Annotated in this window: 93 protein-coding genes, 1 tRNA gene and 8 pseudogenes (2 of these 102 running past the window's edge); 40 read left to right on the top strand and 62 right to left on the bottom strand. The window is 61.2% G+C overall.

Annotated features, from left to right (window positions below; genetic code table 11):
- Nucleotides 1-373 carry the 3' end of a site-specific integrase gene (locus tag AC0V8S_RS29665; protein WP_475434996.1) on the top strand. It extends 629 nt beyond the left edge of the window, so the window shows 373 of its 1,002 coding nt (coding positions 630-1,002); its start codon lies off the left edge, out of view; the stop codon is at nt 371-373.
- Between the two features lie 259 nt (nt 374-632).
- Here the strand turns inward: AC0V8S_RS29665 and AC0V8S_RS29670 are convergent, their stop codons facing one another.
- On the bottom strand, nt 633-1,115 hold the full coding sequence (locus AC0V8S_RS29670; RefSeq protein WP_475434998.1) for a hypothetical protein: 483 nt from the start codon (nt 1,113-1,115) through the stop codon (nt 633-635).
- A 111-nt stretch (nt 1,116-1,226) separates the two neighbouring features.
- Here AC0V8S_RS29670 and AC0V8S_RS29675 point away from each other — a divergent pair, with 111 nt between their 5' ends.
- From AC0V8S_RS29675 to AC0V8S_RS29690, 4 genes are all read left to right on the top strand, one after another.
- Nucleotides 1,227-1,535 carry a hypothetical protein gene (locus tag AC0V8S_RS29675; RefSeq protein ID WP_475434999.1) on the top strand — a complete coding sequence of 103 codons (309 nt, stop codon included), beginning with the start codon at nt 1,227-1,229 and terminating at the stop codon, nt 1,533-1,535.
- 125 nt (nt 1,536-1,660) lie between these two features.
- Nucleotides 1,661-1,945 carry a hypothetical protein gene (locus AC0V8S_RS29680; protein ID WP_183457626.1) on the top strand — a complete coding sequence of 95 codons (285 nt, stop codon included), beginning with the start codon at nt 1,661-1,663 and terminating at the stop codon, nt 1,943-1,945.
- A gap of 856 nt (nt 1,946-2,801) precedes the next feature.
- Complete coding sequence (locus AC0V8S_RS29685) at nt 2,802-3,167, top strand: hypothetical protein (RefSeq protein WP_475435001.1); 366 nt, start codon at nt 2,802-2,804, stop codon at nt 3,165-3,167.
- A gap of 322 nt (nt 3,168-3,489) precedes the next feature.
- Complete coding sequence (locus AC0V8S_RS29690) at nt 3,490-3,834, top strand: hypothetical protein (protein ID WP_475435003.1); 345 nt, start codon at nt 3,490-3,492, stop codon at nt 3,832-3,834.
- A gap of 39 nt (nt 3,835-3,873) precedes the next feature.
- Here the strand turns inward: AC0V8S_RS29690 and AC0V8S_RS29695 are convergent, their stop codons facing one another.
- The 4 genes from AC0V8S_RS29695 to AC0V8S_RS29710 form a co-directional block, all read right to left on the bottom strand.
- A complete protein-coding gene (locus tag AC0V8S_RS29695) occupies nt 3,874-5,493 on the bottom strand; it encodes an ABC transporter ATP-binding protein (RefSeq protein WP_475435004.1) in 1,620 nt (539 codons plus the stop codon).
- Between the two features lie 33 nt (nt 5,494-5,526).
- Complete coding sequence (locus AC0V8S_RS29700) at nt 5,527-6,648, bottom strand: ABC transporter permease (RefSeq protein WP_475435005.1); 1,122 nt, start codon at nt 6,646-6,648, stop codon at nt 5,527-5,529.
- Nucleotides 6,641-7,564, bottom strand: coding sequence for an ABC transporter permease subunit (locus tag AC0V8S_RS29705; RefSeq protein ID WP_095198585.1), 924 nt, complete (start codon nt 7,562-7,564; stop codon nt 6,641-6,643). Before AC0V8S_RS29705 ends, AC0V8S_RS29700 begins: the two co-directional genes overlap by 8 nt.
- Before the next feature lie 163 nt (nt 7,565-7,727).
- Entirely contained in the window at nt 7,728-9,320 is a 1,593-nt protein-coding gene (locus AC0V8S_RS29710) for a peptide ABC transporter substrate-binding protein (protein ID WP_475435007.1), read from the bottom strand.
- Nucleotides 9,321-9,603: 283 nt separating this feature from the next.
- On the opposite strand from AC0V8S_RS29710, the gene AC0V8S_RS29715 reads away from it, so the two are divergent.
- Nucleotides 9,604-10,050 carry a TadE/TadG family type IV pilus assembly protein gene (locus AC0V8S_RS29715; protein ID WP_096456137.1) on the top strand — a complete coding sequence of 149 codons (447 nt, stop codon included), beginning with the start codon at nt 9,604-9,606 and terminating at the stop codon, nt 10,048-10,050.
- Nucleotides 10,051-11,820: a hypothetical protein gene (locus AC0V8S_RS29720; RefSeq protein WP_475435009.1), complete on the top strand. Its 1,770-nt coding sequence runs from the start codon at nt 10,051-10,053 to the stop codon at nt 11,818-11,820.
- Nucleotides 11,821-11,866: 46 nt separating this feature from the next.
- On the opposite strand, the gene bglA is transcribed toward AC0V8S_RS29720, so the two are convergent.
- From bglA to AC0V8S_RS29770, 10 genes and pseudogenes are all read right to left on the bottom strand, one after another.
- The gene (bglA, locus tag AC0V8S_RS29725) at nt 11,867-13,513 is read right to left on the bottom strand and encodes a beta-galactosidase BglA (protein ID WP_475435011.1); all 1,647 of its coding nucleotides are present in this window, start codon (nt 13,511-13,513) and stop codon (nt 11,867-11,869) included.
- A pseudogene (gene glgX / locus AC0V8S_RS29730) lies at nt 13,513-15,511 on the bottom strand (glycogen debranching protein GlgX). The gene bglA and the pseudogene glgX overlap by 1 nt, the downstream one beginning before the upstream one ends.
- A gap of 172 nt (nt 15,512-15,683) precedes the next feature.
- Complete coding sequence (locus AC0V8S_RS29735) at nt 15,684-17,312, bottom strand: alpha-D-glucose phosphate-specific phosphoglucomutase (RefSeq protein ID WP_475435012.1); 1,629 nt, start codon at nt 17,310-17,312, stop codon at nt 15,684-15,686.
- A 3-nt stretch (nt 17,313-17,315) separates the two neighbouring features.
- Nucleotides 17,316-18,760 (bottom strand): annotated as a pseudogene (gene glgA, locus AC0V8S_RS29740) (glycogen synthase GlgA).
- 21 nt (nt 18,761-18,781) lie between these two features.
- A complete protein-coding gene (gene glgC / locus AC0V8S_RS29745) occupies nt 18,782-20,047 on the bottom strand; it encodes a glucose-1-phosphate adenylyltransferase (protein WP_475435014.1) in 1,266 nt (421 codons plus the stop codon).
- 50 nt (nt 20,048-20,097) lie between these two features.
- Nucleotides 20,098-22,311: a 1,4-alpha-glucan branching protein GlgB gene (gene glgB, locus AC0V8S_RS29750; RefSeq protein ID WP_475435015.1), complete on the bottom strand. Its 2,214-nt coding sequence runs from the start codon at nt 22,309-22,311 to the stop codon at nt 20,098-20,100.
- 105 nt (nt 22,312-22,416) lie between these two features.
- Complete coding sequence (locus AC0V8S_RS29755) at nt 22,417-24,885, bottom strand: glycogen/starch/alpha-glucan phosphorylase (RefSeq protein WP_183457607.1); 2,469 nt, start codon at nt 24,883-24,885, stop codon at nt 22,417-22,419.
- 131 nt (nt 24,886-25,016) lie between these two features.
- On the bottom strand, nt 25,017-25,799 hold the full coding sequence (locus AC0V8S_RS29760; protein ID WP_475435017.1) for an ATP-binding cassette domain-containing protein: 783 nt from the start codon (nt 25,797-25,799) through the stop codon (nt 25,017-25,019).
- A gap of 2 nt (nt 25,800-25,801) precedes the next feature.
- Nucleotides 25,802-26,863 carry an ABC transporter permease gene (locus AC0V8S_RS29765; protein WP_095198595.1) on the bottom strand — a complete coding sequence of 354 codons (1,062 nt, stop codon included), beginning with the start codon at nt 26,861-26,863 and terminating at the stop codon, nt 25,802-25,804.
- Between the two features lie 160 nt (nt 26,864-27,023).
- Nucleotides 27,024-28,001, bottom strand: coding sequence for a sugar ABC transporter substrate-binding protein (locus AC0V8S_RS29770; protein WP_394811859.1), 978 nt, complete (start codon nt 27,999-28,001; stop codon nt 27,024-27,026).
- Nucleotides 28,002-28,268: 267 nt separating this feature from the next.
- Between AC0V8S_RS29770 and AC0V8S_RS29775 the strand changes: the two genes are divergently transcribed.
- The 4 genes from AC0V8S_RS29775 (at nt 28,269) to AC0V8S_RS29790 (ending at nt 32,267) form a co-directional block, all read left to right on the top strand.
- Nucleotides 28,269-29,495 (top strand): ROK family transcriptional regulator, encoded by a 1,227-nt coding sequence (locus AC0V8S_RS29775; RefSeq protein ID WP_475435019.1) that lies wholly within the window; start codon nt 28,269-28,271, stop codon nt 29,493-29,495.
- Nucleotides 29,496-29,942, top strand: a complete 447-nt coding sequence (locus AC0V8S_RS29780; protein ID WP_095198597.1) for an RbsD/FucU family protein — start codon at nt 29,496-29,498, stop codon at nt 29,940-29,942. It begins immediately after the preceding gene.
- Nucleotides 29,939-30,862 carry a carbohydrate kinase family protein gene (locus AC0V8S_RS29785; protein WP_475435021.1) on the top strand — a complete coding sequence of 308 codons (924 nt, stop codon included), beginning with the start codon at nt 29,939-29,941 and terminating at the stop codon, nt 30,860-30,862. The genes AC0V8S_RS29780 and AC0V8S_RS29785 overlap by 4 nt, the downstream gene beginning before the upstream one ends.
- 262 nt (nt 30,863-31,124) lie before the next feature.
- Nucleotides 31,125-32,267: a DegT/DnrJ/EryC1/StrS family aminotransferase gene (locus AC0V8S_RS29790; RefSeq protein ID WP_475435023.1), complete on the top strand. Its 1,143-nt coding sequence runs from the start codon at nt 31,125-31,127 to the stop codon at nt 32,265-32,267.
- A gap of 13 nt (nt 32,268-32,280) precedes the next feature.
- Here AC0V8S_RS29790 and cysQ read toward each other — a convergent pair whose 3' ends face one another.
- The 3 genes and pseudogenes from cysQ to cysD all read right to left on the bottom strand — a co-directional run bounded on the left by cysQ (nt 32,281) and on the right by cysD (nt 35,927).
- The gene (gene cysQ, locus AC0V8S_RS29795; protein WP_475438723.1) at nt 32,281-33,072 is read right to left on the bottom strand and encodes a 3'(2'),5'-bisphosphate nucleotidase CysQ; all 792 of its coding nucleotides are present in this window, start codon (nt 33,070-33,072) and stop codon (nt 32,281-32,283) included.
- A gap of 10 nt (nt 33,073-33,082) precedes the next feature.
- Nucleotides 33,083-35,020 carry a sulfate adenylyltransferase subunit CysN gene (gene cysN / locus AC0V8S_RS29800; protein WP_475435025.1) on the bottom strand — a complete coding sequence of 646 codons (1,938 nt, stop codon included), beginning with the start codon at nt 35,018-35,020 and terminating at the stop codon, nt 33,083-33,085.
- Nucleotides 35,021-35,022: 2 nt separating this feature from the next.
- A pseudogene (cysD, locus tag AC0V8S_RS29805) lies at nt 35,023-35,927 on the bottom strand (sulfate adenylyltransferase subunit CysD).
- Between the two features lie 991 nt (nt 35,928-36,918).
- Here cysD and AC0V8S_RS29810 point away from each other — a divergent pair.
- The 3 genes and pseudogenes from AC0V8S_RS29810 to AC0V8S_RS29820 all read left to right on the top strand — a co-directional run.
- Nucleotides 36,919-37,368, top strand: a pseudogene (locus AC0V8S_RS29810) (O-antigen ligase family protein); the annotation flags it as partial.
- A gap of 157 nt (nt 37,369-37,525) precedes the next feature.
- The gene (locus AC0V8S_RS29815; protein ID WP_475438769.1) at nt 37,526-37,780 is read left to right on the top strand and encodes a hypothetical protein; all 255 of its coding nucleotides are present in this window, start codon (nt 37,526-37,528) and stop codon (nt 37,778-37,780) included.
- A gap of 18 nt (nt 37,781-37,798) precedes the next feature.
- Nucleotides 37,799-38,767, top strand: a complete 969-nt coding sequence (locus AC0V8S_RS29820; protein ID WP_475435027.1) for a UDP-glucose 4-epimerase family protein — start codon at nt 37,799-37,801, stop codon at nt 38,765-38,767.
- On the opposite strand, the gene AC0V8S_RS29825 is transcribed toward AC0V8S_RS29820, so the two are convergent.
- From AC0V8S_RS29825 to AC0V8S_RS29850, 6 genes and pseudogenes are all read right to left on the bottom strand, one after another.
- Nucleotides 38,746-39,300: a sugar transferase gene (locus AC0V8S_RS29825; RefSeq protein ID WP_183457595.1), complete on the bottom strand. Its 555-nt coding sequence runs from the start codon at nt 39,298-39,300 to the stop codon at nt 38,746-38,748. The two genes, AC0V8S_RS29820 and AC0V8S_RS29825, sit on opposite strands and share 22 nt — an antisense overlap.
- 79 nt (nt 39,301-39,379) lie before the next feature.
- Nucleotides 39,380-41,367, bottom strand: a pseudogene (locus AC0V8S_RS29830) (SDR family NAD(P)-dependent oxidoreductase).
- A gap of 427 nt (nt 41,368-41,794) precedes the next feature.
- Nucleotides 41,795-45,238 carry a glycosyltransferase gene (locus AC0V8S_RS29835; protein WP_475435029.1) on the bottom strand — a complete coding sequence of 1,148 codons (3,444 nt, stop codon included), beginning with the start codon at nt 45,236-45,238 and terminating at the stop codon, nt 41,795-41,797.
- Nucleotides 45,239-45,288: 50 nt separating this feature from the next.
- A complete protein-coding gene (locus tag AC0V8S_RS29840) occupies nt 45,289-46,242 on the bottom strand; it encodes an FkbM family methyltransferase (protein ID WP_475435031.1) in 954 nt (317 codons plus the stop codon).
- 246 nt (nt 46,243-46,488) lie between these two features.
- Nucleotides 46,489-47,229 (bottom strand): ABC transporter ATP-binding protein, encoded by a 741-nt coding sequence (locus tag AC0V8S_RS29845; protein WP_475435033.1) that lies wholly within the window; start codon nt 47,227-47,229, stop codon nt 46,489-46,491.
- 8 nt (nt 47,230-47,237) lie between these two features.
- Nucleotides 47,238-48,047, bottom strand: coding sequence for an ABC transporter permease (locus AC0V8S_RS29850; protein ID WP_475435035.1), 810 nt, complete (start codon nt 48,045-48,047; stop codon nt 47,238-47,240).
- A 665-nt stretch (nt 48,048-48,712) separates the two neighbouring features.
- On the opposite strand from AC0V8S_RS29850, the gene AC0V8S_RS29855 reads away from it, so the two are divergent.
- The 5 genes and pseudogenes from AC0V8S_RS29855 (at nt 48,713) to AC0V8S_RS29875 (ending at nt 54,360) form a co-directional block, all read left to right on the top strand.
- Nucleotides 48,713-49,531, top strand: coding sequence for a glycosyltransferase family 4 protein (locus AC0V8S_RS29855; RefSeq protein WP_475435037.1), 819 nt, complete (start codon nt 48,713-48,715; stop codon nt 49,529-49,531).
- Nucleotide 49,532: 1 nt separating this feature from the next.
- Nucleotides 49,533-50,648: a glycosyltransferase gene (locus AC0V8S_RS29860; protein WP_475435038.1), complete on the top strand. Its 1,116-nt coding sequence runs from the start codon at nt 49,533-49,535 to the stop codon at nt 50,646-50,648.
- A 574-nt stretch (nt 50,649-51,222) separates the two neighbouring features.
- Nucleotides 51,223-51,813, top strand: a pseudogene (locus tag AC0V8S_RS29865) (glycosyltransferase); the annotation flags it as partial.
- A gap of 158 nt (nt 51,814-51,971) precedes the next feature.
- The gene (locus tag AC0V8S_RS29870; protein WP_475435039.1) at nt 51,972-53,186 is read left to right on the top strand and encodes a glycosyltransferase; all 1,215 of its coding nucleotides are present in this window, start codon (nt 51,972-51,974) and stop codon (nt 53,184-53,186) included.
- A 337-nt stretch (nt 53,187-53,523) separates the two neighbouring features.
- Complete coding sequence (locus tag AC0V8S_RS29875; RefSeq protein WP_475435041.1) at nt 53,524-54,360, top strand: glycosyltransferase; 837 nt, start codon at nt 53,524-53,526, stop codon at nt 54,358-54,360.
- A 1-nt stretch (nt 54,361) separates the two neighbouring features.
- Here AC0V8S_RS29875 and AC0V8S_RS29880 read toward each other — a convergent pair whose 3' ends face one another.
- A complete protein-coding gene (locus AC0V8S_RS29880) occupies nt 54,362-56,002 on the bottom strand; it encodes an FkbM family methyltransferase (RefSeq protein WP_475435042.1) in 1,641 nt (546 codons plus the stop codon).
- Between the two features lie 168 nt (nt 56,003-56,170).
- Here AC0V8S_RS29880 and AC0V8S_RS29885 point away from each other — a divergent pair, with 168 nt between their 5' ends.
- Both AC0V8S_RS29885 and AC0V8S_RS29890 read left to right on the top strand, forming a co-directional pair.
- Entirely contained in the window at nt 56,171-56,458 is a 288-nt protein-coding gene (locus tag AC0V8S_RS29885; protein ID WP_475435044.1) for a hypothetical protein, read from the top strand.
- A gap of 79 nt (nt 56,459-56,537) precedes the next feature.
- Nucleotides 56,538-58,151, top strand: coding sequence for a glycosyltransferase (locus AC0V8S_RS29890; protein ID WP_475435046.1), 1,614 nt, complete (start codon nt 56,538-56,540; stop codon nt 58,149-58,151).
- A 35-nt stretch (nt 58,152-58,186) separates the two neighbouring features.
- Here AC0V8S_RS29890 and AC0V8S_RS29895 read toward each other — a convergent pair whose 3' ends face one another.
- The 15 genes from AC0V8S_RS29895 to AC0V8S_RS29965 all read right to left on the bottom strand — a co-directional run bounded on the left by AC0V8S_RS29895 (nt 58,187) and on the right by AC0V8S_RS29965 (nt 73,492).
- The gene (locus tag AC0V8S_RS29895) at nt 58,187-58,972 is read right to left on the bottom strand and encodes a hypothetical protein (protein ID WP_475435048.1); all 786 of its coding nucleotides are present in this window, start codon (nt 58,970-58,972) and stop codon (nt 58,187-58,189) included.
- A 239-nt stretch (nt 58,973-59,211) separates the two neighbouring features.
- Nucleotides 59,212-59,952: an ABC transporter ATP-binding protein gene (locus AC0V8S_RS29900; RefSeq protein WP_475435050.1), complete on the bottom strand. Its 741-nt coding sequence runs from the start codon at nt 59,950-59,952 to the stop codon at nt 59,212-59,214.
- 8 nt (nt 59,953-59,960) lie between these two features.
- On the bottom strand, nt 59,961-60,770 hold the full coding sequence (locus AC0V8S_RS29905; RefSeq protein WP_475435051.1) for an ABC transporter permease: 810 nt from the start codon (nt 60,768-60,770) through the stop codon (nt 59,961-59,963).
- A 63-nt stretch (nt 60,771-60,833) separates the two neighbouring features.
- Nucleotides 60,834-61,538 (bottom strand): hypothetical protein, encoded by a 705-nt coding sequence (locus tag AC0V8S_RS29910; RefSeq protein ID WP_475435053.1) that lies wholly within the window; start codon nt 61,536-61,538, stop codon nt 60,834-60,836.
- A 123-nt stretch (nt 61,539-61,661) separates the two neighbouring features.
- Entirely contained in the window at nt 61,662-62,906 is a 1,245-nt protein-coding gene (locus tag AC0V8S_RS29915; RefSeq protein WP_475435055.1) for a class I SAM-dependent methyltransferase, read from the bottom strand.
- 94 nt (nt 62,907-63,000) lie between these two features.
- Nucleotides 63,001-63,924 carry an NAD-dependent epimerase/dehydratase family protein gene (locus AC0V8S_RS29920; protein ID WP_475435056.1) on the bottom strand — a complete coding sequence of 308 codons (924 nt, stop codon included), beginning with the start codon at nt 63,922-63,924 and terminating at the stop codon, nt 63,001-63,003.
- A gap of 21 nt (nt 63,925-63,945) precedes the next feature.
- The gene (gene gmd / locus AC0V8S_RS29925; protein WP_475435057.1) at nt 63,946-64,935 is read right to left on the bottom strand and encodes a GDP-mannose 4,6-dehydratase; all 990 of its coding nucleotides are present in this window, start codon (nt 64,933-64,935) and stop codon (nt 63,946-63,948) included.
- A 110-nt stretch (nt 64,936-65,045) separates the two neighbouring features.
- Entirely contained in the window at nt 65,046-66,461 is a 1,416-nt protein-coding gene (locus AC0V8S_RS29930) for a mannose-1-phosphate guanylyltransferase/mannose-6-phosphate isomerase (protein ID WP_475435058.1), read from the bottom strand.
- Between the two features lie 3 nt (nt 66,462-66,464).
- Entirely contained in the window at nt 66,465-67,892 is a 1,428-nt protein-coding gene (locus AC0V8S_RS29935; protein WP_475435060.1) for a phosphomannomutase, read from the bottom strand.
- Nucleotides 67,893-68,328: 436 nt separating this feature from the next.
- Nucleotides 68,329-69,216, bottom strand: a complete 888-nt coding sequence (gene rfbD / locus AC0V8S_RS29940) for a dTDP-4-dehydrorhamnose reductase (protein ID WP_475435062.1) — start codon at nt 69,214-69,216, stop codon at nt 68,329-68,331.
- Nucleotides 69,213-70,283: a dTDP-glucose 4,6-dehydratase gene (rfbB, locus tag AC0V8S_RS29945; RefSeq protein WP_475435063.1), complete on the bottom strand. Its 1,071-nt coding sequence runs from the start codon at nt 70,281-70,283 to the stop codon at nt 69,213-69,215. Before rfbB ends, rfbD begins: the two co-directional genes overlap by 4 nt.
- A complete protein-coding gene (gene rfbC / locus AC0V8S_RS29950; RefSeq protein ID WP_183457548.1) occupies nt 70,283-70,834 on the bottom strand; it encodes a dTDP-4-dehydrorhamnose 3,5-epimerase in 552 nt (183 codons plus the stop codon). The genes rfbB and rfbC overlap by 1 nt, the downstream gene beginning before the upstream one ends.
- Before the next feature lie 3 nt (nt 70,835-70,837).
- Nucleotides 70,838-71,719, bottom strand: coding sequence for a glucose-1-phosphate thymidylyltransferase RfbA (gene rfbA, locus AC0V8S_RS29955; protein WP_183457546.1), 882 nt, complete (start codon nt 71,717-71,719; stop codon nt 70,838-70,840).
- 83 nt (nt 71,720-71,802) lie between these two features.
- Entirely contained in the window at nt 71,803-72,837 is a 1,035-nt protein-coding gene (locus AC0V8S_RS29960) for an NAD-dependent epimerase (protein ID WP_475435066.1), read from the bottom strand.
- Nucleotides 72,838-72,901: 64 nt separating this feature from the next.
- Nucleotides 72,902-73,492, bottom strand: coding sequence for a biotin transporter BioY (locus tag AC0V8S_RS29965; RefSeq protein WP_183457542.1), 591 nt, complete (start codon nt 73,490-73,492; stop codon nt 72,902-72,904).
- Between the two features lie 115 nt (nt 73,493-73,607).
- On the opposite strand from AC0V8S_RS29965, the gene AC0V8S_RS29970 reads away from it, so the two are divergent.
- Entirely contained in the window at nt 73,608-74,516 is a 909-nt protein-coding gene (locus AC0V8S_RS29970; protein ID WP_183457540.1) for an MBL fold metallo-hydrolase, read from the top strand.
- A gap of 35 nt (nt 74,517-74,551) precedes the next feature.
- Here the strand turns inward: AC0V8S_RS29970 and AC0V8S_RS29975 are convergent, their stop codons facing one another.
- Genes AC0V8S_RS29975 through AC0V8S_RS29995 form a run of 5 tightly spaced genes read right to left on the bottom strand, consistent with a single transcriptional unit; the run spans nt 74,552 to nt 79,272 of the window.
- On the bottom strand, nt 74,552-75,472 hold the full coding sequence (locus AC0V8S_RS29975) for a phosphorylase family protein (protein WP_183465205.1): 921 nt from the start codon (nt 75,470-75,472) through the stop codon (nt 74,552-74,554).
- Nucleotides 75,473-75,486: 14 nt separating this feature from the next.
- The gene (locus AC0V8S_RS29980) at nt 75,487-76,278 is read right to left on the bottom strand and encodes an ABC transporter permease (RefSeq protein WP_095198630.1); all 792 of its coding nucleotides are present in this window, start codon (nt 76,276-76,278) and stop codon (nt 75,487-75,489) included.
- Complete coding sequence (locus AC0V8S_RS29985) at nt 76,271-77,158, bottom strand: ABC transporter permease (RefSeq protein ID WP_475435069.1); 888 nt, start codon at nt 77,156-77,158, stop codon at nt 76,271-76,273. Before AC0V8S_RS29985 ends, AC0V8S_RS29980 begins: the two co-directional genes overlap by 8 nt.
- Nucleotides 77,155-78,192: an ABC transporter ATP-binding protein gene (locus tag AC0V8S_RS29990; protein WP_183457538.1), complete on the bottom strand. Its 1,038-nt coding sequence runs from the start codon at nt 78,190-78,192 to the stop codon at nt 77,155-77,157. Before AC0V8S_RS29990 ends, AC0V8S_RS29985 begins: the two co-directional genes overlap by 4 nt.
- Nucleotides 78,193-78,228: 36 nt before the next feature.
- Nucleotides 78,229-79,272 (bottom strand): ABC transporter substrate-binding protein, encoded by a 1,044-nt coding sequence (locus AC0V8S_RS29995; protein ID WP_183457535.1) that lies wholly within the window; start codon nt 79,270-79,272, stop codon nt 78,229-78,231.
- A gap of 198 nt (nt 79,273-79,470) precedes the next feature.
- On the opposite strand from AC0V8S_RS29995, the gene AC0V8S_RS30000 reads away from it, so the two are divergent.
- Nucleotides 79,471-80,484: a LacI family DNA-binding transcriptional regulator gene (locus AC0V8S_RS30000; RefSeq protein WP_475435072.1), complete on the top strand. Its 1,014-nt coding sequence runs from the start codon at nt 79,471-79,473 to the stop codon at nt 80,482-80,484.
- 71 nt (nt 80,485-80,555) lie between these two features.
- Here AC0V8S_RS30000 and AC0V8S_RS30005 read toward each other — a convergent pair whose 3' ends face one another.
- Together AC0V8S_RS30005 and AC0V8S_RS30010 are read right to left on the bottom strand one after the other, a co-directional pair.
- Entirely contained in the window at nt 80,556-81,341 is a 786-nt protein-coding gene (locus AC0V8S_RS30005) for a DUF1499 domain-containing protein (protein WP_475435074.1), read from the bottom strand.
- A gap of 80 nt (nt 81,342-81,421) precedes the next feature.
- Nucleotides 81,422-83,050 (bottom strand): fatty-acid--CoA ligase, encoded by a 1,629-nt coding sequence (locus tag AC0V8S_RS30010; RefSeq protein WP_475435075.1) that lies wholly within the window; start codon nt 83,048-83,050, stop codon nt 81,422-81,424.
- 319 nt (nt 83,051-83,369) lie between these two features.
- Here AC0V8S_RS30010 and AC0V8S_RS30015 point away from each other — a divergent pair, with 319 nt between their 5' ends.
- Together AC0V8S_RS30015 and AC0V8S_RS30020 are read left to right on the top strand one after the other, a co-directional pair.
- Nucleotides 83,370-83,726 (top strand): hypothetical protein, encoded by a 357-nt coding sequence (locus AC0V8S_RS30015; RefSeq protein ID WP_095198636.1) that lies wholly within the window; start codon nt 83,370-83,372, stop codon nt 83,724-83,726.
- A gap of 131 nt (nt 83,727-83,857) precedes the next feature.
- A complete protein-coding gene (locus AC0V8S_RS30020; RefSeq protein WP_183457529.1) occupies nt 83,858-84,247 on the top strand; it encodes a DUF427 domain-containing protein in 390 nt (129 codons plus the stop codon).
- 53 nt (nt 84,248-84,300) lie between these two features.
- Here the strand turns inward: AC0V8S_RS30020 and AC0V8S_RS30025 are convergent, their stop codons facing one another.
- The 3 genes from AC0V8S_RS30025 to ppdK form a co-directional block, all read right to left on the bottom strand.
- Nucleotides 84,301-85,041, bottom strand: a complete 741-nt coding sequence (locus AC0V8S_RS30025; RefSeq protein ID WP_475435078.1) for a polysaccharide deacetylase family protein — start codon at nt 85,039-85,041, stop codon at nt 84,301-84,303.
- Nucleotides 85,042-85,233: 192 nt separating this feature from the next.
- A complete protein-coding gene (locus AC0V8S_RS30030; RefSeq protein ID WP_475435080.1) occupies nt 85,234-86,337 on the bottom strand; it encodes a glycosyltransferase family 9 protein in 1,104 nt (367 codons plus the stop codon).
- Nucleotides 86,338-86,456: 119 nt separating this feature from the next.
- A complete protein-coding gene (gene ppdK / locus AC0V8S_RS30035; protein WP_475435082.1) occupies nt 86,457-89,135 on the bottom strand; it encodes a pyruvate, phosphate dikinase in 2,679 nt (892 codons plus the stop codon).
- A gap of 225 nt (nt 89,136-89,360) precedes the next feature.
- On the opposite strand from ppdK, the gene AC0V8S_RS30040 reads away from it, so the two are divergent.
- The gene (locus AC0V8S_RS30040; protein ID WP_183457523.1) at nt 89,361-89,705 is read left to right on the top strand and encodes a VOC family protein; all 345 of its coding nucleotides are present in this window, start codon (nt 89,361-89,363) and stop codon (nt 89,703-89,705) included.
- A gap of 227 nt (nt 89,706-89,932) precedes the next feature.
- Nucleotides 89,933-90,007, top strand: a tRNA-Gln gene (locus AC0V8S_RS30045).
- 58 nt (nt 90,008-90,065) lie between these two features.
- On the opposite strand, the gene AC0V8S_RS30050 is transcribed toward AC0V8S_RS30045, so the two are convergent.
- Nucleotides 90,066-90,767: a WbqC family protein gene (locus AC0V8S_RS30050; protein ID WP_183457521.1), complete on the bottom strand. Its 702-nt coding sequence runs from the start codon at nt 90,765-90,767 to the stop codon at nt 90,066-90,068.
- A gap of 59 nt (nt 90,768-90,826) precedes the next feature.
- Nucleotides 90,827-91,915: a dTDP-4-amino-4,6-dideoxygalactose transaminase gene (gene rffA, locus AC0V8S_RS30055; RefSeq protein WP_475438724.1), complete on the bottom strand. Its 1,089-nt coding sequence runs from the start codon at nt 91,913-91,915 to the stop codon at nt 90,827-90,829.
- Nucleotides 91,916-92,253: 338 nt separating this feature from the next.
- Here rffA and AC0V8S_RS30060 point away from each other — a divergent pair, with 338 nt between their 5' ends.
- The gene (locus AC0V8S_RS30060) at nt 92,254-93,258 is read left to right on the top strand and encodes a glycosyltransferase family 2 protein (protein ID WP_475435084.1); all 1,005 of its coding nucleotides are present in this window, start codon (nt 92,254-92,256) and stop codon (nt 93,256-93,258) included.
- Here the strand turns inward: AC0V8S_RS30060 and AC0V8S_RS30065 are convergent, their stop codons facing one another.
- Nucleotides 93,259-94,251, bottom strand: a complete 993-nt coding sequence (locus tag AC0V8S_RS30065; RefSeq protein WP_475435086.1) for a methyltransferase domain-containing protein — start codon at nt 94,249-94,251, stop codon at nt 93,259-93,261.
- A gap of 68 nt (nt 94,252-94,319) precedes the next feature.
- On the opposite strand from AC0V8S_RS30065, the gene AC0V8S_RS30070 reads away from it, so the two are divergent.
- From AC0V8S_RS30070 to AC0V8S_RS30085, 4 genes are read left to right on the top strand one after another with little or no spacing between them, the layout of a single operon-like run.
- Nucleotides 94,320-94,973 carry a class I SAM-dependent methyltransferase gene (locus AC0V8S_RS30070; RefSeq protein WP_183457511.1) on the top strand — a complete coding sequence of 218 codons (654 nt, stop codon included), beginning with the start codon at nt 94,320-94,322 and terminating at the stop codon, nt 94,971-94,973.
- Entirely contained in the window at nt 94,970-95,635 is a 666-nt protein-coding gene (locus AC0V8S_RS30075; protein WP_183457509.1) for an acetyltransferase, read from the top strand. Before AC0V8S_RS30070 ends, AC0V8S_RS30075 begins: the two co-directional genes overlap by 4 nt.
- Nucleotides 95,636-95,693: 58 nt before the next feature.
- The gene (locus AC0V8S_RS30080; protein WP_183457507.1) at nt 95,694-96,551 is read left to right on the top strand and encodes a glycoside hydrolase family protein; all 858 of its coding nucleotides are present in this window, start codon (nt 95,694-95,696) and stop codon (nt 96,549-96,551) included.
- An 8-nt stretch (nt 96,552-96,559) separates the two neighbouring features.
- Nucleotides 96,560-97,426: a class I SAM-dependent methyltransferase gene (locus AC0V8S_RS30085; RefSeq protein WP_183457505.1), complete on the top strand. Its 867-nt coding sequence runs from the start codon at nt 96,560-96,562 to the stop codon at nt 97,424-97,426.
- 87 nt (nt 97,427-97,513) lie between these two features.
- Here AC0V8S_RS30085 and AC0V8S_RS30090 read toward each other — a convergent pair whose 3' ends face one another.
- Nucleotides 97,514-97,849 carry an EamA family transporter gene (locus AC0V8S_RS30090; RefSeq protein WP_475435088.1) on the bottom strand — a complete coding sequence of 112 codons (336 nt, stop codon included), beginning with the start codon at nt 97,847-97,849 and terminating at the stop codon, nt 97,514-97,516.
- A 301-nt stretch (nt 97,850-98,150) separates the two neighbouring features.
- On the opposite strand from AC0V8S_RS30090, the gene AC0V8S_RS30095 reads away from it, so the two are divergent.
- Nucleotides 98,151-100,235 carry a hypothetical protein gene (locus tag AC0V8S_RS30095; protein ID WP_475438770.1) on the top strand — a complete coding sequence of 695 codons (2,085 nt, stop codon included), beginning with the start codon at nt 98,151-98,153 and terminating at the stop codon, nt 100,233-100,235.
- 264 nt (nt 100,236-100,499) lie between these two features.
- Here AC0V8S_RS30095 and AC0V8S_RS30100 read toward each other — a convergent pair.
- The 3 genes and pseudogenes from AC0V8S_RS30100 to AC0V8S_RS30110 form a co-directional block, all read right to left on the bottom strand.
- Nucleotides 100,500-101,090 (bottom strand): annotated as a pseudogene (locus tag AC0V8S_RS30100) (phytanoyl-CoA dioxygenase family protein); the annotation flags it as partial.
- A gap of 9 nt (nt 101,091-101,099) precedes the next feature.
- Complete coding sequence (locus AC0V8S_RS30105; RefSeq protein WP_475438725.1) at nt 101,100-101,993, bottom strand: class I SAM-dependent methyltransferase; 894 nt, start codon at nt 101,991-101,993, stop codon at nt 101,100-101,102.
- Nucleotides 101,950-102,468, bottom strand: coding sequence for a hypothetical protein (locus AC0V8S_RS30110; protein ID WP_475435090.1), 519 nt, complete (start codon nt 102,466-102,468; stop codon nt 101,950-101,952). The genes AC0V8S_RS30105 and AC0V8S_RS30110 overlap by 44 nt, the downstream gene beginning before the upstream one ends.
- Before the next feature lie 12 nt (nt 102,469-102,480).
- Between AC0V8S_RS30110 and AC0V8S_RS30115 the strand changes: the two genes are divergently transcribed.
- A complete protein-coding gene (locus AC0V8S_RS30115) occupies nt 102,481-102,849 on the top strand; it encodes a VanZ family protein (protein WP_475435092.1) in 369 nt (122 codons plus the stop codon).
- A gap of 51 nt (nt 102,850-102,900) precedes the next feature.
- On the opposite strand, the gene smc is transcribed toward AC0V8S_RS30115, so the two are convergent.
- From smc to AC0V8S_RS30130, 3 genes are all read right to left on the bottom strand, one after another.
- Nucleotides 102,901-106,359 carry a chromosome segregation protein SMC gene (smc, locus tag AC0V8S_RS30120; protein ID WP_475435093.1) on the bottom strand — a complete coding sequence of 1,153 codons (3,459 nt, stop codon included), beginning with the start codon at nt 106,357-106,359 and terminating at the stop codon, nt 102,901-102,903.
- 57 nt (nt 106,360-106,416) lie between these two features.
- A complete protein-coding gene (locus AC0V8S_RS30125; protein WP_475435094.1) occupies nt 106,417-107,160 on the bottom strand; it encodes a DsbA family protein in 744 nt (247 codons plus the stop codon).
- Between the two features lie 154 nt (nt 107,161-107,314).
- Complete coding sequence (locus AC0V8S_RS30130; RefSeq protein ID WP_475435096.1) at nt 107,315-107,824, bottom strand: DUF721 domain-containing protein; 510 nt, start codon at nt 107,822-107,824, stop codon at nt 107,315-107,317.
- A gap of 54 nt (nt 107,825-107,878) precedes the next feature.
- Between AC0V8S_RS30130 and mutY the strand changes: the two genes are divergently transcribed.
- Nucleotides 107,879-108,997: an A/G-specific adenine glycosylase gene (gene mutY / locus AC0V8S_RS30135; RefSeq protein WP_475435098.1), complete on the top strand. Its 1,119-nt coding sequence runs from the start codon at nt 107,879-107,881 to the stop codon at nt 108,995-108,997.
- A gap of 10 nt (nt 108,998-109,007) precedes the next feature.
- Nucleotides 109,008-109,646: an HAD family hydrolase gene (locus tag AC0V8S_RS30140; RefSeq protein WP_475435100.1), complete on the top strand. Its 639-nt coding sequence runs from the start codon at nt 109,008-109,010 to the stop codon at nt 109,644-109,646.
- 40 nt (nt 109,647-109,686) lie between these two features.
- Here the strand turns inward: AC0V8S_RS30140 and AC0V8S_RS30145 are convergent, their stop codons facing one another.
- The gene (locus AC0V8S_RS30145) at nt 109,687-110,820 is read right to left on the bottom strand and encodes a DNA methyltransferase (RefSeq protein ID WP_475435101.1); all 1,134 of its coding nucleotides are present in this window, start codon (nt 110,818-110,820) and stop codon (nt 109,687-109,689) included.
- Nucleotides 110,821-110,997: 177 nt separating this feature from the next.
- Between AC0V8S_RS30145 and AC0V8S_RS30150 the strand changes: the two genes are divergently transcribed.
- The gene (locus AC0V8S_RS30150; protein WP_475435103.1) at nt 110,998-111,687 is read left to right on the top strand and encodes an HAD family hydrolase; all 690 of its coding nucleotides are present in this window, start codon (nt 110,998-111,000) and stop codon (nt 111,685-111,687) included.
- 32 nt (nt 111,688-111,719) lie between these two features.
- Here AC0V8S_RS30150 and AC0V8S_RS30155 read toward each other — a convergent pair.
- Nucleotides 111,720-112,447, bottom strand: a pseudogene (locus AC0V8S_RS30155) (hypothetical protein).
- Nucleotides 112,448-112,576: 129 nt separating this feature from the next.
- Here AC0V8S_RS30155 and thrC point away from each other — a divergent pair.
- The 3 genes in view from thrC to AC0V8S_RS30170 are tightly spaced (at most 14 nt apart) and all read left to right on the top strand, a layout consistent with a single transcriptional unit that may run on beyond the window.
- The gene (gene thrC, locus AC0V8S_RS30160; protein WP_475435105.1) at nt 112,577-113,974 is read left to right on the top strand and encodes a threonine synthase; all 1,398 of its coding nucleotides are present in this window, start codon (nt 112,577-112,579) and stop codon (nt 113,972-113,974) included.
- Between the two features lie 14 nt (nt 113,975-113,988).
- A complete protein-coding gene (locus AC0V8S_RS30165) occupies nt 113,989-115,281 on the top strand; it encodes a M16 family metallopeptidase (RefSeq protein ID WP_095198663.1) in 1,293 nt (430 codons plus the stop codon).
- Nucleotides 115,282-115,295: 14 nt separating this feature from the next.
- Nucleotides 115,296-115,343 carry the beginning of a GNAT family N-acetyltransferase gene (locus AC0V8S_RS30170; protein ID WP_475435108.1) on the top strand. 549 nt of this gene lie beyond the right edge of the window, so only the first 48 of its 597 coding nucleotides appear in the window; its start codon is at nt 115,296-115,298; the stop codon falls past the right edge of the window.

Raw genomic sequence — 115,343 nt, forward strand, 5'->3', positions numbered from 1 at the left:
AGCGGGGCTCGGCTGGTACGACGATGTGAGAGCCCCGGACGGGACCGCCAAGCGCGTGTTCCGTACCGACGTTACCCCGCACATCTTTCGCCACACCGCTGCCACTTGGCTAATGCAACAAGGCTCCGACCCGTGGGCTGCTGCCGGCTTCCTCGGCATGACTGTTGAGATGCTGATCCAAACCTATGGGCATCATCATCCAGACTTCCAAGCGGATGCAGCCGAGGCGATCGTATCCAAGTCGCGTTCGAGAAACCTGCCGAAAAATGTTGTCTCAATACCGAAGGCACAGAACAAGAACACCCCCACAACTCCCCACAGATACCCCACGGTTAAGTCAGAAACAAAGGTGAACAAAGGCCCTCGGCCGTGATGAGAAATGCCGGGAATCCCGGCTTTTGCTGGCAGACCCCGTCGTTCGGGACGAGGGGGTCGCAGGTTCAAATCCTGCCACTCCGACCAGAAAAACAACGTGTTAGCGCATCCCGACTTTGGCGCTCAAACTGATATCGCAGCCGAAAACACGGCGAGATGAGCTGCCTCCTCGGCGCGGCCCTTCCCTTTGTCGCCAACGCGCCACGCCACTGGGCTTGCTGAAAACGCTGACGACGTCGGCGGCTGAAGTCTCTCGGTCATTGCGCGTGAATTTTCATCCGCCGCGCGGCATTCAACAACGCCGCGCCATCCGTGTCGATCGTGTCGACAAGTTCGCCGGCCTGGTCGACGCTGATGCCTGTTTCATTGGACAGGAACCAGACGCGGAAGCTCCTGTCTTCAGGTGGAAAAGGGGCGACGAACTCCCTGCCATCGTTTCGGTCTTCGGCTGATAGCCTGCGGCGCTTTCGCAGTGTTCGCTTGGGCTGGTCGTCTTCCGATGAGGGGTCCATGGGCATATTTGACGTCGGGCTTATCGCAGGCCGAAGAAGCTCAATATCAATAGTACGATGACCACCGCTCCAACGAGCCAAATTATATTGTTCATGATCCTTCTCCCGTTGCCTGGAAAAGCTCGCGCCTCTGATGGAGAAACGCGTGCCGATCAGCCTTTGCCCGGCTGATCTTCTGCCGATGCCAGGCGATGGCGTCGGCCGTGAGAACAGAACAATTAGATGCACCTAATGTTCCATCGCATAGGCAAGATCGAGCATTGGCCTGCTGAATTGCTTTTATATTAGCGATAGCGCATGTTCGCTCCTGAGGGACTGCCGGTGATGCCTGGAGCCGCCATGGAAAAACTGGTTCTCACAGCAGCAATTGCGCTTGCCTGCCATTGCGCGCCCTCCCACGCGGACGACGAGCGGTCATGCGAAATCGTGGCGGCGTCAGCCCAGCTTTCCGGCAAGACCAACTGTAGAGACGGCGATGTCGCCACTATCTCCGGCATGAGCACCAAAGAGGTGCCGGAAGCGATAGCCCGATATTGCGATTTCTGGGCACAGATCGTCGTATTGCCCGATGCGAACACGACCGATGCATCGAGCCACTTCGTTGTTTGCAAGTACCGTCGGCGAGACGCGGCCCCTTCTCAGCCTTAGGCCAAGCAATAGCCCGTCCTTCGACTTTCCGGAGGCCTCCGAGACTGTCCTGGGACAGCCCGGAACCAAAGGGGCCAGCGGCAGTTATCCGACGAAGGGCTAATCAAGGTAATGGAGAAATTGCAATGAAATCAATGGTCATGTGCGCTTTGGCGCTTTCCATCGGATTGCCGGCTGTCGCGTCGGCGGCCCAAACCGACGTAATCATCAAGACCCACCACCGTCACCACAGCAACGTCAAGATCATCAACGAGGACGGCCAGCGTCTGCATCACCGCCACCACGGCACCGTCGCGTTCTACGATCACGGCCGCCGGCACCATCGTCCGGATACCGTCATCGTCACGGGCGCCGTCTCCACCCATCATCGCCACCACCACCCCGTGGTGATCGAAAACAACGGCTATTGATCGACGCCGCAGGCCCGGCTCCTTGCAGCCGGGCCTGCCTGCAAAAAACTGAAATTTGGTTGCTGATCTGGCACACCGATACAGGCATCACCGACGACCCGTCGTTTGAATACGACACCATTCAGCCCGTCCGAAAGGGTCGCAGAATCTCACTTCGTTGGCAGGATGCCCTCTAGACATTTAGGGTTCGCTCGCCACACGGACGCTACGAGCGAACCCTATCGGCGCAGGAAGGGACGTAGCTGCGCCAATCTGCAAATCCATTCGTGCTCGATCTCTCGGATGGTCAGCTATGGGTCATTCCAATCGCCATGAAAGTGATGGCCACCGCAAAGATCAGTGCGAGCAACCAGCGCGCTTGGCCAACACTCTTGTCCATCAATTTCCTCCTGACGTGCGGTGGACAACGGCTGCGAACAGTGGCCGTTCCGAACAGCACCACAGGTAAGACCATTGCATTTTGCGGCCGGACTAAAGTCTGGGGTTCCACCGGACCGAAGCCCAGCCAGGGAACGTTTGCGCTGCGGCCCTGTTCGGTTGCTGGACCCGAAGATAATCAGATGAGCGGAAGTGGATGAACGTCACCATGTCTAACATTGAGGCCATAAGATCCGATGCCTTGGGAACGCGCGTAGCGGACCTTAGGACCAGAATGCAGCATGCCCGAATTACCATGAGCGAAATGAAGACCTTCCAAAGGGTCGCGGCCATGATGGAGGACGGACGGGGCAGCATTGACCATGACGATTTGATCGTTACCGACACGTTGCTCGACAAGAAAACGCCCTGAGACCATGCGGACAATCAGCAAGCTTTTTGATTCCCATGCTGAGCAGCCCGGGTTGCTGGAGAACTGGTGGCGGTCGGTGTTCCTCGCGTTCAGATTGCCATTATCGGGCCCTACCGGGACGAAGTCACAGTTCTGAGGTCCCCGAGTGTCATCCTTGGTACGGTCGGTGCGGCATTGGCCTGCCTGAGCGCCATGGCCGTTTGCGGCGTCAGTCCTATTGCGGCAGGACTACCGGCAACAGCACTGGTTTGCGCGGTCTGTGCCGGCGGGTTGCTCGGCGCATTCATCACCCCTGCGGCAATGCCGAATGATCGGAGCGTTGCCGACGGGATCGTCTTGGTGACGGCGCATGTTGATGAAAATGCAACCGACATCGTCCAAGCAGTGCTCGGCGGTTGCACTCCCACCGCATTCATCGCCGAAGCAGCATGAGAATTCTAGACTGGATAAAGGGTGCGGGACGAAGGCGGGTTGCCACAACCAGTTCGAGCCGCCGAAAGTGCGCCCCTAGGCGACGAAAAGCCGCCCCGGCATCAACCGAGACGACTCTCTCCGTTTCCAGTGATTGAATTTAGACACTCGACGGATACCAACTTCGAGTGGCCGAGAACGTTCCCATATCGGCTGGAAATCCCTGTATGTTCACGCGCCCACAGGGTTCTGTCGCGAGCGCATCTTTGACGAAATAATCGTCGGCTCCAGATGGTTCGGTGGGTATGATGAAGCCGGTGAAACTGGCGAGCCGGATGTGGACATGAATTTGATCTCAACGACAGCCTCGGCAACGGTTCTTGTGATTGCGATGTTTCTCGTTACCGGTTGCTCGTCGATCGGCAGGACGGTCGATCCCGCAAAATACGACAGCATGAGCTGTACCGAGCTCAACAGCGCGCTGGGCGAAAACGCCGGCGAGATCTCGCAAACCGCGATCACCCGCGGCAAGGTCGCCAACACCGCTGTTCCGCGCTGGCTGCTTGGTGGCTCGCGCGTGAAAACAGTGGTGGCCAACCGCGAAACAGCCAGGATCGACCGGCTGAAACAGCAGCAGGATGCCATTGCCGCTGCGCGAGCACGCAAGTGCCCGAAATCAGCGGGCTAAGCGAACAGTCCCGATGATTGCCTTACCTGATGTGACGTCTCACGCGCTCAGCCGGAACCGCGTCACATCGATCGCCGCGGCCATCAGCGTCTGCGTGTAGACGTGCTGCGGATTGCTGAAGATCGCCTCGGTCGGCCCCTCTTCGACGATCTTGCCCTGCTTCATGACGATGATGTAGTCGGCCGTGGCGCGTACGACCGAAAGATCGTGGCTGATGAACAGGTAGGACAGTTCGTGGTCGGCCTGCAGCTTGCGCAACAGCTCGACGATCTGTTTCTGCACCGAGCGGTCGAGCGCCGAGGTCGGCTCGTCCAGCACGACCATTTTGGGCTTCAGGATCATGGCGCGGGCAATGGCGATGCGTTGCCGCTGGCCGCCGGAGAATTCGTGGGGGTAGCGGTTGCGGGCGTTGGGATCGAGGCCGACCTCGAGCAAGGCCTCGACCGCGCGCTGGTCGCGCTGCTTGCCCGAAAGATTGGGCTCATGAACCAGCAGCCCTTCGGTGATGACCTGGCCGACGGTCATGCGCGGCGACAGCGAGCCGAACGGGTCCTGGAAGACGAGCTGCATCTGGCGCCGCAGTGGCCGCATCTGCTGCCGGTCGGCGGAGGAAATGTCGCGATCGCCGAAACGGATAAGCCCATCGCTCGGCAGCAGCCGCAGCAAGGCGCGGCCGAGCGTCGATTTGCCCGAGCCGGATTCACCGACAATGCCGATGGTCTGATTGCGCTGCAGCCGGATCGAGATGTCATCGACGGCGCGCAGCATCAGCGGTTCGCCGGCCAGAAACCCGCCGCCGATCCTGAAGGTGACTTCGACATTCCTGCCTTCGAGCACCACGGGCGCATTGGCGGGCGGTGGCGCCTTGGTTCCCGTCGGCTCGGCCGCCAGCAACATTTTTGTATAGGCATGCTGCGGGTTGACGAAGATCGCCTCGGCGTCGCCCTCCTCGACGACCTCGCCCTGGCGCATGACATAGACCCGGTCGGCGAAGCGCCGGACGATGCCAAGGTCGTGGGTGATGAAGACGATCGCCATGCCGAGCTTGCGCTGCAGTTCGGCGAGAAGCATCAGGATCTGCGCCTGGATGGTCACGTCGAGCGCCGTGGTCGGCTCGTCGGCGATCAGTATGTCGGGGTCGTTGGCGAGCGCCATGGCGATCATCACGCGCTGGCGCTGGCCGCCGGACATTTCGTGCGGATAGGATTTCATCCGCCGCTCCGGATCGGGGATATGCACGAGCCGTAAGAGCTTGAGCGCTTCCTCGCGTGCCTCGGCGGCATTCAGGCCGCGATGCCGGCGGATCGGTTCGATCAGCTGGTTGCCGATCGAATAGAGCGGATCGAGCGAGGTCATCGGCTCCTGGAAGATCATGCTGATCTTGGCGCCGCGGACCTTGTTCAGGTCGGATTTGCTCAGTGTCAGCAGGTTGCGGCCGCGATAGTCGACATGGCCCGTAGCCTCACCGTTCGAGGCCAGCAGGCTCATCGCCGCCATCATCGTCTGGCTCTTGCCGGAGCCGGACTCGCCGACCACGGCAACGGTCTCGCCCGCATTGACGTGGATGTTGATGCCCTTCACCGCTTCGACCGCGCCGTCGAGCGTGCGGAAGCGGACGCGCAGGTCCTTGACGCTGAGGATCGTTTCGGGAGTGGCCATGTCAGCGATCCCCATCTTTATCGATCCCCCATCTCAGCGATCCCTTGGGTCAAGTGCGTCGCGCAGGCCGTCGCCGACGAAATTGAGCGCGAACAGCGTCGAGACGAGGAAGAAGGCGGGGAACAGAAGCAGCCAGTTGGCGGTGCCGATGTTCTTGGCGCCGACCGAAATCAGCACGCCCCAGCTGGTCATCGGCTCCTGCACGCCGAGGCCGAGGAACGACAGGAAACTCTCCAGGATGATGACCTGCGGCACCAGCAGCGTCATGTAGATCACCACCGGACCGAGCAGATTGGGGATGACATGGCGCAGCAGGATACCGCGCTGGCCGACACCCATGGCTTCGGCCGCCTGGACATATTCCTGGCGGCGGATCGACAATGCCTGGCCACGCACGATGCGCGCCATATCGAGCCACAGCACCGCACCCACGGCCAGGAACATCAGCACGAAGTTGCGGCCGAAGAACACCACCAGCATGATGACGAAGAAGATGAACGGCAAGGAATAGAGCACATCGACAATGCGCATCATCACCTCGTCGATCTTGCCGCCGGAAAAGCCGGCGGCAGCACCATAGATGACGCCAATCACCACCGCCACGACGCCGGCGAGCAGGCCGATGGCGAGCGAGATGCGCCCGGCCATCAGCGTGCGCGAGAGGAGATCGCGGCCGGTGTTGTCGGTGCCGAACAGGAAATATTGCTGCTTGACCGACGTGCTCATCGTCACTTCGAGCCCGTCGGCCGACTTGCTCTCGATCTTGGTGTCGTCAAAGGCATCGGAACGGTCGAGGTAGCGGATGTTGCGATCATCGATCGGCTTGGTCGAGGTGACGGTGACCGTGACGTGGCTGCCTTCCTGATGCCACTCCTTGAGATCGACCCGCATGCGCTTGATGGCATCCGTGAGTGCCCCCTGAATCATGTCGGCCTTCGGATAGGCCGACAGGCTTGGCGGCATGCGGACATAGTCGGCATAGATCGTCGTGTACTGATGCGGCACGAACCAGGGGCCGAACACACTGACAATCCCGATCAAAGCGAGGTAATAGAGGCTGAACATGGCGGCGCGGTTGGCCTTTAGGCGCGCCCAGGCGTCGCCCCAGAGCGAGCGGCCAACGATGGCAGGAGCAGTGGCTGCGATGTCAGTCATAGCGCACCCTCGGGTCGACGACCGCGTACATGACGTCGACGATCAGGTTGAAGATGATGGTGAAGATGGCGATCACCACCACCGTCCCCATCACCAGCGTATAATCGCGGTTGAGCGCGGCATCGACGAAATAGCGGCCGACGCCGGGGATGGAGAAGATCGTCTCGACGATGACCGACCCGGTCAAAAGGGCGGCCGCCGCCGGGCCGGTGAATGAGACGATCGGCAGAATGGCGCCGCGCAAGGCGTGCTTGACCACCACCGACCAGTCCGAGAGGCCGAGCGCGCGTGCCGTGCGGATATGGTGAGAGCGCAACGATTCAATCATCGAGCCGCGCATCAGGCGGGCAACGATGGCGATCTGCGGCAGAGCCAGCGTCAGCACCGGGCCGACCTTGTTGATGAAGGCGCCGTCACCCCAGCCGCCGATCGGCAAAAGCTTCCAGGTCAGCCCGAACAGGAGCTGGATCACCGGCGCGATGACAAAGGTGGGGATAGTGCTGCCGGCCGTCGCCAGCGCAATCACCGTATAGTCGCCAAGCTTGTTCTGGTTGAGCGCGGCAATGGTGCCAAGCACGCTGCCAAGCAGCAGCGCCAGGATCAGCGCCGAGGCACCGAGCTGGACGGAAATGGGCAGGCCCTTGGCAAACAGTTCGGTCACGGTGAAGTCCGGCATATTGTAGCTCGGGCCGAAATTGCCGCGCAGGAGATTGCCGAGATAGTGGACATATTGCAGCCAGAGCGGATCGTTGAGGCCGAACTGGGCTTCAAGGTTGGCCTTGATCTCGGGGCTCAGCCCACGCTCCTGGTTGAATGGGCCGCCTGGCGCGACGCGCATCAGGAAGAACGCCATCGTCACGATGACGAACAGCGTCGGTATGGCGGTCAAAAGCCGCCGGAATACGTATCGCAGCATCGGTGCCCCACTTGATCCGGAACACGCCCATCCAGTTGGACGATTGTGCTCCAGCCTTCAAATCTTCGCACCGGATTTTCCGAAAATCGCTTCCGCTTCCCGGCCGATGCGATGGCAAACCAGCACCGCCGCGCCTCTCAGAGCGCGGCGGCTTGGCCAGGGATCAGTCCTTGCTGACGAAGCGCGACGGATGGACATCCATCACATTGTCGACGAAGCCATGCAGCTTCGAGGACACGATGTCGTGGTAGCTGTAGTAGAGAAGCGGGATCTGGCCGACATCGTCGACGAGGATGCGCTCGGCCTCGGAGAGTTCCTTCATGCGCTCTTCGGGCTTGCCGCCGGCGGCGGCCGCCTTGTCCATGGCCGCTTCGTAGGCCGGGCTGTTGTAGTTCGAGTAGTTGTTGCCGCTCGCCTTGCGTGAGATGCCGAGGAAGGTTTCCGGATCCTTGTAGTCGGCGATCCAGGCGGCACGCGCCACGTCATAGTCGCCCTTCTGCTCGAGGAAGGAGTAGTGGGTCTTGGTGTCGGTGTTGAGCAGCGTGACGTCGACGCCGAGCGGCTTCAGCTGTTCCTGGATGGCGACCGCAGTGTTCTTGTGGTTCTCCGAGGTGTTGTAACGGATTTCCATCTTCAGCGGATGTTCGGGCGTATAGCCAAGTTTCTCGAGGATCTTCTTGGCCGCGTCCTCGCGGTCGATCTGCGGCATCTCGGCATATTTGGCCATTGCCGGCGTGTAGCCCTCGATGCCGGGAGGCACCATCGAGTAGCCGGGCAGCATCGAGTTCTGCCAGACCTTTTCGGCGATGAAGTCGCGGTCGATTGCCATCGAGATGGCGTTGCGCAGCTCAGGGTTGTTCCACGGCGCCTTGTCGGTCTTGATCGCGTAGTAATAGGTGCCGAGATACGGGCCGACATGGATCTGGTCGCCGAACTTGGTCTTGAGGTCGGCAAGCTGTTCGGTCGGCAGATCGTCATAGCTGTCGAGTTCGCCGGCCTCGAAGCGCTTCATCGCCGAGGAGCGGTCTTCGGTCGGGATGTAGTTGACCACGTCGAACTTGACGGTCGCTGCGTCCCAGAATTTCGGATTCTCGACCAGCTTCATGTGGTCGTTGGGAACCCATTCGGCCAGCGTATAGGCGCCGTTCGAAACAAGCTTGCCGGGCTTGATCCAGTCGGCGCCCAGCTTTTCGATCGAAGCCTTGCTGACCGGATAGGTCGCCTGGTGGGTCAGCATCTCCAGGAAGTACGGCGTCGGCGCCTTCAGCGTCACTTCCAGGGTGTTGGCGTCGATCGCCTTGACGCCCATGTCCTCGGGCTTGCCCTTCTTGGTGTTGAAATCCTCCGCACCCTTCACCGGATACAGCATCGAGGCGTATTCGGCGCCGGTCGCCGGATCTTCCAGCCGATGGAAGGCGTAGACGAAGTCGTCCGCCGTCACCGGGCTGCCGTCCGACCACATGCCGTCCTTGCGCAGCTTGAAGGTGTAGACGGTGCCGTCATCCGATACCGTCCAGCTTTCGGCGGCGCCCGGAATGAGGTTGGCCTTCTCGTCCTGCATGACCAGGCCCTGGAACAGGTCGCGCAGCACATTGGCTTCATAGACCGTCGAGGTCTTGTGCGGGTCGACCGATTCCGATTCGGCGGCGGTGCCTCTGTTGTAGACGGTCTCGGCGAAAGCCGGCGTGTAGAATGCGCCGGCGGCGACCGCCATCGTGGTGGCGAATACCGTCGCCTTCAGCATGTTTTTCAGCATGAAGTTCTCCCTGTCGGCGCTGCCGTTGGCGCGCCTTTTCGTGTTGACGCCCCGGAACCGATGCCTGGTTCCTTTGAGCGCGCCGCCGGTTCCCTCCGGCAGCTGGTGGCAGGAGACTAGACAGGAGGTAAGCTCTTTTCAACCGAGTACTGATTGACCCTAAGTCAATCCTCAGAATCGAAGAAGCAACGGCTAAATTAGAGCGGCATTTTCAATCACACACATCCCCAGGTTGTGCCTGGAGTTTTCGCTTTCTGCATGCGAACTTTGGCATGCTATTCGCATGGTTCAGAACCTCATTTCCCGGGTCCGAAGGCGCGCGTTCCGAACAGACAATTCGGGAACTTCCGCGGTCGAGTTCGCTCTGCTATCGCCGCTTTTTATCCTTCTTCTACTCGGAATGGTTGCGTACGGCATTTATTTTGGCGCTGCCAACTCTATACAGCAAATTGCGGCGGATGCCGCGCGAACGGCCATCGCCGGGTTGAACCAGACCGAGCGGCAGACGCTGGTGGCCAGCTACCTTACCAACAATGCCGGCGGATATCCGTTCGTGGACGCCAGCAAACTGACCTACCAGGCCAATGACAGCGTGGCTGATGGAAGCCAGTTCGTGGTGTCCATTTCGTACGATGCCCGCAACCTGCCGATCTGGAACCTGTTCCCGGGCATAGCCATGCCGGGGACCACGATCACGCGCCAGTCGACGATCAGGGTCGGGGGTATCTGAATGTTGCTGCGCACGCGCACGATGGTCGCCCGGATCGCCCAGCGTCTGCTGGCCGACAAGAAGGCGAACTTCGCCGTCATGACGGCCCTGAGCGCGCCGGTCGCGCTGGCGCTGGCCGCGGTGGCGATCGACGAGGCCTCAATCTACTCCGAACGCCGGCAAGCCCAGGCGATGGTCGATCTGGCAGCGATCACCGCTGCCTCGAACATCAACAATGTCAACACGGCGGTCGTCACCACGCTCACCGACAACGGCATGCCGGGCGTCGTCGTTCAAGCCCCGGGCCAGACCATTGCCCCAGCCATCGGGAAGACGGTGGTGACGGTCACGCAGGGCCGATATGCCTCGTCGACCACCAATGTCACCCAGCGCTTCCAGGCGGGCGTGACACCGTACAATGCGGTGCGTGTCACGCTGACGAAAATCCCTGCCCGCTATTTCGCGAGCTCGCTCATCCCTAGTCCGGTCATCGGCACCCAAGCCACCGCCAGCATGACGCCGCAGGCGACTTTCTCGGTCGGATCGAGACTGCTCAGCGTCAATGGCGGCATCCTCAACGCTTTGCTGAGTGGACTTCTCGGCGGCAACATCTCGCTCAGCGTCATGGACTATAACGGGCTGATCTCGGCCGATGTCAGCGTGCTTTCCTTCGTCAGTGCGCTCGCCACACAACTGAACATCACGGCCGGCACCTATTCGGACGTGCTGGCCTCGAAGGCAACAGTCGGCCAGATCGCCACGGCCATGGCCAATGTTCCCGGCCTCGGCAATACGGCCAAGGTTGCCCTGCAAACCATCGCCTCCAAGTCGACCAGCACGGTCAAGATCCCGCTCAGCAGTCTTATCGACCTCGGTTCCGTCGGCAGCCTGGGCCTCGGTCAACAGCCGTCCGGCCTCGGCGTCGACGCAAGCGCCATGGGTATGCTGACCGCCGCCGCCGTGCTGGCGAACGGCACCAACCAGGCCGCGGTCAATCTCGGCGCCACCATCCCGGGGCTGCTCAACACCCAGCTCAGCATCGCCATTGGCCAGCCGGCGCAATCTTCGCCCTGGCTGGCGATCGATGGCATCGGCACTACCGTGCGGACCGCCCAGACGCGCATCAAACTTACGGCCTCCGTCGGTGTCGGCACGCCCGGCCTCGGCGGCGGCATCAGCCTGCTGGCCGTCAATCTGCCGCTCAACGTGGAAGTCGCCTATGCCGAAGCGAAGCTGACCGACATCACCTGTCCGACAGGGCCTTCCAGCATCAGCGTTTCCATCGCCGCGCACCCCGGCATTGCGCAGTTGAACCTCGCCAACAGCAACAATCCCTCCGGCTTTGCCGATTTTAGCCAGCCGCAGACCTTCACCGACGCCGAGATCGCCGATGTAAGCCTCCATCTGCTGCTGATCAACATTCCCTTGATCCAGGTGATGGGTTCGGCCGCGACCGCGATCACCAACAACAGCCCGCAAACCTTGACTTTCAACGCGACCGACATCGCCAACAAGACGGTGAAGACCGTTTCGACGCGCAACATCTCGCAGTCGCTCACCACTTCGCTGGTCAACAACCTATCGCTTTCGGCCAACGTGCTTGGTCTCGGCATCGATCTCACCGCCCTGCTCGGAACGGTCAAGCCGGCGGTGGTGACCCTGCTCAACAGTGTAACGGCGCCCGTCGACGACTTGCTCTACAATGTGCTGTCAGCCCTGGGTGTCGGTGTTGGCCAGGCCGACGTGCGTGTCACCGGAGCGACCTGCGGACGGGCGGTGCTTGTACAGTAGGCATTTGTGGCCAGGCGGATCGCCCGGCCGAAAGACGGGCAAACCGTCAGTCGAGCCGACCAAGGAAGCAACCGAGAGCCGGCAGCGAGAGCGCTTCCTCCTCAACAGCAGTGCCGCCATCCAAGACAGGCGCGACGGCGTCGATGTCCGGCGGCAACGGCCAATCCGCCGGTTCTCCAGCGAAATTGAAGACGCAGAGCAGCCTCTGCCCACCGCCTTCACGGATGAAGGCGAGCACGTCGCCCTCGGCGTCGAGAAAGCGAATCGAACCGCTGACCAGCGCTGGATGGCGCCTGCGCAAGGCAAGCGTCGAGCGGTAGGCGGACAGCACCGATTGCTCGTTGTCGTTCTGCACATCGGCCGCGCGGGCGCGATGGCTGGCCGGGACCGGCAGCCAGGGCTTGGCCGTCGAGAAACCCGCATTGTCGGCACCAGCCTCCCAGACCATCGGCGTGCGGCACCCATCCCTGCCCTTCACACCGGGCCAGAAGCGGATGCCGACGGGATCGCGCAGATCCTCATAGGCAAGCTCCGCCTCCTCCAGGCCGAGTTCCTCGCCCTGATAGAGGCAGATCGAGCCGCGCAGGCAAGCGAGCAGCATGATCGAGAATCTGGCCACCGCGTCGGCATCGCCGTCCGGCCCGGTCCAGCGGCTGACATGGCGCACCACATCATGATTGGAGAACGCCCAGCAGACCCAGCCGTCGGCGACCGCATGCTCGAAGGCCTGGACGCAGCCGCGCACATGCGCCGCCGAAAACTGCGCGCCGAGCAGATCAAAGGTGTAGCACATCTGCAGCTTGTCGCCGCCGGACGTGTAGGCGGCCAGCGTCTGCAGCGAGCGGCCCTCATCGCCGATTTCGCCGACGGCGGCGCGGTCCTCATACTCGTCAAGCAGCGCGCGGAAGCGCCTGAGGAAGGCCAGGTTTTCCGGCTGCGTCTTGTCGAACAGATGCTCCTGGTAGAGGTAGGTATTGGTCTCGCTGTTGGTGCCGGCGACGCTCGACGCCAAGGGCGGATTGCTGCGCAGCCAGCGGTCGTGGACATAGTAATTGACCGTGTCGAGGCGGAAACCGTCGACGCCACGCTCCAGCCAGAAGCGCACCGTGTCGAGCAGCGCATCCTGGACGTCTGGATTGTGGAAATTCAGGTCGGGCTGCGAGGCGAGGAAATTGTGCATGTAATATTGCCGGCGGGTCGAATCCCACTCCCAGGCCGGGCCGCCGAAGACGGACAGCCAGTTGTTGGGCGCGTTGCCGTCGGGCTTCGTATCGGCCCAGACGTACCAGTCGGCCTTGGGATTGTCACGGCTGGCGCGGCTTTCGACGAACCATTCGTGTTTGTCGGACGAGTGGGAAATCACCTGGTCGATGATGAGTTTCAGGCCGAGCCGGTGCGCCTCGGCGACCAGAGCGTCGAAATCCTCCAGCGTTCCGAACATCGGATCGACGTCGCGATAGTCCGAGACGTCATAGCCCATATCGGCCATCGGCGACTTGAAGAAGGGCGACAGCCAGACGGCATCGACGCCGAGCGAAGCGATATGGGCAAGCCGCGTGGTGATACCCCTGAGATCGCCGCTGCCGTCGCCGGTCGTATCCTGAAAGGAACGCGGATAGACCTGATAGATGGCGCAGCCGCGCCACCATTCAGCCCCCTGCCCGGCCCCCCGATCGGCATTGTTGTCGGCCATCACGAACCCTTCCTGGCGCGGCCCTTTGCGGTCCGGCGCTCGATCACGAAATTGACGCTGCGACCCGGCAGTGGCCGCGCAAGGTCGAGCGCCTGCGTTTTCGACCGCCGGCTGCCATCCGAACCCTTCCCGCACGGGCAAGGCGAAGACGCATTGGCGACGATCGCCGTTGATGATGATGGCAAGGCGGCCGCCGCCTGCATCGCCCAATAGCATGACGAGGCGGTGCCGTGCCGGGTCGTTCCAGTCCGCCTCGGCAAGCGGCATGCCGGTCTCGGTCAACCAGGCGACGTCGGGGATGCCTGTTGCATCGGCCGGCTCTCCTGTCAGGAAATGCGTGTCCGAGAAAGCCGGGACGGCACGACGAAGCATGCCGAGCGCCGATGCGTAGCGCTCCAGCGCCTGGTCGCGGCCGGCCCAGTCGAGCCAGGTGATGGCATTGTCCTGCGCGTAGGCGTTGTTGTTGCCCCGCTGCGTGCGGCCGAACTCGTCTCCGGCGGTCAGCATGATGGTGCCGCGCGAGGCGAACAGCGTGGCGAGCAGCGCACACTGATCGCCGAAGCGGGCATCGGCGATCGCCGCGTCGCCCGTCTCGCCCTCGGCGCCATTGTTCCACGACAGATTGTCGTTGTGGCCGTCGCGGTTCTGCTCGCCATTGGCCGCGTTGTGCTTGCGCTCATAGGCGACGATGTCGGCCAGCGTCATGCCGTCATGGGCGGCGATGAAATTGACCGTGCGACTGGCAGGCTGCCCTTCCCTGCCGAACACGTCGGACGAGCCCGCAAGCCGCGTGGCCAGCGCGCCGATCGCGCCCGCGTCACCACGCCAGAAGTGTCTGACGTCATCGCGGTAGCGGTCGTTCCATTCCAGATAGGGCGGGCGGAAATTGCCGAGCTGATAACCGTTCGGACCGATGTCCCAGGGCTCGGCGATCAGCACCCGGTCGGCCAGTATCGGATCACTTGCAATGGACTGAAGCAGCGGCGCGTCGGGCTCGAATGTGCCATCGACGCGGCCGAGCACGGGCGCGAGATCGAAGCGGAAACCGTCGACACAGGCGTGCCGAACGAAGTGGCGCAGCGTGTCCAGCACCATCTCGCGCACCACCGGATGATCGCAGGCAACCGTGTTGCCGGTGCCGGTGTCGTTGGCCAGGCGGCCGTCTGGCAATTGCCGGTAATACGCCTGCGCGTCGAGACCGCGCAGCGACAAAGTGGGGCCAAGCCGGTCGCTTTCGCCCGTGTGGTTGAAGACGAGATCGAGGATGGTGCCGATGCCGGCTTGACGCAGCGCGGCGACGGTGTCGCGCAATTCCTTGAGGCCGCCGGGCGCGAGACGCGGGTCAAGCGCCATGAAGGTGACGGGATTGTAGCCCCAGGCGTTGCTCAGGCCCAGCGGCGGCAGGTGCCGCTCGTCGATCGAGGCCGTCACCGGCATCAGTTCGACGGCCGACACGCCGAGCCGTTGCAGATGCTCGATGATGACAGGATGAGCAAGCGCCGCGATCGTACCGCGCTGCTCTTCCGGAATGTCTGGATGCAGTTTGGTGAAGGCGTGGATATTCAGCTCGTAGATCAGGCCGCCCGGACGAAACAGCGATGGCAGCACAGGAACTGTGGGCAAGACCTTCGCCACGGCCTTGGGCATCAGCGGCGCGGTGTCGGCGCCCTCGTTGCGTCGTGCGGCGAGTCGCCAGTGATAGACATAGGGCCGGTCGATTTCGACGGCGTAGGGATCGGCGAGCAGCTTGTTGGGATCGAACCACAGCCCGCGCTCGGGCGCATAGTCACCATCGGCGCGACAGCCGTACCGCGTGCCCGCGGCAAGGCCGGAGACGAAGAGCGCATGCACACCCTCGCCTTCCGGCTGCAGTTCCAGCCGGTCGAGTTCGCGGTTTCCCTGCCCGTCGAAGATAGAGACCCAGAGGCGACGGGCCGACGAGGACCAGGCGGCGAACCGGATGCCTTCTGGGGTGACGGTGGCGCCGAGTTGGGTCATGCGGGCTCCCCCTTCTCCCCTTGTGGGAGAAGGTGTCGCCGAAGGCGACGGATGAGGGGTGCTCCAGCTTGGCAAGGACGGCGATCCTTCGCGCACCCCTCATCCGTCTCGGCGCTGCGCGCCGATCCACCTTCTCCCACAAGGGGAGAAGGAAAGACGCGCACCGCCACCCTCAAGTAATCACGCTCGGCTTGTTGCGGCCGGTGTGGCTCTTGATGCCGGCAATGTCGTCGGCGGCGGCGATGAGGTCGGCGAGGGCTGCCTGCGTGTCGAGATCGTGCCTGGCCTTGTCCGGCTCGTAGCGCTCAATGTAGACGCGCAGTGTCGCGCCGGACGTGCCGGTGCCGGAAAGCCGGAAGACGACGCGCGAGCCGCCTTCGAACAGGATCCTGATGCCCTGATGTTCGCTGGTCGAGCCGTCGACCGGGTCGTGATAGGCGAAATCGTCAGCCTTGGCGATCTTCAGGCCGCGCACGCTGGTGCCGGGCAGCGAGCCGAGCTTGGCCCTGAGTTCGTCGACCAGCGCATTGGCGCGGTCGCTCTCGACCTCTTCATAGTCGTGGCGCGAATAGTAGTTGCGCCCATAAGCCGCCCAGTGCTCGGTGACCACCTGCTTGCAGCTTTCGCCGCGCGCGGCGAGGATGTTGAGCCACAACAGCACCGCCCACAGGCCGTCCTTTTCGCGCACATGGTTGGAGCCGGTGCCGGCGCTCTCCTCGCCGCAGATCGTCGCCATACCGGCATCGAGCAGATTGCCGAAGAACTTCCAGCCGGTCGGCGTCTCATAGATGCCGATGCCGAGCTTTTCGGCGACGCGGTCGGCCGCACCGCTGGTCGGCATCGAACGGGCGATGCCCTTCAGCCCGTCCTTGTAACCGGGCGCCAGGCGGGCATTGGCGGCGAGCATCGCCACCGAATCCGACGGGGTGACGAAAATGCCCTTGCCGATGATCAGATTGCGGTCGCCGTCACCGTCGGAAGCGGCACCGAAATCCGGCGCGTCCGGTCCCATCATCTCATCGTAGAGATGCTTGGCGTGGACCAGGTTCGGATCCGGGTGATGGCCGCCGAAATCCGGCAGTGGCTTGAAGTTGCGGCAGGTGCCGCTGGGCGCACCGAGCCGGTTTTCGAGGATTTCCTTGGCGTAGGGACCGGTCACCGCGTGCATGGCGTCAAAGCGCATGCGGAAGCCCGATTTGAACAGTTTGCGCAGCGCGTCGAAATCGAACAGGCTTTCCATCAGCTCGGCATAGTCGGCGACCGGGTCGATGATCTCGACCGTCATGCCCGCGGCCTTGACCGTACCGATCGTGTCGATGTCGATCGGATCGATATCTGATGTCTTGAAGCTCGAAATCGCCTTGGTCCTGGCGAAGATCGCGTCGGTCAGCTTTTCCGGCGCCGGGCCGCCATTGCCGGCATTGTACTTGATGCCGAAATCCTCATGCGGGCCGCCGGGATTGTGACTGGCCGACAGGATGATGCCGCCGAAGGTCTTGTATTTGCGGATGACATGCGAGGCGGCCGGCGTCGACAATATGCCGCCCTGCCCGACCATCACCTTGCCGAAGCCGTTGGCGGCCGCCATGGCGATGGCCTTCTGGATGACCTCGCGGTTGTAGAAACGGCCGTCGCCACCGATCACCAGGGTCTTGCCCTGGAAGCCATCCAGCGCGTCGAAGATCGACTGGATGAAGTTCTCGGCATAGTGCTCCTGCTGGAACACAGGCACCTTCTTGCGCAGGCCCGACGTGCCGGGCTTCTGGTCGGCATAGGGTTTGGTGGGGACGGTCCGTATCATGCTTCAGGCAACCCTTTTCGAAAGCAGCAGGCGATAGAGTTCGACGTATTTTTCCGCGCTTCGGTCCCACGACACGTCGGACTTCATGCCCTGGCGCTGGATGGTCTCGAAGGCCGCGGGGCTGGCGTAGGCATCGGCAAGGCGGCGTATGGCGTGCAGCATCGCACCGCCATTGTTGGGAGCGAACTGGAACCCGGTCGCCACGCCGGCCGCCATCGCCGCTTCGTTGGCGTCGATGATGGTGTCGGCAAGGCCGCCGGTGCGGGCGACAACCGGCACGCAGCCGTAGCGCAGGCCGTAAAGCTGCGTCAGTCCGCAGGGTTCGAAGCGTGACGGGATGATGATGGCGTCGCAGCCGCCCTGCATTGTGTGCGACAGCCCTTCATCATAGCCGACGACCACGCCGATGCGGCCACGGTGGCGCGCCGCAGCGGCAAGCAGCGCGCCTTCAAGGCCGGCGTCACCGGAGCCCAGTATGGCCAGCCGCGCGCCCGTCGCGACGACCCCGTCGATCACCGTCGCCAATATGTCCATGCCCTTCTGCCAGGTCAGCCGGCTGATGACACAGACGATCGGGCTGTCGTCGCGATCGAGGCCGAAACGCTCTTCAACGGCCGCCCTGTTCGGCGCCCGTGCCTTGAGCGTCGCGGCCGTATAGTCGACACCAGATGCTTGTCCGTCTCCGGATCCCAGATGGCGGTGTCGATGCCGTTGACGATGCCATAGAGATCGCTGGAGCGCATGTTGATCAAGCCATCGAGGCCCATGCCGAACTCCGGCGAGCGGATCTCCTGCGCATAGGTGGGGCTCACCGTGGTGATTGCCCAGGCGGCCTGCAGGCCGGCCTTGAGGAAGCCGACGCCGCCATAATATTCGACGCCGTCAAGCGCCATCGCCACCGCCGGCAGGCCAAGCTCGCCGAAAATGCCGGCGCCGAACTGGCCCTGGAAGGCGAGATTGTGGACGGTCATCATCGATGGGACGCCGACCGCCTTGCCGTAGCGCATATAGGCAAGCGTCATCGCCGACTGCCAGTCATGGGCGTGGACGACGTCAGGCTGATAGCCCGAGATGGCGCCGCCGGCGATATCGCCGCCAACCTGGCTCAGTGCTGCGAAACGCCGCCAATTGTCCGGCCAATCGGCGCCCGCAGCATTGCCGTAGGGGCCGCCCGGACGGTCGAAGAGATGCGGCGCGTCGAGCACGAACAGGTCGAGCCCGGCGATCTGCACGGCATGGATCGAAGCCTTGCCGCCCTGCAGCAGCGGATATTGGTAAACGGCCTTCTTTTTCTTGAAGGCGTCCATCACCACGGGAAAGCCGGGAATGAGCGTGCGCATGGTCACGCCCTTGGCAGCAAGCGCGATGGGCAGCGCGCCGGTTACGTCGGCAAGCCCGCCGGTTTTGATCAGCGGAAAAATCTCGGGCGTGACCGACAGAACCTGCATGCGTCTATGGTCCGATCCTGTCTACAGTTTCAGCTTGTCGATCATGTCCTGGGTAACCAGGCAGATGCCTTTTTCGGAAACGCGAAAACGCTTGGCGTCGAGAGCGGGGTCTTCGCCCACCACCAGCCCTTCCGGTATCCTAACACCATGGTCGATGACGACGCGCTTCAACTTTGCGTTCCGGCCGACATGAACGTCGGGCAGCATGACGACCTCTTCCAGCGTCGAATAGGAATTGATGCGGGCGCCGGTGAAGATCAGGCTCTTCTTCAGCGACGCGCCGGAGACGATGCAATCGCCCGAGACCAGCGAGGAAACGGCCGAGCCCCGCCGGCCATCCTCGTCATGGACGAATTTTGCCGGCGGCTTCAACTCGGCGTAGGTCCAGATCGGCCAGTCGCGGTCGTAGAGGTCGAGTTCCGGCGTCACGTCGGTGAGGTCGATATTGGCTTCCCAGTAGGCGTCGACGGTGCCGACATCGCGCCAATAGGCTTCGTTCTCGGCGGTCGAACGCACGCAGGACTTGGTGAAGCGGTGCGCGATCGCCTTACCGTGCTGGACGATATAGGGGATGATGTCCTTGCCGAAGTCACGGCTGGAGCCCGGCTCGGCGGCGTCGCGGCGCAACTGCTCCATCAGGAACTTGGTCTTGAAGACGTAGATGCCCATCGAGGCCAAAGCGAAGTCCGGATTGCCTGGAATGCCGGGCGGATCGGCGGGCTTTTCGACGAAGGCTATGATGTTGTCCTTGGCATCGACATGCATGACGCCGAAGCCGGTCGCTTCCATGCGCGGCACTTCGAGGCAGCCGACCGTGACGTCGGCGCCGGCGTCGACATGCTGACGCAGCATCAGCTCATAGTCCATCTTGTAGATGTGGTCGCCGGCGAGGATGACCATGTATTCCGGGCCATAGGCCTCGATGATGTCGATGTTCTGATAGACGGCGTCGGCCGTGCCTTCATACCACTGCGTTTCCGAGACACGCTGGCTGGCCGGCAGGATGTCGAAACTCTCGTTTCGTTCGGGCCGCAGGAAGTTCCAGCCGCGTTGCAAATGGCGGATCAGCGAATGCGCCTTGTACTGGGTGGCGACGCCAAGGCGGCGAATGCCCGAGTTCAGCGCATTGGAGAGCGCGAAATCGATGATGCGCGTCTTGCCGCCGAAATAGACCGCCGGCTTGGCGCGACGGTCCGTCAGTTCCTTGAGGCGGCTGCCACGGCCGCCGGCCAGTACATAGGCCATGGCATCGCGCGCCAGCGGCTGGGTCCGTTTCAAGTCTGCCATTTCTACCCTCCCAAGTTACTCAAGTCTCGCCATGGTCGGCCTTGCCGGGCTCAGTCGACAACGAGTTCAAGCATGATTGTCGACAGCGGCGGCAGAAGCATCGTTGCCGAGATGCTCTTGCCTTCCGCCCTTGCCTCGACCATGCCGCCATTGCCCATGCCGGAGCCGCCATATTCGGATGCGTCGGTGTTGATGATCTCGCGCCACTTGCCGGCCTTGGGCAGCGGCACGCGGTAATTGTCGCGCGGCACCGGCGTGAAGTTGGAGATGACCGCCACCGGGCTGCCGCCCGGCGCGTTGCGCACCCAGGCGAAAACCGAGTTCTGGCTGTCGTCGACGATCAGCCAGGAAAACCCTTCCGGTTCGCAGTCGCGGCCATGCAGCGCCGGGCGCGAGCGGTAGAGATAGTTGAGATCGCGCACCGTCTGCCAGACGCCGCGATGCGGGCGGAAATCGAGCAGGTTCCAGTCGAGCGCGCGCGCCTCGCTCCATTCGCGGCGCTGCGCGAACTCCTGTCCCATGAACAAGAGCTTCTTGCCGGGATAGCCCCACATGAACCCGTAATAGGCCCGCAAGGTCGCGAATTTCTGCCAGTCGTCGCCGGCCATCTTGCCCAGCAGCGTGCCTTTGCCGTGCACGACCTCGTCATGCGAAAGCGGCAGCACGAAATTCTCCGAGAAGGCGTAGGTCAGACCAAAGGTCAGGTCGTTATGGTGGTGCTTGCGGAAGATCGGCTCCTTGGCGAAATACTCCAGCGTGTCGTGCATGAAGCCCATGTTCCACTTGAAGCCGAAGCCCAGCCCGCCTTCATGCACCGGCGCCGAGACCTTCGGCCATGAGGTCGATTCCTCGGCGATGGTCATGACGCCGGGATGGTGGCCGTAGACCTCCTTGTTCATCTTCTGCAGGAAAGAGACCGCTTCGAGGTTTTCGCGGCCGCCCTTCTCGTTGGGGATCCATTCGCCGGCCTTGCGCGAATAGTCGAGGTAGAGCATCGAGGCGACCGCATCGACGCGCAAACCGTCGACATGATATTTCTCGGCCCAGAACAATGCGTTGTTGACGAGGAACGATATCACCTCGCGGCGGCCGAAATTGTAGATCGCGGTGTTCCAGTCGGGATGGAAGCCCTTGCGCGGGTCGGCATGCTCATAGAGCGCGGTGCCGTCGAAATGGGCCAGGCCATGCGCGTCGACCGGGAAATGCGCCGGCACCCAGTCGAGGATGACGCCGACGCCGGCGCGGTGCGCGCCATCGACGAAACGGGCAAAGCCGTCCGGATCGCCGAAGCGGGCCGACGGCGCATAAAGACCGGTCGTCTGATAACCCCATGACGGATCATAGGGATGTTCGGAGATCGGCATGAATTCGATGTGGGTGAAGCCGGTCTCGACCGCATAGGGGATCAGCCGGTCGGCCAGTTCGTCCCATGACAGGAACGTGCCGTCGTCGCGAAGCTGCCAGGAACCGGCATGGACTTCGTAGATCGAGATGGCTTCGCGGCGGTGATCGGCATTGCGCCAGAAATTGCGGTGCGCCTCATCGCCCCACTCATGCGCCGGCGGCACGGCAACGACAGAAGCCGTGGCCGGACGCAGTTCGGATTTGAACGCAAATGGGTCAGCCTTCAGCGGCAGCCTGACGCCGTCGGGGCCGATGATCTCGTATTTGTAGGGCCGCCCGGCGCCGATGTCGGGGATGAACACCTCCCAGATGCCGGTGTCGCGGCGATCGCGCATCGTGTGGCGGCGGCCATCCCAGTCGTTGAAATCGCCGACCACCGAGACGCGTTTTGCATTGGGCGCCCAGACGGCGAAATGCACGCCGGTGGCGCCTTCATGCTCGATGACATGCGCGCCAAGCTTGTCGAACAGCCTGAGATGCGATCCCTCGGCGATATAGTAGTCATCTAGAGGCCCGAGCACCGGGCCGAACGAATAGGGATCGGTCAGCCACCAGTCGCCGCCGGCATTGCGCGCATGGTAGCGCAGCGGCTGCCGCTTCTTGATCGTCAACTGCCCTTCGAAGAAGCCGGCATCGTCTCGCCTGGACAATTGACCGGCCTCGATGCCCGTCAGTGTATAGGCGGTGACGGTTTCGGCATGCGGAACGAAGCAACGGGCAAACAGGCTTTTGCCGACCTCATGGACACCGAGGACCGCAAACGAATCTCCATGCGTGCCGGCAACAATCGCCGCAACATCGCTGGCTGGCGCCAGTCCGTCCGGCCCGCTTGTCGCAGCGGTCGCGCGCGGCTTCCTCATCAGGCAGTGTCCCTCCCAGGGCACCAGGTGTTTGTTCTGGCGATGCGGGTTGGCAATCAACCCACGTCACCGGGACCACATTGTTCGTGGCCTCATGCAATCACATCAGGCAGGCACGTTCCAGATTTCTTTCGCGTATTGGCGGATCGTGCGATCGGACGAGAACCAGCCGACGCGCGCGACATTGCGGATTGCCCTGGCATACCAGTCCGGGCTGTTGCGCCAGACAGCGTCGACATCGCGTTGGGCGGCGGCGTAGGCATCGAAATCGGCCGCGACCATGAACCAGTCGCTGTCGTAGAGGCCGTTGATCAGGTCGCGGTAGCGATTGGGATCATCGGGCGAGAAGACGCCCGACGAAACAGCGGCCACGGCCTGCGCCAGTTCGGACGAGCCCTCGATCACGGCGCGCGGGTTGTAGCCATTGTTGCGCCGCTCGGCGACTTCGGCCGTCGTCAGGCCGAAGATGAAGATGTTGTCGTCGCCGACGCATTCCTTGATCTCGACATTGGCGCCGTCGAGCGTGCCGATGGTGAGCGCGCCGTTCAGCGCGAACTTCATGTTGCCGGTGCCCGACGCTTCCATGCCCGCGGTCGAGATCTGCTCCGACAGGTCGGCGGCCGGCATCATGATTTCGGCCAGGCTGACATTGTAGTTCGGCACGAACACCACTTTCAGCAAGCCACGCACCGCCGGATCACGGTTGATGACCTTGGCGACATCGTTGGCGAGTTTGATGATCAGCTTGGCATTGTGATAGCTGGGCGCCGCCTTGCCGCCGAAGAATTTCACGCGCGGCATCCAGTCGCGTTCGGGATGCGAACGGATCTGGTCGTAGAGCGCGATCGCCTCAAGGATGTTCAGGAGCTGACGCTTGTATTCATGGATGCGCTTGACCTGGATGTCGAACAACGCCGAAGGGTCGACCTTGATGCCGAGCCGGTCGGCGACGAGATTGGCCAGCCGCACCTTGTTCTGCCGCTTGACGCCCGCGAATTTTTCCCGGAACGCGCTGTCATCGGCAAAGCCCTCGAGCCCTTTGATGGCGTCGATGTCGTCGAGAAAGCGGTCACCGATCGCCTCACGGGCGAGCGAGGTCAGCCCAGGATTGCACTGGATCAGCCAACGCCGCGGCGTGATGCCGTTGGTCTTGTTGTTGATGCGATCGGGATAGAGCTTGTGCAGGTCGGCGAACACCGTTTCCTTCATCAACTCGGTATGCAGCGCCGAGACACCATTGATCGAGTGCGAGCCGACAAAGGCCAGGTTGCCCATGCGCACGCGGCGGTCGCCATTCTCCTGGATCAGCGAGATGCGGCTGATCTGCTCGTCCGAGAACTGGTCGGTGGCGCGCGCCTCCAGAAGCACCTGCGCGTTGATGGCGTAGACGATCTGCATATGGCGCGGCAAAAGCCGCTCGAACAGCGGCACCGGCCAGCTTTCCAGCGCCTCCGGAAGAAGCGTGTGGTTGGTGTAGCCGAAGGTGCGCTTGGTGATGTCCCAGGCGAGATCGAAGTCCATGCCGTGGACATCCATCAAGAGCCGCATCAGCTCCGGCACGGCGATCGCCGGGTGGGTGTCGTTGAGGTGGATCGCCGCCTTGTCGGGCAGCGACTTCAGGTCGCCATATTGGCTGAGATGGCGCTGCACGATGTCCTGCAGCGAGGCGGTGGAGAAGAAGTACTCCTGCCGCAGCCTGAGCTCCTGCCCGGCCATGTGGGAATCGGCGGGGTAAAGCACGCGCGACAGCGCGTCGGCCTTGTTGCTTTCGGCGAGCGCGCCAATGTGGTCGCCGGCATTGAACTTGTCGAGCAGGATCGGATCGACCGGCATGCCCGACCACAGCCGCAGCGTGTTGACGCGGTTGCCCCGCCAGCCGACGACAGGCGTGTCGTAGGCGACAGCAAGGACATGTTCGGTCGGCTTCCAGACGTGACGCTCGAGCCGGCCGTCCTTCGAGGTGATGGACTCCACCGAACCGCCGAAACCGACTTCGAAGGAGCGTTCGCGCCGTTCGAATTCCCAGGGGTTGCCGTGGTCGAGCCATGTCTCGGGCAGTTCGACCTGCCAGCCTCCCTGAATCTCCTGGCGGAACATGCCGTTGGCGTAGCGGATGCCGTAGCCATGCGCCGGAATGTCGACGGTCGCCATGCTTTCCATGAAGCAGGCAGCGAGCCGACCAAGGCCGCCATTGCCGAGCGCGGCATCGGGTTCGAGCGCAGCGATGAGATCGAGGTCGACGCCGAGCGACGACAGCGCCTCGCGCATATTGGCCATCAGGCCAAGATTGGAGAAGGCGTCACGCATCAGGCGGCCGATGAGGAACTCCAGCGACAAATAGTAGACGCGCTTTTCCTGCTGGTCGTAGGCCTCTTTCGTTGCCTGCATCCAGCGATCGACGATGCGGTCGCGCACGACCTTGATCGAAGCCGTCAGCCAGTCGTACTGGGTCGCGACGGTGGTGTCCTTGCCGACCCGGTATTTGAGGGCCACCAAGACTTCCCTTGCGAGCGTCTTCGGATCAGGATTTTCGAGCAGTGGAGGAAGGGTTTCGGATGTCATCGCGCGCGTCATGCTGCCTCTCGTGCGGTTGCAATGATCATACCGGCTTTCACCATTCATCCCAGCCCATGTTACTGCATTGCAACATATATTCAATCGATTTAGATGAGCGTGCGCCGGCTTACCCTGCGGCAATTTGACAATCAGGCGGCGAGTGCAGCCTCCGGAGGTGCCTTCGCGCCGGTCATGAAGGCGACGGCATCGGACATCGTATATTGCTTGGGATCGATGACGCACAGGCGACGACCCAGGCGGTGAATGTGGATACGATCGGCCACCTCGAAGACATGCGGCATGTTGTGTGAGATCAGCACGATCGGCAGGCCGCGCTTCTTGACGTCGAGGATCAGTTCGAGCACGCGGCGGCTTTCCTTGACGCCAAGGGCGGCCGTCGGTTCGTCCATGATCACCACGCGGCTGCCGAAGGCAGCGGCGCGCGCCACCGCCACGCCCTGGCGCTGGCCGCCCGAGAGCGTCTCCACCGCCTGGCTGATGTTCTGGATGGTCATCAGGCCAAGTTCGGTGAGTTTGTCGCGGGCGCGCTTTTCCATCGCCGGGCGGTCGAGCATACGTAACCAGTGGCCGAGGAAGCCGGGTTTGCGGATCTCGCGGCCGAGGAACATGTTGTCGGCGATCGACAGTGCCGGCGACAAAGCGAGGTTCTGGTAGACCGTCTCGATACCGGCTTCGCGGGCCTCCATCGGTGATTTGAAGGAAACGGCTTTGCCTTCAAGCCGGATTTCACCTTCGTCGGGCACGGCCGCGCCGGAAATCGCCTTGATGAGCGACGACTTTCCGGCGCCGTTGTCACCAATGACGGCAAGGATTTCGCCGGGATAAAGGTCGAAGTCGGCATTGTCGAGAGCGGTGACGCGGCCATAGCGCTTGACCAGGCCACGCGCGGTAAGGATGGGTTCCTGGGTCATGACTATGCCGAAACCTTTCTGATCCATTGGTCGATTGCCACGGCGCCGATGATCAGCACACCGGTGAGCAGCACTTTCCATTGCGGATCGGCGCCCAGCATGTTGAGACCCATGGAGACGACACCGACGATCATCGCGCCGAACAGCGTGCCCAGGATAGAGCCGCGCCCGCCGAACAGAGAAATACCGCCGATCACCGTCGCGGTGATGGCCTGCAGATTGTAATCGGTGACGGCGGCGGACGGCGAGATCGAGCCGTTGCGGCCGACAGAAACCCAGGCAGCGAAAGCGGCGATCAGCCCGGCAAGGGTATAGACCGTCACCAGCACCTTCTTGGTCTGGATGCCCGACAGCTTCGCCGCCTCCTGGTCATCGCCGACGGCGTAGACATGGCGGCCCCATGCCGTGTGATTGAGCACGTACCAGAGGATCATCACGAGCACGACCGTGGCTATGACGCCGAGCGTCAGCACCGCCGTGCCGATCTTGAAGCTCAGGGCGAACAGATGCAGCAGCGGCGCCTGAGTGTCGACGTCGGTGTCGCGGATCGTCTCATTGGCCGAATAGATGAAGTTCGTGGCCATGACGATGTTCCAGGTGCCAAGCGTCACGATGAAGGGCGGCAGTTTCATATAGGCGACCAGCAACCCGTTGAGCAGCCCGCAGGCCGCACCCGCGGCAAGCCCGATCGCCACGGCGAGAATGGCCGGCATACCGTAGCTGACCGCGCAATTGCCCATGATCACGGCTGAAATCACCATGATCACGCCAATCGACAGGTCGATGCCGGCGGTCAGGATGACCAGCGTCTGCGCGGCGCCCAGAATGCCAACGATAGCGATCTGCTGCAGGATCAGCGTCAGCGTATAGGACGAAAAGAAACGTCCGCCGATGGCGATGCCGAAAATGATGATCGACAGGACCAGCACGATCAGCGGCACTGCCGCCGGCGTCGAATGCAGGAAATGCTGGATGCGCTTGACGGCCGATTTGTGCTCGTCAAAAGCGGCGACGCTGGTGTCGCTGCCCGAGAGAACCTTCTCGAATTCCTGAGCTTGAGCCATGTTTCCTCCCCGTGAGGTGTCAGCCTAGCGCCAACGCCCGTCCACGCCTTTCCGGTCTGCTGCCGGGATTGTTCGCGGTCACGCGACCCATCGTCCACCCGAAGCGGTCGGGGATCAAGCCCCAACCGCTCGAGTTCGGTAATTGCCGGTCAGACCTGCATCAGCCCCAGCACTTGGCGAGGCCTTCCTTGGTGTCGATGGACTTCACGCCCTTGGCCGGCTTGTCGGTCACCAGGTTGACTCCGGTATCGAAGAAATTCTTGCCTTCGGTCGGCTTCGGCTTGGTTCCGTCCTTGGCGAAGGCGGCGATCGCCTCGATGCCGAGCGCTGCCATCTGCAGCGGGTATTGCTGCGACGTCGCGCCGATGACACCTTCGGTAACCGACTTCACGCCGGGGCAGCCGCCGTCTACGGAGACGATCAGCACCTGCTTTTCAAGGCCGACGGCCTTGAGCGCCTGGTAGGCGCCGACAGCTGCCGGTTCGTTGATGGTGTGGATGACGTTGATGGTGTTGTCCTTCTGCAGAAGGTTCTCCATCGCCTTGCGGCCGCCCTCCTCATTGCCGTTGGTGACGTCGTGGCCGACGATGCGCGGATCGGTTTCGTCGCCGATCTTGTTGGGATCCTTCACGTCGATGCCGTAGCCCATCATGAAGCCCTGGTCGCGCAGCACGTCGACCGTCGGCTGCGACGGCGTCAGGTCGAGGAAGCCGATCTTGGCGTCCTTGGCCTTGTCACCGAGGGTGGCGGCGGCCCAGGCGCCGATCAGCTTGCCGGCCTCGAGATTGTCGGTGGCGAAGGTCGCATCGGCCGCGTCGATCGGATCGAGCGGCGTGTCGAGCGCGATCACCAGCAGGCCGGCGTCACGCGCCTTCTTCACGGTCGGCACAATGCCCTTGGTGTCGGATGCGGTGATCAGGATGCCCTTGGCGCCGTCGGCGATGCAGCTTTCGATGGCCGCCACCTGGCTCTCGCTGTCGCCGTCGATCTTGCCGGCGTAGGTCTTGAGGTCGACGCCGAGTTCCTTGGCCTTTGCGGTCGCGCCTTCCTTCATCTTGACGAAGAAGGGGTTCGTGTCGGTCTTGGTGATCAGGCAAGCGCCGACACCGGCCGCGGAAGCGGACGACGCAAACGCCATCAGACCCAGGGCGGCCGCGGCAAACACGGTCGATTTCAACAGTTTTGTATTGGTCACGATCTTCCTCCCAGTGGAACCATTCCGGATGCCGGCCATCGGCATCTACGGCGCATCCTACGAATTTCTCCCAGCGTGGACGCCGCCTCAACAGACACCAGACCGCAGGCGCTGTCAATAATTAAATCACTCTTATTTATTATTGACAGCCTTGCGCCGTTCACTCATTCTGGCCCAAAAGCATTGAGGGGAAACGACGGGAGGAACAGGGTGGAGACCGCCACTGCGAGGCACGGTTCGCCCGAAGCGAATGACAGCCTGATTCACCGCGGCACCAACCAGAGTGGCATGCGCGACCACAACGAGCGGTTGGTGCTCTCGCTGGTGCGCCAGCATGGCAGTCTGGCGAAATCCGACATCGCCCGCATGACCGGACTTTCGGCGCAGACGGTTTCGGTCATCATGCGCGAACTAGAGGAAGAAGGCCTGCTCGTCCGCCAGGCGCCGCTGCGCGGCAAGATCGGCCAGCCCTCCATCCCGATGGCGCTCAATCCGGAAGGCGCCTTCTTCATCGGCCTCAAGATCGGCCGCCGCAGCGCCGAATTGGTGCTGATCGATTTTCTTGGGCATGTGCGCTCGATGCTGCAGCACTCCTATCGCTATCCGGCTCCGCGCGAGACGGTGGAGTTCGTCACCGATGGCATGAAAAGGATGCGCGGCGAACTGACGCCTGTGCAGGACAAGCGCATCGCCGGCCTCGGCATCGCCATGCCATTCGAACTGTGGAACTGGGCCGACACCGCCGGCGCGCCACGCGATGTCATGGACGAATGGCGCCACCGCGACATCAGGGCCGACATCCAGGCGCAATGCGAGTTTCCAGTCTATCTGCAAAACGATGCCACCTCGGCCTGCGGCGCCGAGCTCGTCTTCGGCCAGGCGGGCGGTGCGCGCGACTTCGTCTATTTCTATATCGGCGCCTTTGCCGGCGGCGGCATCGTGCTCAACGGCCGGCTGTTCGGCGGGCCGACCGGCAATGCCGGCGCGCTTGGCTCGATGCCGGTGCCCGGACCGGACGGCAAGCCGACCCAACTGATCGACGTGGCCTCGATCGCCATGCTGGAAAAAGCGCTCAATGCGCGCGGCGTCGAGGCCTCGCATTTGTGGACCTCGCCCGAGAACTGGGGCGAGATCGGTTCCGAACTTGACGACTGGATCGCCAATGCCTCGCAGGCGCTTGCCTATGCCATCGTCGCGGCGTCCTCGGTCATCGATTTCGAGGCGGCGGTGGTCGATGGCTGGATGCCGCAGGCGGTGCGCCGCCGACTGGTCGATGCCATTGTCGCCGCCATCGCCACAATCGACGGCGAAGGCCTGAAACTTCCCGTCGTTCGCGAAGGAACCGTCGGCATCCATGCCCGGGCGCTCGGCGGCGCGAGCCTGCCGCTGTCCGAACGCTTTCTGATTGGTTCGACGACGATTTCCAGGAGCGCCTGAATGCTGATCGGAATCCCGGCGCTGCTCGGTCCGGACCTTCTGGCGACACTGCGCGCCATGGGCCATGGCGATGAGATCGCCCTGGTCGACGGAAACTATCCGGCAGAGGAGCAGGCAAGGCGCCTGGTCCGGGCCGACGGTCATCATCTCATCCCGGTGCTCGATGCGATCCTGAGCGTGCTGCCGGTCGACGACGCCGTTCCGGAAGCCCTGTTTCGCGCTTCAGTCAAAGGCAATCCCTCGATTGCCGATCCAGTCCATCACGAGATCGAGGCGATCTGCGCCAAGCGCGCGCCGGGCCGCAAGGTGGTTGCACTGGCCGGCGCCGACTTCTATGCACGGGTCAAATTGGCGCATGCCATCGTCGCGACAAGCGAGCCCAGGCTTTACGCCAACATCATCATCCGCAAGGGCGTGATCTATCCGCCGGAGACCAGAAAACCATGATACTTTGCTGCGGCGAAGCCCTGATCGATATGCTGCCGCGCACCACGACGCAAGGTGAGCCGGCTTTCGCCCCCTATGTCGGCGGCGCGGTGTTCAACACGGCGATCGCGCTTGGACGGCTCGGCGCGCCGGCCGGCTTCTTTTCCGGCCTGTCGTCCGACCTTTTCGGTGGCCAGTTCAGGGATGCGCTCGGCGCGAGCAAGGTCAGCTCCACCTATGCCCACACCTCGCCCAGGCCGACCACGCTCGCCTTCGTGCGGCTCACCAACGGTCAGGCGACTTATACATTCTACGACGAGAACACCGCCGGACGCCTGCTGACCATCGACGACCTTCCGGCGCTCGGCAATGAGATCGAGGCCATGCTGTTCGGCGCCATCAGCCTGATCTCCGAACCTGCCGGCAGCGCCTATGAAGAATTCATGCGGCGCGAGCACGCAGGCCGGGTCATGATGCTCGACCCCAACATCCGACCGAACTTCATCCCGGACAAGGCAAAGCACCTCAGGCGCATCCGCGCCATGATGGCGATGGCCGACATCGTGAAGCTGTCGGACGAAGACCTGAACTGGTTCGGCGAAGCCGGCTCGCATGAGGATGTCATCCGCAACTGGCTCGACCGCGGCCCCAAGCTGATCGTCGTCACGCATGGCAGCGAAGGCGCGGTCGGTTACACCAGGGATCACGCCGTCACCGTGATGCCGGAAAAGGTCGAGGTGGTCGACACGGTCGGAGCCGGCGACACGTTCAACGCCGGCATCCTCGCCTCCTTGCACGAGCAGGGCCTGCTGACGAAACCGGCAATCGCCGGTCTGTCGAAAGAAGCCATTCATAAGGCGCTGACGCTTGGTGCCAAGGCAGCGGCAGTGACCGTGTCGCGCGCAGGCGCCAATCCGCCATGGCGGCATGAAATCGCCTGAGCAACGCTCACCTTAAGTTGAGCCAGCCGATCACTTTATGTTTCGCGGGGCCGCTCAGTGGGACTATAAGGTCGCGACTGTGCCCGACGAAGCCCGGATTTCCGGCATCTTGCTAGGATTCACCTGAAATCAGCGGTAACAGACTGCAATATCCGGGCAATCGGTGGCCCCGGCTGCCCGGCTTTCTCGGCAGGCGCAACTCTGGTACCAGCGGGCCGTTATTTGGCTAAACCGCCTGATTGAAATCGTTTTTGAGGCTGACATGCAGTTCATCGATCTTGGCGCACAGCGCGAACGTATCCGCGACCGGCTGAAGGCCGCGATCGACCATGTCGTCGAGGACGGTCGCTACATCCTCGGGCCCCAGGTGGCGGAGTTCGAGAAGAAGCTCGCAGCCTATGTCGGCACCAAGCATGTCGTGGCCTGCGCCAACGGCACCGATGCACTGCTGTTGCCGCTGTTTGCCGCCGGCATCGGCCCGGGGGATGCTGTGTTCGTGCCGAGCTTCACTTTCGCCGCCACCGCGGAAGTGGTGGCGCTGGCCAAGGCCGAGCCCGTCTTCGTCGACGTCGATCCGGTGACCTACAACATCGACATCGCCAGCCTCGAGGCGGCCATCGCCATGATCAAGAAGGAAGGCAGGCTGCAGCCTAAGGCAATCATTCCTGTCGACCTGTTCGGCCTTGCCGCCGATTACGATGCCATCATGGCGATCGCCAACCGCGAAGGGCTGCTGGTGATCGAGGACGCCGCCCAGTCGATGGGCGGGTCGCTTGACAGCAAGATGTGCGGTGCTTTCGGCCATGTCGGCTCGACCAGCTTCTATCCGGCCAAGCCGCTTGGCTGCTATGGCGATGGCGGCGCGATGTTCACCAACGACGACGAGATGGCCGACAAGCTCAGATCCTTCGCCTTCCACGGCAAGGGCGAGACGCAATATGACAATGTCCGCGTCGGCATCAATTCGCGGCTCGACACGCTGCAGGCGGCGATCCTCATCGAAAAGCTCGCCATACTCGAAGACGAGATGGTGGCACGCCAGGTGGTGGCAAATCGCTATGCCGAAGGGCTTGGCGATATCGTCACGGCGGCCCGCAACCTGGACGGCAGCCGTTCGGCCTGGGCGCAGTACGCCATCGAGACGCCCAAGCGCGATGGCCTGAAGGCGCATCTGAGCGAAAAAAGCATCCCGTCCGTCATCTACTACGTCAAGCCGCTGCATGCCCAGGTCGCCTATCGCGACTACCCACGCACGCCGACCGGCCTTGCCGTCTCGGAGGATCTGCCGAAGCGCATCCTGTGCCTGCCAATGCACCCCTATCTCAGCGAAGCCGACCAGGACCGGATCATCGAGACGATCCGCAACTATATCGGCTCGAACTCGGCGCAGGCTGCGGCCGAGTAATCGGCAGCCGGTCTCAGATGGGGCTCGCCCCTGCCCTGCCGCTAGCGATGAAATGCGGGTTGGCGAAATCCTCGTCGTCGGCTTGGTCGCGTTTGCCGTAGGCCAAGGGCTTGCCGTCCAGCGTGCGTGTCGTGCCGCCCGCCGCGCGCAGCACCGCGTCGCCTGCCGCGGTGTCCCATTCCATGGTGCGTCCGAAGCGCGGATAGACATCCGCCTCGGCGCTGGCGAGAAGACAGAATTTCAAGGACGAACCGACAGAGACGATCTCGGCGGCACCGAGGTCGCGAATATAGGCTTCGGTTTCCGGCGTGTTGTGGGAGCGGCTGGCCACCACAGCCAGCGGCGCTGCTGCCGTTCTCACCGAAATCGGCCGGCGGCCGACGATCTGGTAATCGCTATCGATTTCCAAGGCTTCCGCCCTCCCCGGCCGGCCGGAAAAGAAACGTCCGGTGCAAGGTGCGAAGACGACGCCGAGTTCCGGCACGCCATGGCGGACAAGCGCGATGTTGACGGTGAAGTCGGTGCGGCGATTGACGAATTCCTTGGTGCCGTCGAGCGGGTCGATGAGGAAGAAGGCCTCGCCAAGATCGGCCGGCATGATTCCAGCCGCCGCTTCCTCCTCAGCCACGCAAGGAATCTCGGGAAATGCGGCACGCAGCCCGGCGAGAATGATCTTCTCGCTCTCGCGATCCGCCTCGGTCACCGGTGAGGCGTCGGATTTGCGGTCGACGGCGCAGCCGGCATGGAACACACGCATGACCTCGCGCCCGGCCGCCAGGGCCAGCCGCTCGAAGATATCGAGCATCAACCTGTCGTTAGATACCGCCGCCACTGTCATATTGGTCTTCGGCAATGTCACGCTCGTTTAGCCAGTGTTCCAGGGCATCTACCATCTCTTCCGCCGATCTGCCGAGCGTCTTCAGATGGATTTCCGGGTTTTCCGGCGCTTCGTATGGGGAATCGACGCCGGTGAAGTTCTTTATCTCGCCGTTCAGCGCGCGGGCATAGAGGCCTTTCGGATCACGCCTGGCGCACTCCTCGAAAGGCGTGTCGACAAACACCTCGATGAATTCACCGTCGGCCATCAATTCCCTGGCCATGCGCCGCTCGGCGCTGAACGGCGAGATGAACGAAACAATGACGATCAAACCGGCATCGGCCATCAGCTTGGCCACTTCGGCCACCCGGCGGATGTTCTCGACGCGGTCGGCATCGGTGAAGCCGAGATCGCGGTTGAGACCGTGACGGACATTGTCGCCATCCAGGATATAGGTGTGCCGGCCGGTGGCGAACAGCTTCTTCTCGAACAAATTGGCGATGGTCGATTTGCCGGAGCCCGAAAGCCCGGTGAACCAGAACACGGCGGGGCGCTGGTTCTTTATGTCGGCGCGCACGCGCTTGCCGACATCGAGCGATTGCCAATGGATGTTTTCGGCACGACGCAGCGAGTGCACGATCATGCCGGCGCCGACGGTGGCGTTCGAGATGCGATCAATCAGGATGAAGGCGCCGGTGGTGCGGTTCTCGGCGAAAGGATCGAAGGCGATCGGCGCTCGCGTCGAGATGTTGCAGATGCCGACTTCGTTCATCTCAAGCGACTTGGCCGCCTCATGGGCGAAGTCGTTGACGTTGATGCGGTATTTCAGGTCGGTGACGGTGGCGCTGGTCTGGTCGGTTTCGGTGCGCAGGATGTAGGAACGACCCGGCAGCAGCGCATGCTCGTCAAACCAGACGATGTTGGCGGCGAACTGATCGGCGACCTGCGGCCTGGCGGCCGGCGAAACCAGCATATTGCCTCTGGAGACCTCGACCTCGTCGTCGAGGACGAGGGTGATGGCCTGGCCGGCCACTGCCTGTTTGAGATCGCCGCCATAAGCGACGATGCGTTTGACATGCGAGGACTTGCCGGATTTGGCGACGACGACCTCGTCGCCTGGCGCGATGGCGCCTGACGCGATCGTGCCGGCAAAACCGCGGAAGTCGAGATTGGGACGGTTGACGTACTGCACCGGAAAACGGAACGGCTGTTCGACGGCAGCCTCTTCGACCGAAACGGTCTCGAGGTGCTCGATCAGCGTCGGGCCGGAATACCAATGCATGTTCTGCGACCGGCTGCTGACATTGTCACCGTAACGGGCCGACATCGGGATCGGCACGATGGTCTGGAAGCCGAGATCGCGTGAGAACTGCCCGTAGTCTTCGACGATCCGGTCGAAAACCGCCTGGTCGAAATCGACGAGATCGATCTTGTTGACGGCCAGCACGATGTGACGGATGCCGAGCAGCGAGGCGATGATCGAATGGCGCCTTGTCTGGCGCAGCACGCCTTGGCGGGCATCGATCAGCACGATCGCCAGATCGGCGGTCGAGGCGCCTGTGGCCATGTTGCGGGTGTACTGCTCGTGGCCGGGCGTGTCGGCGACGATGAACTTGCGCTTCGGCGTAGCAAAGAAGCGGTAGGCGACGTCGATGGTGATGCCTTGCTCGCGCTCGGCCTCGAGGCCATCGACCAGCAGCGCGAAATCGATGTCGTCGCCAGTGGTGCCGTGCTTACGCGAATCGCGTTCGAGCGCGGCGAGTTGATCCTCGAATATCTGCTTGGTGTCGGACAGCAGACGGCCGATCAGCGTCGACTTGCCGTCATCGACGGAACCGCAGGTCAGGAAGCGCAGCAGCGACTTCTTCTCCTGCGCAGCCAGGTAGTCGCGGACGCTGTCGGTCGGGGCGAGGCTTTTTGCCATGATGTGACGCATGGTCAGAAATACCCCTCGCGCTTCTTCTTTCCATCGAGCCTGCCTCATCGCGGTCGATCAGGCGGCCCTGGCGCTCGGAGGTGCGGGCGGTCAGCATCTCGCCAACGATGGCTTCGAGCGTGTCGGCATCGGATTCGATAGCGCCGGTGAGCGGATAGCAGCCAAGTGTGCGGAACCGGACCAGCCGGTTCTCGACCGTCTCGCCAGGGTGTAGTTTCATACGATCGTCATCCTTGAGGATCAGCATGCCGTCGCGTTCCACCACCGGCCGCTCCTTGGCGAAATAGAGCGGCACGATCGGGATGTTCTCCTGCAGGATGTACTGCCAGATATCGAGTTCGGTCCAGTTCGACAGCGGGAAGACGCGGATCGATTCGCCCGATGCGATGCGGGTGTTGAATATCTTCCACATTTCGGGGCGCTGGTTCTTCGGATCCCAGACATGCTGGGCATTGCGGAACGAGAATATGCGCTCCTTGGCGCGCGATTTCTCCTCGTCGCGACGGGCACCACCGAAGGCGGCATCGAAACCGTATTTGTCGAGCGCCTGGCGCAGCGCCACGGTCTTCATCACATGGGTGTGGGTGTTCGAGCCATGGTCGAACGGATTGATGTTGTCGCGCACGCCGTCTTCGTTGACATGCACCAAAAGATCGAAGCCCAGTTTTTGCGCCATCTGATCGCGAAAAGCGATCATTTCGCGGAATTTCCAGGTGGTGTCGACGTGAAGGAACGGGAACGGCGGCTTGGCGGGATAGAACGCCTTCATTGCCAGATGCATCAGCACGGATGAATCTTTGCCGACCGAATAGAGCATGACCGGCTTGGAGAAGGCGGCCGCGACCTCGCGGAAAATGTGGATGGACTCGGCTTCAAGCCGCTGCAGATGCGTAAGTGCTATGGTCATAGACTGTGAGCGTTCTCTCGTGCCTTGCGCCAAAAGACCTTGCGTCAAATCATCGAGCCTTTTGCGCCCGGTTCAAGCTTCGCTTCTGGACAAAGTGTTTTCGTGCGGGCGTTCTAGCAGATCGGCGCACGGCAGAACAATGCAAGACGAGCCCGGCAGCGGTCGGTTCGGGAATGAATTTTCCACGCTTTCGCCATAACCCGAAAATTTCTGTTCGCAAGGCCTCCAACCGGGAAAAGGCAGGAAAAATATTGCTCGGGATGACCTGACGACAAACACTCCTGGAGCCCTTTGCCAATCGACGGGCGCCGGGCCGCCGATTTTCGGTGACAACAAGCCCCGGCGCACTATCGAAAAGACAGCCCAGCCGTTATACAACCTCCGGAAGCGGGCAAGATGCGTCATCAGGCATGGGCAATTTCGAGGCGAGCACATTCGGTTCCGCTGAACAGGATGTGCCGCATAAAGCTACTCGAGAATAGCGAGCCCGAAACTTGAACCGGCTTTCGTCCATCAGACCGCAAATCACGCCGTCGCGGATCAATATCTACTTCTCCATTCTTTGCTTCTTTTTCCACCGGTCCTGGGATCGCTGGTCAGCTTCGTGTTCAATGGCGGCGGCCTGTGGTCCGTCCTGTTGATCGCCTTGAAGAAGAGGCGCTTCAACATCGACAGGGCGATGATGGCGCTGACGATCGCGATCTATGCCTATTGCGCGGCCAATATCCTGGCGTCCATCGTCAACAATGCGATCGTCCAGGATGCGCCACGCCTTATTCCGCTCGTGACCTTCCTGCTTTTCCCCATCTCCTATTCGACCTGGAGCATCACGCAGAAAACCACGCTCGTCCGCATCATCGTGCTCAGCAGCCTGGCCGCCTGTTTCGTCGCGCTGCTGCTGGCCGTTATCCAGCAATATTGGGTGGGGATGAGGGCCAAGGGCGGGGCCGGCAATGCGATCGTGTTCGCGGAGGTGCTTTGCCTTGCCGTAATGGTCTGTGTCGCCGGCGCCTTGTCGGGTATCGAGAGACACAGGAACGCCCTCATCTGCGCAGCCCTTGGCGGAACGATCGCCATCATCTACTCCGGTACGCGCATTATCTGGCTGTCGCTGCTGATCGCCGGCATCGCCGTCCTGCTGATCAACCAACAGAGGCTGAAAGGAAAGAATGCCGTTCGCCTGCTGGTGCTGCTGGTGGCGGTCGGCGCCGTGATCGCGGCCGTCGGTTTCCAGACGATATCCGGGCGTGTCGACTTTCTGCGTTCCGACTTGGACGCGCTCGCCACCCATGGTGACTACACGACGCCCATCGGATTGCGATTCGCCGTGTGGGATATCGGCCTGAAGGCGTTTCGCGAGATGCCCTTGTTCGGACATGGAGTGGGTGCCACCCAAACCTTGATAAAACAGGGCTTCCGCGATCAGTTCGGAATGGATGCAGGCTTCAGCCATTTCCACAACGGCTTCCTGACCGCCTTGGTGCAGGCGGGAAATCCTGGGCGCGGTGACGCTGGCGGCTATCTTTGTGGTTGCCGCCAGGAATGCCGCCTTGGTCCTGCGAAACAGCACCGATCCGATCGAGCGGTTCGGCGCCACCATGATTGTCATCGTGGTGATCACCTATCTCACGGCTGGAATGACAGGCATCCTGGTCGGTCACGACATTCTGGACTCGATGCTTATGGTCTTCCTGGTGTCGGGAACGTATCTCGCCTCCGGACGTCAGGCCCCGTTGCCGCAAGACCAGGCACTTGCGCCGATGACGGACGAACGAGAGCTGGCGCCAGTGACGGAAGACCCAATCCTTTCGCCGACGATGGAAGAGCAGATGCGTCCATCCGTCACCCAATAGGCGTTCAGGGCAAAGGCGATGAAAGTCCTGATCACAGGCGCGACGGGCTTTATCGGCCGCCAGGTGGTCAGCCAGCTTCGAAAGGCCGGCGCCGAGCTTCGCCTCGCGTCCCGTCACCCGCAGAGGCTCGGTCCGGGACATGACGCCATGCAGATGCCAGGTTTCGATGCGCCGACGGCTGCCTTCCTGGCGCTTACCAGGGGCGTTACGGATGTCATTCATTGCGCGGGTCTGAACAATGATGAAGGCAGCGCCACCGACGCCGATTTTCGCGCGGCCAATGCGGAATTGAGCGCAAGGCTGGCGCAAGCGGCGGCCGAACAGGCAAGCGGACGCTTCATCCAGCTCTCCTCGATCCGGGCCGTGATCGGCGCGCGCGTCAGTGCAACGATCGACGCGGACACGATACCCGATCCGCAATGCGCCTATGGGCGCTCGAAGCGCGAAGCAGAGATCAGGGTGCTGGACGCCTATGCGTCGCATGGCCGTTCCGACGCGACCGTGCTGCGACTGCCTCCGGTCTACGGAAGCGGCATGAACGGAAGCGGCATGAAAGGAAACCTGGCGACACTGATGCGCCTGGCCGACACGGCCGTGCCGCTGCCGACCGGCGCACTGACGGGAACCCGCTCGCTGCTGTCATCGCAATCGGCGGCAGGCGCGGTGTGGCATTTGCTCAGCCACTCGGGGCCGCTGCGCCCGATCTATATTGCCAGCGATGTGCCGCCGGTTACGATCGCTGACATCGTCGGCGCCTTTCGCAGCGGTTTGCGACGACCGACGCGCCTGATGGCCGTGCCGGCCGGGCCGTTGCGGGCAGCCGCGATCCTGCTGGGCAAGCGGACGTCCTGGGACAGCTTGACCGCGACACAGATATGCGACCCTTCCCTGCTCGTATCGGAAGGCTGGCTGCCGGAAACCGGCACGCTGGAGCGGCTGGCCGAGACAGCGCGTCTCGGAACCGCTCAATCGCCGCCGTTGCGATAGAGCGTTCCAAACAGGATGCGAAGATCGAGCCAGAACGACGCCGCCTTGAGATAGGCTGCATCCGTTTCGGCCAGAAGCTGCGGGTTCGACATGTCGATGCCCCTGATCTGGGCCATGCCGGTAATGCCTGGACGTGCTGCCAAAACCCCCAGCCGCCTGCGACTCTCGATCAATTCCGTCTGTGTCGGCAGACAAGGGCGCGGCCCGACCAGGCTCATCTCGCCCTTGAGGACATTCCAGAATTGCGGCAGCTCATCGAGCTTGAATTTCCGCAAGGTCCTTCCGACCGCGGTCACGGCATTGGCCGGCGCTTCGTGTGAGGGCAAGGACGGCGTTCCCTGAACCATCGTCCGCAATTTGTGGCAGCGAAACAACGCACCATCGCGGCCGACCCGCGTTTGCGAAAAAATCACCGGACCAGGCGACGATGCCCGCACGGCAAGGACGCAGAGCAACAGAACAGGCGACGTCACCACCAACAACAGGACTGTCGCGACGAGATCGAAGGCTCGCTTCAGTCCGTTCACGGCCATCCCCCGATCACTAACACCGCCGGCCGCGGGATCGATATCCCAGCAAGATCTCGCCGTCCAACCGTCAGCTGCAACGTCCCTAACCTGCTTGCCCGACTGTTCTCGAACCAGCTTCCTGCCGCGTGTCGGGCGCTGATGTCTCCGGCCGATGGAGTTCCGCCAACACGGCAAGGGCGGAAGCCTTGTCCTGGTTCTTCATTGCCGCCTGCAGCGCAGCCAGTGCGGCCTGAACCGCCGGCCACGCCACGACATCGGTCCTGAGACCGAAGATCTTGGCGATGTCGAGCGTGACGACCTCCTCATTGGCGCCCTGCAGCGTCTCATGCAGCTTCTCGCCGGGCCTGATGCCGGTGAAGCGGATCGGGATATCCGCATAAGGCGTCTTGCCGGCCATGCGGATCATGGTTTCCGCGACTTCCAGAATCGGCACGGGCTTGCCCATGTCGAGCATGTAGATGGCATAGTCGTCCTTGCCGTTACGCGACTGTGCGTCGGCGGCGGCCATGATGACGAGGTCGACAGCTTCCGCCACCGTCATGAAATAACGCGTCATGCGCCGATCGGTAATCGTGACTGGGCCGCCGGCTTCGATCTGTGCTTGGAAGATGGTCGCCACCGAACCATTGGAGCCAAACACGTTGCCGAACCGCACGGCTATGAACTTGGTGCCGGAACGGCGCCCATCCGCCGCAATTGCATGGCTTTCGTGCAGAGAGCTGACGAGCTGCTCGGCGGCTCTCTTGGTGATGCCAAGCACCGAGGTCGGATCCACGGCCTTGTCGCTCGAGATGAGCAGGAACTGCGGGACGCCGCATTTGGCGGCAACCTCAGCGCAGACAAGCGTGCCGAAAACATTGGTCTGAATGGCCGATTCCCAGTTTTCCTCGAGCAGCGGAACGTGCTTGAGCGCCGCGGCATGGAAGATGATGTCCGGTTTGAATTCCGTGACGACACGGGTCATCTGGCGCCGATCCGCGACATCGACAATACGGACCTTCAGGCGATCATGGTCCTTCTCGTCGACATACTGGCTCAACTGGAAGATGCCGAACTCGGAATTGTCGGCGACCAGCACCGCCCCTGCCCCCAGCTCCAGCGACCGCTTGACCAGTGTGCGGCCGATAGACCCGGCGCCTCCGGTCACCAGGACGCGCCTGCCGCCGACAAAGGCACCGATGCGTTCGATATCGGACGGCACCGTCGGACGGCGCAGGATCGTCTCCATCTCGACTTCGTCGAGAACGATCTTCCCTCCTGCCCCAGTTGCGAAAGCCTCGAGAACTGCGCGACGGCTATGCCGCCATGGCGGGCGACGCGCACAAGCTCGGAATATTCCTCGATCTCATGCTCGACGCCGCTGCCGAAAATAAGCAGGTCGATGCTCTTGGTGCCGGCGGCGTAGTCCTCGAGCACATCGATCAGACGCGGCCGGGACGCCACCACGGGAACACCTTGAATCCGTGTGCCCAACGGCGCGCCGCGTTCGGTCGCCATGATGCCGGCGATGGAATAGTCGGCCGGCTCTGCCGTGCGCGTGAAGCGGATGATCAGGTCGGCCTCGCCAAGCCGACCGACGAACAGCGCCCGCCTGGCCTGCGTTTTGTTGGCCTTCTGGGTGAGGATGCCCCAGCTCGCGCCGTCGCGAAGAAATCGGTAGAACAGCCGAGGCGCCGATATGATGGTGAAGGAAACGAGGAAGAAGACGATGAATTGGCGCTCGTTGAGGCCAGCCACAGGCTGGAGGAAACGAGACATCAGCGAAACGGTATAAAGCACAACCGTCAGAATTGCGCAGCTCTTCAGAATGTTGAAAAAGTCCGGGGTCGAGGCAAAGCGCCAGATCGTGGTGTAGAGACCACAATATCGGAACAGCAGGTGGCTGATGAGAACGACCCCTGCCCAGGTGACAAAGCCTTCGTAGGAGAATGCATCGAACGAAAGGTCTGACCTGGAGAGGACGAGACTAAGCGCCACCGCGACCAGGACCATGGCCATATCCTGGACCATGATGAAGGCGCGCCGCATCTTCGGCCGACTTCCGGATACGGCTTTTACATAGGAAGTCATTGGCCAGTACTATACTCCAGGCAAGGATTCGAACATTACAGCCTCGCGCGATCGAATGACATCCCTCACAGATCGCTCGTTTCGAAGTTCTAATCCTCAGCCCCCGCTGCAGTCATCGCATAGCGTGGAGTTGCAGCCATCGCCAGAGTTTTTTTGATTTCCGGTTGGGCGGCGCCTCAGGGGCCGGGCTATGCTCCCCGCTTTAGCGCGCCGCCGGCTTCGAGAGACCGAACCGCCTATCCTTGCGCGCGCAAAGCAGCGGCCAGTCGGATGGAATTGTGGACGAACCGGCCGATTCCATCGGTGGATGAGCCGAGATTCCTGCCATCGATGCCGATTCTCAAGCGTGTCTCCGGAAGCAGGTAGGACATTTCGGCGGCAACCGGACCGGAGGAATTATCGGCGGCGGCCGCCTATACTGACAATCTCAGACCTCGGCTCTGACGCCTAGCATCATCGCCAATGAGCGTTGCCCTATCCGTTCCCAACTGTTCTCTTCCACCCACTCCAATCGACGCTTGGCGATATTCTCGAGATTGGACCCTCTGGGATCGTCATAGAATTCACGTAAGGCGGTTGCAATACTCGAGGGGGCGAAGCCGTTCAACCCGATAGTTATCCCGCGAACCTCATCGAACAGGTGTGCAGGGGATGTGGCTACAAACGCGCAGGCAGCCAAAGCGGTCCTGACAGCGGCGCTGGAAGATTCTGGATTATCCAAGTAGGGAAGTACGACCAAGTCGCACTCCGAAAGCATTTGCTCAACCTTCGCTTCTTCAAGGTAATCCGGGTACAGCTCTACTTGATCTTCAAGACCCATGGTTCTTATCATTTTCTTGCAATTTTCAAGTTCCTCCTCCGAATTGGAATCCGTGCGAACAGCATTCAGCAGACACAGCCTGAATTGTTCGCCATCGTGTCGGGCCGCGATAAATTTCGCAAACCCCTCGATTAATGCCCTCACATTCTTGTGTTGGTACAAGAAGCCAAAGGATCCGATCCGCCTGGTCAATCTCTCTGCAGGGCGGGTGTTGCCGCGATATGGAATGCCCTGCGGCATGACTGTCACGTTGTGACCCAGCCCGCATTGACCCAAATTGTTGAGGTCAGTCACTGTATGCACGATGACTCGATCAAAAAGCCTCAGGGTCTCTACAACAGTGCTCCGTCGCGCAGAATCAAATTGTAGAATTGGCCGCGAAGTATGCAGCGTGATGAAAACAACCCTCCCTAAGGCTTTAAGCTCCTTGACAGTTAATAGTAGCTCTCTATCAATCTCGTAAAAGGCAAAATGATGTTGAAACCAAATAACTTCTTTCCATAATTTGATATCCGCGCTGGAAAATTCAGATCTTTGGGCGTTTTTTAACCATTCTCTTGTCACTCTCACATCCTCGTCCGATGTAGAGGAATGGGTTTCCCCAACTTTATTTTTTGGGCCGACAATTGAAACATCTTTAAGATGTAAAGCGCCGATCAAACGATCCGAGTAATCTGCGATCCCGCATGGCTCACGCCAAGTCGATACCACCGTCAAACCAAGCGGTCGCTTAAAACCGTCCTCTATCTCCTCAATTCTGTTAATTGCGCCTAAAAAATGCTTGGCTGCATCGTCCGAAGCATAAAGCTGGCTCACCCGGTCGAACAGCAGTTGCGCCCGTCGCTGCGAGCGGCTTCCTCCCGCGCCAAGATCGCTGATCAGGTCGTCGAGTATAGAGGCTAATGCCTTTTGGTCAGGTTCAACCCAAAATGATGCACTGCTGGATAAGTGCGACGAGGAGGGAACGAAGTGAAAGGGAATCCGCCAGCTGTTCTCATCGGATAGAAAATCCGCTTGTCCACCGAAACCGGTTGCAACCACAGGAAGATAACGAAGTCCCGCTTCGATGGCCGGCAAATTCAAACCTTCGCCCCTAGATGGCAGGACTATCGCATCTGATTGATCGTAAAGTTCCTGCATTTGCAGAGTCGTATAATCATCAAAAATGACGCGAATATTATTTCGGAATTCGGGAGCCACGATGTCTAGAATGAGCTGATCGACATTATTATGCTCGTTGGGAAATGTTTTTATAGTCAAGCGAATGTCATGATTTCTCGAAACGATGTCGAACGCTGACAGAAGAAGATCGACACCTTTCCTGGGAAAGCAGGAAGAGATGTGTAGAAGATTGATTACCCCTGACACCCGAGGGGATTTCGGTTCTGCGGCCGGAATATCCACGACGGGCGGTGGCGCCAATACGATTGGCCTACGACAGCCGTTGTCCTGCAGCGTTTTCATTACGAAGCGAGACGGAGCGACAACGGCGTCGTAGCCATTCAGCTTTTCGATTGTTCCGAACGGGATTGACGATTCCTCCCAGAAAAACATGATATAGGCGCGCTTGTCGTCAGCCGAGCGGTCCAGCACCGGAAAATGATGAACAAGGGTAATATAGGATTCGTCGGCAAACCCATCCTGCATCATGCGCGTGAGAGCCGCCGTCGATGTATCGTTGGGGGTCGAAATAGCGTCCTCACGTCGTCCATGAAATGGGACGATATTGATCCGTGCCAGCCCAAGCGAATACATCTTCTCAGCCAAATTGCGGTTGATATAGGCGAGGCTGTATGTTCCGTTGAAATGGCCAATAAATTTTATGGATCGTTCAGTTAAATTTTCGATCCCTTTGGCCGTCACATCGGGAAAGTCAATCAGGAAGCCTTTTTCCAAAAGTGTTAGATATGCTTCGGTCAAAGGAGGGTAGGACGATACGCGCGCTAGATAGCGGTGGAGGATCGGAAAACACCTAATTGACCTGTCAAGATGATGCCACAAGCGCGGGTGAGTTTTTAATATATTTTTACTCTTATACAAAATTCTCTTTGCCGACGATCGAGATTGACGTTGCACTCTTTGGAGAGCCTCCGTGACCATCCAGGAGAGGTTAATATTTGACAACCTGCTCTTTATTTCCTGCAAGTTCGAATGTATCACATGATTCATTTCCATCTGTTCAATTATAAATTTCTCCACCGCGATGTCTTTTAGCGCATGGTCACGCCTGTTCTCCTCTAGTGCATGTTCAACACCTTTAAAACGAGCATGAACCGCATCGGCTTCTTCCGCCAATTGCATGAGACGTCGCATGTCAGCGGGTCCTTGCTGCGGAATAGATGCGCAATACGATTCAAATTTCAATTTTCTGGCTGTATCTAGGCCCGACTGTTTCAACGCAACCAGCGCATAATCGGGCCCCAAGCTAAACAGTGTGTTTATCAACGATTGGATAGGGCCAAAATTTTCGGCGGCTGGTTTGCCGTTGAGTCTAAGAATCCTGTTCGCCCTGAAGCCAGCAAGCTCGGCGTAGTAGACCATTAACGGTGGCGGTATCGGCCTAACATGGGTTGGATCCATGTGGAACGCCCAAGTTGCGACAGCGAGATTCTCTGGGTTTGGCGTCTCAACAATGATAATCCCACCGGGTTTCAGTATTCTATTAATCTGCTCAAGCAACTCCATGATATATTCGCTTTGGAGATGCTCAATCAGATGAAAGGCTGTAACGACATCGTAGCTCTCATTCTTCGTGTTTCTGACAAATTCGAGAGCATCCGCGTTAATTGATACAAAGTTTTTGCTTTCAGCCTCCGCGATCATCGTGGGATTGTTCTCGACCCCAGTGCACAGCCATCCCCTACCTTTCAAAAGATTGCACCATTCTCCTCTTCCGGAGCCGAGATCAAGCGCAGTTGGATCGGCATCGCTCTCGGAATGAATGACGTCCAAGAGCGGCAGATACACGGAAAATGTGTGTAGGATGGATTCCCGGTCTCCTCTGAATCGCTCCTCAAAATTGCGATACTGGTTCATGATGCTGGCTGCCATCTAAGTTCTCCAGAAAAGGGCGGCGACCACCCTTTAATAGTCACTATAAATCAACTGAATTTGGCTGATCGCGCAGCCTGATAGGCCAGAATGAATGGGCGGTCTTGTCTGACGACACCGGCAGAAACTCGATGCTCCGATTCACGCGGCCACTCGCGACCGCGACTATGACGCGTTCGAGTTTGTTCATGCAATATTTCCTCGGATGACGAACCGCGCGTGTCGGCTTGCGCAGCATGCGCCGCCGCCTGTCCCGCTCGCTCTTCCGTCTGCCCGGCCCGCGTCTCGGCACCGACGATCCTGTTGAGGTGCTCCGCGTCGGTTGCGCAAACAAAGTCGTCAAATATGTTCGGTGGCGCCGCGAATGCCGGCGCCAATTCGTCCCAGAATTCTGCGGCAATGTAGAAGCGGTTCAAACCGTCGAACCACACGAACCGGTAGTTCGCAGCGAGAAGTAGCGGTTCCCACTTCAGGTGGTTTTGCTCCTGCGAATTCGGCTTCGTCGCCTCAACCAGGACGATCCAAGGTCGATGGCTCGTCCAATCAGATCCGGCCAGAACATCACGTTCTGCCCCTTCAACGTCGATTTTCAGGAAATGGATATCTGCGGGAGCATACTCGGCGCAGATAGAAGCCAGTGTCCGCGACGGAACCTCGTGCTCCCGGATCTCGTATCCGGCCAAACGATGCTGTTCGGCGATGACCCGGTCCATCGTCGACATGCCAGTGCCGACCACCTCAAAGAAAGGCACGTTCCCCGCACTGGCGCCGGCTGCGATACCCAAAGTTACATCGCGTGGGCGCGCGCCCACGATGCGCGCCACATAAGGTGGATTGGCCTCGATATTGATCCCACACCAGCCATGATCGCTAAAGGCCCGCGTAACAGAGTATTCGTCCGGGTGCGCGGCGCCTACCTCAATCCAGAACCCTTGTGGAATATGCTTGAGCGCTCGCCAAAGCATAACATCTTCAAAATTCTGAGCGTATGAAATGAAGGTCAAAGGAAGTACCGTTGTGTCCAAATCTCGATTGGGGCCGAGTTCGGCCTATTGTCAAGCGCTGTCTCTCGGATCTCTAAGCCAGCGGCACGAATATTGAGTCTGACGAGCCGAATCGGTTTTTCTTCTTTAGCATGCCGCATCATCCGTTCGCGCCGCTGGCTGGCCTTCAGGCTACACAAACATACGGGCCTGCGATTGGCATCGTCTACAACCTCGTTGCATTTATTCTTATTTCAAACGACGGACTCAACCGAAATAGGCTGTCAGAACCTCATGGGTGGGGCCATCCATGCGCACACGGCCATGTTCCATCCACAGGATGCGGTTGCAATTCTTTTGAAGCAGCTCGCGCGAATGGCTGGCAAGGACCAGTATCTTGGTCGTCTCGACGATCTCGCGCAGCCGCCTGTCGGCCTTGTGCTTGAAGTCCTCGTCGCCCGTCGAAAGCCATTCGTCCATGACCAGGATTTCCGGCCGGATCGCCGTCGATGTCGAGAACGCCAGGCGTAGCTGCATGCCCGACGAATAGGTCCGGAACGGCATGTCCAGAAAATCGCCCAGTCCGGTGAATTCGGCGATGCCATCGAATTGCTCGCGCAATTCGTTCGGCCGCATGCCCATCATCGCCGCCCGCAGCCTGATGTTCTCGCGGCCCGTCGCTTCCGGGTCGATCCCCAGCGAGATGTTGATAAGCGATACGCATTCACCGTGGATTGTGGCCGAGCCGCTCGTCGGCCTGTAGATGCCCGACAGCACGCGCAGCAGTGTCGTCTTGCCGGAGCCGTTGTGACCGACAAGGCCGATCCGATCCCCCTCGTTCACGCAAAAGCTCACATCCTCCAGTCCGCGCACGATGACATGGCCATCGACCCGACGGTCGATCGCGCCGCCCGTGGCGACACTCAGCACCCTGTTCTTGAGCGAGCGGCTTGCCGCGTTGAAGACCGGGAATTCGACCGAGACGCCGGCCAATATGATGGAAGCCATAGCAGGGATCATAGCCAATAGGGGATGCGGTGACGATACCGGCCGAACAGCAACAGGGCGACCGTCCAGCCAACGATCGCAAACACGATGCAGGCCATCCAGCTCGTTGCGGACGGGAGTTCGCCCAGCAGCGGGTCGCGCACGACGCTGATGAAGTGGTAGAAGGGATTGAGGTCCAGCAGCATCTGCGAAATGCCCTCGGGCAGCGTTCGGGCCATCCACATCACCGGGGTCAGGTACATGATGACCTGCAGGAGATTCTGCATCACCTGCGTCATGTCGCGGTAGCGTGCGCACAGCACACCCAAAATGAGCATGATCCAGAGCAGGTTGAGCGACAAAATGACAAAGCCGGGCAGCGCAAGCAAAACGTGCCATGTCGGCATGCGCGCGACGGCCAGCAGGACGAGCGGGTAGATGAGAATGTTGTGGCCCAGAATGATGGCGTTGCGGTACTGCACGCGCAACACATGGGTGAACAGCGGCATGCGCACCTGAAGGATGATGCCCTCGGCCCCGATAAAGGCCATGCATCCCTCGTTGATCGACGACGAAATGTAGCCCCAGAAGATCAGGCTGACGCAAATGTAGGGGAGAAACTCCTGCATCGGCGTGCGAAAGAGGGTGCCAAAGACGAATCCGAGCGCGCCGATCAGCACGCCCATATTGATGGTCAGCCAAAACGCCCCGACCCGCGAGCGCCGGTAGCGCTGGGCCACGTCCTGCCAACTGAACGTCGTCGCCAGATGGTGTTTCTTCAGCGCGGCTCTTATGTCGGCGAAGGCCTCTGCGAGGACGCCCGTTTTAGTCGGCAGCATATGTCTCGATCATGTGTTCTGCCCAAGCCCGGCTGTGCGATACATTATTGCCCCGGCGACATCAAGTTGATGAACCGCCTTTATCAAACTCATCGAGCAAAGCACGAGCCACAACAAAATCTCACGACGCAGGCCTTCTAATGAGATCCGTTGGGACTACGAACGGCCGCCGCATCGTCTCATCATGTCGGCACTATTCCCGGCACACGAGCATGCGCTCGTCGCAGGCGATGTTGCAATGGAGTTCGACTCTGCTATTCGGAAGGGAGCGCCGGGCTCATGAAAAGTCGGGATCAACGCCCAAACCTGATATCGCGGCGAAATGCTTGCCGCCGCCGCATACAGTTCAGTGTACCCAGATCGTAGATGAAAATCGGAATCGACGCACGCAACCTTGTGCCTGGCCTCACGGGTATCGGCAGATACGTCGTCGAGATGACGCGGGCGCTGGTCGCGGCCGGACACCGACCAATTCTCTATCTGCCCGAGTCGCCGGCCAACGGCCTTGGTGAGCTCGTTGGAGCCGACATGCGTGTCGCGGCTTTCCCGGGCGCTGCCGCTCGCATGATCTGGTCGCAAACGGCGCTGCCACGCGCAGCGGCCAACGACGCGGTCGATGTCTTTGGGGGCCGGCGCACCGGCTTCCCTTCCGTTTGCCGGCGCCGATGCCGCGGGTGGTCACAATTCATGACCTGGTTTGGGCCTATGCGCCCGAAACCATGCGTTGGCAGACATGGGGGGCGGAGCGTGCCTTTGTGGGCGCAGCAGTGCGCCGGGCTGATGCAATCGTCGTGGACTCGAATTCAACGGAGGGGGCGCTCCGGGAGAGGTACCCTAGCCTGGAAGCTCCAGTGACAACGATCTATCCCGGCTACACCCGCCTTGTGCCGGGCGACATTGCCGCCGTGCGCACGCGTTTTGGAATCGACCGGCCCTATCTGCTGTTTGTAGGGACCCTTGAGCCGCGCAAGAATCTCATTCGCCTTTTGCAGGCCTGGGCCAGCCTCGGCCCGCAGGTCCGTTCCGGACATCTGCTGGTTATCGCTGGTGGGCAGGGTTGGCACCTCGGCGATCTCCGATCTCGCCTGGCGGATCTCGGCATTTCCGACCAAGTGCGGCTCACCGGGTACCTGGATGACACCGATCTGGCATCGCTCTATGCTGGAGCTCGGGTGCTTACGATGCCGTCGCTCTATGAAGGGTTCGGCTTGCCCATTCTGGAGGCAAACGGTTTTGGGGTACCGGTTCTGACCTCCAACGTCTCTTCAATGCCTGAAGTTGCCGGCGAAGGTGCCTTGCTGGTCGATCCGCTGTCAGTCCGCGATCTCACCGCAAAGCTGCATCAACTGCTTACCGACGATCGCGACCTTGCACGACGAGCCGCGATCGCCAAGGCCAATGCGGCGCGTTTCGACTGGCATCTCAGCGCAAGGCGTTTGATCGCGGTTTTCGATCAAGCCATTGCCAAGCGGAAAAGCCACTGACATGCGCGTCCTCCACTTTTTCAAGACGTACTGGCCTGACACGTTCGGTGGCATGGAACGAGCAATCCATGCAATCGCCTGTGGAACGTCGAAACTGGGCGTTGAGCCAACGGTGCTTTCACTCAGCCGCAAGCCGCAGGAGAACAGCGTCTTCTTCGACGGGCATTGGGCCTACAAGGCACAGCTCGATCTGGAGATCGCTTCGACGGGTTTTTCGCTCGGCGCCTTCAAGCGCTTCGGCGAACTGGCGGCGCAAGCCGACGTTATTCACTATCACTTCCCCTGGCCCTTCATGGACCTGGTTCATTTCGGCATGCGGGTGCGAAAGCCAACCGTGGTCACCTATCAGTCCGACATAGTCAAGCAGAGCACGCTGCTGCAGGTCTATCGTCCGCTGATGCATCTCTTCCTCAACAGCGTTGACCGCATTGTCGTGGCCTCGCCCAATTATCTGGAAACGAGCGCTGTCCTGCGAGGACGGCGTGCCAAGACAATCGTCATTCCGAACGGCCTGGATGTGAATGATTATCCGGCCCCCTCCGAAGCACGGCTGCAACAATGGCGTGCGCGGTTTCCCGGCAAATTTTTCCTGTTCACCGGTGTACTGCGTTACTACAAGGGCCTGCATGTCTTGATCGAGGTGGCGCGCCTGAGCGGCTACCCGGTCGTTATCGTCGGCTCAGGTCCGATGGAGCAAGCCCTACGCGGGCAAGCTGAAGCAAACGGGCTGCCGAATGTGCATTTTGTCGGTGCGCTGGAAGAAGAGGACAAGATCGCGCTTCTGACCCTGTGCAGCGGTGTCGTTTTCCCGTCCCATCTGCGCTCGGAAGCTTTTGGGTTGTCTCTTGTCGAGGCAGCGATGTTCGGCAAACCCATGATCTCATGCGAGATCGGCACTGGCACAAGTTTCATCAACCTGGACAAGGTGACGGGATTGGTCGTCCCACCCGCCGATGCGCCGGCCTTGGCCGCAGCCATGGCTCAGATATGGAAGGACCCGGACATGGCGAACCGCTTCGGGGAAAATGCAGTAGAGCGATATGAGAACCTGTTCACGTCCGAGAAAATGGCCATCTCCTATACGAAGCTCTACCAGGATCTCGTTCGGAATATCTAATATTTCCTCGGTGACAACAAATAAATCTTATGTCGCCGCGCCTTTTACGTCACGCGACTATAGCGATAACCAAGATTCCCCTCGGCCCTTATATTAATCAGAACTAAATATCGAATCGATTTCCGTGCGGCCTCATCCCACAGGCGCGATATCCCAGGCCCTTTTCGCTTGTCATTTTCCGTTTGCAGCGAGTAGGTAGTGGGCTACGACTGCGCTGGGTGCGGCATGGACAACTGCGAAATTGTATTCGATTTGAGATGCCTGCAAGACCCTTCCTACAAGGATCGCGGCGTCGGCAAGCTGTCGGCGAATCTGGTCAGGGCTGTCGGCCACCTTCGCGAAAGGGTTGGGGTGTCGACTTCTCGGGCTAATCGATCCCGCCTTGCCGCCGCTCGAGGACCGTTTCCTTCATCTCGTCGATCGGGTTCGCAGCAACGCCTATCTGAGTGTCAAAGGATGTTCGACGGTGTTCTTCGAACTGTCCCCCATGACCCATGATCCGTTCTTCGTGGGTCGCATCGTGAACGACCCCGATATTCTCAAGCTCGCGATTGTCTACGACTTCATCCCGCTCATGAAGCCGGAACGTTACCTGCCAACGGCTTCCAATCGCCTCGACTATCACACCCAGCTCATTTGGCTTTCCCGCTACGATCATTTCTTCCCCATATCGCAGCATACATCCGACGAGCTGCAACGCCTTCTCGGCGTAGACCCGTTGCGCATTACCAAGACCGGAGCGCCGATAGACAGCGCCTTCGAGCGCGCCGACGCATCCGGGCGGCGGGAAAGATTTTCCGAGCGCTATGTTCTTGCCTGCGGCGGAGCCGAGCCTCGAAAGAATGTCGAGTGCCCCATCGTCGCTCATGCCGGAAGCGCCGTGATGCAAGACGCCGGCATCCGGCTCGTGGTCACGGGGAACTACCCGCCGGTTTGGCAGGCAATCCTGCGCGATTTGTACACCGGCAATGGCGGCAGGCCCGAGCTTCTCGTCTTCCCTGGTTTTGTCGACGAAGATGAACTCGTTTCGATCTACCGCGGCGCGCTTTGCACAATCGTTGCAACGCACATGGAAGGGTTCTCGATTCCGGTCGTCGAGGCAATGGCGGCCGGCTCACCGGTAATCGTGTCTGCCATCCCGGCTCACAAGGAACTGATCGGGCGCGACGATTTGATGTTTTCTCCGGATAGCGCGGAGGAACTCAGAAGAAGCTCGAAGCGATTGCCGTCGATCCGGCGGGGCGCACCGAGATCGTCCAGGATCAGTCGACACGGTGGCAGCGGTTTCGGGCCGACAAGATCGCTGGTGAATTCTGGTCGACGGTGGGCGATTTGGTTACGCGTCGTCAGCCGAAGCCCACCGGCATCCTCAGAGGCGCACGACCGCAAATTGCGTTCCTCAGTCCGATGCCGCCCGACCAGTCCGGGGTTGCGGACTATTCCGCCGCAACAATCAGGGAACTCGGCAAACTGGCCGATGTCCACGTATTCTCAAAACATGCGCCTGCGACCACACCGGACGGCGCAGCGTCGGCGCAGCAGATCACCGCCCTTCCCTGCCTGTCTTCGGGCTTTGATCGCGTGGTTGGGGTGGTAGGGAACTCACATTTTCATCTGGAAGTGTTCCAGCTGCTTGAGCGCTATGGCGGCGCTTGCATCGAGCACGACAATCGCCTCCTCGGGTTCTATGCAGGGCTCTTCGGGCGGTCGCGCACCTGCGCCGTTGCGGAACGCGAGCTCGGGCGATCTGTAGCCGAGGACGAAATCATTTCTTGGCTGCAGGATGAGTCAAGGCTGCTGGCAACGTTCCTCGGGGAAATCGCCGAATGGGCTTCGCCGATGTTCGTCCACTCGCGGGTGACGGCCCGGATTGTTCAAGAGCGTTTTTCCAAGACGGCGGTCTACCTACCTTTTTCCATCTATCGGCAATGGGAGAATGATCCGACCGATCAAAGGTTGAAATCGGCAGCCAGACAGAGTCTCGGCATCGCCGCAAAAGAATTCGCAATCGTCTCTCTTGGTTTTGTTCACTCCACGAAAGCGGTCGAAGAGTGCATTTGGGCTGTTGACCTCATGCGAAGCTGGAACATTCCGGTAAAATTATATTTTGTTGGCGAGCTTGCAGGAGATGAAGGGCCTTTCAAGGATATGGTCTCCCAGCTCGGCTTGACAGATCATGTAGTGTTTTCATCGAGCTTTATCCGTGAGACGCAATATCGAGACTATTTGCTGGCAGCCGACGCAGCGGTTCAGTTGAGAACCCATCGCTTCGGAGGCTTGTCCGGCGCACTGCTCGACTGCATCACCGTTGGGCTGCCCACCGTTGCAAACGAGGACTTGGCGCTGGCAATGGAGGGGCCGACCTATGTCTCTACCGTGCCGGATCACCCGAGCCCGGTTCTCATCGCGGAAGCGCTGGCCGGGATCAGCCAGGCAGGCGTCAATCGGTCTCAATTCGATGAGGAGCGGCGACGCTACTGCGAAGTTCATAGTTTCAAAAACTACGCGCAGCAGCTGTGCGAGGGGCTTGGATTCTGAGACTGTCGCCAATTGCCGAAGACCGTAAGAGAAGAGCATTGTCACCAGCCCCAATCTTTGCCGATCTGACCGAGTTGACGAGCCATCCGTTGCGCACGGGAATCCAGCGGGTGGAACGCGAGATTTTGCGCCGCTGGAGCGGGCCGCGGCCGCTGGTCCTGTGTCGGTTCGACGCGGAGAAATTGGCCTTCTGCGCGCTCCCGGACGCGGTGGCGGAAATACTCACCGGCGACGGCAAGCACTCCGTGGAGGATGAACAGAACGACTTCTGCCACATCTCCAGAAGGGCACGCCGATTTCCACGACCGACCTCAAAGCCGGCCTGCACAACCCCGAGGTGTTCTTCGACCTGCAACGCGCCGAAGCATACCGGGCCTTGTGCCGTGAGGGCACCGCCTCGGTCAGTTGGCTGGTGTACGATTTCCTACCCTATCTTCATCCGCAGGACTGGGAGCCGCGCACGACAGGGCGACTGATGCACTATGTGCGTGCGCTTCGCGACGTACCGCGCGCAGCGTTTATCAGTGAACAGACCCGCCACGAGTACGTAAATCGCGTCATACGAAAGGCTGGCCGCGCAGGTCCCGCGATCCCGCTCGGAGGCGATGGCATTGCGATGCCCCGGCAGAGGTTCGACGCCAAAAAGCGGATGTTCACATATGTTGGGACGATCGAGCCCAGGAAAAACGTTGCCGATATTCTCGAGGCCTTCGAACTGCTTTGGCAGCAGGAAGTCGACGTCGAATTGACCATCATTGGTCGGATAGAATGCCGATCGACACGCGAGCCTGGGATACTGGAACGCCTCAAGGCCGAACCGCGGTTCAGATATCTGGGTCACGCTAGCGATGATGCGATCCGGCAAACCCTGCAAAAAACCAGAGCAACCCTGTTTGTCAGTTCACTCGAGGGCTTCGGCATTCCGCCCTATGAAAGCCTGGCAAGCGGCATTCCGGTCATTGCATCCGCGAACCTGCCAAGCCTCGACGTGTTGCCGCCAGGCGGCCGCGTCGTCCTCGACGAGATAAGCCCCGAGGCGATTGCGAGCGCGGTGCGTCAACTGCTTGATGATCCGTTCGCGGAAAGGCTTTGGGGTGAGGTGACGAGACTGCGAATACCGACTTGGGACGGGTTTGTGCAGACACTCGCATCGTGGCTGCACGACGCAGGCTAGACTACCGTTCTCGCGGCGGGTTTGACGCGATCGTCAGGGCGAGCGCTTCCAGGCTCCTCACGAGTTGAGCCTGCTCCTGCCGCAACGCCTGAATCTCATTCGAGCGCGCGTGATGAAGGGTCTCGTGTGAGCGATCGAGGCGTTCGTAGACGGGCTGCAACAGAAATGTTCTGAACCGCCACATGACCGGACGCACGAAAGGCCTGAAAAGGACCTTGTAGACACCGAGAGCCCCCTTCTTCACGGCTGAGCGCAGGCGACCTGGAGCAGGGCTGGAGGGCGGCTCATAGCTGGCTGGTGAAACCATGGAACTCTCCGCAGGAGTGATAGCAGCCGCGTTATCACGACCGACAGTATGATGAAACCGGCGTAAAAGCCGCGCCAATGGCAGAACGCTCCCGAGGGCGCGCGGCCCCCCCTCATCGCGAAGCTCAAGGACGATACGATCGTAACGCGCGGCAAGAGAGGTCGCGGAAGCGAGTGAATGACGTTCCTGCTCCAGCTGCCTGGACAGGGTGGCAATATGGGCCGCCAGGCGCCTGCCGTCCTCCTCCGCCCGCTCGCGTTCTTGCTCCAGTTGCTTGGACAGGGCTGCCGCGTGGGCCGTCAGGCGCATGCCCTCGGTCCCCGCCTGCTGCTGTTCTTGCTCCAGCTGCGCGGACAGGGCTGCCGCTTGGGCTAACAGGCGCTTGCGTTCGGCCTCCGCCAGCTTTTGTTCCCGCGCCAGGCGTTTGGACAGAGCCGTTGCGTGGACTGTCAGACGCTGGCTTTCAGCCTCCGCCCGTTCAATTGCCGCCGTGAGCTCAGCCGATCGTTCTTGAATGTCCGCGCTCTTTTGGCGTTGAGCTTCGCATTCCGCGGAAAATTGATCCCGCTGCGCAATGATCTCACTGCGTTCGGCCGTCAGTCGCTTGACAGCCACGCCTGAATGCCATTGTTCGAATGTCAAATGGCCGTCGAGAACGTTTACCGGCACCTGGAAGTGGCGGAGCAGCTCTTTGCTCTCGGCCCTCACATAAAAGACATTGATGCCGTCGAAATACGCACGCAGGAAACCGTTTGCGAGCAGAACAGGCTCCCAATTCTGATTGACGAGTTCGTTCGACCATGGGGCAGTCGCTTCAATCACCAGCACCAGCGGTCGAATCAAGCTCCAGTCTGTCGCTCGAATGATGGCAGCTTCCGACCCTTCCGCATCGATCTTGAGAAAGTTGATCTCTTGTCCAATGGCATGCTGGGCGACGAGACTGTCCAGCGTCACAGCCCGGACGCGAAGCATCTCCCCTTCGCCGTCCGCCGTGACCGGCCCCTCGGCCACTTTGGACATACCGGGATCGGATTGATTCTCGAAGAAATCAACTTCACCCTCCCGATCCGTGACCACGGCCCTTACATTTGTGTCGCGCGGCCGTTCCCGCGCCAGCTCGTCGAAAACCGCTCCTGGTTCGACGTTTATGCCGGACCACCCGCGATCGTAGAAGGTTTTGGTGACGGACCCTATGGTTGGGTGATATGCACCGATGTCGATATAGAAACCCGTCGCGGCATCCTTGAAAACGCGCTCGAGCAAAACGTCTTCACAATTTTGGGCGTAGCTGATCATAATGGGCGCTGCCGGTGGGGGCGTTGCGTCGGCGCCCATGGTTTTTCCTTAGATCTCATTTCGAATCGAAAAAGCTCCACTGATCCCGCAACTTCGCTGTCTAACTTAGCTGAAGCCGTTTGACATTAGTGGGAAACTCTCAACCGAGGTAGGTCGGCAGCCCCCATTGGACCGTCCATCGGCACGCCACGGCTGCGATGGACGGCAGTGACTCCGCACAGCTCCAGCACGGCTCTTGGTCGGATCAATCTGGCCAGATTTTTCATTTCAATTCACCTGTTGGGATTGCATCGTCCGCGCACCCCTTTGACGATCCGTGCGGTCGCCTCCGCCTTGCGCTTTGCTGGTCGCATGCTGCCGTGTCCGAAAATTGTCGAACTGCTTGCTGAAAACGGGACATCCGCTAAAACCCCGCCAATGGATCAGGACATCTCTCCCATGCGCGGTTTCGCGATCTGCACGGCTCCATGGTCGGGCAGCAATTTCCTGTCGTAGCGCTGATAAGTTATAGAGTTGGCGCCATGCGCCGTGGACTGCCCGAGCGGACAGTTCGTCGTAAGGAGCCAGCCGATCCATGACCTTCGAACAGCCGCTGACGGTGCTGATCGCCAACATTTATCTGACAGGCCGGTCGGGAACCGAGATCGTCACCCGGGAGGTCGCCTTTGCCCTCTTGCGCGCCGGGCACAGACCGATCGTCTATGCACCTGGGCTGGGACCGATCGCGGAAGAGATCCAGGCTCGCGGCATACCTGTCACCGACGACATCTCGACCATCGCCGCAGACATCGACATCATCCACGGCAACCACACCCAGGTTACCGCGATCGCCACGGCGCGTTTCCCGAATGCCCCGGCACTCTACTTCGCACACGATTTCGTCGCCTGGCACAGTGCCCCACCGCTTCTCGCCAATGTCTGCAGATACGTGGCCGTCGACGACACGGTTGCCGAACGGCTGCAGTTTGAAGCCGGCATTCCCGCCGACCGTATCGTCACGCTGCTCAATGCCGTCGACACCGACCGTTTCGCGCCTGGGCCGCCGCTGCCGGAGCGTCCGCGCCGAGCTCTGGCGTTCGCCAAGAACACGCAGCATTTGCAAGCTGTGCGCGCCGCCTGCGCGGAGCGCGGCATCGCGCTGGACGTGATAGGAGCCTCCATCGGCAGCATCGTCAGCGAACCTGAAACCCTGCTGCCGCAATACGACCTCGTCTTCGCGTCGGCGCTAAGCGCCCTTGAAGCCATGGCATGCGGACGCGCTGTCATCGTTTGCGACGGCCGCGGCCTTGCCGGAATGGCTCGTTCCGAAACTTGGGATGGATGGCGGCGGCGCAACTTCGGATTGCGCGTGCTGCAACGGCGCCTGTCGACCGAGGCAATCGCAGCCGAGATCGACCGCTACGATGCGGTCGACGCAGCGAAAATCTCGGAAAGAACCCGCCAAGAGGCAAGCATGTCAGAATGGTTGAACGCTTGCCTGTCGCTCTATGGCGAAGCAATCAGCCAACACCGCGCCGCACCTGCGGACAAGCACGAATTGAACCTTTCGCTGGCGCGTCATATGCAAACCTGGCTGCCGAAGCCTGGACCGATATGGCCGTGGATGACGGAGCGTGAGGATCTGCTGGGGCAACTGGCTCGCGTGCAGGCCGAGTTGGAACTGGCCGAACTGGCACAGGCCAAGCTGGAGCAGGCCGAGCCGGAGCCAACCGAGCCGGAGCAGGCTGGGCTGGAACCGGTCGAGGCGAACAAAGTGGTATCATGCGCCCAGGCCGACGACCCCGAAAGATTTGTGCGCCTGACGGGATTCTCCGCGGTTGAACACTGGGGAGTCTGGACTGACGGCGACCTAGCGACAGTCGAATTCAAAATCTCCTCCGCGGCTGCGCCAACCTCGTTAAGACTGGGTCTGGTGCCGTTTCTTCATGAGAACCATCCGGAAGTCGTCGCTGAGCTTTTCATCAACGGAATGTGGATTGAACGACGGGTGTTCAGATCGACCGCCCCCGATGCGCCGCTTTTCCGTCAGCAAGACTGGCAGGTAGCCTTGCCATCCGAAGCTGCGCTGAACCGGAGCCTCACCGTTGGCCTGCGGATTGAGAATCCGGCAAGCCCACAGCAGGTGGGTCTGTCGGGCGATCGACGGCGGCTTGGACTGGGGCTGTGCCTGATCGAACTTGGCCAATGAGGTCCTGACCTTCGACCAGGATGCCCATCCGGGATTCAAGCCGCCAGTTGCCTGGCCAGCGGCTCGACGTGTTCCTTGAAGCGAAGCACCGTCTTGTAGTAGCCGCTTTTCACGCGCTCCGTGCCCCAACGCTCATAGGCTGGCGGCTGCTCGGAACATTCTGAAATGTCCAGATGGTAGTCGACCGGTGTGAGGCGTTCCACACTGAAGCTGGTAAGGCCGTGCGCCGCGCGCAGGCGGTCGGCCTCCTCGGTCAATTCCGGATAATTGTCGACGGCCCTGAGCTTGCGGTCGAATGCCCCGGCGTCGAGATAAAGCTCTATTCCCTCTCGTGTGGCGGTTTGGCGCTTCAATGCGACCGCCTCGAGCGGAAATTCGAGATTGGGCTGATCGCGACCACTTCGGTCGCGCAACCGCGCCAGCGCCGCATTGACGAGCAGCCGGCAGACGTCATGCCCCGGATTGAACCCCTCGACCGCGTCGGCGGCGACATAGTCGATCGCCTCTCCGGCGAGAATCGTGGCTATTTCGTCAACCAGCGCCCTGAATGTCTCCGCTTCGCCGGCCAGAATGGCCCGGTAGAGATCCCGATCCGCCATCCTGCCAAAGAACCTTGCCGCGGGACGCGCGCCGGCGCCGGCCAACACTTCGGCCGTACGGTCGAGCCGGCCGGCATCGAGATGACCCGAGCCGTCTGTCAGCACCAGGACCAGAGGCTTGCTGGTTTCCATCCAGTGATGGACCCGCAATTCATGCCCCGGATGGGCAACGATCAATGCAGCTTTTTTGCCGTGCCACCAGCTCTGCTCGTTGCTAACCACGAGTGCGCCCCGAGGCTGTGGGATGCATCATCGCAAGGCCTGGATTCGGATTGACGCAAGTTTCCTGCGGTGGGCTCGAGGCGGCGGTAACGGCGGATGCATCCCGTGCAGGCATTGCCTCGATTTTCATTGTTTCTCCGTACACTTCATCAGAATCGTACGAGTTCCAATGACCACATGACTATGGATTGCTATTGTCTGCCTTAGTGGAGATCGTTCTACCTCCATTCGAAAAACTATCAACCGAAATAGGCTGTCAGAACCTCATTGGTGGGGCCGTCCATGCGCACGCGACCATGTTCCATCCACAGGATGCGGTTGCAATTCTTTTGAAGCAGCTCGCGTGAGTGGCTGGCAAGCACCAGTATCTTGGTCGTCTCGACGATCTCGCGCAGCCGCCTGTCGGCTTTGTGCTTGAAGTCCTCGTCGCCGGTCGAAAGCCATTCGTCCATGACCAGGATTTCCGGCCGGATCGCCGTCGATGTCGAGAACGCCAGGCGTAGCTGCATGCCCGACGAATAGGTCCGGAACGGCATGTCCAGAAAATCGCCCAGTCCGGTGAATTCGGCGATGCCATCGAATTGCTCGCGCAATTCGTTCGGCGGCATGCCCATCATCGCCGCGCGCAGCCTGATGTTCTCGCGGCCCGTCGCTTCCGGGTCGATCCCCAGCGAGATGTTGATAAGCGATACGCATTCACCGTGGATTGTGGCCGAGCCGCTCGTTGGCCTGTAGATGCCCGACAGCACGCGCAGCAGCGTCGTCTTGCCGGAGCCGTTGTGGCCGACGAGGCCGATCCGGTCCCCCTCGTTCACGCAAAAGCTCACATCCTCCAGTCCGCGCACGATGACATGGCCATCGACCCGACGGTCGATCGCGCCGCCCGTGGCGACGCTCAGCACCCTGTTCTTGAGAGAGCGGCTTGCCGCGTTGAAGACCGGGAATTCGACCGAGACGCCGGCCAGTATGATGGAAGCCATAGCAGGGATCATAGCCAATAGGGGATGCGGTGACGATAACGGCCGAACAGCAACAGGGCGACCGTCCAGCCAACGATCGCAAACACGATGCAGGCCATCCAGCTCGTTGCGGACGGGAGCTCGCCCAACAGCGGGTCGCGCACGACACTGAGGAGGTGGTAGAAGGGATTGAGTTCCAGCAACAACCTTGAAATGCCCTCGGGCAGCGTTCGCGTCATCCACATCACCGGCGTCAGGTACATCACGACCTGCAGGAGATTCTGCATCACCTGCGTCATGTCGCGGTAGCGTGCGCACAGCACACCCAAAATAAGCATGATCCAGAGCAGGTTGAGCGACAAAATGACAAAGCCGGGCAGCGCAAGCAAAACGTGCCATGTCGGCATGCGCGCGACGGCCAGCAGGACGAGCGGGTAGATGAGAATGTTGTGGCCCAGAATGATGGCGTTGCGGTACTGCACGCGCAACACATGGGTGAACAGCGGCATGCGCACCTGAAGGATGATGCCCTCGGCCCCGATAAAGGCCATGCATCCCTCGTTGATCGACGACGAAATGTAGCCCCAGAAGATCAAGCTGACGCAAATGTAGGGGAGAAACTCCTGCATCGGCGTGCGAAAGAGCGTGCCAAAGACGAAGCCGAGCGCACCGATCAGCACGCCCATATTGATGGTCAGCCAAAACGCGCCGACCCGCGAGCGCCGGTAGCGCTGGGCCACGTCCTGCCAACTGAACGTCGTCGCCAGATGGTGTTTCTTCAGCGCGGCTCTTATGTCGGCGAACGCCTCTGCGAGGACGCCTGTCTTAGTCGGCAGCATATGTCGAGATGTCCCGATCGTGTGTTCTGCCCAGGCCCGGCTGTGTGCGAAAGGTTCGATACATTATTGCCCTAGCGACATCAAGTTACGGTCTAATCGTATGAGATCGCCGTTCTTGTCTAACCAGGGGGCTAAACGCTTGTGGATATCGGCCAAAACATCAGGCTTCGTAATGAACTGGTTGCGGTCTGAAATATGTCGACGATGGAAAAAAGTCTCTTTATCATAGTAAGTCCACCCGCAATCGACGACCTGGCGCTTCCTGCTCTCGATTTCCTTCAGGAGATGCGAAACACGGCGTTTGCTCAAATTGTGGCAATCCTTAGCCCATTCCAACAGGCTGTAGTCCGAACAAACATAACGACCGACTTTCCATGTGGAGAGAAGCCTTCGACTCTCAATCTCGTCCATACTGAGGATGAGTGAGTGCGCCGCTATGCGTTCATAGAGGCGCATCCACGGCAGCATCACCGTATCGACCACGTGCGCAGGTTCTCCTCCGAACGTGTTTAGCCACGAGAGAACCGCGCTTTCCGGCTTTCGGATGGTGCAGATCGATTTTACGGAGCCGCTCCACAGCAAAGAGAGCAACTCATCGTCAGCGTCATGGGCCTTGTAGATAGCATGGGCAGTCTCATTCGACGTAAACTGCGCACGCCTGTCGGAAGTGACCAAAGCAACACTACCTCTCCGTGACAGGGCCCGCCTGACAACGTTGAAGGAGTAGGTGGATCCGCTGCGCGGCATTCCGGCGATGAAAATCAGCATTCTTTTCACGCAGTTTGACGGTTAGCCAAGTCGACCGATCCCACGAACCACAAGAAATAATGATTTCAACCTTCTGTCGTATTTCCACCTTCCAGAAACCGGCGATACCCTTGAAAACCCTGTCTATATTATCTCGATCTCGGGGAACGGAAAAATAAATCTACCGCCGTCGGCGAGATATTCGCGTTCACGACGCAGGATACCGTCCTTGAAATGCCAAGGCAGGACCAGAAAATAGTCCGGCTTCATCGCGCGCGCTTCGGCTTCAGAAATGATCGGTATGTGCGTCCCGGGGGTCATGCGGCCAAACTTTTCCGGATTGACTTCGGCGATGGCCGGGATCTCGGCTTGCGTGAAGTTGCAGAATTGCAGGACGACATTGCCCTTGGTCGAAGCGCCGTAGCCCAGCACCTTCTTGCCGTCGGCAACGAGTGTCCTGATAAGACGTGACAGGTCGTCCTTGTGCCGGAACACGCGCTCTTCGAAGTCGCGAAAAGGCCGCGGCGTGGACAGTCCCATACGGTCTTCCTGTTGCAGCAGCCAATCGATGACCGGCTGATCGGGTCTGAGGCTTGTGTTGCCCTTGTGCGTGGCCGTGACCGCGAAACTGCCACCGTTGATGTTGTTCATGACAACGTTGACGACCTTGAGGCCAGCCGCTTCCAGTATCTTCGCCACAACGCCGAGGGAATAGTACTCGACATGCTCGTGGCAAATCGTGTCATAGGAGTTGAGGCGAAGCATGGACGGCATGTAGCTTTGCTCGAAATGCCAGATGCCGTCTTCGGCAAGGACCTCGGCCACCTGACGCGCAAAGGCGATGGGATCCTCAAGATCGTAGAACATCGCAATGGATGTCACGATCTTGGCCCGCTTTTGTGAGATGCCCCGATATGCCTCGGCCGAAAAAAAGTCAGGCACCAGTTTCACATCGTCCGGATAATACTGCGCAAATTTCTTGCCCGTCGGATCAATGCCTATGCACGTCAATCCCGCGGTCGAATAGGCCTTGAGGGTCGTGCAATCATTGCTCCCGATGTCGAGAACGACGTCACCGCCGCGTGGCGAGGCGAGCCTCTCCAGGAAGCGAACCTTGTGCGTCAAATGATCGACCATCGACTGGTTGAGGCCCGAGCGATAGCCGTAATTGTCGCCGTACATTTCGCTCGGCTCATAGGAATGTTTCAGCTGCAGAAGTCCACTGGACGGAGACCAGACCAGCTCGAGCGGCCCTTTGGTCACGGGTTCAGACGCAGTTTTGGGAAACACTCCGGTGAGCGCCTGCTCGCCAAGATTGAGCACGGTGACGAGATCCTTGTCCTTACCGACACGGCAGGTCTCGATGGCGTGATACCTTACCTCGTTCATGAATTCTGACCCTCAATTGGTTGGTGAAAGGGTATTGATTCAAAGGCATTGACTGCAGTTCTCTACGCTTGGGCCACCCGTGCGCGGCAATCCTTCAGAACCGCGGCAAGGGCCTCTTCGAAGGGATGCTCAGGCACCCAGCCAAGACGCGTTCGGGCGCGGGTCGCATCCCCCACAATGCATGGCAGATCACTCGGTCGCAGCCGCAGCGGATCTTGTTCGGTGACGATCTTGACACTGCTTCGCGCCAAGAGCTGGTCCAAAATATCTCCATCCGCCACGAGATGCCCGAAGCAACATTGAAGATGGTGTTTGGCACGAGACCGTCGCTGTTCAAGGCGACGCGCGCATAAGCACTGGAGACGTCTCGCGCATCCAGGAAATCACGGTGCGCGTCAAGATTGCCGACGCGAATGACCGGCGGGGCCAAACCGGCTTCAATCCGTGCGATCTGCATGGCGAAGGCAGGTACGGCAAATGCCTCGGTTTGCCCTGGTCCCGTGTGATTGAAGGGGCGCAGACGAATGCATTTAAGGCCGTCACGGGAAAGCGCACCCAAAGCGAGGTCGGCCGCGGCCTTGGTCACGGCATAGTCGTCCATCGGCGCAAGCAGCGCATTTTCGTCAAGCGGCTGGCCAGCCTTTGCGCTCTCGCCATAGACCAGGCCCGACCCGACATAGATCAACCAACATCCCGGTGCCTCGTCAAGAATGGCGTGGGCCACGTTGAGCGTGCCCTGGACGTGGATGCGCCATGTGTTTTCAGGGTCAGCCTGGGCGGCGCCAAGCGCGGCGACGGCCGCCAAATGGATAACGTGTGTCGGCTTGTGACGAGCAATAGCCTCGTGAACAGCAACCTTGTCCGTCACGTCGAGCGCCAGGATTTGACCGAGCACGGGATGCGGTCCTGCGTCCTTGGAGGTCGCAATAACCGTCAAATCGCGACCGCAGATGCTGTGCAACGCTTCATGGACATAGGGACCGACAAAGCCCCGTGCGCCGGTGATCAAAACTCGCATGCCGACCTCGCTAACCGCACCTCAAAGGTGTTGGTCACGTCTTACACGCTCAAGATCGGCTTCGACCATCTCAATGACGAGCTCCTTGAGGCTCGTCTTTGCCTTCCAGCCCAACTTCTCTTTGGCCTTGGTCGGATTGCCATGCAGAACTTCGACTTCCGCAGGCCGCAGGAAGCGTTCGTCGATGGAAACGTGATCCTCCATATTGAGACCGGCATGTTCGAAGGCGAGCTTGCAGAAGTCCCGAACCGACACGGTCTTGCCCGTCGCGACCACATAGTCGCTTGCCGTGTCTTGCTGCACCATCAGCCACATGGCTTCCACATAGTCGCGCGCGTGACCCCAGTCGCGCTTGGCGTCCAAATTGCCGAGCGCCAGCTTGTCCTGCAGCCCAAGCTTAATACGCGCGACAGCGTCGGTGATCTTGCGGGTGACGAATTCGATGCCGCGCAGGGGCGATTCATGATTGAAGAGAATGCCGCTCGACGCGTGGAGCCCAAAGCTCTCGCGATAGTTGACCGTCATCCAATGCGCATAGAGCTTGGCCGCGGCATAGGGAGAGCGCGGATAAAACGGGGTCTTTTCCGACTGGATCGGTTCCTGGATCAGCCCAAACATTTCCGAAGAGGATGCCTGGTAGAAACGGGTTTCGGGACACGTTATCCGCACCGCTTCCAGCACATTGGCTGCGCCAATGCCTGTCACGTTGCCCGTCAAAAGTGGTTGTTGCCAAGACGATTTGACGAAAGATTGGGCGGCAAGATTGTAGACTTCGGCCGGACGAACGTCCTGGAGCACCCGGATAAGGCCGGAGAGATCCGTCAGATTGCCGTCGTGAAGCACGATCTTGTCGGCGACACCAAGCCATTTCAGCCGTGAACCGACCACATCGGCCGAAGCACTACGCCGCAAAAGGCCGTGGACCTCGTATCCCTTCTCAAGCAGGAACTTCGAGAGATAGGCTCCATCCTGCCCGGTCACGCCGGTGATAAACGCTGTTTTGGAATTCATGGTGAACCTGTCTCTACCTTCTTGATCGCTATTTCAGGAATGCAAACCGTCTGCCCAAAAACGCAAAAACGTACCCAATTCGCAGATGTGCCCGATGGGTTGTCTTCGGGTCACGCGCGGCCATAGACATCATCAAACCGCACGATATCGTCTTCGCCAAGATATTCCCCGCTCTGCACTTCGATCATGACGAGCGGAAGAATGCCGGGATTTTCGAGGCGGTGCTTGTGGCCGCAGGGGATATAGGTGGACTGGTTGGTCGCCAGCAGGATTTCACTCTGGCCGTTGACGACCTTCGCAGTCCCGCTCACCACCACCCAGTGCTCGGAGCGGTGATGATGCGCCTGAAGGCTGAGCCGCGCGTTCGGCTTTACCTCGATGCGCTTGATCTTGAAGCGCGGCCCTTCCTCCAGGACCGTGTAGGTGCCCCATGGGCGATGCACGGTGCGATGCACGGTTGCCGCCTCATGCCCCTCCGTCTTGAGGCGATTGTAGAGATCCTTGACTTCCTGCGCCTTGTCCTTGTGGGCAATTAGAAGCGCATCCGGCGTGTCGACGATCAACAGATCCGAGACGCCGACAAGACCCACAAGCCGGTCTTCGCTGTGCACGTAACAGTTCGTCACATCATGGAGCATCGTTTCGCCGGTGGTGCGGTTGCCGCTGTCGTCGGCTGGAACAAGCTTCGACAGAACGTTCCATGAGCCGATATCGGACCAATCGAAGTTGCAGGGCACGAAACCTACGTTCTTCGCTTTCTCCATGACCGCATAGTCGATGGAAACAGCAGGGACGGCCGCGAAGGCATCCCTGTCTATCTCAACAGTGGTGCGGTCCGCGGCATCGCTTGTCCTGGCCTTCTCGAGCGCCGTGCGCGCATTGGAGAGCACATCCGGACACAGTTCATGCATCGCGGCGATCATCGAGCGGGCCGCAAAACAGAACATGCCCGAGTTCCAGAAGAAACGACCGCTGGCGATAAATTGGGCCGCTCGTTCCGCATTCGGCTTTTCCACGAACCGAAGGACCGTATCGCCCTCGGCCTCGATATAGCCAAACCCGGTTTCAGGGCTCTCGGCCTTCATGCCGAACGTCACGATCCGTCCCGTGGCCGCGATCGCCGCCGCCTTCGCCACGGCCGCACCAAAGCCGGCTTCGTCCAGGATCAGGTGATCCGCGGGCAGCACAACCAGAACCGCGTCCGGATCGTCGCGCGCGACCTGCAACGCGGCGAGCGCGACCGCGGCTGCCGTGTCACGACCGAAAGGCTCCAGCAGGAACGTGTTCTTTACGTCTGGCGCCACCACCTCCGCATATTCGTCCGCCGTCAGGAACAGCAGATCGCGGTTGGTGACCGTCACAATTTGATCGACGCCTGCAAGTCCGGCCGCGCGGGCGTACGTCCTGCGAATGAGGGTTCCTCCCCCCGGCAAGGGAATAAAGGGTTTTGGGTGCAACGCACGAGAAATAGGCCAGAGGCGGGAACCGACACCGCCACTTATGATGACAGGAACGATATTGGTCAAACTTCAGCTTTCCAAGATTTGAGTTCGGCTGAGGTCAAGACCCCAACCGAGCAATTCGTCTGCGCGGGATTGTGTCTTTGCCTCGATGTAGCATCGCAATTCGGGCGCGTTGCCGGACGCACGGAAGTGAACGACCTCTCCGTTGCAGGCGGTGATACGCACGCCGTCGCGATTGTCAATATCCGCGACGCCCCCGAGAACCTCGAAAAGAGTGCCGGCATAGACGGCATCCGTCGCCAGTCTCTTGAGGAAAGACGCGCTGTCTTCCGCCGACACGCCTTCAAGCCGGCCACTGGTCGCGGCAAGGAATCCGAACCCGGCCGCGATCTCGGCGAGCGGACGACCTGTCGCCGCAATCGTTGAAAGCGCACAGAGAATTGGCAACAGCGAATCCCGGGTCAGCAAGGCTGCGAGCGCGCGGCCATCCTTCTCGACGGATGAACCCAGAAGCACGCCGCCATTTGCTTCGAAGCCGACAACGCATTTCGCCCCTTGAGCGAGGGCCGCGCCGATGCCTTCGATAACATAGGGCGAGCCTATGCGTGTGCGCAGCACGGTTGCGAAATGCCCGCAACGCTCCAGGGCAGAATTGGAACTGACCGGCGTGACGACGCAATCGGCATCGAGAAAACGCGCCGTGATCGCGCCAATCAGGTCGCCGCGCACGAAACTGCCATGCGCATCCGCCACAAGCGGCCGGTCGCCATCGCCATCAGCGGACACGATGGCATCGAACGGCTCCGTCGCCGCCCAGCCTTTGAGAAGCGATAGATCCTCTTGCCTGAGCGCTTCGGTATCCACCGGAATGAAATGCGTGGACCTGCCCAACGGGACTGCCTCTGCCCCCAACGCACGAAGCATATCGACAATAATGTCCCTTGCCACGGACGAATGCTGGTAGACCCCGACCCGGAGAGCAGACAGGCTATCCGGTTGAAAGAAGCCAAGAAAATGAGCCCTGTAGCCTGCTGACGGTTCGGAACCCAGCTGTATGGGTTCAACTGACGGCTCTGGTCGATTGGCGACCTCCAAGCCTGCGTGGATTGCCACAATCTCAAGCTCATCGCGCTTGTCGATCTCGCCGTCCGCCCGGTAGAATTTGAGCCCATTCCTGTCGTCGGGAATGTGGCTGCCGGTCACCATGATCGCCGGAGCGTTTTTGCCGGTGGCATAAAGGGCGAGTGCCGGCGTCGGCAAGGCGCCGCAATCGACCGGCACCAAGCCGGCCTCGGCGATCGCGGCATGGACAATCCCTGCAATCTCTGGACTGGAAGAGCGAAGGTCACGTCCAACGAGGATCTTGTCGCCCGCGCTCAAGACACCACGCCCCAAAAGCATGCGTGCGAACGCAATTGTATAAGTGCGCGCCGGTGGTCCCCTGAGCTCGCTGACGAGACCGCGCAGCCCGCTGGTGCCGAACTTCAAAGCCACGGATAGCTACCTTTTTCCAGCAATGCCGCCCCGGCACGAATTGCGGCAAGGCCCCTCACCTGTCGCCGCCTGCGACAGCATGAAGGCTGGTGAGCGACACCATCGGACAGCGCGCTACTATAGATCAAAGCCAGCGACCTGATCTTCATATACAGGCAGTTTTTGCTTAGAGACCGCTAATATTACTGGGTACAGCCGGTTCTCATTGCCTCGAGCAAGGAGCATTCCTTTCAAGAAGCTCTCCGTGAATTGCCAAGCCCCCACCTGACACCCAAGTTGCCCGTGCTTAGGTTTCGCGCAATGGCTTGTCAATCTCGGACACAGGACCGAGTTCGATTTCAACACGCTGCAGGGGATTCAGGCGACTGCGACCGTGAAGGCTGCGGACCAAGCTACGGAATAGGCAAATCAAGCGCTGATTGAAACCGCGAGATCTTTACGGACGATCCAGGATGCGGCGCACGACCCGCTTGGTGGATTCTCGCCACTCCGGCGCGCTCCATCCAAATACGGCCGCGAATTTCGCGCTCGACAGCCGCGAATTGGCCGGGCGCCGCGCCTTGGTCGGATAGTCCCTGGTGGCGATATCGCGCACTTCAGCCCGGGGGCCGCCAGACGCCCGGCTTGTGTCCAGGATATGACGGGCAAAGCCGCTCCAGTTGGTCTCACCCGTGCCGGCCAGATGATAGGTACCGAACGCACTGACGCTCTTGTCGCCATGCAGCATCGCCGCCGCATGCAGGATGGCGTCGGCGATATCGAGCGCCGAGGTGGGATTGCCCCATTGATCGGCCACCACCGAAATCTCGTCGCGATCGGCGGCCAGCCGCAGCATGGTTTTGACGAAATTCCTGCCGAACGGGCTGTAGACCCAGGCGGTACGCAGGATCAGGTGGCGCGGGCCGGCAGCAGCCGCCGCCTGTTCACCAGCGAGCTTGGAGGCGCCGTAAACGCCGAGCGGTGCCGTCGCGTCGGTCTCGAGATACGGGCGAGAAGCGCTGCCATCGAAGACGTAATCGGTCGAAAGATGGATGATCGGAACGCCGAGCCGCGCTGCCGCTTCAGCCACTTTGCCGGCGCCGGTCGCGTTGACCGCGAAGGCCAGGTCGGGCTCGTCCTCGGCCTGATCCACCGCCGTGTAAGCGGCGGCCGACACCACGATATCCGGCTTCGCAACCGCAATGACATCGATGATGGTCTCGGATCTTGCCAGGTCGAGTTCCGGGCGGCCGATGGCGACGACCTCCACGCCGGGGTGCGCCTGGCCGACCTCCAGCAGGCTTGCCGCGACCTGGCCGTCGCGTCCGGTGACGACGAGCCTCACGCGCCACCCTTGCGCGCTTCGCCCAGTCTTTCACCGGCGTAGCGCTGTTCGCGGATCGGCCCCCACCACCATTTGTTGTCGAGGAACCAGTCCACGGTTCTGGCCAGGCCGCTGTCGAAATTCTCCCTGGGCGCCCAGCCGAGTTCACGGCCAATCTTGGAGGCATCGATGGCGTAGCGGCGGTCATGGCCGGGACGGTCAGTGACGAAGGAGATCAGCTCGCGATAGCGCTTGCCGCCGCTGCGGGGACGCCTGACATCGAGCAGGTCGCAGATCGTCTCGACGACGACGAGGTTCGTGCGTTCCGAATTGCCGCCGACATTGTAGCTTTCGCCAGGCTGCCCTTTCGTAGCGACGAGTTCCAAAGCCCGTGCATGATCCTCGACGAACAGCCAGTCGCGCACATTGGCGCCTGCGCCGTAGACCGGCAGCGGTTTTTCGTCGAGCGCGTTGAGGATGACGAGCGGGATCAGTTTCTCGGGAAAATGATAGGGGCCGTAATTGTTCGAACAATTGGAGAGCACGACCGGCAGGCCGTAGGTCTCGTGCCAGGCCCGCACCAGATGGTCCGAGGCTGCCTTCGAGGCGGAATAGGGCGAGGACGGTGCGTAAGGCGTCTCCTCGACGAACATGCCGCCGTCGAAAGGCAGATCGCCGAACACCTCGTCGGTGGAGACATGATGGAAGCGGAAGCGGCTTTTCCGGTCGTCGGCAAGGCCGCGCCAATATTCGAGCGCCGCATTGAGGATGCGGTAGGTGCCGACGATGTTGGTCTCGATGAAGGCGCCAGGCCCGTCGATCGAACGGTCGACATGGCTCTCGGCGGCGAGGTTCATGACGATGTCGATATCGTCACGGCGCAGTATGTCAAGCACAGCCCGCTCGTCGCAGATATCGGCATGGGCGAAGCGATAATTATGCGCGTTCTCGATCTGGCGCAGCGAGGCCACGTTGCCGGCATAGGTGAGCTTGTCGAGATTGGTCACCCGGTAGGCCGGATTGGCGCACAGATGCCGGCACACCGCCGAACCGATGAAGCCAGCCCCGCCTGTCACCAGGAAATTCATCAGGCAAACACCTCTGCGGCAGCAAGCATCGGCGCCTTAAGGTCCTTGTCCGAAAGCTGGAACCCGCCAGCGATGGACGGCCACTTGATACCGATGGCGGGATCATCGAAACGGATCGAGCGTTCATGCTCGGGTGAATAGGTGTCGGTGACCTTGTAGAGGACCTCGGTGTCGGGCACGAGCGTCACAAAACCATGTGCAAAGCCCTTCGGCACGAGAATCTGGTTGCCCCTTTCGGCCGAAATCTCGTGGGCCATCCATTTCCCAAAGCTTTTCGAACCGCGGCGGATGTCGACACAAACGTCCAGGACCCGGCCGCGGATCACGCGCAGCAACTTGTCCTGGGTGCGGGGCGCTAGCTGGTAATGGAGCCCGCGCAAGACACCTGCCGCCGCGGAATAGGAATGGTTGTCCTGCACGAAATGCAATTTTATCCCAGCCTGCGCGAATCGCTCGGCACTGTAGGTTTCCATGAAGAAACCGCGTGCATCGCCATGCCGCTTTGGAACGATTTCCAGCACGCCTTCGAGGCCGAGTGACCTGATCTCCAACGCTCAGCCCTCCGACAGATCGGCGACGCGCCGGCGCAGATAGGCGGCATACTCATTTTTTCCCAACCGGGTCGCGCGTTGCAGCACTTGCTCTGCCGTCAGCCAGCCCTGCTCGAAGGCGATCTCCTCCGGGCAAGCGACCTTGATCCCTTGCCGATGTTCAATCGTGCGCACGAAGGAAGACGCGTCGTTCAGACTGTCATGCGTCCCTGTGTCGAGCCAGGCATAGCCGCGCCCCAGCCGGTGCACGTGCAGCAGGCCGCGATCGAGATAGGCATTGTTGACCGCCGTGATCTCGAGCTCGCCGCGGGCCGAAGGCCGAATGGCCGAAGCGATGTCGACGACAGTGTTGTCGTAGAAATACAGCCCCGTGACGGCCCAGTTGGATTTCGGCTTTTGCGGCTTTTCCTCGATCGTCAGCGCGGTTCCGGTGGCCTTGTCGAAGGACACGACGCCATACCGTTCAGGATCATCGACACGGTAGGCGAACACCGAGGCGCCGGTGTCGCGCGACGCGGCGGTGCGGCAAAGCTGCGACAGCCCGTCGCCAAAATAGATGTTGTCGCCCAGAATCATCGACACGCTGTCCCTGCCGATAAAGTCGCGGCCGATGATGAAAGCTTCGGCAAGCCCATTGGGGTGCGGCTGCTCCGCATAGGAGATATCCAGCCCAAAATCCGATCCGTCGCCGAGCAAATCCCGAAAGACGGGCAGATCTCGCGGCGTCGAAATAACCAGGATTTCGCGTATTTCCGCGAGCATCAGTACGCTCAGCGGATAATAGATCATCGGCTTGTCGTATACCGGAAGAATTTGCTTAGAGACTGCCAGCGTGAGCGGATAAAGGCGCGTTCCACTACCTCCCGCAAGGATAATTCCTTTCAAGAAGCTCTCCCCGACATGCCCAAATCCCCTCGGCAGCAGTGGTAGCCATACTACACCCTGAAAAAGCTGCTGCCAGCGCCGGCTTATATCCTAGAGTCGTTACCAAAATACGCCTGGTACCACTCGACGAACCGCCCTACCCCGTCGGACACGGACGTGCCGGGGCGGTAGCCGACGGCGTCTTGCAGAGCCGAGGTGTCGGCGAAGGTGTCCGGCACGTCGCCGGCCTGCAGCGGCAAGAACTCGATGATGGCCTTGCGGCCGAGCGCGTTTTCCAACGCCTCGACATAGGCGGTCAGCTTCACCGGATTGTTGTTGCCGATGTTGAAGATGCGCCAGGGGGCGATGCTCGTTGCCGGGTCCGGATGGCCGGAATCCCAGGCAGGGTTGCCAGCGGCAGGACTGTCGCTGGCTCGGATCACGCCTTCGGCGATGTCGTCGACATAGGTAAAGTCGCGCGTGTGGTTGCCGTTGTTGAACAGCTTGATAGGCTCGCCAGCCAGGATGCTCCTGGTGAACAGGAACAGCGCCATGTCAGGACGCCCCCAGGGGCCGTATACGGTGAAGAAACGCAGCCCCGTGGTCGGCAGCCCGAACAGATGGCTGTAGCTGTGCGCCATCAGTTCGTTGGCGCGCTTGGTCGCGGCATAGAACTGCAGCGGATGATCGGCCGGACGGTGCTCGGAAAACGGCATGTCGGTGTTGGCGCCGTAAACGCTCGAAGTGCTGGCATAGGTCAGGTGCGCTATGCCGCCATTGCGGCAGGCCTCCAGCATGTTGGTGAAAGCGACGATGTTGCTTTCAACATAGGCGCGCGGGTTTTCTAGGCTGTAGCGCACCCCGGCCTGGGCGGCGAGGTGGATCACCCGGTCGAAGGCGTGGTCGGCAAAGCAGCCGTCCACGATGCCCCTGTCGGCAAGATTACCGTGGATGAAATGATAGCCGGAATTGGTGCTTCGGCTTGCCTCGGCCAGCAGCCGCAACCGCGCCTGCTTGAGCGCCGGATCGTAGTAGTCGTTGACGCTGTCGATGCCGACAACCTCGTCGCCACGCTGCAGGAGCCGCCTGGCGACATGATAGCCTATGAAGCCGGCGGCGCCGGTGACCAGAACCTTCATCGGAAGCGCCCGCCCTTGGGACTGGATCCCTGACGTCTATGGCACGCCAAGCTTACCGCAGACCTCAGGAGCGCTTCAGCAGCGACCACACGGCCGGCACAAGGCTGGCCGCCAGCGCAACCTTGATCAGGTCGCCGACAACGAACGGCACGACGCCGAACTGCCAGGACTTTTCCGGACCGATGAGCAGCGCCAGCCAGGCAAAGCCCATCGCCATCATCACCACCTCGGCAACCAGCATCGCGTTGAAAAGCTTGATCGGGTGGCGATCCCAGCCACGATCGGCGGCCCAGCCGACAATCGCCGCCATGACCACGAAGCCCGCGAGATAGCCACCCGTCGGGCCGACCATGTAGGCAAGGCCAATGCCCTTCTCAGGCGTGCCTTGGAAGACCGGGAAGCCCATCGCGCCTTCCGCCATGTAGAGCAGCAGCGTGGCGACGCCGAGGCGCATGCCGAAGGCGGCGGCGATCAGGAGGACGGCGAGCGTCTGCATCGAGATATCGACGGGGCCTAGCACCACTTTGGTCTTGGCCGACAAGGTCAGCAGCAGCGTTCCGGCAATCGCCAGGAAAAGCTGCGTTGCCAGTCGCGCCGCGCCTTCTTGCGGCAAAGCCAGAGAAACAAGCGGGCGCATCGTCGTTGCAGTTGCCATGGTCTTCCCCAATCCGGTCTGTCGCGATCCGATAATCGCGGTCTCAGCGTTTTCCTATATTGGCTTGCGTGCTATGCGGCAATCGGTTTTGCCGTTGCGGGAACAATGTGCCGATATGGCTCTCAAATTCGATACCAGCTTCGATCCGCGCTACGGCCAGGGCGTGAACGTGGCACCGGACGTACAGCGCGTCACGGTCCGGAATCCCAGCCCCTTCACTTTTCACGGCACCAACAGCTATATCGTCGGGCGCGACACGCTGGCGGTGATCGATCCCGGGCCTGACGACGAGGCACATCTTCAGACCCTGCTCGACGTGATCGCCGGCAGGCCGGTCAGCCATATCTTCGTCAGCCACACGCATCGTGACCATTCGCCGCTGGCGGCACGGCTCAAGGAGCGCACCGGCGCTACGGTGATGGCGGAGGGGCCGCACCGGCCGGCAAGGGCGCTGCATATCGGCGAGACCAATGCGCTCGACGCCAGCGCCGACACCGCTTTCGTTCCCGACATCGCGCTGCCAGACAATGTGTTGGTCGACGGCGACGGCTGGGCGATCCGCACGGTTCTGACCCCCGGCCACACCGCCAATCATGCGGTGTTCGCGCTGGAAGGAACCGGCATCCTGTTTTCGGCCGATCATGTCATGGCGTGGGCGACATCCATCGTCGCGCCGCCGGACGGAGCGATGGCCGATTACATGGCATCGCTGGACCGGCTCATCGCGCGCGATGACAGCCTGCTGCTGCCTGGCCATGGCGGGCCGGTGACCAAGCCGCGCGCTTTCATGCGCGGGTTGAAGACGCATCGCAAGATGCGCGAGCGGGCCATATTGGAGCGGGTCAGGGCCGGCGACCGGACCATTCCCGACATGGTCAAGGCAATCTATCGCGACACCGATCCCCGGCTGCATGGCGCCGCCGGACTGTCGGTGCTTGCGCATCTCGAGGACCTGGTGGCGCGCGGCATGGTGTCGACGGAAGCCGCCCCTGCCATTGACGGTATTTTCATGCTGGCTGGCTAATCCAAGACCTCGCCACGACCTTGCACCGCCCTGCCTCAGAACCGGCTGGACCGTTCTTCTGGTTGAGGCGACTTCAAACCCTGGCAAGAGCATTCCGGATCGGCCGGGAGTCGTGCGGCGGTTTCCAGCGCGACCCGCGAGGCTGTCATGGACAGGTTCGGCAACACGTCTTCCTGCAGCAATTGCTGGCGATTGCGGTCCATATAGTCGTTGAAGCCTGCCGTCACGAACGCCAAAGGCACGAAACACGCGCCGATCTCTCGCGACAAGGTGGCTTCGGGGGCGATCGAATGGTTGAGCACATCCGCCCCCATGCTCCGGAACGCCAGGGCCTCGGCCGGGGTCGTCAGCCGCGGCCCGTAACAGTGAGCGGCGACCAACTGCTGTTCGATGCCATGAACACGGCATTCGGCTGGCCAATGACGGCGGGCGGTTTCGACCAGAACCGCCGCGCATCTTGGACATACGATCTGCTTGCCCGAGCAGTCGAAGCTCTGGCGGCCAGGAAGCAGCGAAAACGGCGTCTGCGTCAGTTCGATAATATCGGCGTTCACCACCATGTCACCGGGCTTGATGGCCTTGTTGACGGCGCCAATGGTCGAGCAGGACAGGACCTGTCGGACACCCGCGCGCATCAACACCCAGAACGCGCGGCGATGGCAGGAATGATCGATATGGTCGCGGGGATTGCCGTGCGAATACATGCACAAGGCGCGTTTCGTTTTGCCTTCGGCGGTAATCGACGCATCGAACTCGAGCAGCTTCCAGTTGTCGGTGCGGCCGAAAGGCGTTTCAAAACTCATGTCGCGCTGCAAGGTGCGCACGCCGTCGACCGGGACATCTTCCGGGAAGGCAAGCCCCCAGTTTGCCGACCCGGTGATGATCGCCAACCCCACCTGGGGTATGTCCGTGGGTTGATCCGTCGGATCGGAGGTTGCGTGATGATGGGCAGGCATGTTTCCAGTCTCGGTCAGGATTTTTGGCGAAGGGTCACGATCAGGACGACGACCACGACGATGGCGGTCCACAATGTCGAGATCGCCGCGATGGTCGGATCGATCTGATCACGTAGCGACAGGAACATGAGCTTCGGCAGGGTGCTGTTGCGACCACTGGCGACGAAGATCGAAATGACGGACTCGTCGAGTGACGTCAGGAAGGCCATCAGTGTCGCCGACAACAGGCTGATTTGAAGTTGCGGAACGATTATTCCGCCGATGGCCCTCGCCCAGTCCGCACCAAGGCTGCGCGCCGCCTGGACCTGGTTCCAGTCAAAGCGGGCCACGGCAGGCAACAGCACAATGCACGCCACCGGAATGGCCAGCACCACATGTCCGACCAGCACGCCGAACAGCGTTCCGACCAGGCCTTGCGCCGCCAGCACGAAGAAGAGGCCGATCGCAAGCAGGATTCCCGGCACGATGGAGGGGGCGAGCAGTACACCTTGGATGGCTGAGGCGGTCTTTCCGCCGAGCCGGTTGATCGAGATGCAGGCCAGCAACCCTAGGGGCACCGCGACCATCGCCGTCAACGTCCCAAGGATCAGGCTCGTCCTCAGTCCGGCCATCCACGTCGCCGAACCGAAGAAATTCTCGTACCAGCGCAACGAGTATGCGCGCGGCGGAAACTCGAGAAGATCGGACGCCGAAAAGGAGAGTGGCACGACCACCAGCGTCGGCAGCATCAAGAAAGCCATTGCCAGCGCGGAAAAGCCCCACAGGAAGATGCGGGCCAGCCTGTTGTCGGGATAGGCTTCAAGCATGAGCCGCACCGACTTTGTTGCGCGCCACCAGTCGGCGCGCCACCAGGAACATCGCACCGACCAGCGCCATGAGAACGAGCAGCAGAATGCCCAGGACGCTCGCCGAACCCCAGTCCTGAAAGGTCGACAGCGTGCGCTCGATCCGGATGGAAAGAGGATTTACCTTGCCGCCGCCCAGCACCGCCGGCGTGATGAAAAAACCTATGGTGTAGATGAAAACGATCATCGAACCCGAGACGATGCCGCCGGCCGAAAGGGGCAGAATAACGGTGCGGATCGCCTGCCCGAGCGTCGCTCCCATGCTCGCCGATGCGCGAACAAGGTTTGCGTCGATATCGCGCATCGCGGCATAAACAGGCAGCAGAAAGAGCGGCAGCATGTAGTGGACCATGCCGATCAGCGTTCCCGTGAAGTTGTAGACCAGCGGCAATGGCTCCCCTGTCATTCCCGAGCCCGTCAAAGCCGCGTTGATCAGGCCATCGCGCCGCAACAGCACCAGCCAGCCATAAGTGCGCACCAGAATGGAGGTCCACAGCGGCAGCATGACGAAGGCCATCAGCAAATTGGCCACCCTTGGCCTGACGCTGGCCAGGGCGAGCGCCAGGGGGGTGCCTAGAAGGATGCAGAACGCCAGCGTCCCCAGGGACAGCTCAACGGTTGTTATGAGTGCCGACCATGTCAGTCCACTCGAAAGCACCTTCTCGTAGTTGCCGACAGTGTACTCGTCCCCCGTGGTCAGGAAGGACTGCCGGATAATCCAGAGGATGGGCAGTATCGCCCCCAGTCCGACGATGAGAAGCGCCGGTAGCGAAAGCGCAAGGAAGAACCGCCGTTCGCTTCGCGCATCGGCGGCGAGCGCAGGATCGGCGGCGATGGTCACGCTATCGCTCCCGGTATGGCGTGAGCTTTCGCTGCCGATGCAAACACGGTCACCCGCTGACCGGTGGCAAGCTCGGCGCAGCCGCCGGCAAGTGCCGACGGAATGCAGACAAGAACCTCCTGCCCACCGTCAGGTGCCAACGTCAAAAGCCAGTTCTCGCCGCGAAACGCCTTGGCGCGGAGCATTCCTTCGAGCGCCACTGCGCCTGGCCCGGCGAGCCTGGCATCCAGGTGGAAGCTTTCCGCGCGGATCATCAGGGTTTCGTGTGATGCATCGCCGCCGTCGATTGTGCGCACTGAGCCCGGGGCCAGAATGTTGGCCTCGCCCATGAACTGCGCGACGAAGCGGGTCGACGGACGATCATAAATTCGCTGCGGCGTATCGATCTGCTGGATGCGGCCGGAATTCATCACGGCAACCCGGTCGGACATGGTCAGCGCCTCGCGCTGGTCATGCGTCACATAGATCGTGGTTATCCCCAGATCATCATGCAGACGCCTAATCTCGTACTGCATGGTTTCGCGCAGATTCCTGTCGAGCGCCGACAGCGGCTCGTCCATCAACATCACGCGTGGTTCGAAGACGATGGCTCGCGCCAGCGCCACCCGCTGGCGCTGGCCGCCGGACAGCGCGGCAATGTTGCGCTCCGACAGACCTTCGAGCTTCACGCGGGCCAAGGTGTCAAGCGCCCGCTGCCGAGCCTCCGCTTTCGGCGTCTTACGCAGCGCCAACGGATACTCGACATTCGCCAGGACGTTCATGTGGGGAAACAGGGCATAGTTCTGGAATACGATGCCGATGTCGCGCTTGTTGGGGGCCAGGCGGGTGATGTCCCGATCCCCCAACAGAAGCTTGCCGGAATCGGGCCGGACAAACCCGGCCAGAGCCATGAGCAAAGTGGTCTTGCCCGATCCGGACGGCCCCAGCAGCGTCAAGAATTCGCCAGCCCGAATGTCGAGCGATACATCGTCCAGCGCGACGTAAGATCCATAGGTCTTGCGCACGCTGTCGATGGTGATCGGGAGCGACTTCATGAGGGCTCGAACGTCTAGAGCTGATGCACCATAGACTCAGCGACTCATCATTTCATCAAAGGCTTTTTGAGCGGCCTCGCCGTTCTTGACCCACCAGTCAGCGTTCGAAAACACCGAAGTGCCGGCGTTTTCAGGCGCTGTCGCCAGGGTTTTCAGACGATCTTTTGGGATAAGACCACCCTCATAGCCGGCAGGATTGACCGGACCATAGGCGATGAAGTCGGTCAGCTTCGCCACGCGTGCGGGCTGCGTCATCGCCGCGATGAGCTTCATGGCCGCTTCCTTGTTCGGCGCTCCCTTCGGCACTCCAAGGCAGTCCGTGCCGATGACGGAACCTTTGAATGTGTAGTCAACCGAGCCGCCATCCGCCTTCACCGTCTGGGCTCGCCCATTCCAGGTAACGACCAGATCCGCCTCGCCGTCCTTCAGCAATTGCGCCGACTGCGCTCCGGAGGTCCACCACACGGAGACACTCGGTTTGATCGCTTCAAGCCGCTTGATGGCGCGCGCCAGGCCCTCGGGCGTGCTGAGCGTGGGATAGACGTCCGCCGGCGCCACGCCGTCGGAGAGAAGCGCGATCTCGATCAGGTCCTGCGCATTGGCGCGCAGCGCGCGACGGCCCGGGAATTTGGCAACATCCCAGAACTCCGCCCAGGTCTTTGGCGGATTCTCGCCATAGGTCTTGGTGCTCCACGACATGACGGTGCCATAGGAGTCGAAAGGATAGCAGTAATCGGACTTTGCGCCGGCCGGCACGGAGTTGGGATCGATGATCTTGTAGTCAAGCGGCTCCAGCAGCGACTGGGCGGCCGCCTGGGCGCCTTCCGGCGAGCCGAGGTGGATGATGTCGGTGGTGACCGCACCCGCGGTGACCTGCATCTTCAAAGCGGCAAGGCCATCGCTCTGCGTTTCCTCGCGAACATCATAGCCAAGTTCCTTTGCGGCGGGGGCCCACATCGCCTCCTTCATGGCGTTGCCATAATCGCCGCCCGCGGTCGTGATGGTGACTGATTGGGCATAGACGGGCACGGCGGCCGAGACTGCGATCGCCGCCAACGAAATGCGTAGTAACCGGGACATGTGTTCTCCTCCAGGATTCGCCGAAATATCGCCTTATGTGGCCTTTTTTTGAAATCGTAACGTTACGATTACCGCGAAATGCCTCAGAGTCAAGCTGCTTTCAGGCGAACTCGGTCAGTTTCGGCGAGCCCGGATTTGACCCCCGGGTCGAATCCGGTAACGTTACGATGCCAAGCAAATCAGCCGGCGCTTTCGCAAATGAAGTCGGGCGACATGGCCAATCTAAAACAGATCGCGGCGGAACTTTCCCTTTCGGTGACCACGGTATCACGCGCGTTGAAGGACGGGCCGGAGGTGCATCCCTCGACCGTGGCGCGCGTCAAGGAGGTGGCGAAGCGGGTCGGCTATGTCCCGAACCATCACGGCCGCGCGCTGAAAACCGGACAGACCCTGACGCTGACGGCGGTGCTGCCGATGGAAACACGCGACTACCTGTCGGATCTCGCGAAGCTTCCTTTGATCGAAGGACTGACGCTGGCGGCGCGGCAAGCGGGCTATAGTCTGTCCATCTATTCCACCACGCCCGACGACGATCCCGTCGAAAGCGTGCAGCGCCTGCTTCAGGCGCACAGCGCGGACGGTCTGATCATCACGCGCATGGTCTCGGACGATCCGCGCGTCAGGCTGCTGCTGGATCAGGGCATACCGTTTGTCGCGTTTGGAAGAACCGACCTGGACATCGCCTATCCCTATGTCGATATCGACAATGAACAGATCGCCTATGAGGCGACCCGGCGGCTCATGGACAAGGGCTGTCGACGCATTGCTCTACAACTTCTCGTGCAGAAGGATCAGGCGAGCGCCACGCGTCTCGCCGGCTATAGAAGGGCGATGGCCGAGGCCGGGATCCCGATCGACCAATCGCTGATCGGTGACGGCACATTCACAATGGAATCGAGCGCGGCCTGGTTCGATCGCCTGCTGGCGTCGTCAGATCCTCCGACGGGCCTGGCATGCGCCAACGAACTGGGCCTTCTTGGCGCGTTGCACGCTCTCGGCAGACGGGGTCTGGTGCCGGGCCGCGACGTTCACATCGTCACCCGTGACAACACTCGTCTGGCGCGCTTCCTGCCGGCGAACATCGGCGTTCATTCCGTGGACATGGCAGATGTCGGGCACAAACTAATCGAGGTCCTCGAGAGCCGGATCGCCAATCCGCTTGGTCCGGTCGCGACGATCTTGCTGCAAGGCAGGTTCGAGCCGGCCGAATAGTCCGCTTGCAGACTGAAGCCACATTTGTGCGGCACTGCGCAAATCCGCCTGGCTGCAAGATGTTCTGGACTTCACTCGGCAGGCGCCGCTCCGACCTGGCCGGCGACCTCCTGATCCAGTTCCGCCAGGAAATCGGTGATGCGCTGGGCATTGTCGCCAAGGTCGTAGCGGCCGTAACGCGAAGCCGACCGCATGTCGACGATCACCGTATCGCCGTCGTCCGTCACCCGGATCGCGACATCGGCCGGAAGGCCAAGCACGAAGCCCTTGGCGACGGCGGTGATGGTCACGTCGCTTTGCCCGGCAAGGTCAGGATAGGGTTCGGAAAGCTCCCAACTGCGCCGGTCAAGCACGGTTTCGACGGCATTGACGATCGTCTCGAATGGCAGGTCGTAGCTGCGCGCGGTGACCAGCGGATAGCTGTCGGCCTGCAGCCGCTGTTCGCCCGGCGTCGATGGGACGAGCACATTCATGTCCTTCGTCCGGTCGCTGACGTCGAGCGCGGGCGGATCATCGAAATCGGTCGTGATGTCCCGGAGCGGCGGATAGATCGTCGCCCAGTAGGCGGCGACGCCATAGGGGATCAGCACCAGCAGTGCCAGCAAGGCGCCGACGGTCAGGTCGCGGCCACCGCGGTCACCAAATTTCCATAGCCTCGAAAAGGCAAAGGCGGCGAACAGCAGCGCCAGCGCCGCCAGCAGCGCGACAAGGCCCAGCACCCACAGGAACACCGGCGTTTCGATGAGATCGAAGCGGTGGCCGACAAAGTCGGTCAGCAAAAGCACCGCTGAAAATGCGCCGGTGCGCCGCGACCAGCCGGCAGCCTTCGACGTTCGCCGTTCGGGAATGCTAACCATTGTTCTCTGCGTTGCCCCAACCCGGACGGAGGTTTAGTGAATTTTCGCGGCGGCTTGAAGCCGAAACACGCAACATCCCGTCAATCCGTCGGCAAGCGATAATCCCTGAACTGCTGGCGCAAGGTGATCTTCTGGATCTTGCCGGTGGCGGTATGCGGTATTTCGCCGACGAAAGCGACATCGTCGGGCATCCACCACTTGGCCACCTTGCCATCCATGAAGCCGAGAATCTCCGCCTTGGTCGGCTCCTTGCCCGGCTTGGCAACGACGACCAGCAAGGGCCGCTCGCCCCATTTCGAATGATGGACGCCGATGGCCGCTGCTTCCGCCACGTCCGGATGGCCGACGGCCAGATTCTCAAGGTCGATGGTCGAAATCCATTCGCCGCCGGACTTGATGACGTCCTTGGCCCGATCGGTGATCTGCATGTAGCCGCCGGCATCGATATGGGCGACGTCTCCGGTGTCGAACCAGCCGTCCTCATCGAACTGCTCCGCACCGACGCCACCGTAATAGGCGCGGGCGACGGCCGGTCCGCGCACCTTCAGGCGGCCAAAGGTCTTGCCATCCCAGGGTTGCGGATTGTTCTCGTCATCGGTCACCTTCATTTCGACGCCGAAGGGCGGATAGCCCTGCTTCTGCTGGACATCGAGCCGGGCCGCGCCCTGGAGATCGTCATATTCGGGCTTCAAGGTGCACAGCGTGCCGAGCGGCGACATTTCGGTCATGCCCCAGGCATGGATGACCTGGACGTCGTAATTGTCCTGGAATTTCATCATGATCGCGCGCGGGCAGGACGAGCCGCCGATGACGACCTTGTTCAGATAGGGCAGCTTCTTGCCGGTCTCCTCCAGATATTGCAGCAGCATCATCCACACGGTTGGCACGGCGGCGCTGAAGGTCACCTTCTCGGTGTCGAGCAATTCATAGATCGAGGCGCCGTCCATCTTGCAGCCGGGCATGACCAGCTTGGCGCCGATCATCGGGCCGCTCTGGCCAAGGCCCCAGGCATTGGCGTGGAACATCGGCACCACCGGCAGGATCGTGTCGCGCGACGACAAGCCCATCGCGTCGGGCATGGCGGCGATCATGGCGTGCAGCACGTTCGAGCGATGGCTGTAGACGACACCCTTGGGATCGCCCGTCGTGCCCGATGTGTAGCACATGCCGGCGGCGGTGCCTTCGTCGAAGGTCTTCCAGGCGAAATCGCCATCGACCTCGTCAAGCCAGTCCTCATAGGCGACGGCATTGGGCAAGGTCGTTTGCGGCATGTGCGCCTTGTCGGTCAGCACAATCACCTTTTTCAGCGATTTGACGGCACCGGCGATCTTCTCGAGCAACGGTATGAAGGTGAGGTCGACGAAGACGGCCTTGTCCTCGGCATGGTTCATGATCCAGATGATCTGCTCGGGAAACAGGCGCGGATTGAGCGTATGATAGATCGCGCCGACACCCATGATGCCGTACCAGGCCTCGATATGGCGCGCCGTGTTCCAGGCCAGCGTGGCGATGCGGTCGCCCAGCCCATAGCCGTCCCGCTCCAGCCGCTGGGCAACCTTGAGGGAACGACGATGAATGTCGGCATAGGTGGTGCGTACGATCGGTCCCTCGATCGAGCGCGACACGATCTCGCGCACCCCATGCTGCCGTTCAGCGTTGTCGATAAGCTTGTGGCACAGCAGCGGCCATTCCTGCATCAGCCCCAGCATCTCGTTCCTCCTCCCTCGCGCATTTTGCGTCGTAGCTTTGGCGCATTGTGAAGCGAACCGTCGGATTGTCCAGTCACCCGCTTGCGCGGGACACGAATTTCAGAGCCCGTTCCGCAACGGCAAGCGTTTGAATTCTGGTATGTTTTGGATTTCAGGCTGCTGATCCCTCGTGCCATCGAGATGGCAGGAGGGTCCAAACCACCATTGCTGCGGCATTGCCTTGCGAAATGACCGGGAAATCCGCCACAATCCGGCCATCGTCCGCGTTAAGTTTCGTTAACGGGCAAAGGGGTGCGATTGGCGACTGAAAGAGGTTCGCATGGACACGCAGCTCGACGACAAAGTGCTTGAGAGCACACTTGCCGAAAGCCTGGCCGATCTGGGGCCGGACGAAAAGACTGTTTCCGAAGACGAATTTGTTGAAGTTGTCGGCGGCGCGCTCGAAGCGGTCGGCGGCACGCTGCTTTTCAAGATGTGCGTCCAGAACGAAGGAGAAGGCCAGCACGTCGCGGCGGCGTCCGTCGGCGCTGGTGGCAATCGCCAATTCCTTCTGCTGACATTGCCGACCGGCGGCGGCTCGCTGAAAGTCGAGACCGTTTCGAGGAGCAGCAACCCGGTGGCGGGCATCGCGGCCGCCTATGCCGGACTGATGGACGCATTCAAGACCGCCGCCTGAGCCTCGGCGGACGCCCGAAAGCGCTGTAGCGCCACGCCTCGGCGACCGGCGCCGGTTTTCGTGATGTGAACGGACCTTGCGCAACAGCCTTACCCGCCACACCTTACGGGGCGAGGTAAGGAGAAAACAGCATGGACAAGATCGCCAACCCGGCACCCGGTTTCCAGCGCAATCCCGACAAGATCATCACCATCGAGCCCTATATCGGCACCGTCACCGTGCGCGCCGGCGATACAGTCATCGCGTCATCCAGCAAGGCCAAGGTGCTGACGGAGGCTCCCTATTCCCCGGCCTTCTACATTCCGTTCGCCGATATCGATTTCGACAAGCTCAGCAGCACGCAGCACTCGACCCATTGCCCCTACAAGGGCGACGCCAGCTATTGGAGCGTGCTGCCTGCCGGCGAAACCGGTCAGAATGCGATGTGGGCTTACGAGCGGCCCTTCGACGAAATGACCGAAATCCGCGACCACGGCGCGTTCTACGCCAGCAAGGTCAGCATCGAAGCCGAGCCGGGCTGAACGCTCCGACCCGAACGCATCGGGGTGCGTTGAGATTCAGGTCAGGCGCACCCTTAGTCGGTGGTGCCGTGATTGCCCGTGCCATCGGCATCGTCGAGGCGCACGAAGGTCATGCCCTTGTCCTTGAGCGCCAGCAGGCCCTGAACCACGCCCTCGCCGGCAGCGTGGGTCGGCTGGTTGATGTGGGCGATGATGACGTCACCGTCCTTGGCCGCGGCGATACGCCTGGTGGTTTCCTTGGCGCCCAGCAGCGAGCCGCCATCGCCATTGATCGAGAAGCCGGCGATCTTGAAGCCGAGCTTGCGGATCATCGCGATTGCCGAGGGGCTGTATTCGGCGGTCGCGCCGCGGAACCATTTCGGTGCCGGCTCACCGGTCCTGGCAAGCGCCGCGGCCCCCGACTCGACCTCGGCCAGCACGGCCTCCGGGCTGCCGGCGCTCTTTATGCCATAGATCTTCTGCGGCGTGTCGACCGCAGGGATATGGCGCCCGCCGTGATTTTCCAGTTCGAAAAGGTCGGGATGCGCCCGCATGATCTCGACCGCCGCGGCGTTGCGCTTCAGCCAGATGCCAGTGACGAAAATGGTGGCCGGGATCTTGTTTTCCACCAGCGCCGAGAGAATGCGTGTGTCGGTCTGTCCGCCGCAGGCATCGAGCGTGAGCGCAACGCGGCCGGCTCCGCTTGCCGCGGGCTTGATGCGCAGCGTCGGCTCGACCAGAGTCGCGGCATGGGCGCTGGATACCACCGCCAACGACATGGCAATCATGCAGAGATGTCTTTGCAGCAGACGCATCAAACCGAATTCCTGACTTGCGATTTTTGAAGACCGTTGATTTTCGAGACTGGCGATTTCAAGCCGGTATCCAAAGACCCGCATGAAGGCGGAAATCGGGACGATGGATAGCAGAAAAATGCCTGGCGCGGCAATTTGACCGCCCGCGTGGTTGCACGAGCCATTCGGTAGCCCTCAACGATTGATCGCCGTTCAGACAGCGCGTTCCCGCCTCATCTCTGTGCGCGCCAGGAGCTCGCGCGCCGCTTCGACGACAGGCTTCACCTCCAGGCGCCACACGCAGCACGCCTTGCTGGGGTCCTTCGGGCGGCACAAGTCCTTGGCCACACAGTCGCACGGCATCGGCGGCCGCAGCGCGATGCTGGGCACGCCGACAGGCCCCCAGCGCGACGGATGCGTCAGGCCGAAAAGCCCGACAACCGGCGTGCCCGTGGCGGCCGCCATATGCATCGGGCCGCTCTCATTGCCAAGAAACAGCCGCGCCTGTTTGAGGACAGCCAGCAAAGTCTCGAGCGATAGCGACCCGACAAGGTCGACGACCGGCGCCGCCGTCCTGGCTATGATCCGCGCGGCGGCCTCGCATTCGTCCGGCCCTCCCACCAGAGCAATGCCCAATCCGCTGTCGGCTACGATTTCGTCGATGGCCTCGGCAAACCGTTCCGGCTGCCACTGCCGGCCCTTGAAGCTCGCGCCCGCATGCACGGCGATGAAGCCGTTTGGGTTGAGACGATGCTTGCCCAGAAGCGCCAGGGCTTTCAGGGTCTCCGATGGCAGCGGCTGAAGGCTCGGCACCGTCACACGCAGATCGATGCCGAGCGCCTCAAGGGGCGAAAGATAGCGATAGACAAAATGCTGGCCGCCAAACCCCTGCGGTTTTGCAAACAGATTGGCGGGCTGCCGCTCCAGGAGCTTCAGCGGCCTTTCGGGAGGATTGTAGCCGACCCGCGTCTTTGCGTTGACGAGCCCGCTGACCAGGCGCGAGGTCTTGGAATCGGTCAGGTCGATCGCCAGATCGAAGCGGAAGCCGCGCAACTCCCGCACCATGGCATAGAGCTCTTTTGCGCGCTCAAGCGGGGAGCCGCGCATGCGGGATCGGCTGAACGTGACCACTTCGGAGGCGATGCCATGCGCGACCACGAAGCTTTTGAAGCGCGCTTCGCAAAGGAAGACGATCCTGGCGCCGGGGAATTCGAGCTGCAGGTTCCTGGCGAGCGTCGAGGCGAGGACGATATCGCCGATGAACTTCGTTTGAATGACCAGGATCGAGCGGAACGGCGCGGGTGAGATCTGCAACATGTGATTCCGGGGACAATTGGCGGGCCGTCCGCAAATTGGGCAGGAACAATGTCGAGATTACGCAATACCTTCAGCACGTTCGCGTGAGTTTTCATACAAAACCGTAAGCTTTGTTCCCCCTATCCGCGCCCCGTTTTCGCCGCCTGGACCGCGGCCTGCGCGGCCGCCAGCCTGGCGATCGGCACGCGATAGGGCGAGCACGACACATAGTCGAGACCGACCTCCTCGCAGAAACGGATGGATGCCGGGTCGCCGCCATGTTCGCCGCAGATGCCGAGCTTGATCTCCGGCCGCGTCGCCCTGCCCTTTTGTGCGGCCATGCGCACCAGTTCGCCGACGCCGTCTATGTCGAGCGAGACGAATGGGTCCTGCTCGATGATGCCCTTCTGGCGGTAAGTCTCCAGGAACGACGCCGCATCATCGCGCGAGATGCCGAAAGTGGTCTGGGTAAGATCGTTGGTGCCGAAGGAGAAGAACTCGGCGGACTCGGCGATGACATGGGCGCGGATCGCCGCGCGCGGCAGTTCGATCATGGTGCCGGTGAGATACTCGATCTTGACGCCGGTCTCCTCTATGACGCTCTTGGCGACCGCATCGATGCGCGCCTTCACATAGTCGAGTTCCTTCACCAGGCCGACCAACGGCACCATGATCTCGGGCACCACCAGTGCGCCGGCTTTCTTGCCGGCCTCGACAGCGGCCTCGAAAATGGCGCGCGCCTGCATTTCGGCGATCTCGGGATAGGAGACGGCCAGGCGGCAACCGCGATGGCCGAGCATCGGGTTGAATTCATGCAGCGCTTCGGTGCGCTGCCTGAGCTTGTCGGGCGACACGTTCATGGCGGCGGCAACCTCGGCGATCTCAGCCTCGGTCTTGGGCAGGAATTCATGCAGCGGCGGATCGAGCAGGCGGATCGTCACCGGCAGACCGGCCATGATCTCGAACAGTTCGAGGAAATCCGAGCGCTGCATGGGCAGAAGCTTGGCAAGGGCGGTGCGCCGGTCCTTCTCGGTGTCGGCCAGGATCATCTCGCGCATGGCGACGATACGGTCGCCATCGAAGAACATGTGCTCGGTACGGCAAAGCCCGATGCCTTCGGCGCCGAAGGAGCGCGCCATGCGGGCATCCAGCGGTGTTTCGGCGTTGGTACGCACCTTCATGCGGCGCACGGCGTCCGCCCATTCCATGATGGCGGCGAAATCGCCGGACAGCTCCGGCTGCAGCATCGCCACGGTGCCCTTCAGCACCTGGCCGTTGCCGCCGTCGATGGTGATAATCTCGCCCTTGCGGAAGGTCTGTCCCATCGAGAGCAGCGTGCCCGCCTTGTAGTCGACGCGCAGCGAGCCGGCACCCGACACGCAGGGCTTGCCCATGCCGCGCGCGACAACAGCCGCATGGCTGGTCATGCCGCCGCGCGTGGTCAGGATGCCTTCGGCAGCGTGCATGCCGTGGATGTCCTCGGGGCTGGTCTCGATGCGCACCAGGATCGCCTTGCGGCCTTGCGCCTTGAGGTCCTCGGCATCGCCGGAGGAAAACACGATCTCGCCGGTGGCAGCGCCGGGCGACGCCGGCAGACCGACACCGATGACGTCACGCGCGGCCTTCGGGTCGATGGTCGGGTGCAGCAACTGGTCGAGCGACGCCGGGTCGATTCGGGCGACGGCTTCCTCCTTGGTGATCAGGCCGTCCCTGGCCATTTCGACCGCAATCTTCAGCGCCGCCTTGGCGGTGCGCTTGCCCGACCGGGTCTGCAGCATCCACAATTTGCCGCGCTCGATGGTGAATTCGAGGTCCTGCATGTCGCGGTAGTGCTTTTCCAGACTGTCGGAGATGGTGACGAAAGACTGGAAGGCGTCCGGCATCAGCTTCTGCAGCGACGGCTTGTCGGAGCCGGCGGCGATACGGGCGGCCTCGGTGATGTTCTGCGGCGTGCGGATGCCGGCGACGACATCCTCGCCCTGCGCGTTGACCAGGAACTCGCCATAAAGCTGCTTTTCGCCGGTCGACGGGTTGCGGGTGAAGGCGACGCCGGTGGCCGAGGTCTCGCCCATATTGCCGAACACCATGGCCTGGACATTGACCGCCGTGCCCCAGCTTTCGGGAATGTCGTGCAGACGCCGGTAGGTGATGGCGCGGTTGTTCATCCAGCTCGAGAACACCGCACCGATGGCGCCCCAGAGCTGCTCTTGCGGGTCCTGCGGGAATGGCCTGCCGAGCTCTTCCTCGACCTTGGCCTTGTAGAGCGCGATCACGGCTTGCCATTCGATGGCCGTCAGCTCGGTATCGAGCTCGTGGCCGAGGCTGGCCTTCTGGTCTTCGAGTATCTCCTCGAACACCTCGTGATCGAGGCCCATGACCACGTCCGAGTACATCTGGATGAAGCGGCGGTAGCTGTCATAGGCAAACCGCGCATCGCCGGAATCGGTGGCCAGGGCCTCGACGGTCTCGTCGTTGAGGCCGAGATTGAGCACGGTGTCCATCATGCCCGGCATCGAGGCGCGGGCTCCGGAGCGCACCGAAACCAGCAGCAGCTTCGACGGATCGCCGAACCGGCGGCCGGTCAGCCGGCCGATGTGATCGAGCGCGACCGCGACGTCGGCTTCCAACCCCGCCGGATAGGCGCGGCCATTGGCATAATACGCATTGCAGACCTCGGTGGTGATGGTGAAGCCCGGTGGTACCGGCAGGCCCAGGCTGCACATCTCGGCCAGATTGGCGCCTTTGCCGCCCAGCAGATTCTTGTCGCCGGCACGGCCTTCCGCCGCACCATCGCCAAAGGTGAAAACCCATTTGGTCATGCTTTGCTCTCCGGTTGCAGGAGATTGGAAAGATTGGCGAAACGGAAAGTTCCACCCAGGTCCGACTTTGGAGCGATATGATGCTGCAGTGCGAAAGGCAAGCGCCGGCAAAGCCGCCCTGCCGCTACAATCGATTAAGAGAAAGCCTCGCCCGGACATGCGGCAAAAAGACTTGCCACCTCAGGGTCCGAAGACTAGAACATAAAGGGAACAAAGAGGTGCCCCGTGAAACTGACTGGAAAACTCGACTATCTGGAAATGCCGGCGACCGGCGGCAGGCTGGACCGGTTGAAGGCTTTTTACAGTTCTGCCTTTGCCTGGTCGTTCACCGACTACGGGCCGACCTATTCAGCCTTTGCCGAGGGCCTGGATGGCGGTTTCCAGGCCGATGCCGCGGAAGCACCGGCCAAGCCGCTGCCTGTGCTCTATAGCGACAACCTCGAAGAAACGCTGAGCGCCGTCGAAAGTGCAGGCGGTACGGTCGTCAAGCCGATCTTCGCGTTTCCCGGGGGCCGGCGCTTCCACTTCATCGATCCGGCCGGCAATGAACTGGCTGTCTGGGGTGACTAGAGCAGTTCACCGTTTCACGGAAACGGCGAACCGCTCTAACTCTTTGTTTTGACGCAATTCCGGACGGAAAACCGCCACACTTTTCCTGGAATTGCTTTAGCCCGCTCGGGCAGGATCTGGCGGCTTTTGTGGATTGCTGGATTTGAGCGTTCTTGCCATCGCCATAAGGATTGTGCTTTTCGGCTGCTCTGCTAATAACGCGCCGCACAAGCGACTCTGACGGCTATTGGGGCGTCGCCAAGTGGTAAGGCATCGGTTTTTGGTACCGACATTCCCAGGTTCGAATCCTGGCGCCCCAGCCAATCAATGATTGTGTATTGAATCAATGACTTAGTAAATTTTTTGATCAAGGCGCCAGAACTAGGCCCGCTTGGCGACGAACCTCATAAACTGAGGCGATTGCTTTCCGCAGTTGAACAGCAGATCGAGGATCGACACCTGGTGGATGAATCCCGTCCAGAGCTGCGGGTAGGCAGGATAACCCTCATAGTCGAACCATTCGAGATTGATTCCCTTGAGCTCGAAGACGTCGGGCACGATGTAGTCCTTTGCGGACGGCCCTGAAACGTAGACCGTTCCTCCCGCCTGGGCACAAATGTCAGCCAAACGCTCGGTTTTGGCACCGTTGAGCTGGTACGCGCTGGACGACGTGATGGCCGTGGTGATCCCCAAATACCCGCATATTGCCGCGATGAAGCAGCGGTTCAGGTCCGATATGTGCGTATAGTGGCGGCCATAGAGCGGCTCCACCCATTCGGCTATTTCCGAAAAGCAGCTTGCCCGGCGGTAGTTTTGTTGCAGCTGCCGCCAGTGCGATTGAGCCCAGTCGGCGCCGTCTATCTCGGTTTCGAGGATCTTCTGAAGGTATTTTCCCTTGGTCACGACAGGCACGGTCAGCCATTGGGCTCCGGCGGGCGTCTTGATCTTGTTGCGATTGCGCCAGTCGCGACGGGTATATTGCATGTCGTCGTAGAGGATGAACTCGTCGACCGCAGCGATGAGGTCGAAATATCCCTTCCAGGGGATATAGTTCGACTGGAGAATGGCCACCCGCTTCGTCATCTGCTCGCAGCTTCACGCACCAAGAATCCCGGGGGTAGCCCAACGTCCTTGCGGATTGTTCAGCGGTGACCGGCGCTCAGCACCGCGGCCACGCCCTCCTGGGCAGCGAGACTGAGGCCATACCACAGCGGCAGTCTGATCAGGCGCGCGGCGGCTTCGGTGGTGACGCGCAGATCGCCATGTGTCCGGCAGTAGCGTCGGCCCGCCGGCGATTCGTGCAGCGGAACATAGTGGAAAATGGCGGCGATGCCATTTTCCTGGAAATCGGCCAGCACGCCACGCCTGTCAACGCCCTCGGGCAGCAGCACGTAGTAGAGATGCGCATTGTGTTCGCACTCGGCCGGAACGATTGGTCGACGAAGCTGCCCGGCCTGCTCCAGCGGCGCCAGCAGCTCGTGATAGCGGTTCCAAATCCGCAAGCGCTCCGCGGTGATCGTCCCCGCATCTTCGAACTGTGCGAGCAGGAATGCCGCCAGCAAATCGCTGGGGAGATAGGAGGAGCCGACGTCCTGCCAGGTGTATTTGTCGACCTCGCCGCGGAAGAACCGGCTGCGGTCAGTTCCCTTTTCGCGAATGATCTCAGCCCGCTGGCTCAGCTCGGGGTCATTGATCAGCAGCGCCCCGCCCTCACCCGAAATCAGGTTCTTGGTCTCATGGAAGCTTAGCGCCCCAAGATCGCCGATGCTGCCGAGCGGCCGCCCCTTGTAGCGTGCCATGGCACCCTGGGCGGCATCTTCCACGATCTTGAGGCCATGCCGGTGCGCGATATCAAGTATTGCGTCCATCTCGCAGCCCACTCCGGCATAGTGGACCACCACGATCGCCCGTGTCCTTGGGGTTATCGCGGCCTCTATCAGGCGCTCGTCGAGGTTGAGGGTATCCTCCCTTATGTCGACGAATACGGGCACGCCGCCGCGCAGCACAAACGCATTCGCGGTCGATGTGAATGTGTAAGACGGCATGATGATTTCGTCGCCGGGAACAATATCCAGCAGGAGAGCCGACATCTCCAGCGCCGCCGTGCATGAATGGGTCAGCAGCGCCTTTGCGCAGCCGACATGCTCCTCTATCCAGGCATGGCAGCGTTTGGTGAAGGTCCCGTCACCGGACATGTGCTGGGCGACTCGCGCCTCAGCGATGTAGAGCATCTCCCGTCCGGTCAAGTGCAGGCGATTGAATGCAACAGGCAGCGACCCTGCAGTCCGCAAAGGCTTGTTCAAAGAATCGGACACTGTCGTCCCCCCGCCAAACGGCGCTACTGGTGTCGCCGAAAGAAAGTACCTCCTGTACTTCAACCAGGACAGTTCCATTAATTGGCGGCTTGAGCAAGCCAACTTGGGAAATTGGGCGCGAGAACATCCGATTTCGGCGCTGAGGACGTAGAATGAAGGAAGCCAGGTTGACGGTGTTGCTTTTCCTGGGGCAACGATAGCTGAAATGAGACGTCGGGCGGAAGCGCTTGGCGCAGCAACGGACCCGTCCCCTCATGAAGCTTTCCGTCGTCAGCACGCTCTACAAGTCAGAGTCCCATATCGCCGAGTTTTGCGACCGGATCTCTGCCGTGGCGCACCGCCTGGTCGGGGATGAATTCGAGATCATCCTCGTCAATGACGGCTCTCCCGATGGCAGCCTGGACCTGGCGGTCGCGCGCAGCATGGTTGATCGGCACGTCACAGTCATCGACCTGTCGCGGAATTTCGGCCACCACAAGGCGATCATGACCGGGCTGGCCCACGCCAAGGGCGATCGGGTGTTCCTCATCGACAGCGATCTCGAGGAAGAGCCCGAGTGGCTGTTGTCCTTTGCCGACCAGATGTCGGAACAGAAACTCGATGTGGTCTATGGGGTGCAGAAAGCTCGACGTGGCGGCACCTTTGAGAGATGGACCGGCACGCTGTTCTTCTCAATCACCAATGCGCTGAGCGACCTGCAGCTGCCACGTAATTTGGTGATCGCGCGGCTGATGACACGCGCCTACGTCGCCGCGCTCGTCAGCCATCAGGATCATGAGTTTATCATCGCCCATCTGTTTCAGCTGACCGGTTTCCGGCAGGATTCGCAGATCGTCGTCAAGCATGCTTTATCCCCAACGACCTATTCACTCAGCCGGCGCATTCAAATGGCGACGCGCTATTTGATGACGACGTCCACAAAGCTTTTATATATCTTACTATATTCTGGATTGGCGATTTCGATATTATCAATATTATCTGTCTTATATTACGTTACCAGATACCTCACATATGGTATAGGCGTTACCGGATTTACCTCCATAATCATTTCCATATGGTTCTTTGGTGGCGTGACGATGCTCACTCTCGGCATTCTTAGCGTATATATTGCCAACATACTGTCCGAAACCAAACGTCGTCCCTACACGATAATTCGAGATATTCATCGTGGCCCTGCGACAGGGATTGAGGGGCAGGTCGATGGTCATGCCGCCGTTGAAGATCGGTCATCCCTTGGGCCGGAGAGGGTGCGCGACTAGCTAGTCGTCGACGCCATCACTCGGAGCATTCTGCACAGCTCGGCCAAGTGTTTTTTTCAGCCAGGCGACCACGGATATCCCCTCGGCCGCCGCCGCATCCAGCACTCGGTCGCGCAATGCGGGGGCAACGCCCTCCAGCTTGCCGAAATAGCGGGTCCGGTGCGATCCGCCCCGTCGTCCGGGGAACGTGACGTCGAGATTGAGCGGCGGCTCTCCCTGGCCCTTCACGAAGCTGATCAGATAGAAGGACCCGCCGAGAATCCACCGGCAGCCGACCTGTCGCGCATCGACCGGGATGCAGTCCAGCGGCGCACGATGGCGAAACAGGGGATTGGAGTTTTCCAGTATCCTGGCGAATTCGCTGTTTGCCAACCAGGGCGCGATTCCTTCGTCGCCGACCACGACCCGCCCGTTCGGCTTCACGACGCGGGTGATTTCAGCCAAAGCTTCCTTGTAGTCGGGGAACAGGTTGAAGCCGCCGAAATGATAGGCCGCATCGAAGAATCCATCCGCGAAAGGCAAGTGCATCACATCGGCGCAGAACAACTGCAGGCGCGAAGTGTTCTTCTCGGCGCGGAGCAGCCGGTCCCGACCCGTCAGCACCATTTCGAGGGACAGGTCGCCGGCAAATACGTCAATGGGCATATCCAGCAGATGGATGGTGTCGCGGCAGGTTCCGCAACCGATCTCGAGCACCCTGCTATCCGGCCGAAGCTCGAGTTGGGCAAACATGTCCCTGCGCGTTTGCTCCTCGTCCGCAAGGAACATGGCAAACATTACCTCGATGCCATGATCATATTCGCTTGCCCGCTCGCGGTAATAGGCATGGCTGTCGGAAGAGGCCTGCACCTGGCCGGAGCGGATGAGCAGTTGCGGGATGCCGTCGATCAGGGGATAGCGCTCATCTGACCCGCCCAGCAACGCGGAGCCGTCCGGCGTCTTTGTCAGCGGCTGTCTAGTCAACGGGGAAACAAAATTCAATTCCGGTATCATTCGCGGAACCGCCCATTTAGACTTGGATACACGATTCTGTGAGCGAAAACCCACCGATGGTTATGCCCATGACGTCTATTGGCGCCCCGGCAACGGACAAAAGCGGGGCAATGTTGCTTGAAGTCGCCCGCTACTATGGCGACAAGGTGCAGGCGCACGGCCCCAGTCCGAAGGGTGTGGATTGGAATACGGAAGAAGGCCAGATCCTTCGCTTCAGACAATTGGCATCGTTGATCGACCTGCCGGGCGACTTCACGGTCAACGACCTCGGGTGCGGCTACGGTGCTTTGCTGCCGTTCCTCGCCGATCGCTTTCCCGGCATACGGTACTATGGCTGCGATGTGGCTGCAGAGATGATTGAAGCAGCCGCCACACTTTTTGGTGATCATTCCCAAGCGCAGTTTGCCGTCGGATCAGTGCCGGCGCAGATTGCCGATTTCGGCTTCGCGAGCGGTATCTTCAACGTCAGGCTGACACGTCCGGATGATCAATGGGCGGCTTATCTGGAGTCGACGCTGGACGTCCTCCATGCCACCAGCCGGCGCGGCTTCGCCTTCAATTGCCTTACCTCCTATTCGGATCCGGACAAGAGAAGAGCCGATCTGTTCTATGCCGATCCAACGCACCTTTTCGACATCTGCAAGAAAAAATATGCGCAGCGCGTGGCACTGCTGCACGACTATGGTCTCTATGAATTTACCATCCTGGTCAGGAAGTCATGAAGCGGCCCATCGTCATATTCGGAGCAGGCGATATCGCTGAGCTTGCCCACTACTATTTCACCCGCGATTCCTCTTACGATGTCGCCGCCTTTGCCGTGGACACTGCATTCCTGACCCAGGACCGGCTGGCGGGCCTCCCTGTCGTGCCATTCGAGGCATTGACCCGAGAATATCCGCCGAACAGCCATATTGCGTTCGTGGCGCTCAGCTACAGCAAGCTGAATGAGGTTCGCCGCGAAAAATATCTGGCACTCAAAGCGCTGGGCTATGATTTCGCCAGCTATGTCAGTTCCAAGGCCACCATGCTCAACGACGGCAAAATCGGCGAAAACTGCTTCATTCTCGAGCACAATGTCGTTCAACCTTTCGCATCGATCGGCAACAACGTGACGCTGTGGAGTGGCAATCACATCGGGCACCACTCCCGTATTGCCGATCATTGCTTTCTTGCCTCGCATATCGTGGTCTCGGGCGGGGTCGATATCGGTGAGGCCTGCTTCCTGGGGGTCAACGCGACGCTGCGCGATCATATCCGTGTGGGCGAGAGGTGCGTGATCGGCGCAGGAGCGTTGATCCTGGCGGATGCGGCGCCCGACGGCGTCTATCTCGGCAACGCGACGGAGCGGTCGAAAGTGCCGAGCTCGCGGCTGAGAAGGATTTGACGCGGTGCGATGGGAGAAACTCGGTCGCCTGTTCTGTCCGACCGGCGATATCGAATGGATGCGCTCGCACGCCACCGTGCCGATCGCCGAGCACGTATCGGGCGATCTGTTCAGAATCTATTTCGGGTCTCGCGATGCATCGCAACGCTCGCACACCGGCTATGTTATCGTCGACCTTTCGTCGCCGGCGCGGATTCTCGAGGTAGCTCGGTCGCCTGTCCTGGTGCCGGGAAACCTCGGCGAATTTGATGACAGCGGCGCCCTGGCGAGCTGGCTCACGGTCGTGGGTCCGACGAGATATCTCTACTATATCGGCTGGAATCTGGGCGTCACCGTTCCCTTTCGCAATGCCATTGGCCTCGCCACGGCGTCGGTTGACGGCCCGTTTTCACGCTTCGCCGCGGGTCCGCTGATTGATCGCTCGATGACTGAGCCACATTTTGTCGGCAGCTGCTGTGTGCTGCATGAGGCCGGCCTCTGGCACATGTGGTACTTGTCTTGCGTCGGGTGGACCCAGTTGGCCGATGGGCCACGACACCGCTACCATATCAAATATGCGAGTTCCGACGACGGCATCCACTGGCGCCGTGACGGACGGGTCGCCATCGGTTTCGCGAACGAACAGGAATATGCGATATCTCGCCCATCGGTTGTGAGAGACGGCGAGCTGTGGCGCATGTGGTATGCCTATCGCGGCGACCGCTATCGCATTGGCTATGCCGAGTCGGCCGACGGCCTGAACTGGACCCGGCTCGACCACGCCGTGGGCATCGCGAGCTCAGAGTCAGGCTGGGATTGCGAGATGATCGAGTATCCCTATGTGTTCGATCATGGGGGGCAGCGCTACATGCTCTACAACGGCAATGGTTACGGGAAGACCGGCTTCGGCCTGGCCGTGCTCGTTAGCAAGGCTTGAGCCGACACATGATCGTTTGCCCGCGCTGCAGTCTGCACCATGCATCCCTGGACGCTGGCTGTCCGGCCTGCGGCTTCGTTCCCACCAGCCTGAACGGCTTCCCCGCCTGGGCGCCAGAAATGGCAAACCAAGGCGGGGGGTTCCACGAGACCTTCTTTGCTGAACTCGCTCAGCGCGAAGCAGGCAATTTCTGGTTCGAGGCCCGCAATACCATCATCGTTCGCACCCTGAGGCGGTTCTTTCCGCAATTCCGGTCGTTCCTCGAGATCGGCTGTGGCACTGGGTTTGTGCTGAGCGGCATCGCCCGCGCCTTTCCTGACGTCCGGCTTGTCGGGACCGAGATCTTCGTTGCAGGGCTGCCCTTTGCCGCCGCCCGCGTGCCGTCGGCAAGCTTTGCGCAGATGGACGCAAGACGATTGCCCTATGCCGCGGAATTCGACGTGGTGGGGGCGTTCGACGTGATCGAGCACATCGAGGAAGATGTCGACGTGCTGGAAAATCTGAAGCGCGCGGTAAGGCCCGGAGGGGGTGTGATCATTTCCGTGCCGCAGCACAAATGGCTTTGGAGCGATCTCGACAAGCAGTCGTTTCATTTCCGGCGCTATGAAAAGCGGGAACTGCATGAAAAGATCGAAGGCGTGGGACTGGAGATCGTCTACAGCACGTCGTTCGTGTCGCTTCTGTTGCCGCTGATGTTCCTATCGCGGCAGCGCAAAAGCGAGAGCCCGGAGTTGGACGCCGGCAGGGAATTGCGCCTTGGACGGGCCGCAAATGCCTCTTTGCGGGCCGTGATGGGGATCGAAAGCCTGATCCTCGCATCGGGCCTAACCCTTCCGGTCGGCGGATCCCGACTGGTAGTGGCAAAACGTCCGTGACAGGCAGCGCTGCTCGCGCAGGCAGCCCGCCCCTCATCGACAACAGCAGCCTTGCAAGCGCACGCCTTAGGCTGAATCGACATCGGCCTAAGGCAATTGGGTCGCCGCCAGCACTACACCGAGGACAATCAAGCCGTTTCCCGCAAGGGACTGCCAGCTGAACCGTTCGTGCAGGAACACGATCGAACCGGCGAAAATCAGGGGATAGGACAGGGCTGCAAACGGGAAGGCCACCGATAGGGGAATTCTCGATATCCCTGCGTACCAGAAAAGACTGGAAGCCACGAGGCCAAGGCCTCCTATCCAAACCTGCCAGTCGGCGAGCAGGCCAAGCAGATAGGGCCAGCCCGCCTCGAAGCTGAACGGCACCGTCCCATGTTCGGTCAGGCGAGACTTGATGATGATTTGGGCCATGGTGAGCAAAGATACGGCCGCAACAATGAGGGCAATGCCGGTGGCACGGTTATCCAGTTTGCTTCTCCATTCGCTCGAATCGGCCGGCGCCGCAGCATTTGGACCTTAGCATGCCAGCTGTCCATTTGGGCTGGGGTTGCGCACCGCACCCGCCCGGCAGCCTCTCCGTCCAGCAAGAACCGTTGATACCGGCTTGGATTGTCTCGTACAGGTTGACAAAGGCAAAGCCAAACGGTCCATCTAGGCCAGTTGTCGTGCCCGGCCGTGGCTTCAGGCAGCGTGCACGATCTAGGGGGAGCCCAACCGAACCATGGCAATCCAGGAGCAGTCCCGGACAATCCTGGCTGAGCAGAATCTGCCTGCAGAGGGACTGTCCAAAGCCAGGTCCTATTGGTTTCCTGCGGCAGTATTAATTCTGGCGATCAATTTCTGCTTCCTCACATTCTACGTTTTCGTGGAATACAAAAAACTCTTTCACTCCGACAGTGCGATGAAGGTCTTGCTGGCGCGAGAAATCGTCAACAGTCATAATTTCTTCCCGCCAGGCTGGTACTATGGAAACAATGATATTGTCGTCGTATTCGGCCATCTGTTTATCATACCGGCTCTGGCTGTTCTTCCTGCCGGCTTTACAGTTCATGCGATCTCGGGCCTCGTCACATCCATACTCGTGCTGCACAGCGTCTGGCTGGCTGCCGGCCTGGCGCCGATCGGTAAGACACGGCGGACGCTGATAACCGCTTCAGTGGCGGCGGGAATGTCCGGAGTTCTGGCGGAAAATCTCTACGGACAGGCATCGTACGGCACAATTCTCTACATGTCGCTGTACTCGATCTACTGCCTCGTCAGGTTGATGAGAGAGAAGTCGACGAAGCACGTCGTCCTATGGAGCGTTCTCCTCTGTGCGCTGATTACGGCCGAGTTCTGGGGCAATCCTCAGCGCGCGATCGTTACCATCGGGATGCCGCTCGTCGCCGCCGCGCTGTGGTCGATCCACAGGCTTGGAGTGCATAACGCGGGTGTGGGAAGAGCATCCTTGGTGGGTGCGACCGCTTCGATCTGCGCAGCGATAGGTGCCGGGACCATCCTCTATGGAGTGACCTTTGCGCATGTAAACAATGCCGCGCGCGACGCGTCCTCCGTCCAATGGCTGCCATACGAGGCGATCGTCGGCAACCTTCTGGTCCTGGGCAAGGAGGTCCTGGCGGTTTTCGGCGGGTCTCCGCCCGGAGGCAGCGGACTTCTGACCGTGATCGGTCTCTACGGCGCGCTGCGATTGATCGTGGCAGTCATCCTGGTGGCCTTGATCGCGCGGTCGGTGGCAACATCGGCGAGGCCGGGCGTCGAGGTCAGACCGCTCGCCATCTATGGATCTGTGGCGCTTCTGTCGGTGTGCCTTCTGCAAGTGGCGACGACCATTCCCAACCTTGCCGATCCGATCGGCAGTTCCCGTTACCTGGTACCGGCGCTGGTCACGATGGCCATCGTGGCGTTGGCCACGCCTCTCGACATGCGCCTGAGACCCATCGAGTTCCTCAGCGTAGCGGTGGTCCTTGCCGGATTGCTGACAAGTGCATACCCGACATTTGTCAGGTCGGATACGCTGTCGCATCTGAACCTGGTGCCGCAGAAACCCCGTGCCACCGATTTGTCGGCCTTGGCTCGCTACCTCCAGGCCAATGGGCTGACCTATGGCTACGCCACCTATTGGAACGCCGGCTCGGTCAGCGTGTTGTCCGATGAGCATGTCCTGGTTCGGCAGATCACCGTGGACAGCGCCCTGCCGATGCCCATGCGTTTCCTGTCCGCGGACCGTTGGTACAATGCCGATACGTGGAAGGGCGAGACGTTTCTTCTGCTGGCACAGGAGGACGCAAACAAGATCGACTGGAAGCAGTTGGCGGCGCTCGGACTGCCCGTTTCGCGGAAACTTAAATTCGGCGATCTTGGCATCTTTGTGTTCGCAGAAAACATTGCCGCGAAGCTGCCGGGTTGGGATGTCCGGTTCATGCAGCCGGTGACATTTCATGCCGACGCCCAGGCGCTTACGCAAGTGGGCTCCCTGCAAGATCGCGGCGGCGGGAAGGCGCTTGTGGCGCCACCGGAAGCGAACGGCGCGCTGTACTACGGTCCTTATGTGAGTGTCGCTCCGGGAAGGTATCGCCTTACCTTTGACGTCGAAGCGAGCAGCAGTGCTGCGGCCACGCTGCGCCTTGACGCGGCTGCATCGCCGGGCGGGATCGTTCTGGTTCAGAAGGATCTGGCGGAAAGTCACGGCCCCCAACAGCTGCTTTTCTCGCTCGACCACACATCGGTTATGGAGTTTCGAGTCTGGGCTCTGGGAAACGGCGCGGTGGCGTTCAAATCGGTCACCATCGAGCGGGCAAGCCCGTAGCGGCGGAAGCAGGGCGCGCGTAGTGCCGCCTTTGCAGGATCTACTTTTCGCGCGCGCGTCGAACCACGCGTCCACCGAGTGATACTCGTCCAGACCAAATCCGAGAATCTTCTTCTGTTCCGCGCTCAGTCCCGGAAACTCGGACAGGACCGACGGGAGATGAAGCTGCTGCCGCAGCATCGGAATGGTGAAGACGTGGTTCACACCGCGCCGGTTCCTGTCGGTGTGGTTGGTCGACCCGGCGTGGTAGAGCATGCAGTCCAGAATGATGAATGTCCCCCGCGGGACGGTTACCTGGATCTGACGCCGCCGCACCGTCTCGTCCGAGGGGAAATCCTCGCGATGGCGGCTGGCGGGTATGACCCGGGTGGCGCCATTTTCAGCCGTGAAATCGTCAAGCGCAAACAGGGCACTTATTGCAAGCGGCCGCGAACTGACGAAGTGCTGGTAGGGAAGGTCGCGATGGTAGGACGCCTGCCCGTATTTGCTCTTGTTGGCGCGGTTGATCAGCCCATTGATCTGATTGACGATGTAGTAGCCACCAAGCATCCTTGAGAGCAACTGCGCCAGCCGCTCATTGAAGGCTATGGCCATGAACGCCGGAGCGTATTTTGGGAGGACGCGGATCGTGTCCCGCTCGCCGATCGTCGAAAGGTCGTAGCCCGCGGTTGCAGCTTGCTCGGCGTATTCCACTTCGGCAGCGTCAAAGTCACGGCACAAAGCGTCCAGTTCCACGCCCGTCACTCCTGCGTCGAGCGTCGTATAGCCGGTGAGCCGGAGATCCTCGATCAGAACATCGATCTCGTCGCGTACGACCGCGGTTTCCTTGATCCCGTAGTGATCGATCTCGGTCACAGCTGCTCCCTAAGACGGCTGGAAAAGAGGTAGGGATGGACGATGTGCATGCCGCTCCCGAAACTTTCCGGCCAGCGCCGGCCAGCTTCGCGGATTGACGGCGGCCACTATGATAGTCCGGGGATGCGCGGAAGCATACTCGCCGGCTCTCAGCCAAGGCCGGTCGTCGAGAGTGGTCGCGAGCGGCTCGTCCGTCAGGAATGCTTCGGCTCCCTTGACCAGCCGGGGGGCATAAGTCCGCAGCAGATTTCGGAATTCCCCGGCTCCAAACATCGCATAGGGCCTGTCGTTCAGCCACTCCGACGCTCCATCATCAATTTCCGACCAGCCCTTCAGGAAATCCGATCGCGCCTGCGCCAGAGACAGGTACTGGAGATCCGTGGGAGCCTGCGGGGCGGTCGCATCGGGATTCAGGAGGGTCAGTCGAAAGCCCTTTTGCTGTCCACGCAGCGCAATGCTTCCAATGACATGCAGCCCCGCTGCTGCAGCAACCATCCGCAGGGACAGTTGGGAGAAACTCGAGACATGATCAAGGAACAACAACTCCGTGTCGGCAACATCGCCGTCCGGGCAGATCACCACCACGTGGCCTCCCTCCGAGAGGGCACGCCTGGACACGGAAAGGAACGCCTCCGGACTGAGGGCATGCTCAAGGACGTTTACCGAGAGGCAGAGGTCGTACCGTCCGGCAATTTCATCGAGAGCTTCTTCGGCATAGCCCTGGCGGATCGTCGCTTGTGCTTGATCCCGCTGCCCGGCCGACGCGACCAGTTGAGACGCCGCTTCGAAACCCAGCGCTTCCCTCAATTGCCATCGCCGCGCAAGGTCTTCGAGCAAGGCACCGGTCCCCGCCCCGAACTCAACGACGCTTCCGGGGCGAAGCGCGCCCGAGAAGCGTGACAGCGGATTCGTCTATGCAATCGGCATAACCTTGTGCCCGAGCTGCATCGGCGGCCGGATCGACCAGGCCGAGATCGTATCCATCGCTGTACATAGCGTCCCGATCTTCAGGCTTCAGTGGGGTGAGATGAAAGCCATGTCCGCACCTCAGACATGAGGCCTTCTCAAGGGGGCGGTTGAGAATTGCGCCATCGCTCGTCATGGAGAGGGATGGATGGGGTAACGCCAGCCTCATCGGTGCGCCGGCCCCGCAAGCAGGACAAACGAATTCATTCAAACTGTCGCCCTCCACCACTTCCATATTCGGCCAATGGCCATCCGGCGTAAATCCCCCAACGCGCCTCAAGGTCTCGTCCTGCCCGCACTGGCGAAGGTTCGTTGCTTTTGTGACCATCCGATGCAATCGTAGCGCTCTGCGCTGCCCTTGCTCGTGCATCGGAACCACCGGCAGGCTTCGATCTTTGGCGGTCGAAATCATTGTTGGATCACAATGGCATCCTGTTCAGTCGTCTTATGGACCGCCTTTGTCGTCACGCTCGTTGCGGTTCTGGTCCTCGCATTGCTACCGGTGCCCGAGCTTCAGGAATTCGGGCTCGATATCGGTTTCGACAATGACAAGCTCAATCACGCCAGCGCATTCGCCACCCTGGCTGTTCTGGGAGGTCTTGGCTGGCCCAGGCGCAAGGTCAGGCTGGTCATTTTCCTGGCCCTGGTCGGAGCAGCGATCGAGGTCCTTCAGGGCACGTCGCTGATAGAGCGCGATCTCGACGTGCTCGACTGGGTTGCCGACTGCATCGGTATAGCGGGCGGCCTCGCAGTGGCGATGTGTGTAAACTGGGTCATGTATCGCAAAAGTTGATGGCCAATCGCATCTGGTCCCACAGGCCGGAGCGCTGTCAGCCCGGACGCCTCAGCTCGCCTCGCGCATCGCTTCGGCGGCCTGCAGATCGACCGACACAAGCTGGCTGACGCCCTGCTCGGCCATGGTCACACCGAACAGCCGGTCCATGCGCGCCATGGTGATCGGGTTGTGGGTGATGATGACGAAGCGCGTCTCGGTGGTCTTGGCCATCTCGTCCATGAGATTGCAGAAGCGTTCGACATTGTGATCGTCGAGCGGCGCGTCGACTTCGTCGAGCACGCAGATCGGCGCCGGATTGGTCAGGAACACGGCGAAGATCAGCGACATCGCCGTCAGCGCCTGCTCGCCGCCCGACAACAGCGTCATGGTCTGCGGCTTCTTGCCGGGCGGGCGGGCAAGGATTTCCAGCCCCGCCTCGAGCGGATCCTCGGATTCGATCAGCTGCAATTCCGCCGTACCGCCACCGAACAGATGTGAGAACAGCCGCTGGAAGTGGCTGTTGACGACATCGAAGGCGGCCAGCAGCCGCTCGCGGCCCTCGCGGTTGAGGCTCTGGATCGCTTGCCTGAGCTTGCGGATCGCCTCGATGATGTCCTCGCGCTCGGAGACGATCGCTTCCAGCCGGTCGGAGAGTTCCTTCTGCTCTTCCTCGGCGCGCAGATTGACGGCGCCGAGCCGCTCGCGCTCGATCTTCAGCCGGTCGAGCTGGCGTTCGATCTCGGCCATTTCGGGCATCGGGTCGTCAGCTTCCAGGCCGGTGTGGCGGATGACCAGATGCGGCGGAGTGTTCAGCGTTTCCTGGATGCGCGCCTCGACCTCCAGCCGGCGCTCGTCGGCCGCCGTCAGCCTTTCCTCGGCGCGCACGCGGGTTTCGCGCGCCTCGGCCAGCGACTGGATGGCGGATGTGGCCGCCTTGTCGAATTCGGCTTGTCTGTTCTCCGCTTCCTGCAAACGGTCGGCGGCCGCCTTGCGCAAGGTCTCAGCCTCGGTCAGCTGTGACAGCAGCGCGCGCCGCTTGGCGTCGATCTCATCAGGCGCATCGGCCAGCCGTTCGCGCTCAGCCTCGGCCTCGGCCTTGCGTTCGCCGAGCGAGGCAATCTGGGTCGAGGCGTTTTCGGCGCGGACCAGCCAGTTGCTGCGCTCGGCGCCAATGGCATCCAGCCGGCGCGTGCGCGCCTCGGCCTCACGCCGCAGCCCCTCATGAACGGCCCGCGCGTCGGCCAGCGTGGCGCGGTCGCGGGAGACATTGGCCGAGGATTGTTCGAGCTGCAATTGCAGGTCGCCGAGATCGGGTGCGTCCTGCAGCAGCATTTCGGCCTCGACGAAAGCCGCCGAGGTTTCCTCATGGCTGTCGACGATGCGGGCACGCGCCTCATCCAGTGCCGCGCGCCGGCTCGCCAGCTCGCCGCCGGCCTTTTCGGCCTCGGCCAGCGCGTTGCGGGCAGCGTCCAGGCGATGCTGGGCGTCGCGTCCGGCCTGGCGCGTGTTGCGCTCGGCCTCACTCGCCAGCCGAAGCGCCTGTTCGGCCTGTGCCAGCGCCTCCTCGGCCTGGCGCAGGATGAACGTCGCCTGCACCGCTTCGGCATCGAGTTCGGCCAGCCGGTTCTTCTGCGCCAGCCTTTGGGCCGCGGCCGTCGGCGCATCGGCGCTGGCGGTCAGACCGTCCCAGCGCCATAGCGCGCCTTCCCGGCTGACCAGACGCTGGCCCGGCGCGAGCAGCGCCTGCAGCCGGCGGCCGTCAGCGGCGTCGACAATGCCGATCTGCGCCAGGCGGCGGGCAAGCTGCGCCGGCGCGCGAACCACGCTGGCAAGGCTCTTGATGCCCTCCGGCAGAGCCGCGTCGCCGGGCTGGATCTGGCTTTCGCCCCAATGCGCGGGCGCGCTGCGGTCGAGCGGCACGTCGAGGTCTTCGCCAAGGGCGGCACCCAGCGCCGTCTCGAAGCCGCGCTCGACGCTGATCTGCTCCAGTACGGACGGGAAGAGATCGCCGCTGGCGGCGTTGAGGATCTTGGCCAGCGTGCGTGCTTCGGTCTCGATCCGCGCCAGTTCCGCCCTCGCATCCTGAAGCGGCGGGCGGGCGGCGCTCTCGGCGGCGCGGGCATCGATGACCGACTGCTCGGCCTGCGCCACGGCTGCCTCGGATTCTTCCAGCAGCGCCATCGCCTGTTCGACCAGCACGCGCTTCTCGGCCGGATCCGGCAGGCCGGCGACCTTGGACAGGATGTCCGACAATTCGCGGTCGACCTCGGCGAGCTGGCGGGCGAAGCGGTCGCGGCGCTCAGCGGTTTCGCGCAGCGTGCGTTCGATCTGATGACGCGAGGCGGCGGCCTCGGCCCGTTCGGCGGTCAGCGCGGCGAGTTTGGCTTCGCTTTGTGCAAGCGTCGATGCCGCCTGTTCGAACGCCGCGCGGGTGGTGGCCTCGCGCTCCGCGGCGCTGGCGTTCTCGGAATTCAGTGTGGCCTCTTCGGTGCGCAGCCGTTCGAGAACATCGGCATTGTCGCGCACCATCCGCTCCTCGCGGGCGATGTCGCCGTCGAGCTGCTGCAAGCGGCGCTCGATTTCGGCCTGGCGGTTGCGGATGCGGCCGGCCTCCTCCTCGATCTGCGACTTGGCGATCGACAGGCGCTGGAAGGCAGCGGCGGCCGCGGCTTCAGCGTCGCGCAAATCAGGCAAGCGGTGAGCGCCGATGCCTTGCTCCCTGGCGGCGGCCATCTGCGCGGCGGCGCGATCGCCGACCAGGGCGGTGGCAACCGCCAGCGCCGAGCGCGCCTCGCCTTCCTGGGTCTTGGCCAGCGTCCAGCGCAGATGCAGCAATGTCGCCTCAGCCTTGCGGATATCGGCCGACAGGTTCTTGAAGCGCGAGGCCTGGCGCGCCTGGCGCTTGAGGCTTTCGATCTGGCTTTCCAGTTCGCCGACGACGTCGTCCAGGCGTTCGAGATTCTGTTCGGCCGCCTTCAACCGCAGTTCGGCCTCGTGGCGGCGGGTGTGCAGGCCGGAAATGCCGGCCGCCTCTTCGAGCAGGGCCCGGCGCGCCTGCGGCTTGGCCTGGATCAGTTCGCCGATACGGCCCTGGCCCACCATCGATGGCGAGCGCGCGCCGGTCGACTGGTCGGCGAACAGAAGCTGCACATCCTTGGCGCGCGCTTCCTTGCCGTTGATGCGGTAGAGCGAGCCGGCCTCGCGCTCGATGCGGCGCGACACCTGCAACTCATCGGCGTCATTGAAGGCTGATGGGGCCGAGCGGTCGCTGTTGTCGAGGAAAAGCGTGACTTCGGCGGTGTTGCGTGCAGGCCGCGTGCCCGAGCCGGAAAAGATCACGTCGTCCATGCCGGACGCGCGCATGTTCTTGTAGGAGCTTTCGCCCATCACCCAGCGCAGCGCCTCGACAAGGTTCGACTTGCCGCAGCCGTTCGGCCCGACAATACCCGTCAGGCCGCGTTCGATGACGAACTCGCCGGGCTCGACGAAAGACTTGAAACCAAGGAGGCGGAGGCGCGAAAACTTCATTCACGCGCCCCATAAAGGCGAGCGCCGAAACGCTGCCGCTTCAGCGCTGACCTGATGTCAGAGCAGAGGGTCGATGATGGCCGACATTTCCTCAATCGACATCGCCCCTTTGTAGGTCTTACCGTTGATGAAGAAGGTCGGTGTCGAGTCGACCTTGAATTCATTGGCGCCGCGCTTCTGGACCGATCTCACATCGTCCAGAAGTTTCTGGTCCGTCAAGCAGGCCTCGAAGGACTCCTGTGTAAAACCGGCGAGCTTCGAGATTTGCAGCAGCGCATCCTTGGTGTTCGACACGCCAACCCAGTTCGCCTGCTGCGCAAACAGCACGTCCACCATCGGGAAATAGTTATCCTTGGCGCAGCGTGCCAGCATGAAACCGGCTTCCGCGCTCGGATCGAACGGGAATTCGCGCAGGATATAGCGCGCCTTGCCGGTGTCGATATACTTCTTCCTCAGGTCCGGGAAGGTGGTTGCGGCGAAATGCGCGCAGTGCGGACAGGTCATCGAGGCGTATTCGACGATGGTGACCTTGGCGTCATCCTTGCCGAGCTGCTTGTCAGGCAGCGCGCCCGGCTTCAGCAGTTCGGCCATGTCGACGTTGCCCTGAGACTCGGGAACCTGAACGGCAGCCGGCGTGGCAGGCTTGGCAGGAGCGGCCGGATCCGCGGGCTTCACATCCGCTGCCTTGGCCTGTTCGCCGGAGTCGCTGCAGGCGGCGAGCAGAGCCACCGCCGGAATGGCGGCCAGCGAAGACAGGACGTTTCTGCGAGACAGACTTTTGCCGAACGAAGGACGGTTCATACGAATCACCTGACAAGGGTTGAATTTTGCAATGCAAAGGCACGAAAAAGCGAGAGTTGGCGCGAATTAAGGCATCTCCATCCCCAATCCAATCGCGAAACCTGACAGAGGCGATCACGAATGCGAGATGTTGACGACAAATCCATGACTGTCTTCAGGGAGTTTTTGACTTCCTTTCACCCAAAATGGTTGCACCAAGCCTTTCCAGCGAGGCGCGCAGTCCGTCATCCTCGATCAGTTCGACCGTGCTGGACAATTTCGTCTGCTCCGCCGCCGTCAAAGGCCTGAAGGTCGGTTTAGGCCGTCCTTTGCCCGCCGTCACCGGTTTTTGCACGATCCTGATGCGGCCTATTGCCGTAAAGCCGAGGAAAGCGTTGACCCGGTTGATGATCTCGCCGGTCTCGTGCTGCAGGTGAAGTGCGGCGATGCCTTCGCAGGCAATGACCAGCACCGCCGGCTCGAACGGATCATCCTCGTGCAAGCGGCGCGGCCACTGGATCTTCTCGGGCCGCGAACGGCTGGCGAGGCGCGGGCCGGCGATCTCTTCCCAGGACTGGACGAGGCCAATCGACATGCCTGCCCGCTTGCGCAGCACCGGATCGAGGATTTTGGTCGCAAGATCGCTCACCGGGACGGGATTGCCGTAGGGCGTTCTCCCTGCCATGTACGTTCTCCAGCCCACGACCCCAGCAATACCGGCCAGGCCAACACACGATCAATGGCACCAGCAGACCAGACCCGCAAGGCCCAGACACGCAAGGCAATCCCAGACGATACCGCGTCGCGCCTGCTCGCCTGGTATGACGTGCATCATCGCGAGCTGCCGTGGCGGGTGACGCCGCGCGAGCATGCACGCGGTGTGCGGCCCGACCCCTACCGCATCTGGCTGTCCGAAGTCATGCTGCAGCAGACCACCGTCGAGGCGGTGAAATCCTATTTCCGCGCCTTTGTCGAGAAATGGCCTGATGTGGAAGCGCTGGCCGCGGCGCCGACCGAAGACGTGATGAAGGCCTGGGCGGGGCTGGGTTACTACTCCCGCGCACGCAACCTCAAGGCCTGCGCCGATCTGGTGGCCGCGCGTGGCGGCCGGTTTCCCGATACCGAGGCCGGTTTGAGAGACCTGCCCGGCATCGGCGCCTATACGTCGGCGGCGATCACGGCGATAGCTTTCGACCGGCCGGCCGCCGTTGTCGACGGCAATGTCGAACGCGTCATATCAAGGCTGTTTTCGATGACCACGCCGCTGAGCGAGGCCAAGCCCGAGATACGCGCCCATGTCGAGGCCATGGTGCCGGCGGCAAGGCCGGGCGACTTCGCCCAGGCGATGATGGATCTCGGCGCGACGATCTGCACGCCGCGCCGGCCGCGCTGCATGCTGTGCCCGCTGCGCGAGGACTGCAGCGCCGTCGTCTCAGGCGATCCGGAAAATTTCCCGGTGCGGCTGCCAAAAGCCGACAAGCCACAGCGGCGCGGTGCCGCTTTCGTCGCCGTGCGTGAGGACGGCGCCATTCTTCTGCGAAAACGGCCCGAGAAAGGCTTGCTCGGCGGCATGACCGAGGTGCCGACAACGGGCTGGACGGCGCGGGTGGACGGAGCCACCACGCAGGCGGCAGCGCCTTTTCCCGGCGACTGGCGGCGTGCCGGGACAATCACGCATATCTTCACCCATTTCGCGCTCGAGCTCGAAGTCTTTCACGCCCACGTCAAAGGTGATGCGCCGGCAGGGCATTTCTGGTCACCCGCCCCCGAGATTTCCGGAGAGGCGCTGCCGACTGTCATGAAAAAGGCAATCGAGGCTGCGATACCCGGCGCGACAAAAAAGCAACGCCCGCATTGAAAGAGGCTTTATGACCGAGATCCGCCACATCGTTTTCGACATCGGCAAGGTGCTGATCCATTACGATCCCAACATCCCATTCAGCCGCCTCATTCCAGATGCCGAAGAGAGAAAGTGGTTTTTCGACAATGTCTGCACGCACGACTGGAACATCGAGCAGGACCGCGGCCGGACCTGGGAAGAGGCGGAGGCGCTGCTGATCGCGGACCATCCCGATCACGCGGAAAACATCCGCAATTTCCGTCGCCACTGGCACGACATGGTGCCGCACGCCTATGATGACAGCGTCGCTATCATGCTCGGCCTGATCGAGAGTGGCCACGATGTGACCATGCTGACCAATTTTGCATCCGACACTTTGGCAGAAGCCCGCAAACGCTTCGATTTCCTCAATCGTCCGCGCGGCGTGACCATCTCCGGCGAGATCGGCAAGATCAAACCGGATCGTGACATTTACGACCATCACGTGGCTGCATTCGGGCTCGAACCATCGGCGACGCTGTTCATCGACGACAGCCAGAAGAATGTCGACGGCGCTAAGGCCGCGGGCTGGCAATCGGTGCTGTTCACCGATGCCAGGACGCTTCAGGCAGATCTTGAACGCTTTGGAATCAAGGCGCGATCTGGATCGCTTGCGGCGAGCCGCTGAGATTTTGATTCAACGCGATACGCGATAATTCGGCAGGGGTTCAGCCCCCTGCCCGCTCCATGCCAAGCCGAGCAATGCGTCGGAGTTCGTCGATCGGGGTCAGGCCGCCGCTGCGCTCATAGTGCCAGAAGGTCCAGCCATTGCAGGCGTCCAGCCCCTGCACCTCGGCGCCGATCTTGTGGATCGAGCCGGCGCTGTCGCCGATCGCCACTGTGCCGTCGGCGCGCACCTTGGCGGCCCAGCGCTTCTTGGCGTCGTAGAGCGTAGCGCCCGGTGTCATCAATCCAGTGTCGATCAAGCTGACGAAGGCAACGCGCGGCTCGGCGCGCTTGCCGGTCAGCACCGTCAGATCGGTATCCTCCAGCGGCCGTACCGCGTCGATACGCTCGTTGGCGGCGTCGATATAGGCCTGCTCACGCTCGATGCCGACGAAATGGCGGCCGAGACGCTTGGCCACGGCGCCCGTCGTGCCGGAGCCGAAGAAGGGATCGAGCACGATGTCGCCCGGCTTGGTCGAGGCCATCATGATGCGGGCGAGCAACGCTTCCGGCTTCTGTGTCGGGTGCAATTTGTCGCCATTGTCGTTCTTCAGCCGCTCGCCGCCGGTGCAGATCGGAAACAGCCAGTCGGAGCGCATCTGGATGTCGTCGTTGGACGCCTTCAGCGCTTCATAGTTGAAAGTGTAGCCCTTACCTTTCTGGTCACGCGAGGCCCAGATCATCGTCTCATGCGCGTTCTGAAAGCGGCGGCCGCGGAAATTCGGCATCGGATTGGTCTTGCGCCAGACCACGTCATTGAGGATCCAGAAGCCCAGATCCTGCATCTTGGCGCCGACACGGAAGATGTTGTGGTAGGAGCCGATGACCCAGATGGTGCCGTTGGGCTTCAGCACACGCCGCGCCGCCAAAAGCCAGGCGCGGGTGAATGCGTCGTAGGCCTCAAAATTCTCGAACCGGTCCCAGTGATCGTCGACCGCGTCGACCTTGGACTGGTCGGGTCGGTGCAGATCGCCGTCGAGCTGCAGATTGTAGGGCGGATCGGCGAAGATGACGTCGACCGATTTTTCCGGCAGGCGGTCGAGCGCCGCGACGCAGTCGCCCTTGAGGATCGTGTCCAGCCATTCGGATTGCTGGGGAGCATGGGAAAGGTCGTCGAGAAGACGCACGGCAGACATTTTTACACCCAGGGCACGCGTTACTGTTTACTCCCCGTTATGGTTACCGATCAGCGTAAATATTCGGTGAAGGTCGAAGGAATCGCTCGCTCCGTTTGCGAAGGCCGGACCGTTGGTGTATGCCGCGCCGCCTGAGCCCATCGCGGCCTTCCTCCATCTTCCTTGTCCCGGATCACCATGCCCCAGCCAGATCTTGTCATCTTCGATTGCGACGGCGTGCTCGTCGATTCCGAAATCATCGCCGCGCGGGTCGAGGCTGAGCTGATAACGCTGGCCGGATATGAAATCTCCGCCGAGGAGGTTGCCGAGACCTATGCGGGCCTGACGTTCAAGGACATCCTGCTGCGGATCGAGGAGAAGTCCAAAATCCCGTTCCAGGCGTCGCTGATCGACCGCGCCGAAGAGCTCGTCGACCGCAAATTGCGCAGCGATGTGCGTGCCATAGAGGGCGTGCGCGAGGCGGTCGCCTCGGTCACGGCGCAACGCTGCATCTGCTCCAACTCACGCTCGGAGCGGATAGAATTCATGCTGGAGAAGGTGCACCTGCTGCCGTTTTTCGCCGGCCGCATCTTCTCGGCGCTGGAGATACCGAGCAAAAAGACCAAGCCGGCCCCGGACGTCTTCCTGCTTGCGGCGGAAAAACTCGGCGCCAATCCGGCCAACACCTTCGTCATCGAGGATTCCGTGCACGGCGTCACCGGCGCCAGGGCAGCCGGCATGCGGGTGATCGGCTTCACCGGCGCCAGCCACAGCTATCCCGGCCATGCCGACGCGCTGACCGAAGCCGGCGCCGAGACGGTGATCCGCCGCTGGGCCGAGCTGAAAAGCGTGATCGCGGCGCTCTCGGAATGGTCGGCCGACGCCTGAGACGTGCGCCAAGGCGCACGCTGTCCCCAATACTAGTTCGTGGCCGCGGCCTTCTTCCTGTGGGTCTTCTTCGGCTTGTCGGTCGTCGCCTTCGGCGCGGTTTCGTCATACCCGGCATAGGCCTGATAATCCTGCGCGGTCGGTGCCGGCACGACGACATTGGAATCGGTGAAGACGAACTGGGTGGCGACCGAAGGATCGGTGACCTGGACCTGATACTGGTGAATCTGCGAATAAAGCACGTCGGTGCCGTGCATCACCGCCGTGCGGATCGGCATGGTGATGGTGCCGGGTGTGAACTTCGGTCCCGGCACGATCTTGCCGGCGACCGCGATCTTCATCGTCAGCTGGCCGTCGGCGCGGCTGCAATCGCGGGTCACGTCGGCAATCGAGGCCTGGTAAATGATCCTCGCCGAATCGTCGGGCGGAGTGGCAGCGGCGGCCTCAGCCGCGGCCTGGGCAGCCGCATCCGCCTCGGCGTCGCCGGTCTTCTTGAGCTTCGGCTTGGGCTTCTTGACCTCGTTGACATAGGTGTTGAAGAAGGCCGTACCGTCGCGCACCGCCACCCTCGGGCAATAGGCGTTCAGCTGGCTGGCCAGAATCTGGGATCCTGCGGCGGCGGTGGCGCTGTTGGGTCCTTCTTGCCGAAACCGAGGTTAAGGATGCCATTGTCGCCCGATTGGCAGCCGGCGGCGGCGAGCATAAAGCCGGTGAGCGCAAGACCCGCCAAAAAGCGACCACTTGATGTACGAAACGCCATGAAACTCCCACTTCCCTCTCGTAAAGCTGGTGACGTATATCAACGGCGCGGCAAAAATGCGACTGGAGCCGGCACAGAAATTAACCACCTTGTGGTGAACGGAAAGCCAAGCGGCAACAGGACTGAGACATGCAATATGTGAGTACGCGCGGGGAAGCACCCGCGCTTGGATTTTCCGATGCCGTGCTGGCGGGCCTGGCCCGCGATGGCGGGCTTTACGTGCCGCGCGAGTGGCCGCAGTTTTCGCCATCCGAGATCCGCGCCATGCGTGGCCTTTCCTATCCCGATCTCGCGATCCGCGTGCTGACGCCGTTCCTTGGTGGTGAAATCGCAGCGCCGGTCTTCGAACGCCTGGTGCGCGAAGCCTATGCCACCTTCCGCCACGAAGCCGTCTGCCCGCTGGTGCAGACCGGCCCCAACACGTTCGTCCTCGAACTCTTCCATGGGCCGACGCTGGCGTTCAAGGACGTGGCGATGCAGTTGCTCGCCCGGCTGATGGACCATGTGCTTGCCGAACGCGGCCAGCATGCCACCATAGTCGGCGCCACCTCGGGCGACACCGGCGGCGCGGCGATCGACGCCTTTGCCGGACGCAGCCGCACCGACATCTTCATCCTGTTCCCGCATGGCCGCGTTTCGCCGGTGCAGCAGCGGCAGATGACGACGTCGAAGGCCGAGAACGTCCATGCGCTGGCGATCGAAGGCAATTTCGACGACTGCCAGGGCCTGCTCAAGGACATGTTCAACGACCACGCCTTCCGGGACCGGGTGGCGCTGTCGGGGGTCAATTCGATCAACTGGGCGCGCATCATGGCCCAGATCGTCTATTACTTCTCCTCGGCGCTGTCGCTCGGCGCGCCGGACAGGCCGGTGTCCTTCACCGTGCCGACCGGCAATTTCGGCGATATCTTCGCCGGCTACGCCGCCAAGAAGATGGGCCTGCCGATCGAAAGGCTGGTCATCGCCACCAACGACAACGACATATTGGCGCGCACCTTCGCGACCGGCGAATACCGCACCAAGGGCGTCTTTGCGACCACCTCGCCGTCGATGGATATCCAGGTGTCATCGAATTTCGAACGCCTGCTGTTCGAGGCCTCGAACCGTGACGCTGCGACGGTGCGGCGCTACATGGACGGCCTGAAGCAGTCCGGCGCCTTCACCATAGAAGTCCGCGAAATCAATGGGATGCGGTCCGAATTCGACGCCGGCCGTGCCACCATGGACGAGGTCGCCGCCACCATCCGCTCGACGCTCGCGGCCAGCAATTACCTGCTCGATCCGCATACAGCCGCAGCCGTGCATGTCGCGGCGGGCAAGGCGGCAGGTACTGTGCCCATGGTGGTGCTGGGCACCGCCCATCCGGCAAAATTCCCGGCCGCCGTCGAGGCCGCCAGCGGCGTCTCGCCCGCCCTGCCCGCATGGCTAGGGGGATTGATGACATTTGAGGAAAAATACACGGTACTTCCATCCGACCTGAAAATGGTGGAAGATTACGTCAGCCGCCGCGCGCGGGCGGCGCGTTAGGGAGTACGAGCCATATGGGTGTTGAGGTAAGCCGTCTGTCGAACGGCCTGACAGTCGCCACCGAAACCCTTCCAAGTATCGAATCGGTTGCCCTGGGGGCCTGGGTCAAGTCCGGCGCCCGCAATGAACGTGACGAAGAGCATGGCATGGCCCATCTGCTCGAGCACATGGCGTTCAAGGGTACGAAGCGGCGGACGGCCTTCGAAATCGCCTCGGAAATCGAGGATGTCGGCGGCGAGATCAACGCTGCCACCAGCGTCGAGACCACCTCCTACTACGCCAGGGTGCTCAGCGATGACGTACCGCTGGCAGTGGATATTCTCGCCGACATCCTGCAGGAGTCCGAATTCGACCCGCAGGAACTCGAGCGCGAGCAGCATGTCATCCTGCAGGAGATCGGCGCCGCGCACGATACGCCAGACGATATCGTCTTCGACCGTTTCACCGAGACGGCCTTTCGCCACCAGACCATCGGCCGCTCGATCCTGGGCACGCCGGAAACCGTCAAATCCTTTACTTCCAAGCAGTTGCACGATTTCATCGAACGCCAATATGGCGCCGAGCGGATGGTCATCGTGGCTGCCGGCGACATCAAGCACGACAATTTCGTGCGCGAAGTCGAGAAGCAGCTTGGCGGCTTCCGCAGCAAGGCCGACAGCACCATCCCGCAATATGCGCAATATGTCGGTGGCGATTTCCGCGAGGACCGCGACCTGATGGACGCGCAGATCGTGCTGGGCTTCGAGGGCCGCGCGTACCATGTTCGCGACTTCTACGCCTCGCAGGTGCTGTCGATGATCCTCGGTGGCGGCATGTCATCGCGCCTGTTCCAGGAGGTCCGCGAGAAGCGCGGCCTGTGTTACTCCGTCTATGCCTTCCACTGGGGCTTTTCCGACACCGGCATCTTCGGCGTCCATGCCGCGACTGGCCAGAGCGACATTGCCGAACTCGTGCCTGTCATTATCGACGAACTGCAGAAGGCCGGCGAGAACATCCTGCAGGAAGAACTCGACCGCGCGCGCGCCCAATATCGCGCCGGGCTGATCATGTCCGCCGAAAGCCCGGCCAGCCGCGCCTCGCAGATTGCAAGGCAACTGCTTTTGTTCGGCAGGCCGATCGCCAAGGAGGAATTGATGGAGCGCCTCTCGGCGCTGACGGTGGAGCGGCTGACCGACCTGTCATCGCGGATGTTCTCGACCAAGCCGACGCTTACCGCTGTCGGGCCCGTGGGTACGCTGGCACCATATGAGGCGATTCTCGATTCGCTTCCGGGCACGCAGACCACGGCCCGCAGGCTCGCCGTCTAAGTCCCCCAAGCGTCGTGTTCGCGCTCCCTTTCTTTCGCCGTGACCTGCCGGCGCTGAAGGGT

This window comes from Mesorhizobium oxytropidicola (genome assembly GCF_056174625.1).

What these genes read in the sequence shown, in the direction of transcription:
- AC0V8S_RS29675 (WP_475434999.1), top strand. Translation starts at nt 1,227, where the DNA reads ATGGAAAAACTGGTTCTCACAGCAGCAATTGCGCTTGCCTGCCATTGC.
- AC0V8S_RS29680 (WP_183457626.1), top strand. Translation starts at nt 1,661, where the DNA reads ATGAAATCAATGGTCATGTGCGCTTTGGCGCTTTCCATCGGATTGCCG.
- AC0V8S_RS29690 (WP_475435003.1), top strand. Translation starts at nt 3,490, where the DNA reads ATGAATTTGATCTCAACGACAGCCTCGGCAACGGTTCTTGTGATTGCG.
- AC0V8S_RS29695 (WP_475435004.1), bottom strand. Translation starts at nt 5,493, where the DNA reads ATGGCCACTCCCGAAACGATCCTCAGCGTCAAGGACCTGCGCGTCCGC.
- AC0V8S_RS29700 (WP_475435005.1), bottom strand. Translation starts at nt 6,648, where the DNA reads ATGACTGACATCGCAGCCACTGCTCCTGCCATCGTTGGCCGCTCGCTC.
- AC0V8S_RS29705 (WP_095198585.1), bottom strand. Translation starts at nt 7,564, where the DNA reads ATGCTGCGATACGTATTCCGGCGGCTTTTGACCGCCATACCGACGCTG.
- AC0V8S_RS29710 (WP_475435007.1), bottom strand. Translation starts at nt 9,320, where the DNA reads ATGCTGAAAAACATGCTGAAGGCGACGGTATTCGCCACCACGATGGCG.
- AC0V8S_RS29715 (WP_096456137.1), top strand. Translation starts at nt 9,604, where the DNA reads ATGGTTCAGAACCTCATTTCCCGGGTCCGAAGGCGCGCGTTCCGAACA.
- AC0V8S_RS29720 (WP_475435009.1), top strand. Translation starts at nt 10,051, where the DNA reads ATGTTGCTGCGCACGCGCACGATGGTCGCCCGGATCGCCCAGCGTCTG.
- bglA (WP_475435011.1), bottom strand. Translation starts at nt 13,513, where the DNA reads ATGGCCGACAACAATGCCGATCGGGGGGCCGGGCAGGGGGCTGAATGG.
- AC0V8S_RS29735 (WP_475435012.1), bottom strand. Translation starts at nt 17,312, where the DNA reads ATGATACGGACCGTCCCCACCAAACCCTATGCCGACCAGAAGCCCGGC.
- glgC (WP_475435014.1), bottom strand. Translation starts at nt 20,047, where the DNA reads ATGGCAGACTTGAAACGGACCCAGCCGCTGGCGCGCGATGCCATGGCC.
- glgB (WP_475435015.1), bottom strand. Translation starts at nt 22,311, where the DNA reads ATGAGGAAGCCGCGCGCGACCGCTGCGACAAGCGGGCCGGACGGACTG.
- AC0V8S_RS29755 (WP_183457607.1), bottom strand. Translation starts at nt 24,885, where the DNA reads ATGACGCGCGCGATGACATCCGAAACCCTTCCTCCACTGCTCGAAAAT.
- AC0V8S_RS29760 (WP_475435017.1), bottom strand. Translation starts at nt 25,799, where the DNA reads ATGACCCAGGAACCCATCCTTACCGCGCGTGGCCTGGTCAAGCGCTAT.
- AC0V8S_RS29765 (WP_095198595.1), bottom strand. Translation starts at nt 26,863, where the DNA reads ATGGCTCAAGCTCAGGAATTCGAGAAGGTTCTCTCGGGCAGCGACACC.
- AC0V8S_RS29770 (WP_394811859.1), bottom strand. Translation starts at nt 28,001, where the DNA reads ATGGCGTTTGCGTCGTCCGCTTCCGCGGCCGGTGTCGGCGCTTGCCTG.
- AC0V8S_RS29780 (WP_095198597.1), top strand. Translation starts at nt 29,496, where the DNA reads ATGCTGATCGGAATCCCGGCGCTGCTCGGTCCGGACCTTCTGGCGACA.
- AC0V8S_RS29785 (WP_475435021.1), top strand. Translation starts at nt 29,939, where the DNA reads ATGATACTTTGCTGCGGCGAAGCCCTGATCGATATGCTGCCGCGCACC.
- AC0V8S_RS29790 (WP_475435023.1), top strand. Translation starts at nt 31,125, where the DNA reads ATGCAGTTCATCGATCTTGGCGCACAGCGCGAACGTATCCGCGACCGG.
- cysQ (WP_475438723.1), bottom strand. Translation starts at nt 33,072, where the DNA reads ATGCTCGATATCTTCGAGCGGCTGGCCCTGGCGGCCGGGCGCGAGGTC.
- cysN (WP_475435025.1), bottom strand. Translation starts at nt 35,020, where the DNA reads ATGCGTCACATCATGGCAAAAAGCCTCGCCCCGACCGACAGCGTCCGC.
- AC0V8S_RS29815 (WP_475438769.1), top strand. Translation starts at nt 37,526, where the DNA reads ATGATTGTCATCGTGGTGATCACCTATCTCACGGCTGGAATGACAGGC.
- AC0V8S_RS29820 (WP_475435027.1), top strand. Translation starts at nt 37,799, where the DNA reads ATGAAAGTCCTGATCACAGGCGCGACGGGCTTTATCGGCCGCCAGGTG.
- AC0V8S_RS29825 (WP_183457595.1), bottom strand. Translation starts at nt 39,300, where the DNA reads ATGGCCGTGAACGGACTGAAGCGAGCCTTCGATCTCGTCGCGACAGTC.
- AC0V8S_RS29835 (WP_475435029.1), bottom strand. Translation starts at nt 45,238, where the DNA reads ATGGCAGCCAGCATCATGAACCAGTATCGCAATTTTGAGGAGCGATTC.
- AC0V8S_RS29845 (WP_475435033.1), bottom strand. Translation starts at nt 47,229, where the DNA reads ATGGCTTCCATCATATTGGCCGGCGTCTCGGTCGAATTCCCGGTCTTC.
- AC0V8S_RS29850 (WP_475435035.1), bottom strand. Translation starts at nt 48,047, where the DNA reads ATGCTGCCGACTAAAACGGGCGTCCTCGCAGAGGCCTTCGCCGACATA.
- AC0V8S_RS29855 (WP_475435037.1), top strand. Translation starts at nt 48,713, where the DNA reads ATGCCGCGGGTGGTCACAATTCATGACCTGGTTTGGGCCTATGCGCCC.
- AC0V8S_RS29860 (WP_475435038.1), top strand. Translation starts at nt 49,533, where the DNA reads ATGCGCGTCCTCCACTTTTTCAAGACGTACTGGCCTGACACGTTCGGT.
- AC0V8S_RS29880 (WP_475435042.1), bottom strand. Translation starts at nt 56,002, where the DNA reads ATGGGCGCCGACGCAACGCCCCCACCGGCAGCGCCCATTATGATCAGC.
- AC0V8S_RS29890 (WP_475435046.1), top strand. Translation starts at nt 56,538, where the DNA reads ATGACCTTCGAACAGCCGCTGACGGTGCTGATCGCCAACATTTATCTG.
- AC0V8S_RS29900 (WP_475435050.1), bottom strand. Translation starts at nt 59,952, where the DNA reads ATGGCTTCCATCATACTGGCCGGCGTCTCGGTCGAATTCCCGGTCTTC.
- AC0V8S_RS29905 (WP_475435051.1), bottom strand. Translation starts at nt 60,770, where the DNA reads ATGCTGCCGACTAAGACAGGCGTCCTCGCAGAGGCGTTCGCCGACATA.
- AC0V8S_RS29910 (WP_475435053.1), bottom strand. Translation starts at nt 61,538, where the DNA reads ATGCTGATTTTCATCGCCGGAATGCCGCGCAGCGGATCCACCTACTCC.
- AC0V8S_RS29915 (WP_475435055.1), bottom strand. Translation starts at nt 62,906, where the DNA reads ATGAACGAGGTAAGGTATCACGCCATCGAGACCTGCCGTGTCGGTAAG.
- AC0V8S_RS29920 (WP_475435056.1), bottom strand. Translation starts at nt 63,924, where the DNA reads ATGCGAGTTTTGATCACCGGCGCACGGGGCTTTGTCGGTCCCTATGTC.
- gmd (WP_475435057.1), bottom strand. Translation starts at nt 64,935, where the DNA reads ATGAATTCCAAAACAGCGTTTATCACCGGCGTGACCGGGCAGGATGGA.
- rfbB (WP_475435063.1), bottom strand. Translation starts at nt 70,283, where the DNA reads ATGAATTTCCTGGTGACAGGCGGGGCTGGCTTCATCGGTTCGGCGGTG.
- AC0V8S_RS29960 (WP_475435066.1), bottom strand. Translation starts at nt 72,837, where the DNA reads ATGAAGGTTCTGGTCACCGGCGCCGCCGGCTTCATAGGCTATCATGTC.
- AC0V8S_RS29965 (WP_183457542.1), bottom strand. Translation starts at nt 73,492, where the DNA reads ATGGCAACTGCAACGACGATGCGCCCGCTTGTTTCTCTGGCTTTGCCG.
- AC0V8S_RS29970 (WP_183457540.1), top strand. Translation starts at nt 73,608, where the DNA reads ATGGCTCTCAAATTCGATACCAGCTTCGATCCGCGCTACGGCCAGGGC.
- AC0V8S_RS29975 (WP_183465205.1), bottom strand. Translation starts at nt 75,472, where the DNA reads ATGCCTGCCCATCATCACGCAACCTCCGATCCGACGGATCAACCCACG.
- AC0V8S_RS29980 (WP_095198630.1), bottom strand. Translation starts at nt 76,278, where the DNA reads ATGCTTGAAGCCTATCCCGACAACAGGCTGGCCCGCATCTTCCTGTGG.
- AC0V8S_RS29990 (WP_183457538.1), bottom strand. Translation starts at nt 78,192, where the DNA reads ATGAAGTCGCTCCCGATCACCATCGACAGCGTGCGCAAGACCTATGGA.
- AC0V8S_RS29995 (WP_183457535.1), bottom strand. Translation starts at nt 79,272, where the DNA reads ATGTCCCGGTTACTACGCATTTCGTTGGCGGCGATCGCAGTCTCGGCC.
- AC0V8S_RS30000 (WP_475435072.1), top strand. Translation starts at nt 79,471, where the DNA reads ATGAAGTCGGGCGACATGGCCAATCTAAAACAGATCGCGGCGGAACTT.
- AC0V8S_RS30005 (WP_475435074.1), bottom strand. Translation starts at nt 81,341, where the DNA reads ATGGTTAGCATTCCCGAACGGCGAACGTCGAAGGCTGCCGGCTGGTCG.
- AC0V8S_RS30010 (WP_475435075.1), bottom strand. Translation starts at nt 83,050, where the DNA reads ATGCTGGGGCTGATGCAGGAATGGCCGCTGCTGTGCCACAAGCTTATC.
- AC0V8S_RS30015 (WP_095198636.1), top strand. Translation starts at nt 83,370, where the DNA reads ATGGACACGCAGCTCGACGACAAAGTGCTTGAGAGCACACTTGCCGAA.
- AC0V8S_RS30020 (WP_183457529.1), top strand. Translation starts at nt 83,858, where the DNA reads ATGGACAAGATCGCCAACCCGGCACCCGGTTTCCAGCGCAATCCCGAC.
- AC0V8S_RS30025 (WP_475435078.1), bottom strand. Translation starts at nt 85,041, where the DNA reads ATGCGTCTGCTGCAAAGACATCTCTGCATGATTGCCATGTCGTTGGCG.
- AC0V8S_RS30030 (WP_475435080.1), bottom strand. Translation starts at nt 86,337, where the DNA reads ATGTTGCAGATCTCACCCGCGCCGTTCCGCTCGATCCTGGTCATTCAA.
- ppdK (WP_475435082.1), bottom strand. Translation starts at nt 89,135, where the DNA reads ATGACCAAATGGGTTTTCACCTTTGGCGATGGTGCGGCGGAAGGCCGT.
- AC0V8S_RS30050 (WP_183457521.1), bottom strand. Translation starts at nt 90,767, where the DNA reads ATGACGAAGCGGGTGGCCATTCTCCAGTCGAACTATATCCCCTGGAAG.
- rffA (WP_475438724.1), bottom strand. Translation starts at nt 91,915, where the DNA reads ATGCTCTACATCGCTGAGGCGCGAGTCGCCCAGCACATGTCCGGTGAC.
- AC0V8S_RS30060 (WP_475435084.1), top strand. Translation starts at nt 92,254, where the DNA reads ATGAAGCTTTCCGTCGTCAGCACGCTCTACAAGTCAGAGTCCCATATC.
- AC0V8S_RS30065 (WP_475435086.1), bottom strand. Translation starts at nt 94,251, where the DNA reads ATGATACCGGAATTGAATTTTGTTTCCCCGTTGACTAGACAGCCGCTG.
- AC0V8S_RS30070 (WP_183457511.1), top strand. Translation starts at nt 94,320, where the DNA reads ATGACGTCTATTGGCGCCCCGGCAACGGACAAAAGCGGGGCAATGTTG.
- AC0V8S_RS30075 (WP_183457509.1), top strand. Translation starts at nt 94,970, where the DNA reads ATGAAGCGGCCCATCGTCATATTCGGAGCAGGCGATATCGCTGAGCTT.
- AC0V8S_RS30080 (WP_183457507.1), top strand. Translation starts at nt 95,694, where the DNA reads ATGCGCTCGCACGCCACCGTGCCGATCGCCGAGCACGTATCGGGCGAT.
- AC0V8S_RS30085 (WP_183457505.1), top strand. Translation starts at nt 96,560, where the DNA reads ATGATCGTTTGCCCGCGCTGCAGTCTGCACCATGCATCCCTGGACGCT.
- AC0V8S_RS30095 (WP_475438770.1), top strand. Translation starts at nt 98,151, where the DNA reads ATGGCAATCCAGGAGCAGTCCCGGACAATCCTGGCTGAGCAGAATCTG.
- AC0V8S_RS30110 (WP_475435090.1), bottom strand. Translation starts at nt 102,468, where the DNA reads ATGATTTCGACCGCCAAAGATCGAAGCCTGCCGGTGGTTCCGATGCAC.
- AC0V8S_RS30115 (WP_475435092.1), top strand. Translation starts at nt 102,481, where the DNA reads ATGGCATCCTGTTCAGTCGTCTTATGGACCGCCTTTGTCGTCACGCTC.
- smc (WP_475435093.1), bottom strand. Translation starts at nt 106,359, where the DNA reads ATGAAGTTTTCGCGCCTCCGCCTCCTTGGTTTCAAGTCTTTCGTCGAG.
- AC0V8S_RS30125 (WP_475435094.1), bottom strand. Translation starts at nt 107,160, where the DNA reads ATGAACCGTCCTTCGTTCGGCAAAAGTCTGTCTCGCAGAAACGTCCTG.
- AC0V8S_RS30130 (WP_475435096.1), bottom strand. Translation starts at nt 107,824, where the DNA reads ATGGCAGGGAGAACGCCCTACGGCAATCCCGTCCCGGTGAGCGATCTT.
- mutY (WP_475435098.1), top strand. Translation starts at nt 107,879, where the DNA reads ATGGCACCAGCAGACCAGACCCGCAAGGCCCAGACACGCAAGGCAATC.
- AC0V8S_RS30140 (WP_475435100.1), top strand. Translation starts at nt 109,008, where the DNA reads ATGACCGAGATCCGCCACATCGTTTTCGACATCGGCAAGGTGCTGATC.
- AC0V8S_RS30145 (WP_475435101.1), bottom strand. Translation starts at nt 110,820, where the DNA reads ATGTCTGCCGTGCGTCTTCTCGACGACCTTTCCCATGCTCCCCAGCAA.
- AC0V8S_RS30150 (WP_475435103.1), top strand. Translation starts at nt 110,998, where the DNA reads ATGCCCCAGCCAGATCTTGTCATCTTCGATTGCGACGGCGTGCTCGTC.
- thrC (WP_475435105.1), top strand. Translation starts at nt 112,577, where the DNA reads ATGCAATATGTGAGTACGCGCGGGGAAGCACCCGCGCTTGGATTTTCC.
- AC0V8S_RS30165 (WP_095198663.1), top strand. Translation starts at nt 113,989, where the DNA reads ATGGGTGTTGAGGTAAGCCGTCTGTCGAACGGCCTGACAGTCGCCACC.